This is a genomic window from Natronococcus jeotgali DSM 18795 (genome assembly GCF_000337695.1).
GTDB lineage: Archaea > Halobacteriota > Halobacteria > Halobacteriales > Natrialbaceae > Natronococcus > Natronococcus jeotgali.
In genome coordinates, this window is record NZ_AOIA01000020.1 from 1 (window position 1) to 112,626 (window position 112,626).

109 protein-coding genes and 1 pseudogene (1 of these 110 only partly in view) are annotated in these 112,626 nt (G+C 67.7%); 61 read left to right on the plus strand and 49 right to left on the minus strand.

Features of this window, described 5'->3' with window-relative positions; translation table 11 throughout:
• Positions 1-20: 20 nt before the first annotated feature.
• The 7 genes from C492_RS01915 to C492_RS25065 all read left to right on the plus strand — a co-directional run bounded on the left by C492_RS01915 (position 21) and on the right by C492_RS25065 (position 5,082).
• Positions 21-470 (plus strand): 50S ribosomal protein L19e, encoded by a 450-nt coding sequence (locus C492_RS01915; RefSeq protein WP_049892620.1) that lies wholly within the window; start codon positions 21-23, stop codon positions 468-470.
• Entirely contained in the window at positions 470-1,018 is a 549-nt protein-coding gene (locus C492_RS01920) for a 50S ribosomal protein L18 (RefSeq protein WP_005559238.1), read from the plus strand. The genes C492_RS01915 and C492_RS01920 overlap by 1 nt, the downstream gene beginning before the upstream one ends.
• A complete protein-coding gene (locus tag C492_RS01925) occupies positions 1,015-1,671 on the plus strand; it encodes a 30S ribosomal protein S5 (protein WP_008420003.1) in 657 nt (218 codons plus the stop codon). The genes C492_RS01920 and C492_RS01925 overlap by 4 nt, the downstream gene beginning before the upstream one ends.
• Positions 1,668-2,135 carry a 50S ribosomal protein L30 gene (gene rpmD / locus C492_RS01930; protein WP_008420004.1) on the plus strand — a complete coding sequence of 156 codons (468 nt, stop codon included), beginning with the start codon at positions 1,668-1,670 and terminating at the stop codon, positions 2,133-2,135. Before C492_RS01925 ends, rpmD begins: the two co-directional genes overlap by 4 nt.
• Positions 2,136-2,138: 3 nt before the next feature.
• The gene (locus tag C492_RS01935; RefSeq protein ID WP_008420007.1) at positions 2,139-2,645 is read left to right on the plus strand and encodes an uL15m family ribosomal protein; all 507 of its coding nucleotides are present in this window, start codon (positions 2,139-2,141) and stop codon (positions 2,643-2,645) included.
• 3 nt (positions 2,646-2,648) lie between these two features.
• Positions 2,649-4,097, plus strand: a complete 1,449-nt coding sequence (gene secY, locus C492_RS01940) for a preprotein translocase subunit SecY (RefSeq protein ID WP_008420009.1) — start codon at positions 2,649-2,651, stop codon at positions 4,095-4,097.
• 676 nt (positions 4,098-4,773) lie between these two features.
• The gene (locus C492_RS25065) at positions 4,774-5,082 is read left to right on the plus strand and encodes an enolase C-terminal domain-like protein (RefSeq protein WP_239643371.1); all 309 of its coding nucleotides are present in this window, start codon (positions 4,774-4,776) and stop codon (positions 5,080-5,082) included.
• Positions 5,083-5,304: 222 nt separating this feature from the next.
• On the opposite strand, the gene C492_RS01945 is transcribed toward C492_RS25065, so the two are convergent.
• The 4 genes from C492_RS01945 to C492_RS01960 all read right to left on the minus strand — a co-directional run bounded on the left by C492_RS01945 (position 5,305) and on the right by C492_RS01960 (position 9,733).
• Positions 5,305-5,568, minus strand: a complete 264-nt coding sequence (locus tag C492_RS01945) for a cytochrome C oxidase subunit IV family protein (protein WP_008420010.1) — start codon at positions 5,566-5,568, stop codon at positions 5,305-5,307.
• 446 nt (positions 5,569-6,014) lie between these two features.
• Positions 6,015-8,495, minus strand: a complete 2,481-nt coding sequence (locus C492_RS01950) for a cbb3-type cytochrome c oxidase subunit I (RefSeq protein WP_008420012.1) — start codon at positions 8,493-8,495, stop codon at positions 6,015-6,017.
• Between the two features lie 262 nt (positions 8,496-8,757).
• Positions 8,758-9,402 (minus strand): class I SAM-dependent methyltransferase, encoded by a 645-nt coding sequence (locus C492_RS01955; protein WP_008420014.1) that lies wholly within the window; start codon positions 9,400-9,402, stop codon positions 8,758-8,760.
• Between the two features lie 136 nt (positions 9,403-9,538).
• Entirely contained in the window at positions 9,539-9,733 is a 195-nt protein-coding gene (locus C492_RS01960) for a cold-shock protein (RefSeq protein ID WP_008420016.1), read from the minus strand.
• 110 nt (positions 9,734-9,843) lie between these two features.
• Between C492_RS01960 and C492_RS01965 the strand changes: the two genes are divergently transcribed.
• Positions 9,844-10,749 (plus strand): acetamidase/formamidase family protein, encoded by a 906-nt coding sequence (locus C492_RS01965; protein ID WP_008420018.1) that lies wholly within the window; start codon positions 9,844-9,846, stop codon positions 10,747-10,749.
• Positions 10,750-10,774: 25 nt separating this feature from the next.
• Here the strand turns inward: C492_RS01965 and C492_RS01970 are convergent, their stop codons facing one another.
• From C492_RS01970 to C492_RS01985, 4 genes are all read right to left on the minus strand, one after another.
• A complete protein-coding gene (locus C492_RS01970) occupies positions 10,775-11,104 on the minus strand; it encodes a DUF7344 domain-containing protein (protein WP_008420021.1) in 330 nt (109 codons plus the stop codon).
• Between the two features lie 72 nt (positions 11,105-11,176).
• Complete coding sequence (speB, locus tag C492_RS01975) at positions 11,177-12,028, minus strand: agmatinase (RefSeq protein WP_008420023.1); 852 nt, start codon at positions 12,026-12,028, stop codon at positions 11,177-11,179.
• The gene (locus C492_RS01980) at positions 12,028-12,402 is read right to left on the minus strand and encodes a translation initiation factor IF-5A (RefSeq protein ID WP_008420024.1); all 375 of its coding nucleotides are present in this window, start codon (positions 12,400-12,402) and stop codon (positions 12,028-12,030) included. Before C492_RS01980 ends, speB begins: the two co-directional genes overlap by 1 nt.
• Positions 12,403-12,495: 93 nt before the next feature.
• On the minus strand, positions 12,496-13,557 hold the full coding sequence (locus tag C492_RS01985) for an aminotransferase class I/II-fold pyridoxal phosphate-dependent enzyme (protein WP_008420026.1): 1,062 nt from the start codon (positions 13,555-13,557) through the stop codon (positions 12,496-12,498).
• 507 nt (positions 13,558-14,064) lie between these two features.
• Here C492_RS01985 and C492_RS01990 point away from each other — a divergent pair.
• Positions 14,065-14,271 (plus strand): cold-shock protein, encoded by a 207-nt coding sequence (locus C492_RS01990; RefSeq protein WP_008418277.1) that lies wholly within the window; start codon positions 14,065-14,067, stop codon positions 14,269-14,271.
• A 357-nt stretch (positions 14,272-14,628) separates the two neighbouring features.
• On the opposite strand, the gene C492_RS01995 is transcribed toward C492_RS01990, so the two are convergent.
• The 3 genes from C492_RS01995 to C492_RS02005 all read right to left on the minus strand — a co-directional run bounded on the left by C492_RS01995 (position 14,629) and on the right by C492_RS02005 (position 17,779).
• Entirely contained in the window at positions 14,629-15,684 is a 1,056-nt protein-coding gene (locus C492_RS01995) for a hypothetical protein (RefSeq protein ID WP_008420028.1), read from the minus strand.
• A 55-nt stretch (positions 15,685-15,739) separates the two neighbouring features.
• Positions 15,740-17,347 carry an ABC1 kinase family protein gene (locus C492_RS02000; protein ID WP_008420030.1) on the minus strand — a complete coding sequence of 536 codons (1,608 nt, stop codon included), beginning with the start codon at positions 17,345-17,347 and terminating at the stop codon, positions 15,740-15,742.
• A 66-nt stretch (positions 17,348-17,413) separates the two neighbouring features.
• Positions 17,414-17,779, minus strand: a complete 366-nt coding sequence (locus C492_RS02005) for an Hsp20/alpha crystallin family protein (RefSeq protein WP_008420032.1) — start codon at positions 17,777-17,779, stop codon at positions 17,414-17,416.
• A 117-nt stretch (positions 17,780-17,896) separates the two neighbouring features.
• Between C492_RS02005 and C492_RS02010 the strand changes: the two genes are divergently transcribed.
• Positions 17,897-19,168: a molybdopterin molybdotransferase MoeA gene (locus tag C492_RS02010; protein WP_008420034.1), complete on the plus strand. Its 1,272-nt coding sequence runs from the start codon at positions 17,897-17,899 to the stop codon at positions 19,166-19,168.
• A 92-nt stretch (positions 19,169-19,260) separates the two neighbouring features.
• Positions 19,261-19,464: a dodecin family protein gene (locus C492_RS02015; protein WP_008420036.1), complete on the plus strand. Its 204-nt coding sequence runs from the start codon at positions 19,261-19,263 to the stop codon at positions 19,462-19,464.
• A 165-nt stretch (positions 19,465-19,629) separates the two neighbouring features.
• On the opposite strand, the gene C492_RS02020 is transcribed toward C492_RS02015, so the two are convergent.
• Both C492_RS02020 and C492_RS02025 read right to left on the minus strand, forming a co-directional pair.
• The gene (locus tag C492_RS02020) at positions 19,630-19,854 is read right to left on the minus strand and encodes a hypothetical protein (protein WP_049892631.1); all 225 of its coding nucleotides are present in this window, start codon (positions 19,852-19,854) and stop codon (positions 19,630-19,632) included.
• A 35-nt stretch (positions 19,855-19,889) separates the two neighbouring features.
• Positions 19,890-21,026, minus strand: coding sequence for an EstA family serine hydrolase (locus C492_RS02025; RefSeq protein ID WP_008420040.1), 1,137 nt, complete (start codon positions 21,024-21,026; stop codon positions 19,890-19,892).
• Between the two features lie 86 nt (positions 21,027-21,112).
• On the opposite strand from C492_RS02025, the gene C492_RS02030 reads away from it, so the two are divergent.
• Positions 21,113-23,017, plus strand: a complete 1,905-nt coding sequence (locus tag C492_RS02030; protein WP_008420042.1) for a molybdopterin biosynthesis protein — start codon at positions 21,113-21,115, stop codon at positions 23,015-23,017.
• Between the two features lie 63 nt (positions 23,018-23,080).
• The gene (locus C492_RS02035; protein WP_008420044.1) at positions 23,081-23,722 is read left to right on the plus strand and encodes a helix-turn-helix domain-containing protein; all 642 of its coding nucleotides are present in this window, start codon (positions 23,081-23,083) and stop codon (positions 23,720-23,722) included.
• Positions 23,723-23,725: 3 nt separating this feature from the next.
• Here the strand turns inward: C492_RS02035 and C492_RS02040 are convergent, their stop codons facing one another.
• From C492_RS02040 to C492_RS02065, 6 genes are all read right to left on the minus strand, one after another.
• Positions 23,726-24,364 carry an HAD family hydrolase gene (locus tag C492_RS02040; RefSeq protein ID WP_008420046.1) on the minus strand — a complete coding sequence of 213 codons (639 nt, stop codon included), beginning with the start codon at positions 24,362-24,364 and terminating at the stop codon, positions 23,726-23,728.
• A gap of 55 nt (positions 24,365-24,419) precedes the next feature.
• Positions 24,420-24,812 carry an LWR-salt protein gene (gene lwrS, locus C492_RS02045; RefSeq protein WP_008420048.1) on the minus strand — a complete coding sequence of 131 codons (393 nt, stop codon included), beginning with the start codon at positions 24,810-24,812 and terminating at the stop codon, positions 24,420-24,422.
• Complete coding sequence (locus C492_RS02050; RefSeq protein ID WP_008420051.1) at positions 24,812-25,093, minus strand: 4a-hydroxytetrahydrobiopterin dehydratase; 282 nt, start codon at positions 25,091-25,093, stop codon at positions 24,812-24,814. Before C492_RS02050 ends, lwrS begins: the two co-directional genes overlap by 1 nt.
• Before the next feature lie 56 nt (positions 25,094-25,149).
• A complete protein-coding gene (hemA, locus tag C492_RS02055) occupies positions 25,150-26,460 on the minus strand; it encodes a glutamyl-tRNA reductase (protein ID WP_008420052.1) in 1,311 nt (436 codons plus the stop codon).
• A complete protein-coding gene (locus C492_RS02060; protein WP_049892632.1) occupies positions 26,457-27,113 on the minus strand; it encodes a precorrin-2 dehydrogenase/sirohydrochlorin ferrochelatase family protein in 657 nt (218 codons plus the stop codon). Before C492_RS02060 ends, hemA begins: the two co-directional genes overlap by 4 nt.
• Positions 27,114-27,271: 158 nt before the next feature.
• On the minus strand, positions 27,272-27,679 hold the full coding sequence (locus tag C492_RS02065; protein WP_008420056.1) for a DUF5778 family protein: 408 nt from the start codon (positions 27,677-27,679) through the stop codon (positions 27,272-27,274).
• A gap of 135 nt (positions 27,680-27,814) precedes the next feature.
• Between C492_RS02065 and uppS the strand changes: the two genes are divergently transcribed.
• The 3 genes and pseudogenes from uppS (at position 27,815) to nirK (ending at position 30,323) form a co-directional block, all read left to right on the plus strand.
• Positions 27,815-28,747 carry a polyprenyl diphosphate synthase gene (gene uppS, locus C492_RS02070; RefSeq protein WP_008420057.1) on the plus strand — a complete coding sequence of 311 codons (933 nt, stop codon included), beginning with the start codon at positions 27,815-27,817 and terminating at the stop codon, positions 28,745-28,747.
• 49 nt (positions 28,748-28,796) lie between these two features.
• Complete coding sequence (locus C492_RS02075) at positions 28,797-29,006, plus strand: hypothetical protein (protein WP_008420058.1); 210 nt, start codon at positions 28,797-28,799, stop codon at positions 29,004-29,006.
• Positions 29,007-29,200: 194 nt separating this feature from the next.
• Positions 29,201-30,323, plus strand: a pseudogene (gene nirK, locus C492_RS02080) (copper-containing nitrite reductase).
• Positions 30,324-30,331: 8 nt separating this feature from the next.
• Here the strand turns inward: nirK and C492_RS02085 are convergent.
• The gene (locus tag C492_RS02085; protein WP_008420060.1) at positions 30,332-30,937 is read right to left on the minus strand and encodes an undecaprenyl diphosphate synthase family protein; all 606 of its coding nucleotides are present in this window, start codon (positions 30,935-30,937) and stop codon (positions 30,332-30,334) included.
• Between the two features lie 148 nt (positions 30,938-31,085).
• Here C492_RS02085 and C492_RS02090 point away from each other — a divergent pair, with 148 nt between their 5' ends.
• Entirely contained in the window at positions 31,086-32,411 is a 1,326-nt protein-coding gene (locus C492_RS02090; RefSeq protein WP_008420062.1) for a DUF92 domain-containing protein, read from the plus strand.
• A gap of 110 nt (positions 32,412-32,521) precedes the next feature.
• Here C492_RS02090 and dnaG read toward each other — a convergent pair whose 3' ends face one another.
• Positions 32,522-33,868, minus strand: a complete 1,347-nt coding sequence (dnaG, locus tag C492_RS02095; protein WP_008420064.1) for a DNA primase DnaG — start codon at positions 33,866-33,868, stop codon at positions 32,522-32,524.
• 143 nt (positions 33,869-34,011) lie between these two features.
• A complete protein-coding gene (locus tag C492_RS02100) occupies positions 34,012-34,674 on the minus strand; it encodes an ArsR/SmtB family transcription factor (RefSeq protein ID WP_008420066.1) in 663 nt (220 codons plus the stop codon).
• A gap of 171 nt (positions 34,675-34,845) precedes the next feature.
• On the opposite strand from C492_RS02100, the gene C492_RS02105 reads away from it, so the two are divergent.
• From C492_RS02105 to C492_RS02140, 8 genes are all read left to right on the plus strand, one after another.
• Positions 34,846-35,115 carry a DUF3311 domain-containing protein gene (locus C492_RS02105; protein WP_049892623.1) on the plus strand — a complete coding sequence of 90 codons (270 nt, stop codon included), beginning with the start codon at positions 34,846-34,848 and terminating at the stop codon, positions 35,113-35,115.
• Entirely contained in the window at positions 35,112-36,581 is a 1,470-nt protein-coding gene (locus C492_RS02110) for a sodium:solute symporter family protein (RefSeq protein WP_008420071.1), read from the plus strand. The genes C492_RS02105 and C492_RS02110 overlap by 4 nt, the downstream gene beginning before the upstream one ends.
• 53 nt (positions 36,582-36,634) lie before the next feature.
• Positions 36,635-37,240, plus strand: a complete 606-nt coding sequence (locus tag C492_RS02115; protein WP_049892633.1) for a hypothetical protein — start codon at positions 36,635-36,637, stop codon at positions 37,238-37,240.
• Between the two features lie 90 nt (positions 37,241-37,330).
• Complete coding sequence (locus tag C492_RS02120; RefSeq protein ID WP_008420075.1) at positions 37,331-38,935, plus strand: bacterio-opsin activator domain-containing protein; 1,605 nt, start codon at positions 37,331-37,333, stop codon at positions 38,933-38,935.
• 64 nt (positions 38,936-38,999) lie between these two features.
• The gene (locus tag C492_RS02125) at positions 39,000-39,902 is read left to right on the plus strand and encodes an HFX_2341 family transcriptional regulator (RefSeq protein ID WP_008420076.1); all 903 of its coding nucleotides are present in this window, start codon (positions 39,000-39,002) and stop codon (positions 39,900-39,902) included.
• An 88-nt stretch (positions 39,903-39,990) separates the two neighbouring features.
• Positions 39,991-41,481 carry an O-antigen ligase family protein gene (locus C492_RS02130; RefSeq protein WP_008420078.1) on the plus strand — a complete coding sequence of 497 codons (1,491 nt, stop codon included), beginning with the start codon at positions 39,991-39,993 and terminating at the stop codon, positions 41,479-41,481.
• Positions 41,482-41,847: 366 nt separating this feature from the next.
• Complete coding sequence (locus C492_RS02135) at positions 41,848-42,447, plus strand: DUF5789 family protein (RefSeq protein ID WP_008420079.1); 600 nt, start codon at positions 41,848-41,850, stop codon at positions 42,445-42,447.
• A 165-nt stretch (positions 42,448-42,612) separates the two neighbouring features.
• A complete protein-coding gene (locus tag C492_RS02140; RefSeq protein WP_008420081.1) occupies positions 42,613-43,035 on the plus strand; it encodes a hypothetical protein in 423 nt (140 codons plus the stop codon).
• A 302-nt stretch (positions 43,036-43,337) separates the two neighbouring features.
• Here C492_RS02140 and C492_RS02145 read toward each other — a convergent pair whose 3' ends face one another.
• The gene (locus C492_RS02145; protein WP_008420083.1) at positions 43,338-45,950 is read right to left on the minus strand and encodes an efflux RND transporter permease subunit; all 2,613 of its coding nucleotides are present in this window, start codon (positions 45,948-45,950) and stop codon (positions 43,338-43,340) included.
• Positions 45,951-46,153: 203 nt separating this feature from the next.
• Between C492_RS02145 and C492_RS02150 the strand changes: the two genes are divergently transcribed.
• Both C492_RS02150 and C492_RS02155 read left to right on the plus strand, forming a co-directional pair.
• On the plus strand, positions 46,154-46,792 hold the full coding sequence (locus C492_RS02150; RefSeq protein WP_008420084.1) for a hypothetical protein: 639 nt from the start codon (positions 46,154-46,156) through the stop codon (positions 46,790-46,792).
• Positions 46,793-47,036: 244 nt separating this feature from the next.
• Positions 47,037-49,811, plus strand: coding sequence for a valine--tRNA ligase (locus C492_RS02155; protein WP_008420087.1), 2,775 nt, complete (start codon positions 47,037-47,039; stop codon positions 49,809-49,811).
• Positions 49,812-49,841: 30 nt separating this feature from the next.
• Here the strand turns inward: C492_RS02155 and C492_RS02160 are convergent, their stop codons facing one another.
• Positions 49,842-50,567 carry a DUF1405 domain-containing protein gene (locus C492_RS02160; protein WP_049892635.1) on the minus strand — a complete coding sequence of 242 codons (726 nt, stop codon included), beginning with the start codon at positions 50,565-50,567 and terminating at the stop codon, positions 49,842-49,844.
• Between the two features lie 97 nt (positions 50,568-50,664).
• On the opposite strand from C492_RS02160, the gene C492_RS02165 reads away from it, so the two are divergent.
• The 3 genes from C492_RS02165 to C492_RS02175 all read left to right on the plus strand — a co-directional run bounded on the left by C492_RS02165 (position 50,665) and on the right by C492_RS02175 (position 53,231).
• A complete protein-coding gene (locus tag C492_RS02165; protein WP_008420092.1) occupies positions 50,665-51,432 on the plus strand; it encodes an acetoacetate decarboxylase family protein in 768 nt (255 codons plus the stop codon).
• 25 nt (positions 51,433-51,457) lie between these two features.
• The gene (gene pdxS / locus C492_RS02170) at positions 51,458-52,366 is read left to right on the plus strand and encodes a pyridoxal 5'-phosphate synthase lyase subunit PdxS (protein ID WP_008420094.1); all 909 of its coding nucleotides are present in this window, start codon (positions 51,458-51,460) and stop codon (positions 52,364-52,366) included.
• Between the two features lie 97 nt (positions 52,367-52,463).
• A complete protein-coding gene (locus C492_RS02175; protein WP_008420096.1) occupies positions 52,464-53,231 on the plus strand; it encodes a hypothetical protein in 768 nt (255 codons plus the stop codon).
• Between the two features lie 96 nt (positions 53,232-53,327).
• Here C492_RS02175 and C492_RS02180 read toward each other — a convergent pair whose 3' ends face one another.
• From C492_RS02180 to C492_RS02195, 4 genes are all read right to left on the minus strand, one after another.
• A complete protein-coding gene (locus tag C492_RS02180; RefSeq protein ID WP_008420098.1) occupies positions 53,328-53,678 on the minus strand; it encodes a hypothetical protein in 351 nt (116 codons plus the stop codon).
• 10 nt (positions 53,679-53,688) lie between these two features.
• Positions 53,689-54,573: a homoserine kinase gene (locus C492_RS02185; protein ID WP_008420100.1), complete on the minus strand. Its 885-nt coding sequence runs from the start codon at positions 54,571-54,573 to the stop codon at positions 53,689-53,691.
• 66 nt (positions 54,574-54,639) lie between these two features.
• On the minus strand, positions 54,640-55,914 hold the full coding sequence (locus tag C492_RS02190; protein WP_008420102.1) for an MFS transporter: 1,275 nt from the start codon (positions 55,912-55,914) through the stop codon (positions 54,640-54,642).
• 93 nt (positions 55,915-56,007) lie between these two features.
• Positions 56,008-56,586, minus strand: a complete 579-nt coding sequence (locus C492_RS02195; protein ID WP_008420103.1) for a DUF6149 family protein — start codon at positions 56,584-56,586, stop codon at positions 56,008-56,010.
• A 292-nt stretch (positions 56,587-56,878) separates the two neighbouring features.
• Here C492_RS02195 and C492_RS02200 point away from each other — a divergent pair, with 292 nt between their 5' ends.
• The 9 genes from C492_RS02200 to C492_RS02240 all read left to right on the plus strand — a co-directional run bounded on the left by C492_RS02200 (position 56,879) and on the right by C492_RS02240 (position 67,992).
• Complete coding sequence (locus C492_RS02200) at positions 56,879-58,117, plus strand: NAD(P)/FAD-dependent oxidoreductase (protein WP_008420105.1); 1,239 nt, start codon at positions 56,879-56,881, stop codon at positions 58,115-58,117.
• Between the two features lie 129 nt (positions 58,118-58,246).
• Positions 58,247-58,468, plus strand: coding sequence for a hypothetical protein (locus C492_RS02205; protein WP_008420107.1), 222 nt, complete (start codon positions 58,247-58,249; stop codon positions 58,466-58,468).
• Between the two features lie 65 nt (positions 58,469-58,533).
• Positions 58,534-58,944 carry a DUF7124 domain-containing protein gene (locus C492_RS02210; RefSeq protein WP_008420108.1) on the plus strand — a complete coding sequence of 137 codons (411 nt, stop codon included), beginning with the start codon at positions 58,534-58,536 and terminating at the stop codon, positions 58,942-58,944.
• Between the two features lie 98 nt (positions 58,945-59,042).
• Complete coding sequence (locus C492_RS02215) at positions 59,043-59,954, plus strand: ArsR/SmtB family transcription factor (protein WP_008420111.1); 912 nt, start codon at positions 59,043-59,045, stop codon at positions 59,952-59,954.
• Between the two features lie 173 nt (positions 59,955-60,127).
• On the plus strand, positions 60,128-61,045 hold the full coding sequence (locus C492_RS02220; RefSeq protein WP_008420113.1) for an ABC transporter ATP-binding protein: 918 nt from the start codon (positions 60,128-60,130) through the stop codon (positions 61,043-61,045).
• A complete protein-coding gene (locus tag C492_RS02225; RefSeq protein ID WP_008420115.1) occupies positions 61,042-61,908 on the plus strand; it encodes an ABC transporter permease subunit in 867 nt (288 codons plus the stop codon). The genes C492_RS02220 and C492_RS02225 overlap by 4 nt, the downstream gene beginning before the upstream one ends.
• A gap of 48 nt (positions 61,909-61,956) precedes the next feature.
• Positions 61,957-62,493, plus strand: coding sequence for a DUF5815 family protein (locus C492_RS02230; RefSeq protein ID WP_008420117.1), 537 nt, complete (start codon positions 61,957-61,959; stop codon positions 62,491-62,493).
• 310 nt (positions 62,494-62,803) lie between these two features.
• On the plus strand, positions 62,804-66,052 hold the full coding sequence (gene carB, locus C492_RS02235) for a carbamoyl-phosphate synthase large subunit (protein ID WP_008420119.1): 3,249 nt from the start codon (positions 62,804-62,806) through the stop codon (positions 66,050-66,052).
• A 500-nt stretch (positions 66,053-66,552) separates the two neighbouring features.
• Entirely contained in the window at positions 66,553-67,992 is a 1,440-nt protein-coding gene (locus C492_RS02240; protein WP_049892636.1) for a cryptochrome/photolyase family protein, read from the plus strand.
• A 220-nt stretch (positions 67,993-68,212) separates the two neighbouring features.
• Here the strand turns inward: C492_RS02240 and C492_RS02245 are convergent, their stop codons facing one another.
• Positions 68,213-68,764: a GNAT family N-acetyltransferase gene (locus C492_RS02245; protein ID WP_008420122.1), complete on the minus strand. Its 552-nt coding sequence runs from the start codon at positions 68,762-68,764 to the stop codon at positions 68,213-68,215.
• 329 nt (positions 68,765-69,093) lie between these two features.
• Positions 69,094-69,981 (minus strand): CPBP family intramembrane glutamic endopeptidase, encoded by an 888-nt coding sequence (locus C492_RS02255; RefSeq protein ID WP_008420126.1) that lies wholly within the window; start codon positions 69,979-69,981, stop codon positions 69,094-69,096.
• A 528-nt stretch (positions 69,982-70,509) separates the two neighbouring features.
• Between C492_RS02255 and C492_RS02265 the strand changes: the two genes are divergently transcribed.
• Positions 70,510-71,640 (plus strand): DUF1214 domain-containing protein, encoded by a 1,131-nt coding sequence (locus C492_RS02265; protein ID WP_083898729.1) that lies wholly within the window; start codon positions 70,510-70,512, stop codon positions 71,638-71,640.
• 250 nt (positions 71,641-71,890) lie between these two features.
• On the opposite strand, the gene C492_RS02270 is transcribed toward C492_RS02265, so the two are convergent.
• A complete protein-coding gene (locus C492_RS02270) occupies positions 71,891-73,543 on the minus strand; it encodes a hypothetical protein (protein WP_008420132.1) in 1,653 nt (550 codons plus the stop codon).
• Positions 73,544-73,745: 202 nt separating this feature from the next.
• On the opposite strand from C492_RS02270, the gene C492_RS02275 reads away from it, so the two are divergent.
• The 12 genes from C492_RS02275 (at position 73,746) to trpB (ending at position 85,634) form a co-directional block, all read left to right on the plus strand.
• Positions 73,746-74,528, plus strand: a complete 783-nt coding sequence (locus tag C492_RS02275) for an ABC transporter ATP-binding protein (protein WP_008420134.1) — start codon at positions 73,746-73,748, stop codon at positions 74,526-74,528.
• 138 nt (positions 74,529-74,666) lie between these two features.
• On the plus strand, positions 74,667-75,137 hold the full coding sequence (locus tag C492_RS25070) for a DUF5518 domain-containing protein (protein ID WP_008420136.1): 471 nt from the start codon (positions 74,667-74,669) through the stop codon (positions 75,135-75,137).
• Between the two features lie 72 nt (positions 75,138-75,209).
• Complete coding sequence (locus tag C492_RS25075) at positions 75,210-75,527, plus strand: hypothetical protein (RefSeq protein ID WP_008420138.1); 318 nt, start codon at positions 75,210-75,212, stop codon at positions 75,525-75,527.
• A 114-nt stretch (positions 75,528-75,641) separates the two neighbouring features.
• Positions 75,642-78,116, plus strand: coding sequence for a dihydropteroate synthase (gene folP, locus C492_RS02285; RefSeq protein WP_008420141.1), 2,475 nt, complete (start codon positions 75,642-75,644; stop codon positions 78,114-78,116).
• Positions 78,117-78,194: 78 nt separating this feature from the next.
• Positions 78,195-78,911: a hypothetical protein gene (locus C492_RS02290; RefSeq protein ID WP_008420143.1), complete on the plus strand. Its 717-nt coding sequence runs from the start codon at positions 78,195-78,197 to the stop codon at positions 78,909-78,911.
• 290 nt (positions 78,912-79,201) lie between these two features.
• A complete protein-coding gene (locus C492_RS24415) occupies positions 79,202-79,342 on the plus strand; it encodes a hypothetical protein (protein WP_008420145.1) in 141 nt (46 codons plus the stop codon).
• Between the two features lie 4 nt (positions 79,343-79,346).
• Positions 79,347-80,330 carry a YeiH family protein gene (locus C492_RS02295; RefSeq protein WP_008420146.1) on the plus strand — a complete coding sequence of 328 codons (984 nt, stop codon included), beginning with the start codon at positions 79,347-79,349 and terminating at the stop codon, positions 80,328-80,330.
• Between the two features lie 360 nt (positions 80,331-80,690).
• Positions 80,691-81,671 carry a PstS family phosphate ABC transporter substrate-binding protein gene (locus tag C492_RS02300; RefSeq protein WP_083898730.1) on the plus strand — a complete coding sequence of 327 codons (981 nt, stop codon included), beginning with the start codon at positions 80,691-80,693 and terminating at the stop codon, positions 81,669-81,671.
• Positions 81,672-82,604, plus strand: coding sequence for a phosphate ABC transporter permease subunit PstC (gene pstC, locus C492_RS02305; RefSeq protein WP_008420153.1), 933 nt, complete (start codon positions 81,672-81,674; stop codon positions 82,602-82,604).
• Complete coding sequence (locus C492_RS02310) at positions 82,604-83,464, plus strand: PstA family ABC transporter permease (RefSeq protein ID WP_008420155.1); 861 nt, start codon at positions 82,604-82,606, stop codon at positions 83,462-83,464. The genes pstC and C492_RS02310 overlap by 1 nt, the downstream gene beginning before the upstream one ends.
• Positions 83,461-84,294: a phosphate ABC transporter ATP-binding protein gene (locus tag C492_RS02315; RefSeq protein ID WP_008420158.1), complete on the plus strand. Its 834-nt coding sequence runs from the start codon at positions 83,461-83,463 to the stop codon at positions 84,292-84,294. Before C492_RS02310 ends, C492_RS02315 begins: the two co-directional genes overlap by 4 nt.
• Positions 84,295-84,482: 188 nt before the next feature.
• On the plus strand, positions 84,483-85,634 hold the full coding sequence (trpB, locus tag C492_RS02320) for a tryptophan synthase subunit beta (protein WP_008420159.1): 1,152 nt from the start codon (positions 84,483-84,485) through the stop codon (positions 85,632-85,634).
• Here the strand turns inward: trpB and C492_RS24080 are convergent.
• Together C492_RS24080 and C492_RS02330 are read right to left on the minus strand one after the other, a co-directional pair.
• Positions 85,631-85,798 (minus strand): hypothetical protein, encoded by a 168-nt coding sequence (locus C492_RS24080; RefSeq protein WP_160166958.1) that lies wholly within the window; start codon positions 85,796-85,798, stop codon positions 85,631-85,633. The genes trpB and C492_RS24080 overlap by 4 nt on opposite strands.
• 386 nt (positions 85,799-86,184) lie before the next feature.
• Positions 86,185-86,367, minus strand: coding sequence for a hypothetical protein (locus C492_RS02330; protein ID WP_152424786.1), 183 nt, complete (start codon positions 86,365-86,367; stop codon positions 86,185-86,187).
• Between the two features lie 93 nt (positions 86,368-86,460).
• On the opposite strand from C492_RS02330, the gene C492_RS02335 reads away from it, so the two are divergent.
• Both C492_RS02335 and C492_RS02340 read left to right on the plus strand, forming a co-directional pair.
• Positions 86,461-86,859 carry a hypothetical protein gene (locus tag C492_RS02335; RefSeq protein ID WP_008420164.1) on the plus strand — a complete coding sequence of 133 codons (399 nt, stop codon included), beginning with the start codon at positions 86,461-86,463 and terminating at the stop codon, positions 86,857-86,859.
• Positions 86,860-86,978: 119 nt separating this feature from the next.
• The gene (locus C492_RS02340; protein WP_008420165.1) at positions 86,979-87,167 is read left to right on the plus strand and encodes a hypothetical protein; all 189 of its coding nucleotides are present in this window, start codon (positions 86,979-86,981) and stop codon (positions 87,165-87,167) included.
• A gap of 72 nt (positions 87,168-87,239) precedes the next feature.
• On the opposite strand, the gene C492_RS02345 is transcribed toward C492_RS02340, so the two are convergent.
• Genes C492_RS02345 through C492_RS02360 form a run of 4 tightly spaced genes read right to left on the minus strand, consistent with a single transcriptional unit; the run spans position 87,240 to position 92,693 of the window.
• Positions 87,240-88,337, minus strand: a complete 1,098-nt coding sequence (locus C492_RS02345; RefSeq protein WP_008420166.1) for a cytochrome b/b6 domain-containing protein — start codon at positions 88,335-88,337, stop codon at positions 87,240-87,242.
• On the minus strand, positions 88,334-88,759 hold the full coding sequence (locus tag C492_RS02350; RefSeq protein ID WP_008420167.1) for a hypothetical protein: 426 nt from the start codon (positions 88,757-88,759) through the stop codon (positions 88,334-88,336). The genes C492_RS02345 and C492_RS02350 overlap by 4 nt, the downstream gene beginning before the upstream one ends.
• The gene (locus C492_RS02355) at positions 88,756-89,430 is read right to left on the minus strand and encodes a 4Fe-4S dicluster domain-containing protein (protein ID WP_008420168.1); all 675 of its coding nucleotides are present in this window, start codon (positions 89,428-89,430) and stop codon (positions 88,756-88,758) included. Before C492_RS02355 ends, C492_RS02350 begins: the two co-directional genes overlap by 4 nt.
• A 2-nt stretch (positions 89,431-89,432) precedes the next feature.
• Positions 89,433-92,693 carry a molybdopterin-dependent oxidoreductase gene (locus tag C492_RS02360; protein ID WP_008420169.1) on the minus strand — a complete coding sequence of 1,087 codons (3,261 nt, stop codon included), beginning with the start codon at positions 92,691-92,693 and terminating at the stop codon, positions 89,433-89,435.
• A gap of 230 nt (positions 92,694-92,923) precedes the next feature.
• Here C492_RS02360 and C492_RS02365 point away from each other — a divergent pair, with 230 nt between their 5' ends.
• From C492_RS02365 to C492_RS22040, 3 genes are all read left to right on the plus strand, one after another.
• Entirely contained in the window at positions 92,924-95,056 is a 2,133-nt protein-coding gene (locus C492_RS02365; protein WP_008420170.1) for a hydrogenase iron-sulfur subunit, read from the plus strand.
• 5 nt (positions 95,057-95,061) lie between these two features.
• Entirely contained in the window at positions 95,062-95,700 is a 639-nt protein-coding gene (locus C492_RS02370; RefSeq protein ID WP_008420171.1) for a TorD/DmsD family molecular chaperone, read from the plus strand.
• 123 nt (positions 95,701-95,823) lie between these two features.
• A protein-coding gene (locus C492_RS22040) for an IS630 family transposase (RefSeq protein WP_086009409.1) occupies positions 95,824-96,824 on the plus strand; the annotation gives its coding sequence in 2 pieces (ribosomal slippage) (positions 95,824-96,316 and positions 96,316-96,824; 1,002 coding nt in all).
• Between the two features lie 113 nt (positions 96,825-96,937).
• Here C492_RS22040 and C492_RS24420 read toward each other — a convergent pair.
• From C492_RS24420 to C492_RS02410, 7 genes are all read right to left on the minus strand, one after another.
• A complete protein-coding gene (locus C492_RS24420) occupies positions 96,938-97,099 on the minus strand; it encodes a hypothetical protein (RefSeq protein WP_008420174.1) in 162 nt (53 codons plus the stop codon).
• A 54-nt stretch (positions 97,100-97,153) separates the two neighbouring features.
• Complete coding sequence (locus tag C492_RS02385; protein WP_008420176.1) at positions 97,154-97,507, minus strand: hypothetical protein; 354 nt, start codon at positions 97,505-97,507, stop codon at positions 97,154-97,156.
• Complete coding sequence (locus C492_RS02390) at positions 97,507-97,767, minus strand: hypothetical protein (protein WP_008420177.1); 261 nt, start codon at positions 97,765-97,767, stop codon at positions 97,507-97,509. Before C492_RS02390 ends, C492_RS02385 begins: the two co-directional genes overlap by 1 nt.
• A 70-nt stretch (positions 97,768-97,837) precedes the next feature.
• Complete coding sequence (locus C492_RS02395) at positions 97,838-98,560, minus strand: DUF7124 domain-containing protein (protein ID WP_008420179.1); 723 nt, start codon at positions 98,558-98,560, stop codon at positions 97,838-97,840.
• Entirely contained in the window at positions 98,553-100,316 is a 1,764-nt protein-coding gene (locus C492_RS02400) for an aldehyde ferredoxin oxidoreductase family protein (protein WP_008420180.1), read from the minus strand. Before C492_RS02400 ends, C492_RS02395 begins: the two co-directional genes overlap by 8 nt.
• A 52-nt stretch (positions 100,317-100,368) precedes the next feature.
• Complete coding sequence (yqeC, locus tag C492_RS02405) at positions 100,369-101,097, minus strand: selenium cofactor biosynthesis protein YqeC (protein ID WP_008420182.1); 729 nt, start codon at positions 101,095-101,097, stop codon at positions 100,369-100,371.
• A 106-nt stretch (positions 101,098-101,203) separates the two neighbouring features.
• Entirely contained in the window at positions 101,204-101,515 is a 312-nt protein-coding gene (locus C492_RS02410) for a hypothetical protein (RefSeq protein ID WP_008420184.1), read from the minus strand.
• A 180-nt stretch (positions 101,516-101,695) separates the two neighbouring features.
• Between C492_RS02410 and C492_RS02415 the strand changes: the two genes are divergently transcribed.
• Entirely contained in the window at positions 101,696-103,624 is a 1,929-nt protein-coding gene (locus C492_RS02415; RefSeq protein ID WP_008420186.1) for an alpha/beta hydrolase family protein, read from the plus strand.
• Positions 103,625-103,640: 16 nt separating this feature from the next.
• Here the strand turns inward: C492_RS02415 and C492_RS02420 are convergent, their stop codons facing one another.
• Complete coding sequence (locus C492_RS02420) at positions 103,641-104,702, minus strand: NAD(P)-dependent glycerol-1-phosphate dehydrogenase (RefSeq protein ID WP_008420188.1); 1,062 nt, start codon at positions 104,700-104,702, stop codon at positions 103,641-103,643.
• A gap of 80 nt (positions 104,703-104,782) precedes the next feature.
• Positions 104,783-105,772 carry an NAD-dependent epimerase/dehydratase family protein gene (locus tag C492_RS02425; RefSeq protein WP_008420190.1) on the minus strand — a complete coding sequence of 330 codons (990 nt, stop codon included), beginning with the start codon at positions 105,770-105,772 and terminating at the stop codon, positions 104,783-104,785.
• 347 nt (positions 105,773-106,119) lie between these two features.
• On the opposite strand from C492_RS02425, the gene C492_RS02430 reads away from it, so the two are divergent.
• Positions 106,120-106,545, plus strand: a complete 426-nt coding sequence (locus C492_RS02430) for a GIY-YIG nuclease family protein (protein ID WP_008420192.1) — start codon at positions 106,120-106,122, stop codon at positions 106,543-106,545.
• 12 nt (positions 106,546-106,557) lie between these two features.
• Here C492_RS02430 and C492_RS02435 read toward each other — a convergent pair whose 3' ends face one another.
• Complete coding sequence (locus C492_RS02435) at positions 106,558-107,328, minus strand: ABC transporter permease (protein ID WP_008420193.1); 771 nt, start codon at positions 107,326-107,328, stop codon at positions 106,558-106,560.
• Complete coding sequence (locus C492_RS02440; protein ID WP_008420197.1) at positions 107,325-108,353, minus strand: daunorubicin resistance protein DrrA family ABC transporter ATP-binding protein; 1,029 nt, start codon at positions 108,351-108,353, stop codon at positions 107,325-107,327. The genes C492_RS02435 and C492_RS02440 overlap by 4 nt, the downstream gene beginning before the upstream one ends.
• A 91-nt stretch (positions 108,354-108,444) precedes the next feature.
• Here C492_RS02440 and C492_RS02445 point away from each other — a divergent pair, with 91 nt between their 5' ends.
• Both C492_RS02445 and C492_RS02450 read left to right on the plus strand, forming a co-directional pair.
• The gene (locus tag C492_RS02445; protein ID WP_049892638.1) at positions 108,445-109,059 is read left to right on the plus strand and encodes a peroxidase-related enzyme; all 615 of its coding nucleotides are present in this window, start codon (positions 108,445-108,447) and stop codon (positions 109,057-109,059) included.
• Positions 109,060-109,157: 98 nt separating this feature from the next.
• Positions 109,158-109,628 (plus strand): hypothetical protein, encoded by a 471-nt coding sequence (locus C492_RS02450; RefSeq protein WP_008420201.1) that lies wholly within the window; start codon positions 109,158-109,160, stop codon positions 109,626-109,628.
• A gap of 24 nt (positions 109,629-109,652) precedes the next feature.
• Here C492_RS02450 and gltB read toward each other — a convergent pair whose 3' ends face one another.
• A protein-coding gene (gene gltB, locus C492_RS02455) for a glutamate synthase large subunit (RefSeq protein WP_083898731.1) crosses the window boundary here: on the minus strand, positions 109,653-112,626 show its 3' portion. It continues 1,574 nt past the right edge of the window; 2,974 of the gene's 4,548 nt are visible here — the last part of the coding sequence; its start codon lies beyond the right edge, outside the window; its stop codon occupies positions 109,653-109,655.

Genomic DNA, 112,626 nt, shown 5'->3' on the forward strand with positions numbered 1-112,626 from the left:
GGAAGTCGAGGTGGAATCCGATGACTGATCTCTCCGCACAGAAGCGACTGGCCGCCGACGTCCTCGACGTCGGCAAGAACCGTGTCTGGATCGATCCGGACGCCCAGGGCGAGATCGCCGAAGCGATCACCCGCGACGAGATCCGCGATCTCGTCGACGAAGGCAGCATTCGAGCCAAGGACGCCCGCGGCAACTCCCGCGGTCGCGCCCGCGAGCGCAACGCGAAACGCGCCTACGGCCACCGCAAGGGCCAGGGCAAGCGCAAGGGCAAGAAGGGCGCCCGCCAGAGCCAGAAGGAGGAGTGGCAGGACAAGATCCGTGCACAGCGACGGAAGCTGCGCGAACTCCGCGACAAGGGCGAGATCACGCCCACGCAGTACCGCGAGCTCTACAAGAAGGCTGGCGGTGGCGAGTTCCGCAGCGTCCGGTACCTGTTGAACTACATCGACGACAACTACGGTGACCAATAATGGCGACAGGACCACGATACAACGTTCCGATGCGGCGTCGCCGTGAGGTCCGGACGGACTACCATCAGAGGTTGCGCCTGCTGAAATCGGACAAGCCGCGCCTCGTTGCTCGCAAGAGCAACAAGCACACTACGGCGCAGCTGATCGTCCCCGGACCCCAGGGCGACGAGACGCTCGCGAGCGCACACTCGAGCGATCTCGAGGAGTACGGCTGGGAAGCACCCACGAGTAACATTTCCGCGGCCTACCTGACCGGCCTGCTGGCCGGCAAGCGGGCGGTCGACGCCGGCCTCGAGGAAGCGGTCCTCGACATCGGCCTCAACAAGGCGACGCCGGGCAACAAGGTGTTCGCCGTCCAGGAGGGGGCGATCGACGCCGGCCTCGAGATCCCGCACAACGACAGCGTGCTCGCGGACTGGTCGCGCACGCGCGGCGAGCACATCGCCGAGTACGCCGAGCAGCTCGACGAGCCGCTGTACGGCGGCGAGTTCGACGCGACAGAGCTACCAGAACACTTCGACGAGGTACGAGAGGCGATTCTCGAATGAGTGGAAACAACTACAACGACGGTGGCTGGGAACCCGTCACCCGTCTCGGCCGAATGGTCCAGGAGGGCGAAATCGACACGATGGAGGACGCCCTCAACTCGGGACTCCCGCTGAAGGAGCCCGAGATCGTCGACCAGCTCCTCCCCGGACTGGACGACGAGGTACTGGACATCAACATGGTCCAGCGGATGACCGACTCCGGACGACGCGTGAAGTTCCGCTGCGTCGTCGCCGTCGGCGACCGCAACGGCTACGTCGGCTACGCCGAGGGTCGAGACGACCAGGTCGGGTCGGCCATCCAGAAGGCGATCGGTATCGCGAAGCTAAACATGATCAAGGTCCCGCGAGGCTCCGGCTCGTGGGAGGATCGGTCGGACCGACCGCACTCGCTGACCCGACAGACGACCGGCAAGGCCGGTTCCGTCGAGGTCGAGCTCGTTCCCGCCCCCGAGGGGCTGGGACTGGCCGCAAGCGACACGGTTCGTGCCGTCCTCGAGCTGGCCGGCATCGAGAACGCCTGGACCAAAAGCCACGGCAACACGCGAACGACGGTCAACCTCGCGAAGGCGACGTTTAACGCCCTCGAGAACGCCTCCCAGTCGCGTCACCCGAGCTCTCGAGGCCAGGAGGAAGCGGAGGTGGCTGACCGATGAGAGCTGTCGTGCAGGTCCGCGGCGAGGTCAACCGCAACAGCGACATCCAGGACACCCTGGAGATGCTCAACATCCACAGCGTCAACCACTGCGCGCTCGTCCCCGAGACCGACGCCTACGACGGAATGGTCGCGAAGGTCAACGACTACGTCGCGATCGGCGAGCCCGAACAGGAGGTCCTCGAGACCGTCCTCGCAAAGCGAGCGGAGCCCCTCGAGGGACGACAGGGCGACGTCGACGAGGAGTGGCTCGCCGAGAACACCGAGTACGACGACTTCGGTGCGCTCGCCGAGGCGCTGCTCGCCGAGGAGACGACGCTGCGCGAGCAGGGGTTCTCCCCGACGCTGCGTCTCCACCCCCCGCGAGGCGGTCACGAGGGGATCAAGAAGCCGACCGCGGAGGGCGGCCAACTCGGAAAACATACAACCGAGGAGATTAATCAACTGTTAGAATCGATGCGATAAACCATGACGAGTAAAAAACGACGCCAGCGCGGATCGCGGACGCACAGCGGCGGCTCCCACAAGAACCGCCGAGGAGCCGGCCACCGCGGCGGACGCGGACGCGCCGGCCGCAGCAAACACGAGTTCCACAACTACGAACCGAAGGGCAAACACGGCTTCAACCGACCGGACGAGCTTCAGGCCGACGTCGCCGAGATCGACGTCCAGAAGCTCGACGAGGACGCCGTCCTCTACGCCGCCGAGGGCGAAGCCGAGGAGACCGACGAGGGATACCGGCTCGACGCCCGCGATATCGTCGAGGACGGCCACGAGGTCGACGTCGTGAAGGTGCTGGGCTCCGGGCAGGTCCGGAACGCCCTCGAGGTCACGGCCGACGCCTTCTCGGCGGCCGCCGTGGAGAAACTCGAGGACGCCGGCGGTGAGGCGGCGCTCTCCGAACGAGGCAAAGCGATCGCCGAGGACGAAGCCGAGGCGGAAGCCGACGACGAGTCAGAACAGGACGAGGACTAACGCATGGGATGGAAGGAAGCCGCTGAACCAGTTCTGACACGGATGCCGGCGGTTCGACGCCCGGAGGGACACGTTCCCTTCAAGCGGAAGCTGGCGTGGACCGCTGGGATCCTCGTGTTGTACTTTTTCCTGACGAACATCGCCCTGCTTGGGATGCAGGCCGATGGTGCGACCGACCTCTTCGGAGAGTTCCGTGCGATCCTCGCCGGCGAACACGGCTCTTTGCTCCAGGTCGGTATCGGTCCGATCGTCACGGCGAGCATCGTGATGCAGTTACTGGGAGGAGCGAACCTCCTGGGTCTCGACACCGACGACCCCCGGGATCAGGTCCTCTACCAGGGGCTCCAGAAGCTTCTGGTCGTCATGATGACCGCGCTGACCGCGCTCCCGATGGTGTTTGCAGGCGGCTTCCTCCCCGTCCAGCAGTCGCTGTCCCTCGGCGGACTCGCGTTCGACAGCACGCAGATCCAGGCGCTGATGTTCGTCCAGATCTTCATCGGGGGGATCCTCATCCTGTACATGGACGAGGTCGTCAGCAAGTGGGGCGTCGGCAGCGGGATCGGCCTGTTCATCATCGCCGGCGTGAGCCAGCGACTGGTAACCGGGTTCATACAGCCCGCCGACGGCGGGTTCTTCTACGACTGGTACCAGATCATCTTCGGCGATGTCGATCTCGCCGGAGACACGCTGAGCACGTTGTTACTCGGCGAGGGGCAGATCCTCGCTCTGCTAACGACAATTCTGATCTTCGCGATCGTCGTCTACGCCGAATCGGTTCGCGTCGAGATCCCGCTCAGCCACGCCCGCGTGAAAGGCGCCCGCGGTCGCTTCCCCGTGAAGCTCATCTACGCGAGCGTCCTGCCGATGATCCTCGTGCGGGCACTGCAGGCGAACATCCAGTTCCTGGGCCAGATCCTGAACCGAACCGTCGGAATCCCCGCGATGCTGGGGGAGTACAACGCGCAGGGAGAACCTGTCAGCGGGTTCTTCTACTACGTCGCACCGATCTACTCGCCGCAGGACTGGATGTGGTGGACCGGTGAAGTCGCCCAAGAAACGTGGATGGTGCTGATCCGTATCTCCATCGACGTGACGTTCATGGTCGTCGGCGGGGCGATCTTCGCGATCTTCTGGGTCGAGACGACCGACATGGGGCCGGAGTCGACGGCCCGACAGATCCAGAACTCCGGGATGCAGATCCCGGGCTTCCGGCAGAACGTCAGCGTCATCGAGAAGGTCATGGAGCGGTACATCCCGCAGGTGACCGTTATCGGCGGCGCCCTGGTCGGCCTGCTCGCCGTCTGGGCGAACATGCTCGGCACCATCGGTGCCGTCTCCGGAACGGGACTGCTGCTCGCCGTCTCTATCACGTACAAGCTGTACGAAGAGATCGCCGAGGAGCAGATGATGGAGATGCACCCGATGATGCGCCAGATGTTCGGCAACGAGTAAGAACGCTTCGCCGAGCGTCTCCAGTATCGCGTTTTCTTTTCGGTGTATCCATAGGGAACTCGCGTCGTAGTCCGCCGGAAGCGCTTTCTTGTACTCCTCAATTACACTGCTGCAGCGCGAAAGCCCGCGGCTTTCGTCGCAGGACGAAGCGCCACGCCCTTGTCCGCGACTGCTCGTCTCGAGATCGAGGCACGGATATGGACCCGAGAGTGGAACTGAATCGATCAGCGGTCGTACCTCATCGACGCAGTCGCGTCGGCGTTCGAGATCGCCCCTTGAGACATCGCCGGCAAGTGCCACGACGAACCCGTTTGGAAACTGCTTGGCGGCAAAGTCCTCGACGAGCTCCCAGTGTACGCAAACGGTTGGCACATCGGCGATCGGACCCGGAAAATTACGCACACCGCGCGAAGAAGGCCGTCGAGAGCAGGGATACTTCGCGCTGCATTGCGATTCGCTCGCTCCGAGTACTCGCTGACCGACGACCAGATCGACGAGGTCGCAGAACTACTCGAGGCTGTTCGAGAGGCCGTCGGCTGAGATGTCGGAATCCCCCTCGATCGTCGCGGTCGTTTCTCCGCCGAGGGGCGCTCGAAGTCACAAACGCTCTCCAGGAGTACGGTAACACGTCAATATGCCCGTTGCAACGGGCAAGCGCATCGACACCAACGAAACGATGGAAGAGATCGTCCGTACGCGGGCCTGCGACATCGTCCACCCAGACCTGACGAACTACGGGTGCCTGCAGGGACTCCAACGTTTGGCTGCGATCGCGAAATCGCGATACACGACCTTGCGCCGCACAACCCCAACGGGCGTAAGTACGGCTGCCGGCCTGCACTGCTATGCAGGGATCGAAGACCACGAAGTACTCGAACACATGGTCGCGACGTCGAGTGGGACGATGAGATCATCGACCACGAGCTACAGCCGTTCTTCAGGCTATCGTAGTTTACTCCCCGTCGGATGTTGCGATCGTCCATAGAGTCGAACTCCGAGAACGGATGGCCACTCGAGAACCGTCCCCGCGTCGCGGTATCCGCGAGCTTCGATTCGAGTCGTGTCCGGACGATCGGCCGTATCCCCACGGTCGAGTCGAACGTTCGGTGCGTGCGGTTTCGAGGCGACAGCCTACTGCCGCGGAGACGCGTTTCGTTCGCCGCGGCTGTAAGACGCGCGAGCGAGAAAGAGAGAAGACGCGGTGCGCTTACTGGATGGAGTACCCGGCCGCGATGGTCAGCAAGAAGACCATGAACACGGCGAGCCCCATCATGTACGAGATGGAGCGCGGTTCCTCGATGAGGTGCTGGAAGTACCCCGCGATGAGACTGATCTTGATTACCGCGAGGATCAACGTTCCCACGATCGCGACCGTCTGACTGAACTGCGGGATTTCGAAAAGGACGAACTTCCCTGTACCAAGCGCCAGAAGCGCAATATAGACCATGGTATAGGTACGAATGCCTGCCATTGCTATCGAATGAGCGTGGTGGTCACTTATATCTTCCTTATCTCCCGGGCGGCGTTGCGACGGGCGGACGGGACGGGTCGTCTCTCGCTGTTCTGTGCCGGCTGCGGTCGGAGAGACATCTGTCAGCGGTTCGCGTTCGCCGCCGAATTCTGTGACGGATGCCGTCCGTGGCAGCGACGAGCCGCCAGATAACGCCGCTGTACACTCGAGAGACGGGTCGGACGTCGGAGCATACGGCGCTCACCGAGCCAGCACGGCGTCGAAACGTTCGTCTCGTACGGTCGCTCGGAACGTGTCGTGCTCGGTGGCTCGACGACGAGTTCGACCCGCGTTCGTGGGACAGTTTCGCTCCGCCGACGTCTGCGCCCTTTCAAACGAATCGCAGCGAGCGGACCGGCTCGAGCGTCGAATCGGCGTTGACGAAAAATCGAGACGGAGGACAGCCGTTACATCAGGTAGAACAGCGGGAAGAGCAACACCCAGACGATGTCGACGAAGTGCCAGTAGAGCCCGAAGAACTCCACCGGCCGGTGGTCCTCGAGGTAGGCGTCGACCGACCAGACGCGGTAGAGCATGAAGACTGCGATCAGCAGCCCGAGGATCACGTGCAGCGCGTGCAGCCCGGTCGTGACGTAGTAGATCGAGTACTCGATGCTGTACCACCAGTAGTGGCCGTCGGCGAACTTGGAGCTGTACTCGAAGGCCTTGACGCCCATGAACGTCAGCCCGAGCAGGAGCGTCGCACTGAGCGTCGCGATCAGCCCCCGCTTGTTCTTCCGCTCGGCCATCACGAGCGCCAGAATCACCGTGAAGCTCGAGGTCAACAGGACGTACGTGTTGAACAGCCCGGCCATGGTGATGGCGTCGAACTCCCACTGGTTCCACCCCATGTGGATGCGCATGAAGACGAACGCGCCGATCGCGGCGCCGAAGACGACGACGTCGGAGGCGAGAAACACCCAGACGCCGAACTTCGTGTTACCGACGCCGCCGAACGGCCAGCGCTCGGCGATGTTCATCACCGGGGCGTCGAACTGCTCGACGCCGAAGTTGAACAGCGTGTACGCGAGAATCGCCAGTCCGAGGACGGTGACGATCGGATAGGCGATGGTGGGTTCGGCGGCGGTACCTTGAAGACTCTCCGGGGCGACGCCGGTTCCCTGCGCGAACTGGACCACGTACGGGGTCAGTCCCGACAGCCCCAGGAAGAGGGTGAACATCCCGGCACCGATGCCGAGCGGCCAGATGCTCGCGTGATCGGCGTGTTCCTCTTCGTGAGTTTCGGCCGTTCGGGAGACGGCGTCCTGTCCCTGCGCGACGCCGCCGTCGGTCGCAGCCGGCGAGTCATCGACGAACTCGAGGCGACCGCTGGCGTAGGAGGGGCGGCCGTCCCAGTTTTCGAGCGGCGGCGGGGAGGGGATCGCCCACTCGGCCGTGCGGGAGAACTCCCAGGGGTTTTCGGGCGCTCGCGGGCCCGCGACGAGACTGTGGGCTAACGTCGCGAACAGGATCAGAAACGACGCCCCGAAGACGAAGGCGCCGACCGTCGAGAGCTGGTGGTAGATCTGCAGGTTCTCGCCGTAGTGGAAGACCCGTCGCGGCGTCTCCCAGGCCAGAAACTGCGGGAAGTACAGCAGGTTGAATCCGACGAAGTACACGGCGAAGCTGAGCTTCCCCAGCGTCTCCGAGTACATCCTCCCGGAGATCTTCGGCCACCAGTAGTACAGCCCGCCGACGAGCGCCGTCACGCCCGAGACCATCACGTAGTGAAAGTGCGCGACGACCCAGTAGGTCCCGCGGAACTCGTAGTCCAGTACGACGGCCCCGAGGAACACTCCCGTGATCCCGCCTAGAATAAAGAGGACGAGCGCGCCCAGCGCGAAGAGAAACGGCGTGGTAAACCGCACCCGACCCTTGACCATCGTGTAGATCAGCGCGAAGACGATCAGGTCGAACGGCAGCGAGATCCCGATGGTCGTCGCCATGAACAGGGTCTTGACCTCGAGGTTGATGGTGGTCAGGAACATGTGGTGCATCCAGACGAGGAACGACTGCACCGCGACCAGCACCATCGCGATGATGACCCACTTCCGGCCGACGAGCCGTCGCCCGGTGAACGTCTGGAACGCCTCGAGCATGATCCCCAGCGCGGGGAAGAAGACGATGTACACCTCCGGGTGGCCGAAGTACCAGAACAGATGGGCCCACAGCAGACTCGATCCCTGATCGGTCGCGAAGTACTGCGTCAGGAACACGCGGTCGGCGGCCTGTAACAGGAGCGCGGCCAGCAGCGCCGCGAACGCGAACAGCATCATCCAGACGGTCAACAGCCACGACCAGGTGAACATCGGCATGTTCCACAGCCCGAGTCCCTCCGCGCGCGAGCGGTGGATCGTCGTGATGAAGTTGACCGAGCCGAGCGTGATCGAGAAGACGAACAGGATCAGCGCGAGCAAGGCGCCGTTGCTGCCGGTGGTCGCCTCGAGAGCGGGCGTGTACGTGGGGACGTTCAGCGGGGCGTACATCGTCCAGCCGCCCTCCCAGGAGCCGCCCTGGAAGAACGAGAGCGCGAACAGGATCCCCGAGAACAGGTAGAACCAGTAGCTCAGCGCGTTCAGTCGCGGAAAGGCGAGGTCTTTCGCCCCGATCTGGAGGGGGACGAAGTAGTTCGCGAACCCGGACGCGATCGGCGAGAGAAACCAGAACACCATGATCAGGCCGTGGGTCGACACGGCCTGGTTGAACTGGCTGTTCGTGAGCAGCCCGGTTCCGCCGCTTTGCCAGAGGTGGGCCCGGAACAACAGCGCCATCACGCCGCCCATCACCAGGAAGAACAGGGACGTCACCAGGTAGAGAACGCCGACGTCCTTGTGGTTGGTCGTCACCAGCCAGCGCTTGACGCTCGTCTTCGGCGGCAGATCGCTCACCGAACCTCACCCCCGAGCGGACCGCGCCAGTCGCGGGGCGGTAGCAGCGGTCGAAACTCGAGCGAGACCGCCCTCGCCGAGACGCGGTGCAGGCGGGTTTTCCGAGCGTGTGAAGCGAGAACCATAGGCAAGGGAACGCTCTCGACCGTTGCGAGGATGGAGCTATCCGGTGCATACGCAAGGCCGTTTTTGAACTATCGGGAGGCGAAACGGCTCCGCTCGAGTCGGTCGCGTCGGTCGCGTCGGTTTCCGTCGCCGCGTCTCACTCGGCGGGTGGTCGAAAGGCCCTGACCGTGTGGTAGTCCATCGGGGTGGCGACGTCCTCGAGTTCGACCCACCCGCGGTCGGTGAACACGCGGGCCCAGTCGCGGACGTACAGCCGGACGCCGTCGTCCTCGCGGACCTCGACGACGGATGGCTCGGCGTCCGCGTTAGCGTCGGCGTCGACCCCCGCGGCGTCGGTCTCGCCCGTGATCACCAGCCCGCTGGCCAGACGGACCAGTTCGTCGAACACCCACTCGGCGTCGGGGTGGACGTGCTGGAGGGTCTGGACCGAGTAGACGACGTCGAACCGGTCGGTCTCGCGTTCGCGGACGAACTCCTCGAGAGCGGCGTGGTGGAACGTCCCCGCCGCGGCGAGGTCGGGGTAGTCCCGCTCCATCACCTCGAAGGCCTCGGCGTTGATATCGACGCCGTGGAGGTCGTCGTACCCGCGGTCGTGGAGGTGCGCGAGGTGGCGCCCGGAGCTACACCCCAGTTCCAGCACGGTCGCGTCGGGACCGACGACGCGGTCGATCAGGGTCCGGAGCAGTTCGCTCGTCTCGTCGGGACCGTAGTGGGCGTAGTACGCCGGGGAGTACGCCCCCGTTCGCTCCGCCCATCGGTCGTGGATATCGTCGGTGTTCATCGTCGTAACGTCGTCCCGGCATCGCGAGCACCGGGGCTACTTGCTCCGGATTCGGAGTCCGCGAGCCGCCGGTTCGGGGCCCGCGGTCGTTCGTTCGGTACCGCCTCCGCCGTTTGCAATCGAGGCTGCGGGTCGATCAGAGCCGCGTGAGGTTTTTCGCGCGCGGACCCTTGTCGGCTTGTTCGATCTCGAACTCGACCTCCTCGCCCTCCTCGAGGTCGGGGCCGCCGACGTCTTCCATGTGGAAGAAGACGTCGTCGTCGCTCTCGTCGGTCTCGATGAAGCCGTACCCGCCAGTGTCGTTGAAGAAGTCGACCGTTCCGGTTGGCATCGACTACAACTCCGGCGCCCGGCCATATATATTCGAGGGGTACCGCTCGTCCGCTCGCGCGCCGTCTCGAGGGACCGTTTTACGATCCCGCCGTCCGTATCGGTGAGTGTATGGAACGTGAACACGTGTCGCACGAGGACGGCGTCGTCTACGAGTTCGAACCCGATCTCGAGGCGGTGACGACCGTCGAACCCGGCGCGAAGCTGACGATCGAGACGAAGGACAGCCTGAACGGAACGATCAGAACGGAAGCCGACGTGATCGAGTCGATCCCCTCGCAGGTCAACGCCGCAACGGGACCGATCGCGGTCGAGGGGGCCGACCCCGGCGACGTCCTCCGGGTCGAGATCGAAGAGATCCGGCTCGCCGAGGACCAGGGACGGGTGGTGACGATCGGCGGCTTCGGCCTGCTCGACGGCCACGAGGGGATCGAGTCGCCCCGAACCCGCCTGCTGGCGGTCGAGGACGACGCGCTCGCGTTCGGCGACCTCGAGGTCCCCGTCGACCCCGTCATCGGTACGATCGGGGTCGCGACCGAGTCCGACTCCTACACCACGCTGGTTCCCCACGATCACGGCGGCAACCTCGACACGACCGACATGACCGCCGGGTCGGTCGCGTACTTCCCGGTGTTTCAGGAGGGCGCGATGCTCGCGATGGGCGACTGCAAGGCCGCGATGGCCGACGGGGAGATGTGCGGCACCGGCGCGGAGATCGCCACCGAGATCGACGTCACCCTCGAGGTCGTCTCCGATCCCGAACCGGGTCTCGAACGCCCGCTGGTCGAGACGGCCGACGCCTGGAAGACGATCGCCAGCGCCGAGACCCTCGAGGAGGCCTGCGAGCTCGCCAACCGCGACGCGCTCGAGTTACTCGCGGCCGAACACGGGTGGGACTCGACCGACGCCTACATGCTCTCGAGCCTGGTCGGCGGCCTCGAGATCAGCCAGGTGGTCGATCCGCTCGTGACCGCGCGCAACGCGGTGCCGAAGGCCTATCTCGAGGATCCGTTCTAGCGCAGCGACGCCTCGAGGATCCGTTCTAGCGCAGCGACGCCTCGAGCAGCCGACGCGTCTCCCGATCGGCGGTGAGGACGACCCGGTCCGTCGTGGGATCGTACGCGATCACGCCCCGGTCGGCGAGTCGGGGCAGGTGGTTGTGGACGAGAGCGATCTCGATCCGACGGCGAACCGTCCGATCGATCGTCCCGGCCGGCTCACCGCGTTCCCGGGCGGCGATCTCTTCGGCCAGCGCCGACAGCGTCGTCGGCGCTCCCGGCTGGAGAGACTCGAGCAGGTACCGTCGGCGCGGATCCGCGAGCAGTCGCCAGGTACCGCTCGGGAGACCATCGTTTGCGTCCGTGCGCGACATGCGACGGATTGGGGACCGAACCGCACGAGGATACTCCCTAACTGGTTGGGCGGGTTCGCTCGAGCGAAGCGGTCAGGCGCGCTCCGAGCGCGCGTAGACGAACTCCCTGACCAGCTTTCCGGCCAGCGACGCCGCCTGGCCGTCGTCGCGGTCGTTGACCTCCACGGCGTCGAACCCCGTCGCGGCGGGCGCGAGCGCTCGCACGACGTCGCGCATCTCGCGGGGCTCGAGGCCGAACGGCTCGGTCGTCCCGGTCCCCGGCGCGTAGCCGGGGTCGGCCGCGTCGACGTCGACGCTGCAGTAGAGCTCGCGCTCGAGCAGCGCGGGGTCTGGCTCCCAGTCGGCGACGTCCTCGGGGGGGACGACCGTCACGTCGGGCTCGCTCGCCCGCTCCCACTCGGCCTCGCTGCCCGTTCTGGCTCCGAGGACGACGGCCTCCTCGACGGAGTCGACGTCCTCGAGGATTCGTCGGGTGACGCAGGCGTGCGAGAGCGGGTTGCCGTCGTAGGCCTCGCGGAGGTCCAGGTGGGCGTCGAGGACGACCAGCGCCTCGGGCTCGACGGCGCGGGCGCCCGCGAGCGTGACGGTGTGTTCCCCGCCCAACAGGAGCGGGACGGCGTCGTCCCAGACGACGTCCCGGAGGGTGCCCTCGAGCCACTCGAGGTACTCGGGGACGTCGTCCCACGGGCGGACGTCGCCGTGATCGACGACGCCAAGCTCCGAGAAGTACCGGTCCGTCCGGTGGTCGTAGTCGTCGAACGTCTCGGCAAAATGGCGGATGCGCCGGGGCCCGAAGCGGGTCCCCGGCTGAAAGGTCGTCGAGGCGTCCAGGGGCGCACCGACGACCACGAAGTTCGCGTCCGTGCGATCGGGTCGGCCCGTCGCGTCGGCTCGCTCGCGCTCGTCGGTCGCCCCGGGGAACATTAGACGATCTTTCGCTGCTCTTCCATCTCGAGGAACTCGATGTTCTCGTCGGGGGAGACGTCCTGGTCCTCGGGGACGCGCATCGTCATCGTCTCGTAGGTCTCGAGGTCCATGACCTGCATGTCGTTGCCGTCGACGGAGACGATCTGGCCCTGTTTGCGCTCGATGATCGGAACCCAGATCTTCGCGTCGACGGGCTGGGACAGCGAGCGCTTCTTGCCGTCGAAGACGCCCTCGGCCTCGACGCGGGCCTTGGCGCTGCCGTGTTTGCCCGGTTTGGCCGTCGAGTAGGAGTTGATCTTACACGCGGCGCCGTCGATCATCACGTAGCTTCCTTCCTGGAGGTCGCGAACTTCGGTCTGCTGTTTCGCCATGTCCCGGCGTAATCAACCGACGGCCATAAACCGTTTGGAATGCCCGCTCGAGGGGTGAAAACCGATACCACGGCCCGCTCGCTCGCGAGCCCCTCAGCGCTCGAGCACCGTCCCGATCCGATCCAGTCCGTCCTCGAGTTCCGCGGTCGGCAGCCCGAACCCGATCCGGAACCGGTCGGGGTGGCCGAAGAACTCCCCGGGCGCGAGGACGACGCCCTCCTCGAGGACCGTCCGACAGAACTCCTTGCCCGTTTCGAACCCCTCGGGAACCGTTACGAAGCCGTTGACGCCGACGGGATCGTACCACTCGAGGGCGTGTTTCTCGAGGAACTCCCGCACGCGGGCGCGGTGGTCGGTCACGAGTTCGCGGTTCTCGGCGAGGATCTCGTCCTCCCGCTCGAGGGCCTGCTCCGCGACGTGCTGGCCGAAGATCGACGGCGAGATCGTCGTGTAGTCCTTCCAGTTCCAGGCGGTCTCGAGCAGGTCCTCGTCGCCGACCAGCCAGCCGAATCGCAGCCCCGCGAGCCCGTACGATTTCGACAGGCTCGCGGTAGAGAGACCGCGGGGACCGAGGCTCGCGACGGGCGGCAGCGGGTCCTCGGCGAGCAGTCTGTAGACCTCGTCACAGAGCAGGTAGGCGTCGGCGTCCGCCGCGAGGTCGTACAGCGCCTCCACCGTCTCGAGGGGGTGGTACCGACCCGTGGGGTTGTTCGGGTTGTTCAGGACGATCAGTCGCGTCTCGGGACGGATCGCGTCGGCGACGGCGTCGACGTCGAGCTTCCAGGTTGGGGGCTCGAGGGGGACTCGAGTCACCTCGCCGACGGCGTCGGGGACGGCGTGTAACGCCTGGTAGGTTGGAGTCACGACGATCGCATGGTCGTCCGGCTCCTGGAGAACGGAGAGGGCGGCCAGAAAGTTCGCCTCCTGGGTCCCGCAGGTACACAGGACCTCGTCGGCTTCGCGGTCGTAACGGTCGGCGATCCGCGCCCGGAGCGCTGGGTCGCCGTTCGTCGGGATCACGTAGCCCAGTTCGCCGGGATCGGTGTCGAAGCGATCCGTCGAGAGGCTTCGCACGCCGCTTTCCGCGAGCATGATCTCGGCCTCGTGTTCGTACTCGGCGAACCACCGCTCGAGGCCGAAGGTGTCGATCTGCATGCTCGAGGCTTTGCGGGAACGGGTAATACGGGTTGTTCATTCGGCATGGATCGGTGGGCTCGGGAACCGGACGCGAACGATGAGCCACGTGAACCACGACACAGTGGCGCGCGCTGGTCGACGGTGAGCGGAGCGCGGCGCGTAGCGCCGCGGAAGCGACGAGCGGTGACCATGGGGAACCGCGAGCGAACAGCGAACCGTCATCCAATTCCGTGCGAGGTCTTCGCGAGCAGGCGAGCGAAGGCTTGAAAGACGCTTCGCGTCTTTCCGTGGATGAGCGAACGAGCGAAGCGAGTGAGTGAATCGGCTGGGGAGGGCGTGGCGATTCACTGTTGCCAGTATACGTTGTATAGAATGATCCGTTACGTAGAGAGTGCAAACTTAACGCGATCAGTTCTATCAAATCATATGGGTATCGATAGAACTGTGTTGTGAACGTTGTGTGAGGGTCGTGGTACCTCGACTCTCGGAAGGGTTATACCTCAGCCAACCATCTGTTTGTTTGTAATGGCAAACGGTAAGGTTGATTTCTTCAACGACACTGGCGGCTACGGTTTCATTTCGACTGACGACGGCGACCTCGACGACGACGAAGACGTGTTCTTCCACATGGAGGATGTCGGCGGCGAAGACCTCACGGAAGGTACTGAGGTCGAGTTCGACATCGAGTCCTCGCCCAAGGGGCCTCGCGCGGCGAACGTCGTCCGGCAGTAATACTGAGACACAACTGTCGTTTACAGCGACAGACAACGATCTCGAATTTTCAGAAGGTTATACGTCCAAGCTGACGCTATCTCTACACTCTGGACGTAACGCATAGTCTTACTCAGATACACTTTCGGTACTGGCAACAGTGAATCGCCACGCCTTCCCCAGCCGATTCACTCACTCGCTTCGCTCGTTCGGTCATCCACTGACAGAGCACGCTCTGCCAAGCCGTTCGCTCGTGTTACTCGCGAAGACCTCGCGTAGCGTCGTCGATCGGCAGCGCGCCACCGCTGTAGTCCGGACGGGACGATCGGACGTGCGGCCCACTCTGGCTCGAGCGAATCGAACCCGCCGTCCTCGCTCTCAGGACCAGCGAAAGCCCTCGGGATCGGCGGGGGGCTCGAGCGGGCTCTCGGGTAACTCGCCCGTCACCTCGGGGTCGTTGTACGCGCCCGGCGCGACGTCGTTGGGCGTGTCGGGGTAGAACACCGACGCGAGCGCCTGGAGCTGGCCCCGCCCGACGCCGAGTTCGAACTGGCCGCCGCCGTACAGCGCCAGTCCGCGTTCCTGACAGTAGTCGATCGTCTCGAGCAGCGACTCGAGCGAGCCAAAGCGCGAGGGTTTGACGTTGAGCCACTCGGGCTCCCACGGCAGCTCGCGAACGTCCTCGAGGCCGTGGATCGGCGCGTCCCAGGAGGTCCGCGAGCGAACGTCTTCGTCCTCGAACAGTGCCTCGGTCCCGTCCTCGAGCGCGGGATCCTCGAGGACGGCCTCCGGAAACGCCTCGATCAGGCGCTCGTACAGCTCGGGGTCGACCTCGACGTCGACCTCGGTGCCGCGGTACTGGCCCTTCAGGTCGAGGATGCGGACGGCGTCGGTCGCAGCCAGCTCCTTGACCAGCGAGTCGGTCCACTCCGGCGTCGGGTCGAGTTTGAGCTCGAGGTCCGGCACGGCCTCGCGCAGCGCCTCGACGCGGTCGATCGATGGGTCGTCGCCGAGGCGGGTGCTGGCGACGAACCGGACCGGTTCGTACTCGGTCTCGAGTCGCGAGGCCAGGTCCGTCCCGGCCTGGCGCAGCGCGAGGTCGAGCGCGGCGGCCTCGAGCCCCCACCGTCGGTAGTTCCGGAACACCTCGCGGTCGGGCGCGCCCGCGGGAAAGAGATCCAGGTCGGCGAGCCGACTCGAGTACGAGTCGATCGTGTACTCGCCCGCGAGGTCGGGCAGCCCAGTCTCGGCGAGCGCGTCGTGTTCCTCGGTCTCGTAGGTGACGTCCTCGCCCTTCCCGACGGCGCCGTCGGGCCCCTCGAGCGCGAACTCGGTCGTGACGCGGGCGAACCCGCTCGAGGTCTCGCGCTCGAGGCGCTCCATCGACGCCGACTCGATCGTCAGCGGCAGGTCGGCGATCCGATCGTAGCTCATACGGGAGGGTCGGGAGCCAGCGGAAAGAAGGTTGCAGTGGCGGCGATCACGTCGCTTACTCCTCGCGGCGGCGCTGGCGGAGGTTCTGGCGGGTGAACTGCGGTTTCGCCTGCAGCGAGCCGCCGCCGTCGCGGAACGACCGGTAGAGCTGGACGAGCAACACCGCCGAGAGGACGGCGGCGACGATCGAGGCCTCCGGCGCCCCCAGCGCGTACAGCACGCCCATCGAGAACAGCGACATCGTCAACAGCATACCGTAGACGAGCCGTTTGGCGAGCGCCTCGAAGACGCCCTCGGAGTCCTCGACGCCGACCCGGACGTAGAGGTTCTCCCGGTCGAGCCGATCCAGCGTTCGCTCGGTCTTGGGCGCGAGGCGGGTCAGCGACTCGCCGGACTCGCGGAGCTGTCGGCCCGTCTGCTCGGCGTACTGGCGGATCGACTCCTCGCGGTAGCCCTGCTCGGTCAGGTAGTCGGTCGCCGTCGCGATGAAATCGAAGTCCTCGTCGAGCGTGACGCAGACCCCCTCGACGACGGTGGCGACCCGAAGGACGAGCGCGAGGTTCTTCGGCAGCCGGAAGGGAAACTCGTAGATCGAATCCTCGATCTGGCCGACGATCTGCTGGACGCGGTACTGTTCGATCTCCTGGCCGCGGGCGTCCTGGATCGCGAGTTCCATCACCTCGGCCATCACCGCCCGGTCGGCGTCGGGGGAGAGAGTGCCGACCTCGATCAGCGCGTCCAGGATGGCGTCGATGTCCTGGTTGGCGACCGCGATGTAGAACTCGACGATCTTGCCCTGGACGAACTCGTCGACGCGTCCGGACATCCCGAAGTCGTAGAAGATGATCGCGCCGCCGTCGGTCACCGCGAGGTTCCCGGGGTGAGGGTCGGCGTGGAAGACGCCGTCGTCGATGATCATCTGGAGGTAGGCCCGCTGGAGGGTCTCCGCGACCCGGCTCCGGTCGATCCCCTTGCGGTCGAGGGTCTCGACGTCGTTGATCTTCGTCCCCGGAACGTACTCCATCGTGAGCACGCGCGGGCCGGAGTGGCTCTCGACGACCCCGGGGATGACGATCCGGTCGTCGTCCGCGAAGTTCGAGCGGATCTCGGCGAGCATCGTCGCCTCCCGCTCGTAGTCCATCTCCTCGCGGATCGTCTTCGCGAACTCGTCGGCGAGGTTCTCGAGCGAGAACGCCCGCGACTCGTCGACGAAGTACAGCAGCAACGGCAGCGACCAGCGAACGACCCGCAGGTCGGCCTCGACCAGCGACTCGATTTCGGGGCGACGAACCTTCACCGCGACGGGGTCGCCGTCGACCCGGGCCCGGTAGACCTGGCCGAGGCTCGCGCCGCTTATCGCCTCGGTCTCGAACGCCTCGAAGCGGGACTCGACCGGGCCGAGTTCGTCCTCGAGGACGCGTTTGGCCGCCGACCAGTCGGCGGGGGGCACCTCGTCCTGCAGGGCCGCGAGCTCGTCGATGTACTCCGGCGGGAGGACGTCGGGACGCGTCGACAGCAGCTGGCCGAGTTTGATGAAGGTCGGACCGAGGGTCAAAAGCGACTCGAGCAGGGTCCGTGCCCGACGACGTCGCGTCTCCGGGTCGACCCGTCGGCGCGAGCCGAACAGCAGGAAGCGCCGTCGGTCGCGGGCGTACGCGAGCACGAGCGGGAGGAACTGCCAGGCGACGAGGACGAACCGGCGGTACGCACGGAGTCTCGCCAGCCTCGGTCACCCCGTGTTCTCCGGATCGGCGACGTCGATCGGCGCCTCGCCGCTCTCGGAACGTTTCGGAACGGTCAGCTCGAGGACGCCGCGCTCGACGGTGACCGCCGCCTCGCTCGCGGCGTCGTCGGGAAGCGGCAACTCGAGGTCGACCAGCAGCGGCCGGTTCTCCTCGAGGTACCGGTACTCGCCGTCGTCGAGCTTCTCCCGGCGGGCCTCGACCGCTATCGTTCCGTTCGCGACGGCCACCTCGACCGACTCCGCCGTGGCGCCGGGAACGTCGAGCACGAGGAGGTAGGCGTCGTCGCTCTCGAGGAGATCGAAGAAAACGTCCTCCGAGAGGTCCCGCAACGCGTCGCGCAGCGTTGACATGGCCGTGGGTTCGAACGCGGGGACGAAAAACCCCGCGGTAGCGGTGGGTTCCGGGTCGGTGACGGGGCCGCGGCGACGTCCCGTACCCTTTTGGGTCCCGCCGACCGGAGTCAGCGTATGGACGGAGCCGACAGCGAGCGCAAGGAGGCGGGGTTCAAGGAGCGAACGCCCGTCGACGAGGCGCGCCGGATTCTCAGCGACGCGGCCGTCGGGGACGGGGACCACCCGACGACGGGCACCGAGACGGTCCCGCTCGAGCGGGCCGACGGACGGGTGCTGGCGGCGCCGATCACGGCCGCCCGAGACGTGCCACACTACCGTCGGGCGGCGATGGACGGCTACGCCGTCCGCGCCGCGGACACCTTCGGGGCCAGCGAGCGCTCACCCGAGGTCCTGCGGATCGGCGACCGAAACGGCGACGTCGGTCCCGACAGGGCGGTCCGGGTTCACACGGGCAGCGCCCTGCCCGACGGGGCCGACGCCGTCGTGATGATCGAGCACGTCGAGGAGCTCGCGGACGTCGGCGAACTCGAGGTCGGCGACGCCGTCGCGGAGGGGGAAAACGTCGCCCCGATCGGCGAGGACGTCGCGGAGGGCGCACGGCTCTACGAGGCGGGCCACCGCCTGCGCCCCTCCGATCTCGGGTTGCTGCGGTCGGTCGGCTACGACCGTCTCGAGGTCGCACAGCGCCCGACCGTCGGCGTGATCCCGACCGGCGAGGAGCTGGTCGAGGGCGATCCCGGCCCCGGCGAGGTGATCGAGACCAACGGGCTCACCGTCTCGCGGCTGGTCGAGCGCTGGGGGGCCGACGCCACCTACCGCGACGTCGTCACCGACGACGCCGAGGCGCTACGGGTCGCGATCCAGCGCGACCTGACGAGAGACGTCGTCGTCACCACCGGGGGCTCGAGCGTCGGCGAGCGGGACCTGCTGCCGGAGGTTATCGACGACCTCGGCGAGGTGCTCGTCCACGGCGTCGGGCTCAAACCCGGCCACCCCGTCTGTCTGGGAATCGTCGAGGAGACGCCTGTCCTCGCGCTGCCGGGCTATCCCGTCGCCTGCATCGTCAACGCCGTCCAGTTCCTCCGGCCGACGCTGCGCCGGCTCGAGGGGACGACCCCCGATCCCCACCCGACCACGCCGGCGGTCCTCGAGCGCAAGATACCCAGCGAGCCCGGCACCCGAACGTTCGCCCGGGTTCGCCTCGAGGAACGCGAGGATCCCCCCGCGGACGAGCCCGCGTTCGCGGCGACTCCGACCCGCGCCAGCGGCTCGGGCGTGCTCTCGAGCGTCGCGCTCGCCGACGGCTGGGTCGTCGTCGACGACGGCCGCGAGGGGATCGCCGAGGGCGAGACGGTCGCGGTGCAGGACTGGGAGTCCCACCCCTGACGGTCGCCCCCGGCGCTCACCGATCAGCGCGGACGACCGTCACGCCCGGTCCGACAAAGGACTATTTCGGTGGTGCTGGTACGACGACTGCCATGACGGCAGTCAAAGTTATCCGCGTGATGGGAACGTCCGACGAATCCTGGGAGGACGCCGCCCACGAGGCGTTCCGCGAGGCCAGCCAGTCGGTCGACGACATCTCCGGGGTCAACGTCGAGAAGTGGACGGCCGACGTCGAGGACGGAGAGATTATCGAGTACAAGGTCACGACCGAGATCGCGTTCCCGGTGCAACACTGACCGACCGGGAGCGATTCCGAGCGTCGTCCCGGGACTCGAGCGGTCGCCGTCGATCCGAAATGGGGGACTATCGCTCCCGCTCGAACTCCTCCTCGTCGATCGCCATACGTCGGGTTTCGACGGCGAGCCACAAGTAGCTCCGAAGTCGGTCCGCGTCGTCCGCGATCACTCGCGGCGAGCGCGTCGGAACCGCCTCGCGTACCGGGAGGCGGTCGCCAGCGCGAGCGCGTTCGTCGAGAGGCTCGAGCACAGCAGGAACAGGTTCCGTCGTTCGGTCCACTCGATGCGTTCGCGCTCCGCGGTCGTCGTCCGGACGACGAGCTGGGCCAGCGCCGTCGCGGTCCAGGAAAGCGCCACGAGGAGGGGCAGGACGCGTCTCGATCGTACCATACCGATCCGTTCGTCCTCGAGGACCAAGTCACGTTCTACGCGCCGTCTGAGAGCGCGAGTCGTACCGCATCCGCGAGGGCGTTCACCCGGGCCACGTGCTCGTAGGAGCCGTCCCGGACGCCGTTTGTCACGTACGAGAGGGCGACCCCCGTCTCGGGGTCGGCCCAGCCGACGCTGCTGCCCAGCCCCGCGTGACCGAACACGCGATCGGGCGCGAGCGAGCCGAACGGGGTCGCGGCGGTGCCGCCCTTGTAGACCCCCAGCCCGTACCGACGGGGCCGAGAGAGCGTCCCGTCGTCGTCGGTCTCGGCCTCGAGGGCGGTCATCGCGTCGACGGTCGACGCCGAGAGGATCCGGGTCCCGCCGAGTTCGCCGCCGTTGGCCAGGCAGGCGTAGAAACGGGCCATATCCCGGGCGGTGCCGATCCCGTTCGCCGCGGGGACGACCGCCCGGTGGATCGCCTCGGTGTTGAACGGCGCGGCGACCGCGGCGTTGTCGCCCAGCCCCTCGTCGGGGTCCCGACAGCGGTCGAACGCGTCGAACCCGACGAGGGTGGCGACGTCGTCGGGCTCGTGCTCGCGCAGGCCGATCCCGGTGTCGGCCATCCCGAGCGGGTCGAACACGCGCTCGGCCGCGACCGTCTCGACGCGCCGTCCCGCGACGCGGCGGACGAGCTCGCCGACCAGCCAGCCGAACGTCAGCGCGTGGTAGGCCACCTGCTCGCCCGGCGTCGAGACGAGGTCGGCGTCCTCGAGGCCCTCGATAACGCGCTCCCAGTCGGGCCACAGGTCGGGGCGATCGTCGAGGTCGCTTCGCTGGAGTCCCGCGGTGTGGCTGAGCACCTGCCGAACGGTCACCGCGGCCTTCTCGGATCCCTCGTCGGCGAACTCGGGCCAGTGGTCGACGACACGGTCGTCGTAGGCGAGCGCGCCGTCGTCGACGAGCGCGTGGAGCGCGGCCGCCGCGTACGGTTTCGTCGAGGAGAAGAGTACGTGGCGCGTCTCCGGGGTCGTCTCCCCGCCGTCGGGACCGGTCGTCCCGCCCGCGAGGTCGAGGACCTGCTCCCCGTCGACGAAGGCGGCGAGCTGGGCGCCGTGGTGGAGGCCGACCTCGAGGTGGCGGTCGAACAGCGCGGCGATGCGTTCCCGGGCGGCGGGCTCGAGTCGCGACATACCCGTGCCAACCGGGGGCGGGCTTGTAACCGTTCCGCCGTCCGCGATCGACCGACGTTTTTAGCCCCGGCCCGCCAACTGCGGGTATGGAACGCAAGGAGTTTCGCGACCTCGCCTCCCCCGCGGAGGCCCGCGACGCGATCCGCTCGCTCTCGCTCGAGGGCGGTATCGACCGCGTCCCGCTCGCCGAGGCGCGGGGCCGCGTCCTCGTCGCGCGACTGGACGCCGAGCTCGACGTCCCCGGATTCGACCGGGCGAGCCTCGACGGCTACGCGCTTCGCGCGCGGGACACGTTCGGCGCCGACGAGGCCGACCCCGCCGACCTCGAGCTGGTCGGCGAGGTCCACGCCGGCGAGGAGCCCGACGTCGCCGTCGGCGAGGGCGAGGCCGTCGAGATCTCGACCGGGGCGGTGATGCCCGCGGGCGCGGACGCGATGGTTCCCGTGGAACGAACCACCCGCGTCGAGCAACGCTCGACGGAACAGGCGAGCGGTGAAACCGCGAGCACTGCGGGTGACACGGTACAGATCCGCACCTCGGTCGCCCCCGGGGACAACGTCATGTTCGCGGGCGCCGACGTCGCCGCGGGCGAGCGGGCGCTGGGCCCGGGAACGCGGATCACGCCCCGTGATATCGGCCTGCTCTCGGCGCTGGGGATCGACGAGGTTCCGGTCAGGTCGAAGCCGACGGTCGGCATCGTCTCGACGGGCGACGAGCTCGTCCGCCCGGGCGAGGACGTCGCGAGCGAACGGGGCGAGATCTACGACGTCAACAGCTACACGATCGCCGCGGGCGTCGAGGATGCAGGCGGCGAGGACGTGCTCTACCCCCACGCGGGCGACGAGCAAGACGAGATGGAGCGGGTGCTCCGGGAGGCCGCCGCGGACTGTGACCTCGTGCTCTCCTCGGGGTCGACCAGCGCGAGCGCGGTCGACGTCATCTACCGGGTGATCGAGGAGCAGGGCGAGCTGTTGCTCCACGGCGTCGGCGTCAAGCCCGGGAAGCCGATGCTCGTCGGTCGACTCGAAGACTCGGCGTACGTCGGGCTGCCGGGGTATCCCGTCTCGGCGATGATGGTGTTCAGAACGTTCGTCGCGCCCGCGATCCGCGAGGCCGCGGGCCTCCCCGAGCCCGAGACCGCGACGGTCGAGGGCAGGATGGCCGGACAGGAGCGCTACGGCGAGGGACGGCTGCGGCTCATGCCCGTCGGGCTGGTCGCCGACGGGGACGGCGAGACGCTGGTCTACCCCGTCGACAAGGGCAGCGGCGCGACGACCAGCCTCGCGGAGGCTGACGGGGTCGTCGAGGTCGCCCCCGGCACCGACTACCTCGAGGCGGGCGAGTCGGTGACCGTCTCGCTGTTCTCGCCGGACGTACGGCCCCCGACGCTGCTGGGCGTCGGCGAGGACGATCCGACCCTCTCGCGGCTGCTCGACGGCCTCGACAACCCCCGGTACCTCTCGGCGGGCTCCCGCCCCGGTCTGCGGCGGCTCCGGGAGGGACTGCCGGACGTCGCCGTCGTCGCCGGCCCGACCGACCGCGACGTCGACGCCGAGGAGCTCGGCGGCTGGGAGCGCGAGTGGGGGCTGCTCGTCAAGCCCGGCAACCCCGATCGGATCGAGGGCCTGGGCGACCTGGTCGACGGGGACCACCGTTTCGTCAACCGGACGACCGACTCCGGGCTGCGCTCGAGCCTGGGCGCCGCCGTCGCCGACCTCGCCGCGGACCGGGGCGTCGAACGCCGCGAGATCGTCGACTCGATATCGGGGTTCGACCTCGGACTGCGCGCCCACGAGAGCCCCGCCAGGAAGGTCCTCGCCGACGAGGCCGACGCCGGGCTCGGGCTCGGCGAGACCGCCGACCGGCTCGAGCTGGGATTCGTCTCGCTTGGCACCCAGCGGGTCCGGGTCCTCGCGAACCCCGATCGCCGCTCGAAACCCGGCGTCGCGCAACTCGAGGACGCCCTCGAGTCGATCGAACCCGACAGGTAGCCGACCGCGACGGTCAGTCGGCGCTGAACAGCGATTTTTACGCCGGGCGGTGTACGGAGCGTGATGTCGACCATCGCCGAGTTTCGGATTCCGGCTTCGGATACGGTCTTGGCCGACGTGTTCGATCGACTCCCGACGCTGCGCGTCGAACTCGAGGCGGCCGTCTCGCGGTCCGAGCCCTGCCTCTGGATCACCGACGCCGAACGGGCGACCGTCGACGACGCCCTCGAGGCGGATCCGACCGTCGAGACCGCCGCTCTCCTCGTCGAGGCGGACGACCGACTGCTGTACGACGTGGCGTTCGTCGAGGGGCGAACGGTGTGCGATCGCCTGCTCATCGACGGGGGCTCGCTGCTGGAAGCCTGGGCGGTCGAGGGCTGGTGGCAGGCCCGCGTCCGGTACCGGGACCGCGAGGCGCTTTGCCTGGCTCACGACCGACTCGTCGACCGCGGGGTCGGGGTCGACCTCCGGCGGGTGACCGACGTCACGCCGGGCTCGCCCACGAGGACGAACCTGACGGACGAACAGCGGGAGGCGCTCGAGGCCGCCCTCGAGCGCGGTTACTTCGAGATCCCTCGGGAGATCTCGATGGCGGAGCTGGCCGCCGATCTCGGGATCTCTCACCAGGCGCTGTCCGAGCGGCTGCGCCGGGCCTACGGGACCCTCGTCGACGAGGAGATCCAGCCGGCCCGCGAGCGGATCTGAGCCTCAGGGGCAGCCGGGAAGCTCGTCGAACGACGCGACACGGTAGTCGCCCAGGACGCACTGGCCGCGGCGCTCGTGGCCGACCCGTTCGACGTGGATCGCGTCGAGGCCGGCGTTCCAGGCCGCGCCGACGTCGTTCGCGCCGTCGCCGGCGAGGACGCCCTCGTGGCCGTTGTGCGCGACGCCGAGCTCTCGCAGAACGGACTCGACGGGTTCGGGGTCGGGCTTCCAGCCGGTTTCTTCGGTACAGCAGAGGCGGGCGTCGAACCAGTCGCGGATCCCGACGTTGTCGAGCACGGGCTCACAGAGGAACTCCTGGCAGTGAGTCACGAGTCCGACGGGCACGTCGAGGTCGGCGACGAACGCGGCGTCGTCGTGCAGGTAGGTCTGTTCGGCCCGCACCATCGGGTCCTCCTCGGCGTGGAACGCCTCCCAGAACGCGTGGGGGTCGATCCCCCACGCCTCGAGCTGGCGGTCGCGGGAGCCGGTGAGGCCGCTCCAGATGATGTCGGCCTCCTGGTCGGTGAACTCGCGGCCGAGGCGGTCGCCGACCCGGTCGAACACCTCCCGGGTGTAGGACCACTCGACGTCGATGAGCGTGCCGTCGAGGTCGAGCAGCCAGTAGTCGTATTCGGAGACCATTCGGACGGTTATCTACGAGATCGGCGAGTAAATGCGTGTCGCCCGCGCGCGCCGCCTACGTTCGGTCGACGACGTGGATGCTCGAGCCCAGGTACTTCGAGAGCACCTCGGAGACGTCGTCGGCGTTGAACGCCTCGAGGTCGGTCGCGATCTCGGCTTTCAGCGCCTCGAGGTAGGCCCCGTCGGTCCGCAGCTCCCGGAAGGAGACGTCCTCGATCGCGCCCAGGGGCTCGCCGAGCCAGTCGGCGGCGAGCCGTCTGGCGTGTTCCGCGTCGCCGACCTCGCCCCGCCAGAGCGCGTTCCGGAAGAACAGCCACCCCTCGGTGCCCGGATCCGGGGCGTCCCGCGAGACCGTCACCGTCGTCTCGCCGGAGTCGCCGTCGACCCGAACGCCCCCGGTCGCGGGCTCGAGTCGGAGCCGAACCCGAAAGACGTACGCGGCCTCCATCAGCCCTCGTACTCGTCGTCGCACAGCTCGGCCATCTCGAGGTCGGCGTCGGTTATCCCGCCTTCCTCGTGGGAGGTCAGTCGCACCTCGACTTCCTCGTAGCGGATGCGGATCTCGGGGTGGTGGAACTGCTCCTCGGCGACCTCGCCGACGTCCCCGGCGAAGCTCACGCCCCGCAGGTAGTCGTCGAACTCGTAGGTGCGGACGATCTCGTCGCCCTCGCGCTCCCAGCCGTCGGGCAGCTGTGCGTCTACCTCGTCGTCCGAAAGCAGGTCTGCCATAGCGGACGGACGGAAGCGACGAAAATAACGGTTGTGCCGTCTTGCTCGTGCCGGGCTCAGTCGTCGTCGGTGGCGCTTGCCTGCATCTCGGATCGGTCGCGGTCGTCGGCCGGGGCGAACGCCGACGGCCGCGCGTCGCCGAAGTCGGGATCGAACAGCTGGAGGGCGGTGTTGATCGTGCTCCAGTCGTCCTCCGCGGCGGCCTCCCGCAGGCTCTTGGTCGGCGGCGCCAGCAGCTGGCTGACCATCGAGTCGGCCATCGCCTCGAGCACCTCCCGCCGGGAGGTGCCCTCCTTCTCGAGCTCCGCCAGCGCCCGCTCGAGCTCGCGTTCCTTGATCTGCTCGGCGGAGCCGTACATCGCGGCGATGACCTCGTCGGCGCGGGCCCGCTTGTACTGGTCACAGAGCAGCTCGAACTCCCGGTCGATCATCGCCTCGACCTCGTTCGCGGCGTCGGCGCGTTGCTCGCGGGTCTCGGCGGTGATCGACTCGAGGTCGTCGAGATCGTACACCGTCGCCGATTCGAGCCCGCCGACCGCGGGCGCGATGTCCCGGGGCTGGCCGAGATCGACGAGTACCCGCTCGGCGCCCCCGTCGGTCAGGTGGTGCGGTTCGACCACCGGTTCGTCGCTGCCGGTCGCCGCGACCACGACGTCGGCGTCGTCGGCGACGGTTCCGAGCGCCTCGAGCGGAACGCCGCGGGCGTCGACCTCGAGTTCGCTCGCGAGGTGGTCGGCCCGATCGACGGTCCGGTTCGCGACGAGCAGCTCCGAGACGCCGGCGTCCGCGAGGCTCCGGGCCGCCAGCCGCCCCATCTCGCCGGCACCGACGACCAGGCCCGTCGCCCCCTCGAGGGCGACGTCGTCGGCGACGAGTCGGGTCGCGGCCGACCCCAGCGAGACGACGCCCTCGTTGATCGCGGTCTCGGTTCGGGCGCGTTCGCCGACGTGGATCGCCTTCGTGACGGCCGCGTCGAGCATCGGTCCGATGCCGCCGGCGTCGCGTGCGTCCTCGTAGGCGGTCCGGATCTGACCCATGATCTGGTCCTCGCCGAGGACGACCGACTCGAGTCCTGCGGCGACCCGCAGCAGGTGGCGCAGGCTCTCGTCGTGGCCCGTCACGACCAGCGCCTCGTCGTCGGCGGTCGCGAAGAACTCCTCGAGCGTCGCTCGACCGAGCGTGGCGTCGGTCGAGACGACGTAGGCCTCGACCCGGTTACACGTCGAGAGAACGTACGCTTCCTCGATCTCCGGAAGCCCGCGGAGCGCAGCGACGGCGGCTCGCTGGCTGTCGGGACTCGCGGCCGCGAGATCGTCGACGCTCCCGCTGTCGTGCGTGACGCGTGCGGCCGTGATAACCCCGTTCACTGCCGATCACCCGCCGTCGACGGCACTTCACCCAGCACGTCCTCGATCACTTGGAATGGATTAGATGTTCCCGTACGTAAATCTGTCCAAACGCCGGGTGATTTGACGACGTCTCCGACGAGCTCGCGGCGTCGGGCGGGCGCGACGTCCCTCGATTTAAGTTCCGTCCGCAGTGCCGCACAGACCCGCGCCATCTCCCCGGCGCCGGCCAGTTGGTCCTCGAGCTCTCGGCGGAGGTGCTTGCTCACGGCGGGGGCGGTCCCTCCGGTCGAGATCGAGACGACGACGGGGTCCTCGCGGACGGTGGCGGGGACGACGACGCTGCTAGGCTCGCGCTCGCCGGCCCGGTCGGCGCGGTTGACGAGCGCTCCCCGCTCGCGGGCCGCCCGCTCGATCGCCCCGTTGAGCGCCTCGTCGTCGGTCGCGGCGACGACCAGCGCGGGCTCGGCCCGGGCGAGCCACCCCGAAACGTCCTCGGGATCCGGCGCGGCCCGGACCCGCTCGGCGCCGCCGAACCGTTCGTCGGCGAAGTCGGGACTGACGACGATCACCGTCGCCTCGCGGGCGAACCGGCGGGCCTTCCGGGCGCCGACCGGACCGCCGCCGAAGACGAGCACCGTCGCGCCGGTAAAGTCGTGGAGTAGCGGAATCATGGTAGACTCGAGTTCGAACTGCCGCGTCGAGGCCCGTCGACGGACGTCTCGGCGGTCGGGCCGTCGACGCGGTGCGTACACCCGATCGTCGGGTCGCGTCCGTGAAAAGCGAACCGGGTGCGGCCCGGGCGCCGTCGGACCGCGCCCGAACCGGGCCGTTACTCCTCGCCCTCGACCCCGGTCACGTCGAAGCCCAGCTCCTCGATCTCCTCGAGGATCGCCTCGTGGTCGGCGCCCGCCTCGTAGTAGACGACGACGTCGAAGCTTCCCTCCCGGAGCAGCTGCTGGCACTCCCAGACGAACTCCTCGTCCTCGAGGGTCAGCCCCTGGTGCTGGTTCGAGGAGAAGTCGGGGTCGTCGTTGCCCGAGTGGACGTAGCAGTCTTTCGGGTCGTACCCCGAGTGCTCGGCGACGATATCGCCGACGTCGATCGTCGCCTGCATCATCCGCACGTCCTCGCTGCCGTCGTAGTCGGTGTGGACGATCGCGCCGTTGAGTTCGACCTCGCCGGGCTCGAGCAGCGCCTTCGTCCGCCGGTAGAGATCCTCGTCGAGTGTCTCGGTCATCGGCCGACACGAGAACCTCCGGCCTGATAGCCGTCACGATCGGCTCTCGCGTGCCAGGTCCCGCCGTGCCAGGACGTATCGATACCGACGAGTAACACACAAGACACATACTTCTCCCCGCCCTCACGTCGAACGATGAATCGGTGGCTCCGTGAGCGCGTGGACGCGGCCTACGAGCGACTCCTCTCGAGGGAGATCGCCGGCGTGCCGACCCACGTCGCCGTGATTCAGGATGGAAACCGTCGGTACGCGCGCCGACGTGGGTCGGACGCGACCGACGGCCACCGCGCGGGCGCCGAGACGACCGAGCGCGTCCTCGAGTGGTGCCAGGAGGTCGGCGTCGAGGAGCTGACCCTCTACGCGTTCTCGACTGAGAACTTCGAGCGCCCGCCCGAGGAGCGCGAGGCGCTGTACGACCTGCTCTGCGAGAAGCTCCGGGAGTTCGCCGACGCCGAGCGCGTCCACGACAACGGCGTCAAGATCCGCGCGCTCGGCGCGGTCGAACGGCTGCCCGAGCGGGTTCGGGACGCCGTCGACTACGCCGAGGACCGAACCCGCGAGTACGACCGCTTCGTGCTCAACATCGCGCTCGCCTACGGCGGGCGCTCGGAGCTGCTCGAGGCCGCCCGCGGCGTCGCCGCGGACGTCGAGTCCGGCGAGGTCGCCCCCGAGGAGATCGACGTCGGAGCGATCGAGCGCCGGCTGTACGACGACCCCGTCCGGGACGTCGACCTGATCATCCGGACCGGCGGCGACGAGCGCACCTCGAACTTCCTGCCCTGGCACGCCAACGGCAACGAGGCCGCGGTCTTTTTCTGTACGCCCTACTGGCCCGAGTTCTCGAAGGCCGACTTCCTGCGAGGGATCCGCACCTACGAGCACCGCCAGGAGTCCTGGCGGCGAACCCGCGCCCGCCGGGCGCTGGCCCTGCTGGGGGCGATGAGCGACCGCGACCTCGCCGAGGCCCGCTCGATCGTCGACCGGTTCCGGGACTCGCTACCCACCGCCGAACAGCCCGACGACGAGGAGCTCGAGGCCGTCGACTCGAGCGGTCCCGCCGCCGATTGAGCCCGGAACGTCCCGAAACCGACAACCGGGTAGACGCTCGAGTCGGCGTATGAACCGCCAGCTCGCAGCCGGCCTCGCCGCGACGGCGGCCGGGCTCGCGTCGTTTGTGGCGCTCGGGGCCGCCGGCGCGCTCCGTCACCCGCAGGCCGCCGTCGCCCACACCCGACCCGCGGAGTTTCTCGCGATCGGCGGAAGCCTGGGGCTGGTGACCGTCGGCGTCCTCGTGGCGCTGTTCGCCTACGTCGAGCCCCGGACGTAGCTGTCGTCGAAAGCACGGTTCGATCGCCTCGACCGGAGTCCCGATCCGAGCGACGTTCGTCTCCGCGCTCGTCCCGACGTCGGATACGCGGCGCGAGCGGAGCGGGCTTTCGATGCCGAGTTATTCCACCGATCAACGCGTACGGAACGATAGGGGTTGATAGGATTATTGACAATAACGTGGTACGAGCTAACATGAGTCACGATTTCGATCGACGAACGCTGATCGGGACCATCGGGACGGTCGGTGCCACGAGCGTGGTCGCCGGATGTACGTTTGGCGGTCAGAGCGACGGAAACGACGCCGAAAACAACTCTCAAGAGATCGGCGACGACGACGACGAGCGCTCAGCGGCGGCCGTCGACGTGGACGACATCGCCGCCGATCCGCTGGACGTCCCCGACCCGGTCGATTGGGACGACCCTCGGCGCCACGAACTCGAAATTCAGTCCGAAGAGCTCGTCGCGGAGATCGAGGACGGGACGACCTACGACTTCATGACGTTCGGCGGGCGGATTCCCGGACCGTTCATCCGCGCTCGCCGCGGCGACACCATCCACCTCACGTTCCGCAATCCCGAGGACCGCAACAGTATGGTTCACAATCTCGACTTTCACGCGGTCTACGGACCCGGCGGTTCGGCGGCGGATACGACGATTCAGCCCGGCGAAGGCCCCGTCGAGGTCGAGTTCACGCTCGAGTATCCCGGCGCGTTCTACTACCACTGCGCGCCCGGCGACCACGACATCCACATCAGCAGCGGAATGTTCGGCACCATTCTCGTCGAGCCGGAGGACGGACTGCCGGAGGTGGACCGCGAGATCTACCTCGGGCAGCACGAGCTCNATGTGTATAAGAGACAGGCTCTACACCGACCGCCCGAAGGGCGAGGACGGCCACCACCGGTTCGATACCGACGCGATGCAGTCGGAGGATCCGACGTACGTCCTCTTCAACGGTGAAGTCGGCGCGTTCACCGAAGACGGCGACTACGGACGGCTTCCCGCCGAGACCGGCGAAACCCTGCGCGTATACTGGTGCAACGCCGGACCCAACCTCATGAGCGGCCCGCACCCGATCGGAAACGTCTGGTCGCGCTGGTACGACTACGGAGATCTCGACTCCGAGCCTGCCAGCCACGTCGAGGGCGCTGCGCTCCCCGCCGGCACGACGGGCGTCGGCGAGATGGAAACCCCCGTGCCCCAACCGATTCACCTCGTCGACCACGCCCTCTCCCGCGTCGTCCGCAAGGGGCTGATGGCAGAGATCGAGGTCGAGGGAACGGAAGATCCCGACGTCTACGATCCCGACCCGTAAGCCCGGTCCTACCGACCGAACCGCCTCGAGCGGTTGCAGTACTCTCGGACCGCCCGCAGGAAGTCCCGCTTGCGAAAGTCCCGCCAGTTGACGTCGGTGAAGTACAGCTCCGAGTAGACCGACTGCCAGATCATGAAATCCGAGAGCCGCTCGGCGCCCGTCTTGATCACCAGGTCGGGCTCGGAGGGGAAGACGAGGTGGTTCTCGACGCGCTCGTCGTCGATCTCGCCGGGCTCGAGTTCGCCCGCATCGACGCTCTCGGCCAGGGTGCGGACCGCGGCCGTGAACTCGTGTTTCCCGCCCAGCCCGATCCCGATCTGGATCGGGGCGTCGGCCCGGCTCGGATCGTCGGGCGTGCGGACGGCGACCTCCCGGGGAGCGTCGACGGTCTCGAGCTCGCGGCGCAGGGCCGGGATCGCGTCGGCGTCGAGGACGCTGACGTAGACGGTCACGCGCTCGGCGTACTCGAAGGCCCACTCGAAGAAGTCCGCCAGCGTCTCGTAGGCGCCGCGCTCGAGCAGGTCTCGCTCGGTGATCACGAGCGCGACGTGGTCGGGGCTGTCGGCGTCGTGACGGCCGATGCGAACGGAGAGGTAGCGCTCGTACAGACCCACGCCCTCCCGTTTTCGGGCCGGTGGCATACCGGTTACGGGTTCGTTCGAGACCGCGCGGACGCTCGAGTCAGCCCCGCTACGGGCGGGAAATCGGCGCCGGAGCGGTTCACGAAGGTTGAAGTGATCCCCACAGAAAGGACCGATTACCGTGTCTGAACCCGTTCGGCGAGCCGGCGTCTTCGCGTTGCTGTGTACGCTCTCGCTTGCCGTCCCGCTTTTCGGCCCGGAGGTCGCGGCGGCGCTCGGCGCGGTCGTTCTGCTCGGCGCGGTCGTCGTCAGGGACGGGCCGATCTTCGACCTGTTCGCCTACCCCGACGACTACGAGGACGGGCGCCTCTACGGGCTGATCGCGTTCGTGCTCGCGGGGGTCGCACTCGGGCTGCTCGCCACGCAGTCCTCGATGACCAGCGCCGTGTTCGTCGGGACCGTCCTCCTCGTCGGCTACGGGAACTTCGGCGAGCAGCTCGTCCGGACCCGAACGGCCGACGACGTCGCCCGCGCTGCGGGATTCTGTCTCGCCGCGACCGTCGCGGCCGCGGTCGGACAGGCCGCGACCGTCGGACTCGCCGGCGGCTCGGTCCCAGCCGCGCTCCCGACGATCCTGTTTCTCGCCGCCAGCGGCGCCCTGCTGGCCGCCCTGCTGCGGGATATCCTGCTGCTCTACGACGATCCGGTGGTCATGTTGTCGGTCGGCCTGTTGCTCTGGCTGCTCGCCGAACTCGACCCCGCGCTGGGCGCGGTCGACATCGTGATCGCGCTGGCGATCACCGCTGCCCTGGGGTACGCCTCCTACGCGCTCGAGACGGCCTCGATCGCCGGGATGCTCACGGGCGTCTTGCTCGGCCTGTTGACGGTCGTGCTCGGCGGGTACGGCTGGTTCGTCGTCCTCATCTCGTTTTTCGCCATCGGCGGGCTCTCGACGAAGTTCCGCTACGGCCGCAAGGAGGACCTCGGCGTCGCCGAGGAGAACAACGGCGCCCGCGGCACCGGCAACGTCCTCGGCAACGCGGCCGTCGGGCTCGTCGCCGTGCTCGGCTACGCCGCCAGCGAGGCCGGGTTCCTGCCCGCCGCCTCGGAGCTGTTCCTGTTCGCGTTCGCCGGCTCGGTCGCGACCGCCATGAGCGATACGCTCTCGAGCGAGATCGGGAGCATCTTCGAGACCCCGCGGCTGATCACCACGCTCGAGCCGGTCGAACCGGGGACCGACGGCGGCGTCACCTGGCAGGGGGAGATCGCCGGCGTCGTCGGCGCGGCGATCGTCGCGGCGATCGCCTACGCACTGTTTCCCGAGATCGGTGCCGTCGGCGCGGCGATCGTCGTCGCCGCCGGCGTCGTCGGCATGACCGTCGACAGCCTCCTGGGGGCGACCCTCGAGGGGACGCTGCTCGGCAACCAGGGAGTCAACTTCCTGGCGACGCTGTCGGGGGCGCTGGTGTCGGCGCTGCTCGTCCTCTCGCTCGCGGCGCTCGGGTAGTCCGTCGCTCGAGAGCGGTCGGCGGTGAAGAAGCTGTCGCCGTTCGAGAGCGGTCGTCACCCCCTCGAGCGGCGACGCCGCGGTGAACCGCACGCGGCGTCGAGGGCGACTCACTCCGAGGGCGGTTCGTCGGCGATCTCGTCGACCGCGTGGACCCGAACGCCCGTCGGACGCTTCGTGAACTGGCCGAGCGAGCGAGCGACGATCCGCTCGACGCCCCGATCGGCCGCGAGATCGAGCAGCCGCTGGTCGAGGATCCCGTCGAGTACGATCGTCGTCGGCGCCGCCTCGGCGTCCTCGAGCGCGTCGTAGACGTCCGCGGCCGGCGCCTCCTCGAGGATCTCCCCGTCGGCGTCGAGAAAGCGGGCGCGGTCCGTGTCGCCGGCGACGACGAGCGTCGCGTGGCCGTAGACGGTCTCGGGCTCGGATTCGTCCTCGCTCGCGGACTCGCCGGCCGACGACGCCGGGCGGGACGGTCCCGCCTCCGCGTCGGGGCTCGAGTCCGCGTCGTCCGGGCCCGGCTCGTGACGTCGGTTCGAACCGGTCGGCGGCGCCTCGGGCGATCCCTCGTCGATCGTCGTCGGGGACGACGCCGGGGGCGCCGGCGTCGCGCTCCCGTCGGTCGCGGCGACCGCCTCGCGGGGTTCGTTGAGCCCCGAGACGCTGTCGTAGGGGACCTTGTTCCGCAGCGCGGCGAACAGCTGGTGGTGGTCGAGCTCCTCGACGGACTCGCCCGACGGGGCGAAAGCCACGTAGTCGATGTCGCCGACCTGGGAGAGCTCCTCGAAGATCAGGTCGCCGCCCCGGTCGCCGTCGAGGAAGACGGTGACCGTGCGGTGGCGAGTCAGCTCGGCGACCGCGTCGGGGACGTTGGTCCCCTCGACGGCGATGGCGTTTTTGACGCCGTACTTCAGCAGCGTCAGCACGTCCGAGCGGCCCTCGACGACGATGATCGCGTCGCTGTCGGTGACCCGCGGCCCCGCTGGCAGGCCCTCGTACTCGGTGATGTCCTCGACGCGGACGTGCTGGCGAACCTCCGCCAGGATCTCCTCGGAGGTCATCACCGAGTCGTCGAACCCCGTCCGGAGCAGCTCCTTCGCCCGGTTGACGACCTCCTTGCGCTTGGCCGCGCGGACGTCCTCGATCTCGGCGACCTCGAGAGTTGCCCGGCAGGGACCGATCCGGGTGATCGTCTCCAGCGAGGCCGCGAGCGTCGCCGTCTCGACCTTGTCGAGGCTGGTCGCGATGGTGAGCCGACCGTGGGACTGACCGTTCGTGCTGGTGATTTCGACGTCGATACGCCCGACCTTCTGGGACTGACGGAGATCGCGGAGGTCGAGCTCGTCGCCCAACAGCCCCTCCGTCTGGCCGAAGATCGCACCGACGACGTCGCTTCGCTCGACCACCCCGTCGGCCGTCACGTTCGCGTGGATGTGGTATTTCGAGGTGTCTTCCATACGGATCTGCCCCCGCGAGGCGGGGACTGATAAGACCGCGCGTCCGGGTGTTGCCTAGAGCGAGGGCGGTGAGACGCAAATAGCTGTTGACCTGTCGGCACTCGACCGGGAGGAGGGGGCCCTCACGCCCGGCGAGCCCGGGGTCAGTACGCCGGCCGCGCCCAGTACCAGTACCCCGCCACCGCGAGCAGGACCGCCAGTCCGCCGAAAAAGAACAGCGAGCCGGGCGACACGCCCGAGAACACGGCCTCGGCCGTTCCGGCGCCCCCCTCGAGGAGCCAGTCGATTCCGTCATCCGCCGGTTCGCCCGATCCCTCCGTTCGGTCGGCACCCTCGCTCGCGTCCGTCCCGTCGCGTCCAACCCCGCGAAACCAGCGGGTGACGCCGTACTGGACGAGCAGGCTCCCGCCCGCGAGGGCGGCGATCCCGCCGAGGAGCCGCGAGAGGACCGTCCGCAGTCGGACGGCCGCGGTCTCGTCGCTGGTGACGACCAGCGGCCCGTCGGTCGTCGCGTAGACGCTCATCTCGTTGCCCCGCGAGGAGTACCAGGTGTCGACGATCTCGATCAGCCCCGCCTCCTCGAGGTTCTCGAGGTGGTAGCGGACGTTCTGGATCGAGGAGTCGATCGCCTCCGCGACGTCGCTCGGCGTTCCGGGCTCGTCGTCGAGGCGCGCGTAGATCCGGCGGGCCGTCGTCGAGGAGAGGGCGCCGAACACCGCGTCGGCGTCCTCGCCCTCGAGGTCGACGACGCGCGGTCGCCCCTCCCCGGCCCCCGGTTCCGAGCGGAAGGGGAACAGACGAGCCATGATCACTACCCATTCGATTCCCGATACACATACCCTTTTCCTCCCCGAGAGAACGGTTTCAGCGAACGAGAGTCGCGCGGTCGAACGGGAGCCGGCAAACCGATGGAAAAATCTATTCAATACGCGTGATCGAACAGTAATAGTTATCCACGTGGGACCGAACGACGTGGTATGGCACGGCTAGTGCTTTGGGGGTGGATCGTCGTCGCGATCGGGCTGTGCGCGCTCACGGTCCCGTGGTTCCTCTGGGGCGACGCGACGGTCGTCGCAGGGATCCCGCTGTGGCTCTGGTGGCACGTCGGCTGGATGGGACTCGCCGCGCTCGTCTTCCGGCTGTTCGCCCGGCGGGCCTGGGGACTCGGCATCGAATCGGGCGAGGGCTCGAGCGACGGCTCGACGCCCCCGAACGCGGGCGTCGACCCCGGAGGTGAGCGGCGGTGAGCGTTGCGCTCCAGCTCGGGATCATCGTCGGCTACCTCCTGCTGGCGCTCGCCGTGGGGCTGGTCGCCTACCGAACGACCGACCGCACCGCCGAGGACTTCTACCTCGCGAGTCGTTCGGTCGGGACCGTCGTGTTGCTGTTTACGACGTTCGCGACGCTGCTGTCGGCGTTTACGTTCTTCGCGGGGCCGAACATCGCCTACCGGGAGGGCCCGGAGTGGGTGCTCGTGATGGGGCTGATGGACGGAATCGTCTTCGCGATCCTCTGGTACGTCGTGGGGTACAAGCAGTGGCTGCTGGGTCGGCGCTACGAGTACGTCACTCTCGGCGAGATGCTCGGCGATCGGTTCGGTTCGCGACGGCTGCGGGGTCTCGTCGCGGGGATCAGCCTGCTCTGGCTCTTCCCGTACGTGATGCTCCAGCAGGTCGGCGCCGGCACGGCGCTACAGGCCCTGACCGACGGGGCCGTCCCCTACGCCGTCGGAGCGGGGCTGATCACCGCGTTCATGATCCTCTACGTCGTCGTCGCCGGCTTCCGCGGGATCGCCTGGACCGACACCCTCCAGGGGGCGTTCATGCTCGTCACCACCTGGATCGCGCTGGCGTGGGTGTTGGCCGCGGTCGGCGGTCCGGGCGCGGCGACCGCCGCGCTCGAGGCCGAGGCGGCCGACCACCTCGCGCTGGGCGGCGACTTCTACACCGTCCAGTGGATGCTCTCGACGGCGATCACGATCGGGTTCGGCGTCGCAATGTTCCCGCAGGTGAACCAGCGCTTTTTCGCCGCGGGTTCCGAAGCGGTCCTCAAACGGTCGTTCGCGCTCTGGCCGCTGCTTTGCGTGTTGTTGTTCGTTCCCTCGTTCCTGCTCGGCGCCTGGGCCCGCGGGCTCGACGTCGCGATCGCCGAGGGCGAGAACGTCCTGCCGGCGGTCCTGGCGGAGTACACGCCCGTCTGGTTCGCCGCGCTGGTGATCGCCGGCGCGATGGCCGCGATGATGTCCTCGTCGGACTCGATGTTGCTGTCGGGCTCGTCGTACTTCACGCGGGACCTGTACCGACCGTTCGTCGAGGGGAGCGTTTCCGAACGGCGCGAGGACCTGCTCGCTCGCCTCGGCGTGGTCGGCTTCGCGACGGCCGCGTTCGTCGGCAGTCTCGTACAGCCCGCGACGCTGTTCGAGCTGGGCGACGCGGCCTTCAGCGGGTTCGCCCAGCTCGCCCTCCCCGTCTTGGTCGCCCTCTACTGGCGGCGGACGACCCGCGCCGGGATCACGGCCGGGATCCTCGCGAGCCAGGCGTTTTACCTCTCGAGTCTCTTCACCGCCGTCGTCCCGAGCGCGTACGGGGGCTGGACGGCCGGGCTCGTCGGGATGGGGCTGGGTCTCGTCGTCACCGTCGGCGTCTCCGCCGTGACCACGCCCGCGGCGGACGAACGGCGCGCGATCTACTTCGACGGGCTCGGCGCCGACTGACCGGTCGGCTGCAAACAACACACCGAAACGTGATCGTCGCGTACGGTCCGGCGATGACGTCTGCGCTGCCGGAATCAGTCGCCGGAACGTGGCAACGCGCCGGTACCCGCCAGGGAGAGACGAGCGTCCTGATCGCGTCGATCACCGCCGAGACGACGGTGTACGAGCCCGTCGAGTCGGCCGCCGCCCTCGCGGAGCTCGGGCCGGCCGATATTCCCCTTCGATCGCTGTTTACGGTCGAGACGTCGTTCTCCCCGTCGCTGTCGACGGTCGGCGTCTCGCCCGCGTCGGCGCTCTCGAAGGCAGCCCCGAAGGCGAAAGACCAGTTCGTCGAGACCGTCGAGGACGACGGCCTGGTCGTCGAGGACACCCGCGAAGAACACGCCTTCGAGCGACCCGATGGGTCCGAGGGGCGGTGGTTCGTGCTCGACGTCGCCTACCCCCTCTCGTCCGACCTCGAGACCGACCGGGATCGCCTCGCGGCCGAGACGAACGTCGCCATCTGGCCGACCGACGACGCCTACGGGATGGCCGGCGGCACGCTTCCCCTCGAGGCCCCGCCCGGAGACGCCGACGCGCTCGGGGTCGACCCCGAGCGCGATCGCGAGACGATCGCCGAGCTGATCCGGACGGTCGATCCCGACGGCGCGAGCGAGTAGCGACGGTTCGCTCGAGTCGCTCGGACCGGTACGTATTCTTCCGGATTTACAATGTACCACACTTATGACGCTGAGCGATGCCGTGGTGCTATGGAGGAGGACAGCCGGCTTGACGAGCTCGTCGAAAGCGACGCCCTCGACGGCACGCGGTCGCTTCTGGACCGATTGCCGGACGGCGTGTACGTCCTCGACGACGAGCGCCGGGGCGTCTTCGTCAACGAGCGCACCCTCGAACTCCTCGGTGTCGATCGGGTCGACGGCGAGGTGATCGACCGACTCCGCTCGCTGTTCGGGAGCGCACACGATCGGGCCCTCGAACGTCAGGAGACGGTCGCCGCGGACGTGTACGATCCCGCGACCGACGCCTGGCTCGAGGCGCGCGTCGAGCCCTCCCGGGCCAGCGTCACGGGCTGTCTCAGGGACGTGAGCGAGCTGAAAGAACGCGAGCGGCGGTTCGAGCGCCAGTGCGAACGGATGGCTGCGCTGAACGGCGTCTACAGCGTCATGCGGGCGATCAACGACGTGATCGTTACCGACGCCACCCGGGACGAGCTCGAGCGCGTCACCTGCGAAACCCTCGCCGACGAACCGGGCTACGAGTTCGCGTTCGTGGCCGCGGTCGACTCCGGAACCGGGGACGTGTTCCACCGAACCGAGGCCGGCGTCGAGGGGTACGTCGAGCGCATCCCGCTCTCGACCGACCCGGACGACCCCGCAGGGCGGGGGCCGGCCGGGCGGGCGATCCGAACCCAGCGGTTGCAGGTGTCCAACGACGTCCTCGCCGATCCCGACTTCGAGCCCTGGCGCGAGGACGCCCGCGAGCTCGGCTACCGGTCGGCCGCCGCGATCCCGATCGTCCACGGCGGCGGACTGTACGGCGTACTCGGCGTGACCGGCGCCGATCGGAACGCGTTCTCCGACGAGGTGGCCGAGGGGCTCGGCCAGCTCGGCGAGGTGCTCGGTCACGCGATCGCCGCCATCGAGCGCAAGCGCGCCCTGATGGGCGACCGCCTGACCGAACTCGAGTACGAGATCGCGGACGGGGTGGGGCTGTTCGACGGGCCGTCGATGGACGGCCACCGGATCGACTTCGAGCGCGTCGTCCGGGTCGACGACGAGCGGTTCCTCGAGTACGGCGTGACGGCGGCCGAGACGTTCCCGAAGCTCGAGGCGCTGACCGACTGCGTACCCCACTGGGACAGCGTCGAACCGATCGACGAGTCGGCCGGCGAGGTCGCCTTCGAGCTCGAGATCGCGTCGCCGCCGCTGTTCTCGGTCGTCGCCTCCCACGGCGGCTACGTCGAGTCGGCCGCTATCGACGACGGCGACTACCGCATGACCGTCCACCTGCCCGAGAGCGCCGACGTGCGGGCGGTCACCGAGGCGATCCGGGAGGTCTACCCCGAGACGGCCAACGTCGCTCGGCGGCAGGTGACCCCCTCCGACAGTTCGATCGCCCAGCTTCAGGACCACCTCTACGGCGTGTTGACCGACCGCCAGCGCACCGTCCTCGAGACGGCCTACTACGCGGGCTTTTTCGAGTGGCCCCGACACAGCTCCGGCGAGGAGATCGCCGAGACCCTGGGGATCACCCCCGCGACCTTTCACGAGCACCTCCGGTCGGCCCAGCACAAGATCGTCGCGGCGGTATTCAACGAGCCGAACACGACGCGGGCGGAGGCCAACCGGGAATGAGCGCCCGCGGCGTTCGCACCCGAGACCACAGGGGATTCATTAGGCGACCGACGAACTACCGGGTATGCAGACCCACATCGTCCCGGTCGGGTTCGACTACGACCGGCTGATCGCGCCGCTGGTGCGCGATCAGATCGACGTCGACCGCGTTATCCTGCTCGAGGGCGCCGTCGGCAGCGAGGCCAACGTCGAGTACTCCCGGCGCCTCTCCGAGAAGCTCGAGACCGACTTTCGGAACCTGCTCGGCGCCGGGACCGAGCGGTTCGTCCTCGAGGACGTCTACGACTACGACGAGGCCTTCGAGCAGGCCTACGGGCTCATCACGACCGAACTCGACGACGGACACGAGGTCTGGGTCAACGTCGCCGCGATGCCCCGCACCGTCAGCTTCGCGTTCGCGACCGCGGCGAACTCGCTGATGGTCGAACGCCAGGACGACCGCGAGGCGATCCACACCTACTACACCGCCCCGGAGAAGTATCTGGAGACCGAACTCGCCGAGGAGCTGCGCGCGGGGATCGACCTGCTCGAGGACCTCGAGAGCGAGGGCGAGCTGGAGGACGACCGCGTCGCCGAACGCCTCGAGAGCGCCCGCGGGCTGCTGGCGGAGTTCGACGAGCGCGGGACGACCATCGGCGCCAAGGAGATCGACGGACAACACGTCGTCGAACTGCCCGTCGCCTCCTTCTCGAACGTCAAGCCCTTCGAGGAGCTCATCCTGTACAAGCTCGGCGAGGACGGCGAGTTCGACTCGGTCTCCGAACTCGCCGAGGCGCTGGCCCGGGAGTTGAACGAGGAGTACACCGACAGCTTTCGCTCGAAGGTGATCTACAACGTCGATCGGCTCGGCCCCGGCGGAAAGGGGTACATCGAGCGCGAGGAACACGGGAAGTCCTACCGGACGCGGCTCTCGCGGATCGGCGAGCTGTGGGTGCGGGCCCACTCCAACGGCGAAGCGACGAGCTGACGGCGTCCCGCGGCGCCGCCCCGCCCGAAGCGGTCGCGGTCCACGAGAGTCCCAGTAGTTATACGGTCAGCTCTATCGATAGTACCACATGGAGCGTACCGACCTCGCCGTCGCTCGTCCGTCTGGCTTCCGGATATCTCCGCTCCGGTCCCGACAGGTCGTCGGGACGGGACTGGTGGCCGTTCTCCTCGCCGCCGTCCTCAGCCGCGCCGCCGGCGCCCCCGAGTGGCTGAACTCGTGGCTGGTCGCGAGCGCCGCGCTGGCGTTCGCCGGCCTGCTGATGGTCGCGCGGCGCTTGACGGTCGCGACGACCGACGACGCCGAGCGGTACGTCTTCGCCGCCCGACTCGCGCTCGTCGTCGGACTGCTGGGGGTCCTCTACCAGAGCCGGAACCCGGGGTTCGGCCTCGGGGTGGACCGCGGACTCGACGCGGCGCTGGTCTTCCTCGCGCTGACCGCGCTTTGCGTGCTCGCCGGCGACTCCCGGCGGTACGACCCCTTCCAGTGGGTCGCGCTGGGGTGTTTCGCGGTCGTCGCCGGGATCTTCTTCTACCACGGCGTTCCGGTCGCCGAGGGGAGCGTGCGATCCCGACACCCCGTCTGGTGGGGCGTCCTCGCAGGAACCTGCCTGGCGGTGCTTCCGGCGTACGTCTCCCGGGACGCGTACCTGTGGGCGCTGAGCCGGCTCTCGGCGATTCTCATCGCGCTTGCGGTTCCCGTCTACGCCGTCGGCGAGTTCTCCCTGTACGGGCTGCAAATCGGGTTTCACGGGGCGTACACGATCCCGATCGCGGAGTACGAAGTCCGGGCGACGCGGTCGCTGTTCGTCAACCGGAACGGGTTCGCGCTGGTGGTCTTCGCCGGCTTCGTCGCGTCGATCGCGGAGCTGTACCGCTCGTTCGACGCGAAGCGACGGCTACCGGGGCTCGCGATCGCGGTTTCGGCCGTCCTGGTGGCCGTCAACGCGCTGGGCATGGCGATCGCCTACGGACGAGCGCTGTGGGTCATCACGCCGATGGCCCTCGGGGTGTACGCCGCGTACCTGGCGTTCGGTCGCCGGGCGCTTCCGATCGCGGTGGCGGCCGGGATCGCGTACCTGGCGACCGGCATCGCAGCCGTCCACTCCGGCGTGCTCGAGCTGCCCGACGGGACGCCGACGCGGATGAACCGGTGGTACCCCGCCATCGAGGCCGTCGCGGACCAGCCGTCCCTGCTGGGCGAGGGACTGATCGCGCCCGGCGAGTTCATCGCCGACTACCACCCGACCGGCTCGAGCGGCAGCCCCCACAACTCCTATCTCTCGATCTGGATCCGAACGGGAATCGTCGGCGGAGTCGCGTACCTCGGGCTCGTCGGCGCGAGCCTGCTGCGGGGAGCGGTGCGGTACCGCGAGGTCGACGTCGGCGTGCTCGCGCTGGCGGTCGGGTTCGCCGCCCACCAGTTGTTCGACGTCTACACGGTGTTCCAGACGGGCGCGAGCAGCGTCGTCGCCGCGCTCGCGATCGGCATGGTGCTCTTCGGCGATCGACCGCTCGAGCGAGCGAGAAGCGCCGGGCCGTCGACGGTTCCGGACCGCTGACGAACGCCGTCGCTTTCGATCGCGCTCAGTGTTAGAGAAGGCTTCTCGTACTCGTCAACGTGAAGCTCGGTAACGGAGCGTAACTTCCCCGATAGCAGTCAAACTCGCGTGCCGAATTCGGAGGACAAGTTCAGTACGCGGACGCCGGTACTTTCTCGGACGTTCACTGAACGATAGTAGCCACTGAAAGTCAGTGCGCACCTGATCGGACGACGGCTGGACGATCGGTGTGCAAACCGCTTCGGTTGTTACGATAGTCGGCTCGTCGGACATGACCGATCACTCGATTTCGATGGCTGGTCGAACCGTTTGGAAGCACCTGTTGTCGACCATAGAGCTATCCGGCTGGAGAGCCTCCGTTTCAGGATGGCAGACGATAAACGCGGTCGAGACAAGCAAGCACACGACGCCGAACGACGCCAGCGAGAGCGTGAGATCGCCGCAGAACTCGAGCGCGGGGACGAAATAGAGCCACCAGTGGAAGCCGAAAAACTCGCCAATTTCGAGGGGGAACTCGAAGAGTTGACGTTCCCGGCGACGGGGAACGAGGTCGTCGCGGGGATCGGCGATCACGAGATCGAATCGGTCGAGGGGAGTTACAGTATCGAGGAGCTAGTACCGGAGACGGACGAGGAGACGTTCGACTCCCCGGCCGCCGTCCGGGTGCAGGTACAGCGGCCGACAGTTGCCGCGGCCATGAAACAGGTCGTTGAAGCCAGCAAAACGCTTCGGAATGCTGATTTCAGTTGGACACAGCGCAAGGCCTACGAGAAGACCTTTCAGGAACTCAAAGCGATCGACGCCGATGATGACGATGAAGGGATCCAAGCCATCAGCGACTGGATCGTCGAGCGAATCCGCGACAAAGAGACGCTCCCGACATCCCGGGCGGTACGCCGAGAAGCGGCGAAGTTCTGTCGGGCGAACGGATACCAGATCCGAAACGACGAGTGGCTCGGAGTATAGACCGACGATCACGGGCAATCGGTGCAATGACTGTGTTCTCTTGCGTGAGACGTTCCGTTCCGTCTCGTTTGGAACTGCTACGGGCTTTATTGTGTTGCCAGTGAAACCACTAGTATGGCGCTCGATATAGCAGTCCCGGAACCACCGGACCTCTCGAACCGAGGGATGCCACGCGAGTTCGAGTGGCAGGACGAGACGCTCGGGTCGGAGGACTTCTACCGCGAGGACCTCGAAGACCTGCTCGAGGAGGGGGCGTGGAAGGAGGGATTCAACGAGTGGACCGAGTACACGAACCTCGATGAAAAGCAGGTTCGAATCGTCAGCGACCTCGGCCTGTTCCAAGCGTTTGACTTCTACTGGGACCCAACCGAAGACCGTCTTCGCTTCGACGCGCCAACGGTTTCGGACGACTGGCAGGAGCGAGATGCGACTGCGTCGCTCGATCCGAGCACGGTTTCTACGATTGACGGTGAGTTAGCTGATCTCGGCCGAACGGTACGGGAGGTACTGGAGGACTACCTCGAACGGAACGACGAAGCGTCCGACTATGGTTGGGGTGAAGAAACGTACGGCAAGCGCCAGGAGTGAGTCGAGTTGCTTCAGCCTGCTCGACGGCGGCCGAGGGACGGAATCGCTCCTGCTCCTCGATGACGGTCGGACGTGCTGACTATGCGCCGTGTATTCAACACGGTGCTAGCGACAGAGCTAGTCGATGACGGCGACGTAGACGTGAGCACAATCGACATCGTGAGCAGACTTCCGTAACGCCCGTTCACGCCGTCTCCATGCGGGGCGGTGGCACGCCGACGGCGATAACTCGTCGCCCGGAATCGACGGTCCGCGCCGACTCCGACGGTCGGACGCCGACGTCGCCCCCGTCGGTCGGCGACCTAGACCGATCCCGTCGATCCGAACCGCTCGAGGACGCGTTCCCGAACCACGAGCAGGCACGGTAACACGGTGAGACAGGCGACGAAGGCGTAGACGATGCTCAGCCCAGTCACGAGCCCGAACCGCTGGAGCGGGGGCGCCAGCGCGAGCGCGAGGACGCCGAAGCCCGCGGCCGTGGTCAGCGCGCTGCCGAGCAACGCCCCGCCCGTTCCGGTGATCGTCGCGGCGAGGGCGTCCTGAAGCGAGTCCTGGCGACCCGATTCGTCTACGAACCGCTCGCCGACGTGGATGCTGTAGTCGACGCCGAGCCCGATCGCGAGGCTCGTGATGACTGCCGTCTCGCTGTTGAACGGGACGTCGAGCAGGGCCATCGTCCCGAGCAGCCACGCCAGCGCGGCGACCACCGGGGCGAGCGCGATCGCCCCCAGCGAGAGCGAGCGGTGGCGCACCCAGTACAGGACCGTGAGGAAGACGAGAACGACGATCAGCGTAACGACGAACGCCTGGACGAGCGTCTCGAGCAGCGCGTCCTGGACCACGGCCGACGTCACCGGCCCCCCGGCCGCGACCGCCGAGACTGGGGCGTCGCTCTCGATGGCGCTCGCGAGAGCGCGCGTATCATCGGCGACGGCCTGCGCGGAGGCGTCGCCGCGCACGTCGACGAGCATGCGGGCGGTCTCGTACGCTCCGCTGTCGGTGCGGTACAGCACCGTCGACGCTGCCTCCTCGTCGGCCTCGTACAGTTCGTCGTACAGCCCCGCGAGGTCCTCGTCGGGCAGACCGTCGCCGTCCGCGTCCCGCTCCTCGAGGGCCGCGGCGACGGACGCGTTCTCGCTCGCGGCGTCCCGGAGGGCGGTCACCGGGCTCTCGACGGCGGGCTCGCCCCCGGGACCGACCGCGATCGTTCCGCCCTCGCCGCCGTCGATCCCCGCCGTTCCGTTCTCGATCGCGGCCAGCGTCGCGGGGTCGGTGACGTCCCCGCGTATCAGCACCTGCGTCTGGCTCCCCTCGCCCCGCTCCTGGAAGTTCTCCCCGAGGTACGCGGCGTCGTCGCTGATCGTGTACGTGTCGGGCGCCAGCGGCTCCGGAAGCGACTTCGCCCACTCGGGGGCGTCCTCGGGCAGGAAGTCGGCCTGGTTGAACTCCGTGTCGATCCCCGCGGCGCCGTAGGCCCCGCCGATCGCGAGCAACAACGCGACGGCGACGACGGCCAGCGGCGCCCGCCGGACGACCGCGACGACCCCCGAGAGCGCGCGGTTGACGGGCCCGGCACCCCGACCGAACGGGTCCTTTCGCCGATCGATCCCGAACCGGTTCTCGAGCAGCTCGTCGATCTCGACCTTCAGCGCGGGCACGAGGACGGCGAAGGCGACGAACGTCGCGAGGATCCCGCCCGCCGAGAGGATCGCGAAGTCCCGGATCGCGGGCAGGGGACTGACGACGTTCGAGAGGAAGCCGACCCCGGTCGAGAACGTCGCGGCCGCGAGCGCGAGGACGACGCCGCCGAGCCCGAGGCGCATCCCGTTTCGAACCGTTCGGTCGCCACCGTCGGCCGCCGCGTCGTCGGCTGCTACCGCGTCCCCGCGGTCCCGCTCGAGAACGCCCGCGCGGGCCTCTCGAGAGCGCATGATGACGTGCAGGGAGTAGTCGATGCTGAGCCCGATCAGCAGGAACGGCACGGCGATCAACAGCTGGCTCGTGGGGATCTCGAGCCAGCCCAGGATGCCCGCGAGCCAGGCCATTACGACGCCGATTCCGACCAGGCTGACGAGCACGTCGACGACGTCGCGGTAGGCGACCCCGAGCGCGAACAGTACGAGGACGAGCGCGACGGGCGTGATGATCGCGAAGCTGTCGCCGACCGCGTTGCTCGAGGCCTCGTCGGTGACGCCCTGGCCGAAGACGAAGGCGTCGTCGAATCGCTCCTCGACGAGCCCGTCGATCTCGACCTGGGCCGCGTAGGCGGCCTCGGGGTCCTCGTCGTCGTCGCTCTCGTCGACCTGGAAAAGAAAGCCGATCCGCGCGTCGGCCGTCGTCGAGCCCGGCTCGTAGTCGCTCGGGAGGAACTCGTAGGGGTCCTCGCCCCGGTTGTCCGCGTCGGGGTCGAACACGTCGGCGAGCAGCGCCTCGACCTCCGCGTCGGAGCGGTCCTCGAGCGCTTCGATCTGTTCCTCGAGCGTGGGTTCGCTTGTATCGGGCGGCCCCTCGGTTTCGGCCGCGCGGTCCTCGAAGACCGCCCCCGTCGCGACGACGTTCTCGAGTCCGACGAATCCCTCGTCGGCCAGCGTCGCGTTCACGCTCTCGTTCTCGCGGACCTCCCGTTGCAGGTACAGTCCCTCGAGCAAGGAGTCGCGGGTCAGCACGTCGCCGCCCTCGTCGCGGACGACGAGCTGGGAGACGACCCGATCGTCCGTTCCGTACGTCTCGTCGATCTCCTCGAGCGCCGCGGTCTCCTCGGAGTCGGTCTCGAACTGGCCGATCTCGCCCTCCTCGCTCTCGCCGACCGCGGCGCCGGCGGCGACGACGGCGGTGAGCACGAGCGCGAGCAGGACGATCAGCTTGCCGTGGGAGACGATCGCGTCGGCGTAGCGGTCGGCGAGCGACCTGCCCATTCGCTATCGCCCCCTGCGGTTTATCGACGGGTTGCGGGTCGGTTCTCGAGGCGTTCGTCGGGGGTCGGAAGGCGCCGAATCCTCGGGGGGCGAGTCCGAAACGTCGGCGTCCCGCCGTTCGCTGATGCGCATGCCACCCTCTCGAACCCAAGCGCTCATATCCGTTCGGGTGGAATCCCGTGTCGTATAATCGGAATCCGATTATGAACACCGACACCGATCGCGACCGCGGCATCCTCACGCCGGCCGACCGCGCGTTCCTGCTCGGCGAACGCGAACTGGGTCACGAACAGTCGCGACGAAACGCCGAGGCCCGTATCCGCCGGCGCGTGATCGACTCGATTCTCGACTTCGATCTCCTCCTTCACGCGCTCGCCGAGAAGGATCGCCGACAGGTGTTCGCGGAGCTGACGAGCGATCCCGACTCGCTGGACGGGCTCAAAGCGATGCTCGCGTTCGCCTACATCGGGACCGACGAGCAGGGCGTCGACTTCGAGGACGTGCTGGTTCCGGCGATCCGTAGCTCGGAGGAGGCCTTCGCGGCCTCGAGACGCGGCGCGAACGTCTCGGTCGAGGTCACGTTCGAGGTCGAGACCAGCGTCGGGACGACGCTCGAGGGCGTTGCCGAGCGCCTCGCGGACGGCGACCCCGTCACGCCCCGAGAGCTGTTCGCACTGATTATGCAGGGTGAACACGACCCCGCCGCACACGAGCGGATCGCGCTCGTCCTCGGCGAGGGCGACGTCGACGATCAGTTCCTCGAGCGACTGGCGACCTATCTCGAGGGCGAACTTCGGCGGCCGACGCCCTCGCGGGCGGTGATTCGGCTCGGCAACGGGTAGACGGACGCGAAACACCTAACAGGAATCGCCGCCAAGAGCGACGCGTGACGGACTCCCTCGAGCGGACGGCGCGTATCGACGCCCCTCGAGACGCCGTTTTCGTAGGGGCCCCGTAGCCCCGCCTTCTACCCCGTATCGACGGATGTATTGTAGCCGACCAGCATTCACCGACAACGACCCGTATGGACGATCGAATCCTCCCCACGACGACGCACCGACGACGCCCCCGCCGGGCGGTGAGAGCATGAGTACGGATCCCGACGCGACCGAGCGCGAGGCGCCGAGCCTCGAGGGCGGTTACGATCCCGAAGCCGTCGAGAAGCGCTGGCAGGACCGCTGGGTCGACAGCGAGGTCTACGCCTACGACGGCGACCCCGGCCAGGATCCGAACACCACCTACGCGATCGACACGCCGCCGCCGACGGTCTCGGGCAGCCTCCACATGGGCCACCTCTACGGCCACACGGTCCAGGACTTCGCGGCCCGGTTCCAGCGGATGTACGACGGCGACGTCCTCTTTCCGTTCGGCTACGACGACAACGGGATCGCCAGCGAGCGCCTGACCGAGAAGGAACTGGACATCCGCCACCAGGACTACGAGCGCCGCGAGTTCCAGAAGCTCTGTCGGGAGGTCTGCCAGGAGTACGAGGCGGAGTTCACCGACAAGATGCAGGGACTTGGCTGTTCGATCGACTGGGGCCACACTTATAAGACGATCGAGCCCCGCGTTCGGCGCGTCTCCCAACTGTCCTTCCTCGACCTCTACGAGAAGGGCCGCGAGTACCGCAAGAAGGCGCCCGCGATCTGGTGTCCCGAGTGCGAGACGGCGATCTCGCAGGTCGAGATGGAAGACGAAGAGCGGGCCTCGCACTTCAACGACATCGCGTTCGAGGTCGCTAGCGAGGGCGCGGAGCGCGACGAGTTCGTCATCTCCACGACCCGTCCGGAGCTGATCCCGGCCTGTGTCTCCGTCTTCGTCCACCCCGACGACGACGAGAACCAGGACCTCGTCGGTGAGACGGCGCGAGTGCCGATCTTCGGCCACGAGGTTCCGATCATCGCCGACGACCGCGTCGACATGGAGAAGGGAAGCGGCGTCGTGATGTGCTGTACGTTCGGCGACCAGAACGACATCGAGTGGTACCAGGCTCACGACCTCCCGCTGCGGGTCGCCATCGACGAGTCCGCGACGATGACCGAGCTGGCCGGCGACTACGAGGGGCTGTCGACCGAGGAGGCCCGCGAGGCGATCGTCGAGGACCTCGAGGAGGAGGGGTACCTCCGCGACCGCTGGGAGATCACCCACGCCGTGCAGGTCCACGAGCGCTGTGACACCTCCGTCGAGTACCGCGTCTCCAAGCAGTGGTACGTCGAGATCCTCGATCACAAGGAGGAGTACCTCGAGGCCGGCCGCGAGATGGACTGGTACCCCGAGAAGATGTTCTCGCGCTATCGCCACTGGATCGAGGGCCTCGAGTGGGACTGGCTGATCTCCCGCCAGCGCGACTCGGGGATCCCGTTCCCGGTCTGGTACTGCAGCGAGTGCGACCACGAGGTCATGGCCCGCCGGGAGGACCTGCCCGTCGATCCCCTCTCGGACGAGCCGCCGATCGACACCTGCCCCGAGTGCGGGAACGACACGTTCGAGCCCGAAGAGGACGTCTTCGACACGTGGGCGACCTCCTCGCTGACGCCGCTGATCAACGCGGGCTGGGACTGGGACGAGGAAGCTCAGGAGTTTCGGATGGACAACCCCGAGCTCTACCCGTTCGACCTGCGCCCGCAGGGCCACGACATCATCTCCTTTTGGCTGTTCCACACCATCGTCAAGTGCTACGAACACACCGGCGAGGTGCCCTTCGACGCGACGCTGATCAACGGCCACGTCTTAGACGAGAACCGCGAAAAGATGTCCAAATCGCGGGGCAACGTCGTCGCCCCCGACGAGGTGCTGGCGGACTACCCCGTCGACGCGGTCCGGTTCTGGGCGGCCAGCGCCGCGGTCGGCGACGACTTCCCCTACCAGGAGAAGGATCTGACCGCGGGCGAGAAGCTGCTGCGGAAGCTCTGGAACGCCTCGAAGCTCGTCGACAACCTGGCGCCCGAAGAGCCCGACGAGCCCGACGAACTCGAGGCGATCGACCGCTGGCTGCTGGCCGAACTCGACGACGCGGTCGAGGAGCTGACGGCGTACCTCGACGACTACGAGTTCGCGAAGGCCCGCGACCGCCTGCGGACGTTCTTCTGGAACACGTTCTGTGACGACTACCTCGAGATCGCGAAAGAACGCGAGGACAACCCCTCGACGGAGTACGCGCTGCGGACCGCACACCGGACCTTCCTCGAGCTGTGGGCGCCGTTTCTCCCCCACGTCACGGAGGAGATCTGGCAGGCCCTGTACGCGGATAGCGAGGCGCGCGGCACCTCGAATAACTCGAGCGGTGAGCGAAGCGAGCCGCGAGACGACGGCGGCGAACTGGGCGAAACCAGCGTCCACGTCCGCGACTGGCCGACCCCGCAGGGGTACGAGGCCGACCTCGAGGCCGGCGAGGCCGCGATGGAGGTCATCTCGGCGCTGCGCCGCTACAAGAGCCAGAACCAGCTCTCCCTGAACGCCGACCTCGAGGCCGTCTCGGTGTACGGCCCCGTCGACGGGTTCGAGGACGCGATCCGGAACGTGATGCACGTTCGGGAGCTGACGGTGCTTGAGGAACCGCCCGAGATCACCACCGAGGTCGCCGCGATCGACCTCGACTACTCGACGCTCGGTCCCCGCTACGGCTCGAAAGTCGGCGAGATCGACGCCGGCATCGAGAGCGGGGAGTACGAGATTGTGAGCGCGGAGCAACGCTCCGCGGAAAAGTCGAGCGGCGACGAGCCGCGAGACGACGACGAGGGCCTGCTTCGGGTCGCCGGCGAGGAACTCGAGGACGAACTGTTCGAGGTCGAACTCGAGCGCACCTACTCGGGCGAGGGTGAGATGCTCGAGACCGAGTCGGCCGTCGTGATTCTCGAGTAACACACCGAGTGCGGATTTCGGCCGCGAGCGCTACCGCGAACGGCTCGCCGACTCGGGACTCCCGACGGGGCGCTCCCGGACCGCCTCGCACTTTTCGACCCGCGTCGCGAGCGCGAGAAACAGCGCCAGTAGCACGAACGCCGTCTCGCCGGCCGCAATCAGGCCCAGCGCGTCGGCGCCGAGAAACATCGGCTCGTCCCGGGGGACGGGAATCGTGGTGTGGTGTGGCTCGCCGACGATCGGGACGAAGTAGTCGACGGTCAGGTTGAACCCGTACCAGGCGAGCGCGGCGGCGACCCCCCAGACCGGGAAGTCCGTAATTCGGTGGAGGACGAAGGCCTGGACGACCATCGCGAGGTGGCTCCAGAACAGGAACTGGTACATCAGGAAGTCGGTCTGGGCCAGGTAGGTCTCGTGGAAGACGACGAGCGTGTACGGCGTCCAGAGCCCGAGGACGACGTTCCCGAAGAAAGCCAGCGCGGTCAGCCAGGGGAGTTCTCGCCCGAGCTTCCAGGCGGCGATCGCCAGCGCGACCAGCAGCGTCGCCAGCGGACTGTCGGGCACCCACGGCCACATCGCGGTCGGCGTCGCGGCGAACTGGGCCGAGTAGTACCAGAACCCGAAGGCGGTACCCGCGAGGTTGATCGCGACGACGACCCACGCGAACCGGAGCCCGAGGTCCTCGAGCGTCTTCGGCACGGGAGCGAGATAGCTCGGCAACGGATCGCGGTCGGGCAGCCCGGTCGACGCGGTCATCGTTCGGCGCGACGAACGGAACCCGCAAAACGGTAGCGGTCGCGGCCCGTCGGCGTCCGCCCGCAGCGCTATCACCTCCGCCGCCGTTCGTTCGGACATGGCTTCGCGCACCGACGACCGAGGACGGCGAGTGCTCTCGACCGGACACGCGGTCTCGCTGCCGCTCGAGCTCTCGTGTACGCTCGGCGGGGTCGTCGTTCCGGCCCGACGAGCGCGTCTGGACGAGGTCTTGCCCGACGGGCTCTCGTCGCTGGGGATCGCCCCCCGCGTCGGCTGCGTCGCGCTCGTCGGGATTCGGTACCACCGCGTCGGCCGCGACACCGGCCTCGAACCCTACGACGAGTTCGCGGCGATCGTCCCCGCCGTTCGCGGGAGCCGAACGGACCGACCGCTCGCGCAACTGCTCGAGGGCGAACCGGGCGGGTACGTCCACTGGCTGCCCGTGACGACCGACGCGTCGGTCGCGCTCGGCCGCGAGCTCTGGGGGTACCCGAAGGAACGCGCCCCGATCACCGTCACCGACGGCCCGCGGGGTCTCCGCGTCGTCGTCGGCGATCCCGACGCGAGCGAGGACGCGGTCCGTCTCGAGGTGTCGCGTCCGCGAACCGCGATCCCGCTTCGGGGGACGGAGCTCTCGAGTTTCACCCGCCGCGACGGCGAGTTGACCCGAGCGCGGATGCAGCTTCGCGGCGAGCTCTCGGTCGGATCGCCGATCGGAGCCGACCTCGAGGTCGCGCCGAAGCTGGCGTCGGAGCTGGGACTGTGGCGTCGGCCCCTGATTCGACTGTACGGCCCCCGCCTCCGCGCGCGATTGTTCGAGGGAGAGTCGATCGCGGCGAGAACCGTCGACAAAGGACACGCGTAAGTGGGCCCGATCCCAACGCCGCGATATGCCAGAGAGTACCGATCTCGAGGAGCTCCGGCGGGGGACGGACCTCGTCAAGCGCGGCTTCGCACGGATGCAGAAGGGCGGCGTCATCATGGACGTCGTCAACAAAGAACAGGCCCGGATCGCCGAGGACGCCGGCGCGGTGGCGGTCATGGCCCTCGAGGCCGTTCCGGCGGACATCCGCAAGCGCGGCGGCGTCGCCCGGATGGCCGACCCCGCGGACGTCGCCGAGATCGTCGAGGAGGTCTCGATCCCGGTGATGGGCAAGTCCCGAATCGGCCACACGAAGGAGGCGCAGATCCTCGAGGCCGTCGGCGTCGACATGATCGACGAGTCCGAGGTGCTGACGCCGGCCGACGACGCTTACCACATCGACAAGCGCGACTTTACGGCGCCGTTCGTCTGTGGCGCCCGAGATCTCGGCGAGGCGCTGCGGCGGATCCACGAGGGTGCGGCGATGATCCGCACCAAGGGCGAGGCGGGAACCGGCGACGTCAACCAGGCGGTTCACCACCAGCGGACGATCAAGGGCGCGATCCGCGAGATCGAGGGCATGACCCACGAGGAGCGGGAGGCCTACGCCCGCGAGATCGAAGCGCCCGCTGAACTGGTCCACGAGACCGCCGAGATGGGCCGCCTTCCAGTAGTGAACTTCGCCGCGGGCGGGATCGCGACGCCAGCCGACGCCGCCCTGATGATGCACCACGAGTGCGACGGCATCTTCGTCGGCAGCGGTATCTTCGGCGCCGAGAACCCGCGCGCGATGGGCGAAGCGATCGTCGAGGCCGTCAACAACTGGGACGATCCCGAACGTCTCGCCGACATCGCCTCGAACCTCGGCAAGGGGATGAAAGGCGACTCCAACGCGAACCTCCCCGAGGAGGAGAAGCTGCAGGGTCGGGGCGTCTGATCGGTCGGTCCCCAAGATCGTTCTCGAATACTGCCGATTTCGGGCCGTACGAATCGGTAAGCAGCTTCGTTTTCTCGGTGCCGAGCCTACCGGTCCTATGAGTCAGTCGACAGCCCTCGAGCAGCGGTTCGATCGTCTCGCGGACGCCCTCAAGCGGCTGCTTCTGGCCGTCACCGAGGAGGCGGCGGACGAGACGCTGGCGGCGACGGCGGCCGAGCTGTGGGACGTCGTCGCCGAACTCGAGGACGTCCTCGAGACCGTCGACCTCGGGCGACTGCCCGACGCCGTCGACGGGGAGGCGGTCCCCGACGTCCTCGACCTCGAGCGACTGCCCGAGGCGATCCGGGAGCGGGACCCGGTGCTGGCGCTCGATCTCGACGCGCTGCGGCGCGCGATCGAGCTGCGGGAGCTCTGGAACGCCGTCGACCTCGTCGACTTCGGGCGGGAGTCCGACGAGCTCAGAGCCGAACTCGAGGACGTCCTCGGCCCCGACGCGTTCGACTCGACCGACGACTCGGAGGCGGCCGAGGAGTTCGAGGCCTTCGCCGAGGAAGTGAAGGGGGAGGCGACGAACGCGGCGTTCCAGCAGGAGGTCAGGGAGCGACTCGAGCCGGCGAGGGAGGCGGTGATCGACGCCCACGCGACGTTCGAGGAACTGTACGAGTCCCACCAGCGCGGCTCCGGTTACGAGGGCCGACGACCGACGTCGAACAATCCGACGGCGGTGTCCTCGATGCCCGTCGGCCCGCTCCCGGCGAGCGTCTCCACGCGAGTTTCGACCGTGCCGACCGACGTTCGCCACGCGAAGGTCGAGGCGTTTCCGCGGGTGTACGGCCGTCGCTGGCGGAGCGCCCGACGCGACTGATACGGTTTGCTGTAACCGTTTGCCGGAGCGACCGCACTGCCACGCGGTCGCTTCGGAAACGACGTACAGCAGACCGTACGACCGCCCGGGTCGGCACTACCACCACGTCCGCAGGGGCGGAACGATCCCGACCCGGACGAGTGCCAGCAACGCGAGGTAGGTCATCAGGGCGCCACAACACAGCGACAGCACGGGCGCCGGGGCGACTCGAGCGCCGACGACGGCGAGCCCGACCGCGATCGCGAACGAGATCGCCTGAACGTCACGTCGTTCCCAGTACCGACGAACGAGGTCGTACTCGCGGGTCGCGATCAGTTCGAACAGGACCGTCGCGAGACCGCCGTAAAACAGGTAGAGCGGGGAAGGGGAGACGTTCACGAGGACGGCGGCGCCGACGAAGACGGCGAGGGCGACGAGCGCCAGCGCCGCGTCGGTTCGCGAACCCATCGGGTGCGGATCAGCCGTCGCGGTAGAGCCGCGCCCCCTCGCCGACGGCCGTCTGGTAGGCGCGGCTCTCGATCCCGGCTGCGTCGAAGGCGTCCATCATCGCGCCGGCGATTCCGCGGCGGTCGGACTCCCGACAGACCGCGAGCACGCCCGGGCCCGCCCCGCTGACGGTGACCCCGGTCGCACCCGCCTCGAGGGCGGCCTCACGAACCGCGTCGTAGCCGTCGATAAGCGCGCTGCGCTCGGGCGTGACGATAGCGTCGGCCAGTCCCCGACCGACGAGTTCGGGATCGTCGCGGGTCATGCCGACGGCCAGCGTCGCGGCGTGGCCGACGGTGTCGACGACGTCCTCGAGGGAGGCGGTCTTCGGGACGACGCCGCGGGCGTCCCGCGTCGAGACGCTCGTCTCGGGGAGGCAGGCGACGAGGGGGACCGACGCGTCGACCTGGGTGACGCCGTCGTCGGTGGCGATCGTGAACCCGCCCAGCAGCGAGGGGGCCACGTTGTCGGCGTGGGCCTCGCCCGAGACCAGCGCCTCGCCCTCGGCGGCGATCGGAACGAGTTCCTCCCTCGAGAGGCCGCGGTCGTAGAGGGCGTTGAGTGCGACCGCGGCTCCCGCGGCACTGGCCGCGGAGGAGCCGAGACCGGAGGACGGGCGGACGCCCTTGTCGATTCGGATCGTCGCCGGCGCCTCGAGGGCGTCGGCGACGGCGCCGACGGTGTTTTGCTCCGGATCCGTCGGGATGTATTCGCTTCCGGCGCCGGTGATCGTGATCGACGTCTCCGGGGCTCGCTCGACCCGGATCACGTCGGCGGGCGCTCCGAGGGCGACGCCGAAGACGTCGAAGCCGCTCCCGAGGTTCGCACTGGTCGCCGGAGCCCGCACGGTGAGCATGCCGAGTGCTTTCCAGAGGGCGGGGAAAAAGGTAGCGAACGACGCGAGATCCGACGCGGCGGTGGGTCAGTCGTCGGTCGCGGACGGCGTCGGATCCGAGTCGGCGAACCGGTCGAGTCCCGCGTCCAGCGCCGTCGAGAGAGCCAGCCCGACGAGCGCGAACGTGGCGATCATCGCGAAGAACCAGCCAAGCGAGACGTCGAGGACGAACCCGCCGAGGGCGATGCTGGCGGCCCCGAGGCCGAACTCGCCGAAGTAGGTGTAGCCGTAGGAGAGCCCTCGGGTGTCGGCGGGCGTGTAGACCGCGACGGCGTTCTGGTAGAACGGCTGGATCGCGAACAGGAAGAAGCCGAAGACGCCACAGAGCGCGACGATGGCGGCGAGTCCCATCCCCGTCACCGGGACGAACGCCACCGCCAGCACCGCGAGTACGGCGAAGATCGCGGCCATTCCCCGGGCGGGCGGGAGCCGATCGGTCAGCTTCCCGCCGACGTACTGGCCAGCCATCCCGACGACCAGCAGTCCGACGTAGATGTAGTCGGCCGGTTCGATCCCCCGGAGTCCCTCGGACAGCGCGAGCGCGTCCATGGCGGGCAGCCCGTGGAGGATCTCGGGGAGGTAGGTGAGCATTCCGCGGTAGTACAGCCCCTCGAAGGTGACGATGGCGAAGACGAGAGCGAACGTACTCGCGAACAGAACCTTCGTGTTCGCGACCAGCTCGGGCAGCGACAGCGCCTCGTCGGGGCCCGCGTCGGCGTCGTCTTCGACCGCTGCAGTCGCCTCGAAGTCGGCGGAGAGCCCGTACAGTACGGCCAGCGCCCCGGGCGCGGCCAGTATCGCGGCGACGTGTTGCCACTCGAGGACGATCAGCAGGGTCGCGGCGGCGAACGGGCCGAGGGCGATGCCGGCGTTACCGGCCATGCCGTGCCAGGCGAAGACGGTGCCCCGATCCTCGACGCCCGTGCTGATGAGCGCCAGCCCGGCGGGGTGGTAGACGCTGGCGGCGAGCCCCCAGAGCAACAGTCCGACCGCGATCGCGTAGATCGACTCGAGGTACCCCGCGCCCGCGATGAGGAGGAACGCCCCGCTCATCCCGGCGAGACAGAGGAGAACGAGTCGCTTCGCGCCGAACCGATCGACCAGCACGCCCGCCGGGAGGGCCCCGAACCCGAACAGCCCGTAACTCGGCGCGAGGACGAGTCCGAGCACGAGCAGCGAGACGTCGAACTCGGCGAGCCAGACGACCAACAGGATCGGAATCGACGTCTCGAACCAGTGAACTAGCGCGTGACCGGCCATGGTGAAGCCGGCGATCGATCGATCGTTTGCGTTCAGTGCCATTCGGTATCGATACGGGAACGCGCCGGCTATTAGCGGCTTGGGTCTGCGGCAAGGGTCGCCCGCGGCGCGGGCCGCGACGGCGGGACTCGCCGCCTACTCGTCCTCGTCGACGCCGACCGCCCGCGAATCGGCGGTCGCCGATTCGCGACCGCCGACGACCAGTTCGCCGTCGTCGGTCTCGACGTAAACGTCGTCGGCGAACCCGCCCTCGGCGTAGGGGTGTTCGGGCTCCTCGAGCTTCTCCGGGGTCGAGGGTGCCTCGGGGATCCCGCCGACGGGCGCGAACTGGCCCAGCGGATCGTCGATGGCGACGTCCCAGCGCTCGAAAAAGTCGCGGTAGCGGTCGTAGTGGTCGTCGAGTTCGTCGACGGGGAACTCCATCATCTCGGTCCAGCCGTGGTTGTAGAAGTCGAAGTTCGCCTGGATGTGGGTGATCTCGCGAGCCTCGGCCTCCGAGTACCCCTCCTGGAGCGCGCGCAGGTACGTGTCCATCGTCGCGTCGAAGAAGGCGTCGAGTCGGTCCGTTCGTTCCTCGGCGTGGGCGGGATCGGCCTTCTTCGTGAATATTTTGGTGTGCAGGCGGACGAGGCCGGACTTGGCGACCGACCGGACGCCCGGCGTCTCGAGTGCCTTGCGATACGCGAAGTGCTGGGCGTTCTGACGGATCTTCATGGCCGCGGGTACGGACGCCGTCCTCAAGAGCGGTTCGGATACGTACGTAGGCACTACGGGTCGACCGTCGAACAATCGGCACTCTTTGAACGGCGAGAGACGCCCGCCGTTTACGACGGGGGACAGTACCGGTTTTGCACGATCAGCAATCCGACCCCGGTCTCGGGCGGGAGAGTTGTCGTTCCGTGGGTCCGACGGCCCGTTCGTCGACAACTGTTGTGACTGTCCGACCGAGGACGGAAAATGGACGAGATAGCAATATCCTTTAACCCGCATTACGAACGGTCAGGGTATGACCGAGTACGTCATCATCGGTGACGGGATCTCGGGCAGCTCGGCTGCCGAGACGCTCCGGGAGGAGGACCCGGACTCGTCGATTACCGTCATCACCGATGAGGGGGAGGCGCTGTACAATCGGATTCTGATCAAGGAGCACGCGAAGGGGAAGCTTCCCGAGGCGCCGATCTCGATCCACGACGAGGGGTGGTACGAGGAGCGGGACATCGAACTCTCGCTCAACACCCACGTCACCGGCGTCGATACCGACGAGAAGGTCGTCCGCACCCACGAGGGCGAGGACGTCGGCTACGACAAGCTCCTGATCGCGACCGGGGGCACCCCCACCCAGCTCCCGGTCGACGACAGCGACGCCGAGGGGATCCACCACTTCTGGACCTTCCAGGACGCCCGGAAGATCCGCGAGAGCGCCGAGGCGGCCGACGACGGCGTCGTCGTCGGCGCCGGACTGCTCGGCATCGACTTCGCCGCGGTCTGTGGCGCCCAGGGCGTCGAGGGCAAGTACCTGATGCGGGGCGACCGCTGGTGGCGCTACGCCCTCTCGGGCCAGGGCGCGGAGATCATGCACGACGGGATGCGCGAGGTCGGCGTCGAACCCGTCTTCGACAGCGGCGTCGACCACTTCGAGACCGACGACGACGGACGAGTCGTCGCGGCTGTCGATCCGAACGGCGAGCGCTACGAGTGCGACTTCGCCGGCGTCGCCATCGGCCTGACGTTCAACACCGAGTTCCTCGGCGACATCGACCTCGAGCAGGACAACGGGATCGTCGTCGACGAGTACATGCAGACGAACCTCGAGGACGTCTACGCGGCCGGAGACATCACCCAATTCTACGACGTCCTGCTGGGCGAACAGGCCCAGAACGGGTCCTGGGGATCCGCGAAGGAACAGGGTCGGATCGCCGGCGTCAACATGGCCGCCGACGGCGAGGCCGAGGCCTTCGAGTGGGTCTCCTCGTACTCGATCACGCACTTCGACTTCCCCTTCCTCTCCTTTGGCCACCCCACGCTGGGCGACGAGTACGCCGAACGCAAGTACAGCGACACCGAGTGGCGCCGGATCGCGTTCAAGGACGGCAAGGTCGTCGGCGGCGTCCTCATCGGCGACCTCGCCCCGCAGAGCAAGCTCAAACAGCTGATGCGCGAACAGCGCGACGTCGCCGACCAGAAGGAAGTCCTGCTCGAGGAGACCGTCGACCTCGACGACCTCGCCCCGCCCCAGGAGCAGTAGTCGCCGCCGTCTCCCCCGAATCGCCCGTTCGAACGGGTGTTCCGCTCGCGAACCGTCGGTCGTCGCCCGTTTCTCCGATCAGTTCGAGAACAACAGTTAAGTGACCCCACGCGTTTGGTAACGACACTCATGGCAACGACTACCAGTACGGGACGGACGCTGACGCTCAGGCGCGTCGACTCGGTCGCGGCGGACGCGACCGTTCGACACATCGACCAGCTCGACGAAAACGCGCTCGAGCTGTTCTACGCGGCGCTTGAGGGAGCCAGACCGTTACCCGCGACTGGTACCGACCTCGAGCCGGGAACGGTCGTCGTCGCGACGGAGTACTACCGGGTCGAGGCGGCGTAGCCGACCGTTCCGAGGGGATTGGAAGTATCGAAGCCGTTTTCCCGGCTGCGCCGTTTCGATAGCGTATGAACGGCGGTAGCGACATGACCCTGGCGTTCGAGCTCGAGGCGCTGAAGGAGCTCGCGTCGCCCGAGAGCGTCTTCGAGGACGCGAGAGGGTGGAGCGAGTACATCGGCGTGGTCTCGGAGAAACCCACCTACGTCGTCACGAACTACACGCGCAAGAACCGCATCCGACAGGACTTCTTCTCGGGTCCGCGCGGGAAAGCGGAGAGCCTCGAGGCCGTCAAAGACCAGTTCGACACCGAGCGGTACGTCTTCATCGGCGCGAACGAGGACGACGAGGCCCTCGCCGAACGGGTCGACTGGGAGTACCTCCCCCTCGAGGACGCCGCCGAGGCGGCCGACTGGATCGTCGCGAGCAGCGCCGACGACGAGGACGAAGACGCCGAAGCGGTCCGGGACGACTGGCCCTGAGTCGGCCGCGAGAACTGCGAACCGACAACGAGTAGGCCCCGATCGGCCCCGAGACGACTATCTCTCCTCGGTGAAACGAAACGGGTCTACAACCACCGATGACATCGAGAGACGACGAGACGCGAATCGACGAGGATGTCGTCGATGCGATCGGCGCGCTCGGCAACCGCACCCGTCTCGAAATCCTCCTCGCGCTGGCCGAAGCCCAGCACGAGCGACAGGAGCAGTGGCTCCACATGTCGTTTACGGAGCTCTACGACGCCGTCGACGTCTCGAGTACGTCGCAGTTTTCTTACCACCTCGATCGGCTCGTCGGTCCGTTTCTCGCCGAGACCGACGACGGCTACCGGCTCACGTACGCCGGCGACAGTATCGTCCGAACGATTCTCGCTGGACTGTACGAGAACACCCGTAGCTTCGACGATACCGATGTCGACGGCGTCTGCGTCTTCTGCGGGACCGATTCACTCGTCGCGACGGTCGCCGAAGAGCAGTTCGTCGTTCGCTGTGCGTCCTGCGATACGAGGCTACTCACCGACCTCCTTCCCGAAAGTCAGACGCGACACCGATCGGCGTCGGAGGTCGTCGACAGCGTCGGGACCCGGATCTGGGGCTCGTTTACGCTGATCCGGAACGGGGTCTGTCCGGAATGTTATGGACCGATCGACACCGACGTCGAGGCGCACCGGCACGACGACCGGACGCTGTATACGCTCGAGAGCACCTGTCGAGAGTGCTGGCTCACGATTCACATCCCGCTCGAAGCGGTTGCCGTGCTCCACCCCGCCGCGGCCGAGTTCTTCCGGGAACACGGCATCTCCATCCTGGAGCGCCCCCTCTGGGAGTTTTTCGAGCACATCGTCTCGAAGGCGGTGACGGCCGAGGTCGAGACCGTCGATCCGCTCGCAGCGACCGTCGAGATCGTGCTCGAGGGCGAGTCGCTCCGGCTCGTGGTCGACGACGAACTGACCGTAACGCCCGCCTCGCAGCCGGGCGCAGACGATACCTGACGTATGACACAGTTTGCTCAACTGATTTTGAGTTGTTGCGCTGTCAATATGTAATCAAGACTACAATACTTATCCCGGTGGACGCCGATCGGGAGCTATGGACAGTGTTACGGCGGAGCCGGGACGCATCCCGGTCCTACCAGCTGCATGGTTCGTTTCCCCGAGAGGTGAGCATGGCGGCGATTGAACTCGAGGGACTGACGAAACGGTTCGGCGACGTCGTCGCCGTCGACGGGTTCGATCTCACGGTCCGGGAGGGCGAAATCTTCGGGTTCCTCGGTCCCAACGGCGCGGGGAAATCGACGACGATCGACATCTTGCTGGATTTCATCCGCCCGACGGCGGGCACGGCGACCGTGTTGGGCCACGACGCCCAGACGGCGGGCCAGGCCGTCCGCAGCCGAACCGGCGTCCTGCCCGACGGCTACCACGTCTACGACCGGCTGACGGGCCGCCAGCACGTCGAGTTCGCGATCGAGATGAAGGAGGGAAGCGAGGACCCGGAGGCCCTGCTCGAGCGGGTTCGCATCGCCGACGCGGCCGACCGGAAGGCCGGGGGGTACTCGAAGGGGATGCGCCAGCGACTGGTGCTGGCGATGGCGCTGGTCGGGGACCCCGACCTGCTCGTCCTGGACGAGCCCTCCACGGGACTGGATCCCAACGGCGCCCGCGAGATGCGCGAGATCATCCGCGAGGAGAACGACCGCGGGACGACGGTGTTCTTCTCGAGTCACGTGATGGAGCAAGTCGAGGCCGTCTGTGACCGCGTGGCGATCATCGACCGCGGACAGTTAGTCGCCGTCGACACGATCGACGGGCTTCGGGACGCCTCCGAAACCGGCGAGACGCTGTACGTCTACGTTTCCGACCTCGACGAGGGCGTCCTCGAGCGGGTCCGGAGCCTCGACGGCGTCGACAGCGCGGCGATCGACGACGGCCGGCTTCGGGTGTCGATCGACGGCGTCTCGAAGTTCGCCGCCTTGCACGCGATCGACCGCGTCGCGTCCGTGCAGGACTTCTCGGTCGTCGAGTCCTCGCTCGAGGACCTGTTCGTCCGTTACACCAACGACGTTCAGGAGGTCGAAGCGTGACCTGGCTCACCGTCGCGAAGAAGGACTTCCGCGATGCCGTCCAGTCGCGGGCGCTGTGGGCGCTCGTCGGCGTCTTCGTCGCCCTCTCGATCGTCTCGACGTACGCCTACGTCGAGGTGCCCGAGATGTTCGGCTCGCCGGGGGGTGCGACGTTCGGCGGACTGCTCTTTTTCACGGTCGGGCTCGTCGGCCTGTTCGTTCCGATCGCGGCGATCGTCGTCTGCTACAAGTCCCTCGCGGGCGAGCGCGAACTCGGGAGCATCAAGCTCCTGCTCTCCTTGCCAACTACTCGCGGTCAGGTCTTCGCGGGGAAGGTCCTCGGCCGGGCGGCCGTCCTCGCGTTCGGTCTCAGCGTCGGCCTGGTCGTCGGCCTCGGGTTCGGCGCCGCGTTGCTCGGCGAACTCGACGGCGTCGCGGGGCTGGTGTTCGTCCTGGTCACGCTGTCGTTCACTGCCGTCTACGCGACGATCGTCGTCGGGATCTCCGCGACGACGGGATCGACCTCGCGCGCGACGACGCTGGCGCTTGGCTTTTTCGTCGTCTTCGAACTGCTGTGGGACGTCGTTCCGATGGGCGTGCTCTACGTCGTCGAGGGGTTCTCGTTCCCGACGACGATCCCGGACTGGGTGTTCACCGTCTCCCAGCTCTCGCCCTCGTCGGCGTACTTCTCGTCGATCGTCGCACTGTTACCCGACCTCGCGGACGCGGCCGGCGCGGATCCGGCCCAAGGCGGCCCCGGAGTCGAGGTGAGCGCCGCCGAGCCGTTCTACGCGAGTCCCGAAGTGGGACTCGTCGTCCTCCTCGCGTGGCTGTTCGTCCCCCTCGCGGTCGGCCACGCGCGGTTCACCGCCGCCGATCTCTGAGGACGGGGAGTCGTCGACCTTTTACTGTCACCGCCCCAACGACGCTCAATGGCAGAGCCCCGCGTCCCCGGTTCCGAGCCCGACGACCGCCTCGAGCTTCCCTGCGGGGAGTCGCTGGACCCCCACGAGATCGACCTCGGCATGCGCGAGTACGACTGTCCCTGCGGCGAAACCCACGCCGTCGTCACGGACGTCCACCCGCCCTCGCGCTTTTTCCCCGAGTCGTTCGTGGTCGTCCTCCGGGAGCTGGTCGAGACCGACGACGAGTTCGAGGAGTTCGGCACCCCCCACCTGCTGGGCGTCGTCATGGAGGAGTTCCCCGAAGCCGTCGTCACCCACGACGCGAGCGACGACGGCGCGGTCGGCTACTCGATGCTGTGGGTCGCCGACTTCGACGCCCGGAGACTGCACGAGGTCGTCGTCGAACTCGTCGTCGAGCTGATGGAACACGCGATCAGCCACGCCGAGGACGACGCGGCGATTTCGGAGTTCGAGTCCCAGATGCTCGAGTTCGACGTGGGCGAGTTCGTCGAGCAGTACCGCCGCCAGCGGGAGTTCGAGGGCGAGCACGACCGGGCGCTCTGAGCATCTGCGCGACTGCGGTCGCGGGCGCTCCGTCCGGACCGCCTCGCGGTTCCGAACGCGCGGGTCCGCGGCGCTGGTTCGGTCTCCCTCGCGTTCTCGAAACGGCGGACTCCCGGGCCGTGACCGTTCCACACCCGTTCTGCGAACGGACGCGTTCTATCGCGATCGCTCCCTAGCGGCGGGTACGAACGCGGTCGGGCTCGGCCGTCGGTCGGTTCTCGACAGTGTTCGAAATTCGAAATCGAGTTACGAGAATCGTATCGTTTCGTGGGGCTTATTACGATGTGCGAACTTCGAACGGATAGGACCAATGAGTACGGACCACCAGCGCGGCGGGGACGCCGCCACAGGGGACGGACGCACGATCCTGCTGATCGGCAGCGGACCGATCCAGATCGGCCAGGCCGCCGAGTTCGACTATTCGGGCGCGCAGGCCTGTCGGGCGCTTCAGGAGGAGGGCGCTCGAGTCGTCCTCGTGAACTCGAACCCCGCGACGATCATGACGGATCCGGAGATGGCGGACGAGGTCTACATCGAGCCGATCACGACCGACGCCATCGCCGAGATCATCCGCAAGGAACAACCCGACGGCGTCATCGCGGGGCTGGGCGGCCAGACCGGGCTCAACGTCACCGCCGAACTGGCCGAGGAGGGCGTCCTCGAGGAGCACGATGTCGAGATCATGGGTACGCCGCTGGACACCATCTACGCGACCGAGGACCGCGATCTCTTCCGCCAGCGCATGGAGAAGATCGGCCAGCCCGTGCCCGCCTCGACGACGATCGACCTCGACGAGGGCGAGTCGGTCGCGGAGCTGACCGAGGCCGACCTCGAGGAGCGCGTGCAGGCGGCCGTCGACGAGGTCGGCGGGCTCCCGGTGATCTCCCGCACGACCTACACGCTTGGGGGGTCGGGATCGGGCGTCGTCTACGAGTTCGACGAACTGCTTCGCCGCGTTCGCAAGGGCCTGCGCCTCTCCCGGAACAGCGAGGTGCTGATCACGGAGTCGATCGCGGGCTGGGTCGAGTACGAGTACGAGGTGATGCGGGACGCCGACGACTCCTGTATCATCATCTGCAACATGGAGAACATCGACCCGATGGGCATCCACACCGGGGAGTCGACGGTCGTCACCCCCTCCCAGATCGTCCCCGACGAGGGCCACCAGGAGATGCGCACCGCGGCGCTGGACGTCATTCGCGAACTCGGTATTCAAGGTGGGTGTAACATCCAGTTCGCCTGGCGCGACGACGGCACGCCCGGAGGAGAGTACAGGGTCGTCGAGGTCAACCCCCGGGTCTCGCGGTCCTCCGCGCTCGCGTCGAAGGCGACGGGGTACCCGATCGCCCGCGTGACCGCGAAGGTCGCGCTCGGCAAGCGCCTCCACGAGATCGAAAACGAGATCACCGGCGAGACGACCGCGGCCTTCGAGCCCGCGATCGACTACGTCGTCACCAAGGTTCCGCGCTGGCCCAAGGACAAGTTCGACGACGTCGACTTCGAGCTGACGACGGCGATGAAATCGACCGGGGAGGCGATGGCCATCGGCCGCACGTTCGAGGAGTCGCTGTTGAAGGCCTTACGCTCGAGCGAGTACGATCCCGACGTCGACTGGGACGACGTCTCGGACGCGGAACTCGAGGAGCAGTACCTCTCCCGACCCTCGCCCGACCGCCCGTACGCGATGTTCGAGGCTTTCGAACGCGGCTACGACGTCGACGAGGTCGTCGAGCTGACGGGCATCTTCGAGTGGTACACCGAGCGGTTCGCACACGTTGCGGAGTCGACCCGCGCCGCCCAGGAGGGCGACTTCGCCGAGGCCGCCATCGCCGGCCACACCAACGCGACGATCGCCGCGACGGCGGGCGGGGACGTCGACGTCGATACGGTCGAGCAGGCCGTGCCCGGCCGCACCTACAAGCAGGTCGACACCTGCGCCGGCGAGTTCGCCGCGGAGACGCCGTACTACTACTCCGCGCGCAAATCGGAGTTCGACTCCGGTCCCCTCGAGGGCGCGGCGGCCGCGGGCGAGCTCGAGGTCGACCGCGACGTCGAGAGCGTGATCGTCGTCGGCGGCGGCCCGATCCGCATCGGGCAGGGCGTCGAGTTCGACTACTGTTCGGTCCACGCCGTCCAGGCGCTGCGCGAGCAGGGGATCGACGCCCACGTCGTGAACAACAACCCCGAGACGGTGTCGACGGACTACGACACCTCCGACGGGCTGTTCTTCGAGCCCATCACCGCCGAGGAGGTCGCCGACGTCGCCGAGGCGGCCGACGCCGACGGCGTGATGGTCCAGTTCGGCGGCCAGACCTCGGTCAACATCGGCGACCCGCTGCAAGCGGAGATCGACCGCCGCGGGCTCGACTGCGAAGTGATGGGCACCTCCGTCGAGGCGATGGACCTCGCCGAGGACCGCGACCGGTTCAACGAGCTGATGGACGAACTGGGAATCGCCCAGCCGGAGGGCGGGGCCGCCCACAGCAAGACCGAGGCGATGGAGCTGGCCCACGACATCGGCTACCCCGTCCTCGTCCGTCCGTCCTACGTGCTCGGCGGGCGCGCGATGGACGTCGTCTACGACGACGCCGAACTCGAGGAGTACATCGAGGAGGCGGTCCGCGTGAGCCCGGACAAGCCGATCCTCGTCGACGACTTCCTCGAGGACGCGATCGAACTCGACGTCGACGCCGTCGCGGACGGCGAGGACGTCCTCATCGGCGGCGTGATGGAACACGTCGAGACCGCCGGGGTCCACTCCGGGGACTCGGCGTGTATGATCCCGCCCCGCTCGCTCGACGACGAGACGATGGCCCGCGTCCGCGAGGTCACCGAGGACATCGCCGAGGCCCTCGAGACCGTCGGCCTGCTGAACGTCCAGCTCGCGGTCCGCGGCGTCGATAGCGACGAGGAGAGTACGGTCTACGTCCTCGAGGCCAACCCCCGCTCCTCGCGTACCGTCCCCTTCATCTCGAAGGCGACGGGCGTCCCGATCGCCAAGCTCGCGGCCAGGGTGATGGCCGGCGAGTCGCTGGCGGACCTCGAGATCGACGAGCAGATCCCCGAGCAGACCTCGATCAAGGAGGTCGTCCTTCCGTTCGACCGCCTGCCGGGTTCGGACCCGCGTCTCGGCCCGGAGATGAAATCGACGGGCGAGGTCATGGGCAGCGCCGACAGCTTCGGCAAGGCCTACGACAAGGCCCAGGACGCGACGGGCAAGCCGATCCCCGAGAGCGGCACGGCGATCGTCGACCTCTCGGCCGACGAGTTCCCCGACCCGGAGACCGACGACGGGGCGGCGCTGGTCGACGGCTTCACCGACCACTTCGACCTCTGCGAGGAAGTCGACCTCGAGGAGGCCGTCACGCGCGGCGAGGTCGACCTGATCGTCTCGCGGGACCGCGACTTACTCGAGGTCGCCGTCGAGGAGGAAGTGACGTACTTCTCGACGCACGCGAGCGCGAAAGCGGCCCTCGAGGCGCTCGAGGCGAAAGACGAGCCGATCGACGTCCAGGCGATCACCGGCCGTCCGAAGCGGACCGCCGAGTGGGGCCGGTAGCAGAAGTCGGAGTACGGTTTGCTGGACGCGATTCCGGGGGCCGAACCCGAATCGCTCGAGTCGTTCCGTAGAGCGTGCGAACCGAACACCGTTTTCCTATCAGTTGTTCGGTAGTGTTGATAGAGCCGTGCTGAGTACGGGGCGAGTGCAGCACGAACTGACGGTTGAATAGCGCGGTCCGTGAGCGCTCACCACTGGTACAACTAGTCAATCGAGAATTCAGGGAGTGTCAGCCCTCGATCGTCAACACCGTGTCGTGAAATTCTTCTCGAGTATCGTCGCTTCTTTATATGAAATGCTGGTGTGCGGTTGTCTGAGTCGGTCCCAACCGCTGCAGTGGGACACTCAGAGAGACACGAGCCATGAGCAACGAACCACCAGACACGACGGCGGAATCGGGCTTCGAACCGCTGCGAGCAACCCGCCGAACCGCACTTCGCGGGGCGGGCTTCGCCGGACTGCTCACGATGGGCCGCGCCAGCGCCCGCCAAGACGTCGGTGTGCGACTCCACTGGCACCGCCGTGACCTTCGTGTGACCGACAACCCGGGATTGACGGGTGACGACCGTCTACTCCCGGTGTTCGTCCACGATCCTGCGATACTCACCCACGGCGCGCCGCCCGTGGTGTCGTTCCTGCTCGATGCGCTCGACTCATTGCGCGAGCAGTACCGCGATCGCGGCGGCGAACTGCTCCTCGCCCGCGGCGACCCAAGGGCAGTGCTTCCCGCCCTCGCCGCGGCTTGCGACGCCGATGCCGTCACCTGGAACCGCGACTACTCCGGACTGGCGAGCGAACGCGATCGTGCGGTCGCGGGGGCACTCGCCGACGCCGGCGTCAGCGTCGGCGTCGAGCGGTTGGGGGGCACTCTCCTCCACGAACCAGAGCACATCACGACGAACGACGGGAGCCACTACTCCGTCTTTTCGGACTTCTGGCGAGAGTGGCGCAATCAGGAGAAGGCTGCCCCCGTCGCCGCGCCGGTTCGCGGTGACGTTGTCGACCCCCGTGGCAGCCTCGACGAGGAGTGGCTCGGCGAGGCCTCCGGTGTCGCCGGCTCGCTCCCGTCACTCGCCGACCTGGGCTTCGACGATCCCGAAGCCGACGTGCAACCGGCGGGCACCGACGTCGCCCACGACCTACTCGCCGACTTTCGCGACGGTACTATCTACCGCTACGGGGACGACCGCGAGTTCCCCTCCCGGGAGTCGACCTCGCGCCTCTCGCCGCACCTGAAGTTCGGGACAGTCGGCGTCCGGACGGTCTGGAAAGCCACTGAGGATGCGGCGTCCGCTGCCAGCGACGGGGACGCCCGGGCCTCGGTCGAGGCGTTCCAGCGACGGCTTGCCTGGCGGGAGTTCCACGCGCACATCCTCGACGCGCGTCCCGACGTAGTTACCGAGAACTACCGCGAGTACCCGAACGCAATCCAGTGGCGTGACGATCCTGAGGGGCTTCAGGCGTGGAAGGACGGCGAGACAGGATATCCGTTCGTCGACGCCGGGATGCGGCAGTTGCGCGACGAGGCGTGGGTTCACAACCGCGTCCGGATGGTGGCCGGCTCGTTCCTCACGAAGGACCTGCTGATCGACTGGCGCGAGGGGTACGACTGGTACCGCCGAAAGCTCGTGGACCACGACACCGCCCACGCCGCCGGCGGCTGGCAGTGGGCTGCCTCGACGGGAACACACGCCCAGCCGTACTTCCGCTTCTTCGACCCCGTGACCCAGTCGGAGACGTACGACCCGGACGGCGAGTACATCAGGGAATACGTCCCCGAACTCCGGGACGCGCCGACCGACGCCATCCACGAGTGGCCCACGCTGGATGACGAGAGACGCGCCGACATTACGCCCGACTACCCCGCCCCCATCGTCGACTACGGCGAGCACCACGACCGCGCAATCGAGGCGTTCGAGGCCGCGCGCGGCGACGGCTGACGGGACACGCGAGAAGCGGCGCCGTCAGGAGGACGAGGACACGGCGGGGCTGGTTTCCGTGAGCGGAGGTACCGAACTGACGAAACTCCAACGCCAGGCCGAACATAACGGAATGACCTTGTTGAAACCCTCAATCGATGATAGATCGTAGCGACCGTGCTGAATACACAGCGAAAATCCATCGCAGCGGGACATAAAATCTAAGTTGAAATACCGGCAATCACCAGTATTCCGGTTTATTGATCGCCTCTACGCAGTACGAACTACCTGAAATAGACTGTACTTCATCAGCCGCCAGTGATTGAGCTAACCAGCCTTCCGGATGCGACAGTTCCAGAGGGGCTTCCACCCCTTCTTCCGAGATTTTTTCGTAACCGACTTTGGAATAGAAACCGATATCGCCATAGGTGAAAACCAGCCCCACGCCGTTCTTCTCCAGCTCGTCATGACCGAAGCTGATTAGTTTCTGTCCTATTCCCTCTCCCTGATAGTCGGGGTGAACGGCCACGGGAGACAACAGAAAGGCGTTAACCTGGGCTTCTTCAGAACTCAACCTGGAAAAAATTACGCATCCTATGATCTCTCCGCCTTCAGTAGCCATAAAAATATTCAGGTTCTTGCTGTCGGTCTCGGCCATAAAATTAGATACTAAATCTCCTATCAGCTTGCCTTCCGATTCGCCTTCGGAATCAGAAAAAACCCTGACAAACAGCTGTTCGATCTCTGCATTTCTTTCTTCAGCGTCCTTTGACCTAAATTCGGAAAGTTCCATACTGTACCTTCCTCATCCTCGTTATATTTTATACCCGTAGATCAGAGCCGGCATTCCTATAGTTTAACATAAGTAGATTACATCTGAAAGAAAATCACACTTGCGAAGCTCACTAAAAGATTCTGTAAGATAAGAAACCAGAGGTTTCGAACGTGGTGAAGTTTGGTCCACCCGCAACCGAAATAGCCGATATATTCTCTGTATTCAGCAGGCTGTTTCTGGCAGATTTCGAATAGAACGGGCGCGGGCTGCTGAATATAAGGCGCATCTCTCGCACCCCTCTGCACGTCGCTAATCGAGCGCACAGCTGTCGGACAGCAGGTGCTAGCTCAGCCGTAGCTGCGGTCGTGATCGCGACGCGGAGGCGGTCGAGGCACCTCGTCGGTATTCGTGAGCGTTGCCGCTCCCCAGATCGCTGTAAGGATCACCGCGAGGAACACCCAGTGAACGTAATAGAATACGTCTCCCACTTCGATAGTCTCGGAGACGAAATTGATCCAGCCGTGAAGAAGAATGATTCCGAGGATGCTGCGTGAGGTGTGGTTGTAGACCCACGTGAATACGACCGAAAGCGCGACAATGCCGATCATGAACAGCCAGAACCCGAGTGTGGCGAATCCAACTTCCTCGCGTTGAAACGAGCCGGCAACGAAGAATAACGGGAGATGCCAGACCGCCCAGACCACGCCTAACAGCACGCTGGCAGTCAGCGCGGACCAGTTCATCTGCAGCCGGTCTAGCGCGTAGCCCCGCCACCCTAATTCTTCGAGGAGAGGCGGGAGTGTGGCGAAAAAGAGCGCTGGGAGGATCGCAAGTGGATTCACGCCGAATTCCTGTACCCCTTGGCCCCATGTCGCACCTGACCCACCGAACAGCATACTCGTGACTGCGGCTGTGACAGTCACCGCCAGCGGAATCAACATAATCACGAGGAACCACCGAACGCCGATTCGGCGAACCTGTTTGAGGCGATCCCAGAAATCCGCCCGTCCTCGGTCGTCGTACACGAGGTATACGAACCCAATACCGGCAGCCCCAGGGCCGACAAGCCCGATTAGTAGCAGCAGGAGACCTGCTGCGCTGTCGAAGCGTACCTCGAGAACGATCGCTGCCAGCCAGAACCCCCACGTTATGGCGAACGTGACGGCGAAGAACAGCCATGGATTCCCGATCGAGATGGACGTATTGCCGATCGTTCGGTGTGCAGCCTCTCCCATACTCCGTTTACGGGCTGAACGCAGTTAACATGGAGACCCAGACATAAGAGACCAACTCACCGTACAGAAGCATCCTGCGCGCTGAATTCAGCCTCTGAGCCCTGTTTAGACGCTCCCGGATGAGCGGGTCAGGAATCATTTTGACTGAACAGAATCCGGTGGTAAGCACCTCACAGTACGGTTCCATACTTTGAGAACGAAGCGTTAGCGCCGATCTTGGTCGCGTCTAAACAGGGTCCATCCTCTATATCTTGCACGCCGCTTCTGACAATAGGTCGGCAGTTTGGCGAGTCTTTGCAAGATACCAGCGCGAGTGTAGTACAAACTGAAGTTTTAACAGGGAGTCAGTGAGCGCTCATACAGGTACAGATAAAATATTGATGATTCAGACAAGGATATCAAGCTCATACTACCAACATGTCATGAAATTATTCTCGAGTATCGTCGCTGTTTTATATGAAATGCTGGTGTGCGGTTGTCTGAGTCGGCCTCAACCGCTGCTGTGGGCTACTCAGAGAGGCATGAGCCATGAGCAACGAACCACACCACACGACGCCAGAATCGACCTCCGAACTGCTGCGGGCAACGCGCCGAAACACACTTCGCGGGGCGGGCCTTGCCGGAATGCTCGCGCTGGCTGGTGGTAGCGCTACTGCCAGCCAACAGTCCTCGGAGGCGAGCACCCAGGAGGCTGAAACCGAGGCGTCAGCAGATGACGAGACGGTTCCGGTCACGTGGGAAAACTTCCCACGGTCACAGATCCATCTAATGATGGAGAACATCGTCGAACAAGGCGGGTTCGGCGAGTTTTATCATTTCCCGACGATAGTCGGCCCTGAGGTGCGGATCGCGGCCTTGCCCAATCGCGACACGATCTATTCGATCGGTGTCTTCGACCTGACCGAGCCGGTCACCATTACCAAGCCGGACACCGGTGATCGTCACCAGTCGATGGTCATCATGGACGAGGACGCGTATGTAAAAGAGGCGTACCAGGATTCCGGCGAGTACACGTTGACCCAGGACGGGGTCGGGACGCGATACGTGTGGGTCATCGTCCGCACGTTCGTCGACCCGAACGATCCGGCTGACGTAGCAACTGTCCACGAATTACAGGACGAACTCGCAGTGAGCCAGGACTCAGCCGGCGCGTTCGAGATTCCCAATTGGGACCGCCAGGCACACCAAGAGCTCTTCGACGCGCTCGTCACAGTCATGAAAACGATTGACGACTACAGCGGTGCTTATGGCGACGTCGACGAGGTCGACCCCCTGAAGTACTATCTCGCTAGTGTGACACCGGGCGGCGTTCCGGAGCCAGAAACGATCTATCTGCAACGGGTCCCCGACCAGAACGACGGTGACACGCCACACACATTCACCGTCGACGACGTCCCCGTCGACGGATTCTGGTCGGTCACCGTCTACAACAGCGACGGGTTTCTTGAGGAGAACGAGTACGACGCGTACTCGTTCAACGACGCGACTGCGGAGCAAGCCGATGACGGCAGTGTCACGGTCCATTTCGGCGGTGAACCCGATCAGCCGAACTTCCTCTACACGCCAGAGGAGTGGTTCTACGTGGTCCGCCTCTACGGGCCCCGCGAGGAGATTCTCGACGGGAGCTATCAGTTCCCCGAGGCCGAGCCACTCGAGTGACGTTTCTGATAACTGAATTGTCGTAATACCAAACGTCAACTTGTCATCCATCTCCCACCGGCGATCATGCTGAATTTATACGCAAAGCAGGCGCAAAACCCACGACTGAAATCGTGGGAGCATGTCACGCCCTGTATTCAGCATACTGCTCTTGATAGCTATCGATGAGATCGATTGCTACTTCGGTATCTACTCTACCCGTACGGAACGCGGGTTTTATGCCGACTTCGAATACCGAATCGTTTGGCGATCACTCGAGCGTGTAGCGATCGAACCGCTCGATCGCGTACAGCGCCGACGTCGGCGGGGCGAGGAGCCCGACGACGAGGACGGCCCAGGCAACGCCGGCGATCTGGGCCGCGGTGATCGAGACCGAGGGGGTCGGGGCCCAGGCCGCCGTCGCCGAGAGGAGCGCGGCGATCGGGGCCGCCGCGTCGACGTAGAGCGCGGCCGCGGCGGCCGTCGGCAGGATCACCGCCAGCGAGTAGACGGCGAACGCCGCCTTGCTCGGCATCACCGCCTCGCGGCTGTTCGTCACCTTGACGCTGCCGAACCGGGGAAGCGCGGCACCGATCCCGGTGGCGAGCGCCGGCGTCGCGACGGCGCCGACGGTCGTCGCCGCAGCCAGGGCCGCGGTTCGCTCGAGCGAGAGCGGGCTGGCGAGCCCGAGCGCCAGCGAGACCACGAGGCCGACCGGGGCCGCGACGAGGGTGCCGGCGAGCACCAGCCCGGCGATCGACTGCCGACCCGAGAGCGTCGAGGTGACGACGGCGGGCAGCGCTCGGCCCAGATCCCCCAGCGGGTTGAGGGTAAACAGCGCGCCGGCCGCCCAGACCAGATAGACCGACAGGACGACGGCGACGTAAGCGGGGATCGTTCCGGCCTCGAGGATCGCCTGGACGAATCCGACGGCGCCGAACAGCGGGTAGCCGACGTACGCCAGGCGAATGGGTGCTCGCCCGGTCCGTCGGATCGCGGTGACCGTCACGGTCCGGGTCGGGCGATCGACGCCGCGGGACAGGGCTCCCGCCAGTCGGCTCGAGGACGCCCCGGAGCGGTGCCGATCGTCGAACCGGGCCGGGTCGGCGAACCAGTGGACCCGCGCGGAGGCGACGCCGATCCCGACCGCGATCGGGGTCACGAGCGCCGTGCCGACGAGCGCGCCGAGGACCGCCGTCCCCGAGGCCGGGACGTTCGGGACGGTCGCGAGCAGGAGGTGCCCGGGCCAGCCCAGCGGTCCGTCCTGCAGGGCGACGAAGAGTTCGCTCACGACCAGGTCGAACCGCCCGGTCGCGATCGCGCCGAAGTACAGCGCCCAGAAGCCGACGAACAGGACCCACCGGTAGCGGGCGATCGGCTCGTAGGCGGTCACGAGGTGGCGAACCCAGACGCCGACCACGAACCCGACCGGGACCGCCGAGACGAGCGCGAGCGCGGCGACGAGGACCGCGCCGACCACGGGTAACGCGGTGTCGGCGCCGACGGCGAACGCGCTCGAGAGCACGATCGCCGGGGGCAACACCCAGACGGAGAACAGCAGGATCTCGGCGCCGACGAGGCCGACGGCGGCGTTGCGGGTCGACGTCGAGACGAGCAGGAACGCCGGCTCGTCGGGGTCGGCGGCGGTAAAGGCCCGAATGGCGCTCATTCCGACCAGGAACAGCCAGCCGATCGCGACGCCACCCGCGACCGTGTCCGTCGCCAGCGCGACGCTGTCGGCGGTCAAACCGTCGGCGAAGTGTTCGCCCAGCGTCGGCAGCAGGTAGCCGCCCGCGACGGTCACCGACCCGAAGGCGAACGCCGCGAGCAGGCTCATCATGAGCAGCTTCGTTCGGTCGGCCGTTATCGCGCGGACCGTTCGGCGAAACTCCGTCCGGGCGACGAGCGCGGCGGCGCGCGTCACCGCCGATCACCGTCGGGAGCCGGACGGCGGCGCGTGGCGGGGGAGACCATGCCCGATACCGCGTTCCGCCGCCACCTAAACGGTTCGGGTTCTGACAGGGAGCGGCGTCCGCTCCGGGTGGCGAGCGATCGCCGAGCGAATCGGCCGGGAACGTCGACGTCCGATCTGTCGGTTTTACGTAACCAGCGACGGACGGAGGGGTATGGACGGCGCCGATGTTCTCGCGATCCGGACCGACGAACTAACCAAGCGGTACGGGGAGACGACGGCGGTCGACGGGCTGACGATGACCGTCGACCGCGGGACGGTGTACGGCTTCCTGGGTCCAAACGGGGCCGGAAAGACGACCACGATGCGGATGCTGACGACGCTCACCCGCCCGACTTCGGGCACGGGGCGGGTCGCGGGGGAGCCGATCGCCGACCGCGAGGCCGTCACCCCCCACATCGGTTACCTGCCCGAGGAGCCGCCGATCTACGACGAGCTCACCGCCCGCGAACAGCTCGAGTACGCCGCCGGCCTTCGGGACCTCCCCGAGGACGAGTCAGCGGAGCGCATCGGGTCGCTGCTCGAGCGCTTCGACCTGCTCGCGGACGCCGACAGGCGCATCGAGGGCTACTCGAAAGGGATGCGCCAGAAGGTCGGGGTTATCCAGGCGGTGTTGCACGAGCCCGTCGTCGCCTTCCTCGACGAGCCCACCAGCGGACTGGACCCCCGCGCCGCGCGGACGATGCGGGAGACGATCGCCGACCTCGCGGACCGGGAGATGACGATCGTCCTCTCGACGCACATCCTCCCCGTCGTCGACGAACTGGCCGACGAGATCGGCGTGATCCACGAGGGCGAACTCGTCGCCCAGGGCGACCCCGAGACGCTCAAGTCCCGCGCCGAGACCGGCGAGACCCGCAGCCTCGAGGACGCCTTCCTCGAGGTCACTCGAGAGACGCCCGCGACCGAGCGCTCGACGGAGCCGCGGCCGGAGTAGCCGGCGCGTGCGGTCGGGGTCCGCCCTCCGATCGCCCGGAGGAACCGCCCTCGGGTAGTAGTTAACAACGAGATATATTCAACTCCGATATTGGTTAACAACGGAATATATTCAACTTCGAGATACGATCGGTGGGGTATGGTCCCCCTTCGAAGCCGCCGCGAGGAGTCCGGCGGCGACCCGTTGCGGTTCGCGCTCGTCGTCGGGCTCGCGACGGTACCGTTTACGGTCGCTCTCTCCTGGCAGTCGCCCGAGGGAACGACCGCGGTCGGCGGCAGCGTCTCGGGGCTGCCATTGCTGGTCGCCGGGACGCTCGTGGGGTATCGCTACGGCGACTGTGCGACTCGAGTTCGTCGCGCCGGCGTCCGAGCCGGCCTCGCCGCGTCGGTCGCGACAGTGTTGCTGTACGCCGCCACTACGGTTTCGACGATCGGTACCGCATCGACGACGGTGACGGCGGTGGCCGTCGTCCTGGCTCCGTTCGTCGTCGCGGTCGGCGCGGCGCTTACCGTTCTGGTGACCGCGGGGACGGCCGCGCTCGTCGGCTGGATCCGTCGACGAGCCGACCCCGATCGCCGAACCGCGAACCGCAAGGACGGCCACCAGTGAGGGGCGCTCGAGTCGCGGTGGTGGCTGCCCGTCCTCGGGTACGTCCTGCTGGCGCCGACGGTCGCGCTCGCCGTGGGAGTCGTCGACTCCGACGGCCGAGCGGGGCTCGCCGTCGCGCTCCTGGTCGTCTGTGCCGCCCTCCTCTCGGTGCCCGCCCTCCTCGGCGTGTTCGTCGACGCGACCGTTCACCGACGCGGGTCGGCGTGGCTCCCGAACGTGTGGGCGTACGTCGGCGTTCCCCTCTGCGGGTTCGCCGTCGCGTACGTCGCTGCGCTCCTCTGGAACTCGCCGCGTCCCTCGGCCCCGGCCGCGGTCGCCTTTCTGGCCGTCCTCTGGGCAACGGCGGTCGTCTCCCTCGCGAACAGGTACCGCCGCCTCGAGACGTCGTAGCTCGAGGGCGTCGCCTCGCGCGGCGGGCGCTTCGCCGGCGAACGCGGGATAGCCATAGTGGTCGCGAGCCGGCAGTCCGACATTCCTAAGCGCGGCCGCCGCCGTGGTGGTGGTATGGAGTATCACGAGGCGGCGGAGTTTCTGTTCGGGTTGCGTCGGTTCCGTCCCAAACCGGGGACGGAGTCGACGGCCCGGCTGCTCGCCCACCTCGAGGACCCCCAGGAGGGCGTCGATTTCGTCCAGATCGCGGGGTCGAACGGGAAGGGGAGCACGGCACGGATGGTCGAGCGGACGCTGCGGGAGGCCGGGCTCTCGGTCGGGCTCTACACCTCGCCGCACCTCGAGGACCTGCGGGAACGGATCCGGGTCGACGGCCGGAAGATCCCGAAGTCGTCGGTCCGCTCGTTCGTCGAATCGGTTCGCGACCACGTCACCGAGCGGGCCGCGGACGGCGAGTCCCCGACGTTCTTCGAGGTGCTGACCGCGATGGCGATCCGGGAGTTCGACCGCGCCGACGTCGACGTCGCCGTCCTCGAGGTCGGCATCGGCGGGCGCTACGACGCGACCAGCGTCGTCGATCCCGTCGCGAGCGCGGTCACGAGCGTCACCCTGGAGCACACGGGCATCCTCGGCGACACCGAGGCCGAGATCGCCCGCGACAAGGCCCACGTGGCGCCCGCGGGCGCGCCGCTGGTTACCGGCGCTTCCGGCGAGGCCCTGGAGGGTGTCCGCCAGGTCGCCGACGAGGTCGTCACCGTCAGGTTCGGCGGTCGGGACGGGTCGGAGCCCGACGTCGGCGTCGCCTACGAGGGACGGGTGAACCACACCGAGGCCGTCGTCTCGATCGACGACGGCGACCCTCTCGAGGCGCGGCTCCCGCTGCTCGGGCGCCACCAGGCGACGAACGCGGGTATCGCGGCGACGCTGGCCCGGCAGGTTGCGGACGTCACGGACGAGGAGCTCCGGCGGGGGCTGCGAAGCGCCCACTGGCCCGGGCGATTCGAGGTGCTCGAGACCGAGCCGCTGGTGGTGCTCGACGGCGCGCACAACCCGGGCGCCTGCGAGGGGCTGGCCGAGACCCTGTCGGAGTACGACTACGACGAGCTCACCCTCGTCGCCGGCGTGATGCACGACAAGGACGTCGCGGGGATCGCCGACGCGCTGCCGACTCCCGATACGGCGATCGCCGCGGAACCGGCGCTCGACCGGGCCGAAGACGGCGACGTCCTCGCGACGGTGTTCGAGCGAACCGGGGTCCCCGACGTGCGGGCTATCCCCGACGTTCGGGACGCCCTCGAGGCAGCGATCGCGGACGGCGGCGCCGACGACTGCGTCCTCGTGACCGGGTCGCTGTTCGCCGTCGCCGAGGCCCGCTCGCGGTGGACCGACCTGCAGGTGCCAAAGCGGATCCGCGACCGCGGCGACGCCCGCGAGGTGCTCTCGGGGGCCCACGCGACCGAGGACGACGTCGACGACGCGACCGACGCGGCGGTCCACCGGGTGGTGAAGACCTCGCTTCGCTACGAGCGGGCGACGGCGCTGCGGACCGAGCTGTGCCGGCTCGGCGGGGAGTGTACCCTCTCGGGGCTCCGGCGGAGCGACGAGCGGATCGACGCCGTCCTGACGGGCACCCTCGAGCAGTTCGCGGAACTCGTCGATCGCCTCGCGGCCCGCTCGGACGGGCTGGCCGCGATCGGTCGGGAGCTCGAGCGCACGCTCGAGCTCGAGGACGGGGCCGAAACCGACCCCGGCCCGCCCTCGGACGACGGCTCGTCGCCCCCCTGGGCCGACCGAACCGCCGTCATGGGCATCCTCAACGTCACGCCCGACAGCTTCCACGACGGCGGCGAGTACGACTCCCTCGAGGACGCGGTCGCCCGCGCGGAGGCGATGGTCGAGGCCGGCGCCGACGTGATCGACATCGGCGGCGAGTCGACGCGACCCGGCGCCGACCCGGTCCCCGTCGAGGAGGAGATCGACCGCGTCGTCCCCGTCGTCGAGGCGCTGGCCGACTTCGACGTCCCGCTCTCGATCGACACGCGGCGGGCGACCGTCGCCGAGGCGGCGCTGGAGGCCGGCGCGGACATCATCAACGACGTCTCCGGGCTCGAGGATCCCGAGATGCGTTTCGTCGTCGCCGACCACGACGCGACCCTGGTCGTGATGCACAGCGTCGACGCGCCCGTCGTCCCGGACCGCGACGTCGAGTACGACGACGTCGTCGAGGACGTGATCGACCAGCTTCGAGAGCGGATCCTGCTGGCGGAGAAGGCGGGCCTCGAGCGCGGGGACATCGTCGTCGACCCGGGGATCGGCTTCGCCAAGTCGGCTCGCGAGAGCTTCGAACTGCTCGATCGGCTCGGGGAGTTCCGGGCGCTGGGCTGTCCGATCCTGTTCGGCCACTCCCGCAAGTCGATGTTCGCACACCTCGGTCGGGACGCGGGCGAGCGCCTCGAGGCGACGGTCGCGGCGAGCGCGATCGCAACCGAGCGGGGCGCCGACCTCGTTCGGGTCCACGACGTGCCCGAGAACGTCGCCGCAGTGCGGACGGCGCTGGCGGCGCGCGACCCGGACCGATTCGAGTGGTAACCGGCGCAGTTGCCGGTCAAAGCTTCAACTGTCGGGGCCCGGTACTGCCCGTGAGCGAAGCGTGCTCGAGGCCAATCTATGACAGACGAACACGATCACGATCTGCAGATCGAGGACGAACTGCCCGACGACCCGGTGGACGCGGTGAGCGAGATAGCCGGGGGGAGCGTCCGCGACGGGCGTCTCGCCGTGGTCGGCGGCGGGTTGCTGTTGCTGTCGACGCTCCGGTCGCTCGTTCGCGGACAGTTCCGGGCGATCCCGAAGGCCGCCATCGGCGCCGGGCTCGTCGGTATCGGGCTCCGGCAGCGCCGCGGGAACGAGGGGACGACGTTCGAGCCCGATCTCGAGGAGATCGAGGGCGATACCGACGACAAGGAGACCAGCGACGAAGCCGCGGCCGCGGCCGAGCGCCCCGACGCCGGCCACGAGTCCCAGATCGACGCGGCGGGCAACGTCGACGAGGAACCCCAGCTCGGCGAGGCCGACGACGACCACGACGGCGATATCGAGTTCACCGACGATCCCGAAGAGGAGGGCACTCGCACGAAACCGGACGCGGGGAAAGACGACGAGGATCCCCGCCGAACCACCGACGGGGACGAGACGACGGTCGACGTCTCCGAAACCGCGATGGCCGAGGAGACCGCGGAGGCGACCGGTCCCGACCCCGAGCAGGCCCAGCCGACCCAGACCGACGCGAACGAACCCGAGGAAACCCCCGAGGAGGACGCCTCGGACATGAAGGTCGAACCCGACGACGAGGACGACGAGGACGAGGACGGCGAAGAGAACTGACGTCGAGGGCGGTCCGGCTCCTGCTTTTCGTCGACCGTTACCGGGCGTGCCCGCTACCGCGAGCGCGCCGCGGCCGCCTCGAGGACGCGCCGGGCGCGACTTCCGACCGCGAACGCGGCAGGTTTGATCGGCGACCGACGTAGATACCGGCAAATCGAATGCCGTGTCACGGACTGTCGCAATATCGGCTCCCGCCTACGACGAAGCCGTCACAGCTACCAGCAATCCTTTCCTCCGTCTCCGACGGTATCGACAAGGGTTAAGTGCGCCGGTCCGAAGAATCAACACGGATGTCTTTCGATCGACTGCGTCGGCGCGCCGCGGCCGTTCGATCGCGGTGGACGGGACTCGAGCGCGACTGGCAGAGCGTCGCCGTCGGAGCCGCGACCGTCGCCACGGTCGCCGTCTTCGAACTGCAGATCCCCTGGTAGCGAGATGTCGATCACGCGGTTTCTCCCGGGACTGGTCGCGCTCGGTCTCGGCGGCGTTCTCGCGCGCGCGATCGAGCTGACGCTCGGTCCCAACCACCTGCTCGTCGCCATCGCGCTCGGATTCGTCCTGGCCAACGCCGTGGGCGTCCCCGATCGGCTCGAGCCGGGGATCGGTACCCACAAGCTCTGGCTCGGCGCCGGGATCGTCCTCATGGGCGCGTCGCTGACCCTTGAGACCGTCCTCGAGGTCGGCGGGACCGTCCTGCTGGTCGTCGTCGGCGTGACGGCGATGACGGTCCTGGTCGTCGAACTCCTCGCGCGCAACGTCTTCGGACTCGCCGAGCGACTCGGCTCGCTGCTGGCGGCCGGATCGGGTATCTGTGGCGTCTCCGCGGTCGTCGCGGTCGCCGGCGCGATCCGCGCTCGGGAGGACCAGATCGCCTACGCGGCGGCGACGGTGTTGCTGTTCGACGCGATCACCATCGTCGTCTACCCGCTCGTCGGCGACTTGCTCGGCCTCTCCGACGTCGTCTTCGGCGTCTGGGCCGGCGTCAGCATGTTCTCGACGGGTCCGGTCGTCGCGGTCGGGTTCGCCCACTCGGAGGTCGCCGGCCAGTGGGCCACGATGGCGAAACTGTCGCGGAACGCCCTGATCGGCGCCGTCGTCATCGCGTACGCGAGCTACTACGCTCGCTCGGACTCGGCCGGGCGTCCCTCCCTGCGGACCCTCTGGGACGAGTTTCCGAAGTTCGTGCTCGGCTTTCTCGCGCTCGTCGCGCTGGCCAGCGCCGGCGTCTTCTCGCCGGCCCAGCAGGCCTCCCTCGAGAACGCCTACAACTGGCTGTTCGTGCTCGCGTTCGTGGGTCTGGGAACGGAGATTCAACTCGCCGAACTCCGGAGTACGGGGCTGACACCCGCGCTGGTCGTCTTGCTCGCGTTGTTCGTCGCCAGCACGGTTTCGCTCGTCGTCCTCGCGGCGCTGTTCTGACCGTAACGGCGCTGCAAGGCCGCTCACCCGCCGACGCAGTCGGATTCCCGTCGAAGTCTGCGGCAATACTTGCTACCGGTTCGAGACGGCGCCGCTCCCGGAGAAACGGCGCAGTTCGGGCGCGAACGGGCGAGAATCCGCTCGGACGAGCGAGTCGGGCGATCGCGGATCGTCGCCGCGAACGGGTCGTCCGCCGTCCGTTCGGCCGAAAGTGACGGAAACGGCGAGATCGGGGCCGACCCGCCAAACCGCGGGACGCGTTCGCGTTCGTGCGAGAGCTTTGCTGGTTTCGGGTTGAAAACCAAATAATTGCAGGCTAACGAGGGGATACAAACGTCTAGTGGGTAGGATGGGGCACGCATGGAACGGGGTTACTCGCGTCGCTCTGCACTGACCGCACTCGGGGCCGGTTCTGCGGTCGCGCTCTCGGGGTGTCTCGCCGGGTCGAATTCCGACTCCGGCTCGGGGCCGACGATACGCATCTCGGGGGGCGTCGGCCCGCTGCCGATGGTACAGGTCTGGGCCGACATCTACACCGACGAGCGCGACGTCGAAATCGACGTCTCGGGAGGCGGCACCGGCGTCGGCGTCTCGGACGTGTTGAACGAGCAAGTCGACGTCGCGATGATGGGGCGAGGCCCCGAGGAGGCCGAACTCGAGCAGGGACTCGTCGCGACCGCGATGCTCATCGACACCGTCGTCGGCACGATCAACGTCAACAATCCGGTGTACGACGAACTCCGGGAGCACGGGCTCACCCAGGACGAGCTCGCGGCGATTTTCAGCAAGGAGATCACGAACTGGAACGAGGTCGTCGAGCCCGACGTCGACGAACCGATCTTCGTCTACGGGCGCTCGGACTCCTCGGCAGCCTACCAGAAGTGGGGCGAGTTCCTCGGCGGCTACACCGAAAGCGAACTCGAGGACATGGCCGACGGGAACTTCGACGGCGACCAGCAGGTCGCGCAGGCGATCAACAACGACACTCACGCCATCTCGCTGAACAACATCAACTACGTCTACGACTTCAACACGGGCGACCTCGAGATGAACATCCGACCCGTTCCGCTGGACCGCGACGGGAACGGGACCCTCGCCTCGGAGGAGGACTTCTACGACACCCGCGACGACTTCCTCACCGCCGTCGAAGACGGGCGGTACCCCTCGCCGCCGGCGCGCGACATGTACCTGGCCGCGAACGGGGAGTTCGACGACGCCGCCGCCGACTTCGTCGAGTGGGTGCTCACCGAGGGCCAGCAGTACGTCCGCGAGAACGGGTACGCGCCGATCGGTGACGAGAAACTCGAGAAACAGCGCGAGATCCTCGCGGAGGCCTCATAGATGGGGACGACCGAAACCCGATCGGAGAACTCGAGCCGGCTCGACCGACGGCTCCTGCTCGAGCGTCTGAGCAGTTACTGGCTGGTCGGCGCCGGCCTCTTCGCGGTCGCGCTGTTCGGGCTGATCGTCCTGACGCTCGTCCAGCGGTCGCTCCCGGTCGTCGCCGAGCACTCGCTGCTCGAGATGGTGACCTCGGCGAACTGGGACCCCGCGGCCGACGAGTTCGGGTTCCTGCCGGCGATCGTCGGCACGATCTACGTCACCGCCCTCTCGATGGCGATGGGGACGCCGATCGCGCTCCTCGCGGCGATCTACATCGCGGAGTACGCGGAGGGGCGAACGAAGGTGCTCATCTCGTCGTTCATCGATCTGCTCGCGGCGATCCCGAGCGTGATCTTCGGGCTCGTCGGCCTGATCGTCGTCGTCCCGTTCGTCGGCGACTACCTCGCGCCGGCCGTCGGCGCCCACAGCATCGGCCTGGGGATCGTGACGGTCAGCCTCGTGATGGCGATCATCGTCACACCCTTCATGATCTCGCTGTCGGTCGAATCGCTCGAGGCCCTGCCCGACGAGCTCCGGGAGTCGTCGCTGGGCGTCGGCGCGACGAAGTGGGAGACCATTCGAACGGTGCTGCTGCGGGCGGCGGGCCCGGGCATCTTCTCCGCGATTCTGCTCGGCTTCGGGCGCGTCTTCGGCGCGACGATCGTTCCCGCGATGCTCATCGGCGGCCAGACGGCGATCCCGGAGAGCCCGTTCGACGCGGGCCAGACGCTGCCGACGCTGATCGTCAACGACTTCGGCGAGCTGATGTCGATCCCGCTGACCCAGTCGGCGCTGATCCTGGTCGGACTGATGTTGCTGGTGATCGTCTGGCTCTTTAACTTCGGGGCGATGCTCGTCCGTCGCCGCCTGCAACGGAGGTGGCAGTACTGATGGACCGCTACACCGAACAGCGCCTGTTCGGCCTCCTCGCCCGGGCCAGCGCCGCGCTCGTCCTCGCGGTGCTCGCGCTCGTCGTCGGCGTCACGCTCTACCGGGGCGGACGCGTCTTCGTCACCGATCCCGCGGTCGCGCTGACACCGCCGGGCTCGCGGTACATGTTAGACGGCGGCGGCGGGTTCTTCCACGCCGTGCTGGGCAGCATCTACATCGTCGTTCCCGCCACCGTGGTCGCCTCGATCCTGGCGATCTCGACGGCGATCTACCTCCAGAGCGACTACTCGAGCGAGCGCACCTCGGACGTGATCAACATGTTCCTGAACGTGCTCTGGGGGACGCCGCCGATCGTCTACGGGGTGTTCGTGCTGACGCTCATCATCGCCGCCGGCGCCCAGACGAGCCTGATCTTCGGGACGGTCGCGATCGCGATCTTCCAGTACCCGATCATGACGCGGTACGCCGACGAGGCGCTTCGCTCGGCTCCCGACACGGTCAGGGAGGCGTCCTACGGCCTCGGCGCTACCCGGTTCGAGACCGCCCGGATGACCGTCCGCGCGGCGCTGCCGGGCGTCATCGCCGGGATCATCATGGGCTTCGCCCGCGGGATCGGCGACGCCGCCACCGTCCTCTTCACGGCCGGCCGAAGCACCCAGATGCCCGGCGGCCCGTTCGACTCCGCGACGACGCTGCCGATCCTCATCTTCGAGCAGGCGTCGTCGTTCAACGCCGAAGTCCGCTCGCACGCCTACGCGGCGTCGTTCGTCCTGATCGTCGCCGTGCTCGGGTTGATACTCGTCTCGAAGCTCCTCGCGGGGAGATTCGCCCGCTTCGCACCAGGAGGCAGACACTCATGACAGACGACACCGCAATCCGTACCGACGACCTCGAGGTAACGTACACCGGCAACCGAGACGTGACCGCGCTCGACGGCGTCAGCGTCGCGTTCGACGAGAACAAGCTGACGGCGATCATCGGTCCCTCGGGCTGTGGCAAGTCGACGCTGCTGAAGTCGCTGAACCGCCTGCACGAGATCCAGCCCAACGCCGAGATCGACGGCGAGGTCTACCTCGGCGACGAGGCGATCTACGACACCGACGAGCCGCTGCCCGAGATCCGCCGCCGGGTCGGCTACGTCCCCCAGACGCCGACGGCGCTGCCGTTGTCGATCTACAACAACGTCGCCTACGGCGCGAAGATCCACGGCGATTACTCGAGGGCGGAACTCGACGACCTCGTCGAGCGCTACCTCCGGAAGGTCAACCTCTGGGACGAGGTGAAAGATCGGCTCGAGGACCCGGGCGCCGAGCTCTCGACCGGACAGATCCAGCGGCTCTGTCTCGCCCGGTCGCTGGCCGTCGAGCCCGAGGTCCTGCTCTGTGACGAGGTCACCTCCGCGCTGGACCCGATCTCGGCCGAGCAGGTCGAGGAGACCCTCGAGAACCTCAAAGAGGAGTACACCATCGTCATGGTCACCCACAGCATGGACCAGGCCAAGCGCCTCGCCGACGACGTGATCTTCCTCTATCTCGGGGAGCTCGTCGAGGCCAGCGACACGCGCTCGTTCTTCGAGAATCCCCAACACGAGCGGACTCGGGAGTTCGTGAAGGGACACACCGCGGTCGACTACGACGACGAGCCGAGCGAGGAGGCCGCGACCGACGAGCCCCCCGTCGCCAGTCGGTAGTCGGTCGGTTCGGTCTCGAGACGGCGGACCCGCCACCGTCGCACCGCTCGCGCTCGAGGCGGTTTCGGACGGCGGTATGCGGCCGTCAGCCGGGCGGCGTTTCCGCCAGCTCACTACGCGATGACGGTCGACGCCCGCTCGAGTCGAGCCGCGGAACATACTTTACCGTCAGCGCGAAACGGTTCGCCATGTCCGACGGCAACTTCGAGGGCTACGGGGGACGACACGTTCCGGAACCACTTCGCGACCCGCTCGAGCAACTGGCCAACGCCTACGACGAGGTCGGCGCGACCGAGGAGTTTCGGGCCGACCTGCGAGAGCTCCTCGAGGACTTCGCGGGGCGGCCGACCCCGCTGTACCGCGCCCGCAGTCTGAGCGAGCGCTACGGCGCCGAGATCTACCTCAAGCGCGAGGACCTGCTCCACGGCGGCGCCCACAAGATCAACAACGTCCTCGGGCAGGCGCTGCTCGCCAAGCGCTCGGGTCGCGAGCGACTGATCGCCGAGACCGGCGCGGGCCAGCACGGCGTCGCGACGGCGATGGCGGGCGCCCTGCTCGACCTCGAGACGGAGATCTACATGGGCGAGAAGGACGTCGCCCGCCAGGAGATGAACGTCTTCAGGATGCGCCTGCTCGGCGCCGAGGTCAACGAGGTCGCACGCGGCGATGCGGGGCTGGCCGACGCCGTCGACGCCGCCCTCGAGGACTTCGCCGAAAACGTCGCGGATACGCACTACCTGGTCGGCAGCGTCGTCGGGCCGGACCCGTTCCCGCGGATGGTCCGGGACTTCCAGAGCGTGATCGGCGAGGAGGCCCGCGAGCAGTTCCGCGAGCGGACGGGCGACCTGCCCGACGCCGCGGTCGCCTGCGTCGGCGGGGGGTCGAACGCGATCGGGCTCTTCCACGCCTTCCGCGAGGACGACGTCGCCTTCTACGGCGCCGAGGGTGGGGGCGAGGGAGCGGACTCGACGCGTCACGCGGCGCCCCTGGCCAGCGGCACCGACGACACCCTCCACGGAATGAAAACGCGGGTGCTCGAGGACGACGTCGAGGTCCACTCCGTCTCGGCGGGGCTGGACTACCCCGGCGTCGGTCCCGAACACGCGATGTTCCGGGCCGTCGGCCGTTGCGAGTACACCGCCGTCACCGACGACGCGGCGCTGGCGGCGTTCCGGGAACTGAGCGAGACCGAGGGGATCATCCCGGCGCTGGAGTCGAGCCACGCGGTCGCCCGCGCGATCGAACTCGCGGAGGACGGCGCCCACGAAACGATCCTCGTGAACCTCTCGGGACGGGGCGACAAGGACATGGAGACCGCGGCGCGGAAGTTCAGCCTCTAGGGGAGGCGGTTCCCGACGAGCGCGCCGAGCGGACCGAACGCGGCCGGATAGACGACGCCGACGAGCCCGATCGCCGAGACCGGCGTCGGGCCCGCCGAGAGGCCGCTCGCGTCGACCGTCAGGAGGATCAGACCGACCAGCGCCGCGGGGAGGTAGCCGAGCACGACGGCGAGTCCGTGGATCGCGGCGGCGGTCGTCGGCAGCCTCGGCTCGCCGATCCGAACGGCANAGATGTGTATAAGAGACAGGCGACGAGCAGCGCGCTCACGTCGTTCATCGCGCTGACGAGGTTGACCGTCTCGCCGCCGAACAGCTCCGGAACGGTGCTGGGCGAGAGGTGGGCGCCGTAGAACAGCCAGCCGACCACCCGCCACTCGTCCCCGCCGGTTACCGACGCGATCAGCCGGGCGAGCGTCGAGGTCCGAACCGCCTCGGCGGTCAGCAGGTAGACCAGCAGATACCCGCCGAGCCAGGCGCAGATGCCGCTGGCCGCGCCGCGAGCGACGGGGAACCCGGAGTCGGTAGCGGTCATCGAGAGGCGGGACGAACGCTACGGGATCGAGGTGACGATCGTCACTGCTGCGAACGCGAAGACGACCGCCATCAGCGCCGCGTCGCCCTTCGTTCCGTACCCCCCGACGGTATCTTTGGTCGTGGCGACGAGCGCGACCAGACACCCGAGCAACGCGAGGAGCGCGATTCCGGCGTACGCGACGTAGATCGACGGAAGCATACGTCGGTACAGTCGGCCCGCCATCCTAAACGTTTGGAACCGCCCTCGGCGCCGATCGAACGATTATAATGCGCTCGCGGGCTACCGAGGTCCATGCGGATGGAACTGCGGGTGTGCAAACACTGCTACAACGGCGAGCACGGCAATCCCCAGAAGACGGCGGTCACGGAGGATATGGTCGCCTGCGCCGAACAGATCCGCGAGTACAAAGACCTCATCGGCATCGACTCGCTGTACATCTCGATGGTCGAGGAGGGCGACCGGGGCGGCGCGGAGGCACTGACCGTCTACGTCGCCGACATCGAGAACGACCAGATCCAGATGAACGACACCCAGCTGGTGATGGAGGACGACGACGGCAACGTCCTGGTCTACCCCGATCCCGACGACATCCTCGAGGTGCTCACGCGGAACATCGATCAGATCGACGCCCAGACCCGCCAGGACGTCGGCGTCGACCTCTCACCCGACAGCGAACAGATCCTCTCCTGAGTCTCGGTTTCGCCTTTTCGCCGCGGTTTTGACGTCGCTGCTACCGGTCGTCAGGCGACGTGATCGTTGCGTTTCAGTAAGGCCGGCGTTTTAACCCGGATAATCACGACAGTAGATACATGGCGAATAGAAGACAGGAAAGCGATCGAGTCGCGGCGATCTGCGAGAACTGCGAGACGGTCCACGCCGCACACGTCGATTCCGGCGGCGAGATCAACCCGATCGGAAGCGGAGCGTGTCAGTGCGGCGACGGCGCGCTCCGGATCATCGAGGCCAGTCCGGAGGGGTTCGAGGACGCGGACGACTGAGGGAGACGGACGGCCTTCCGGTCGTCGTTAGGGCGAATCTGACGGAGTTTTGGGCGCTCGCGCTCGAGCGCGTTATTCTTGCGAGCCGCCGTCGGTCGCGACGCCGTCTCGCTCGGCCTGGGCCTGCTGTTGGCGCTGTTTCAGGTACCGCACGCGCAGGATGTTGCCGTACATCGAGAGCGCGAGCCCGATGAACAACACGAGCATTCCGACGTTGATCGCGATCGTTCGGAACATGTTCCCGTCGGCGAAGGCGAGGGTGTCCGGAATCGGGTAGCCGCCGTAGCTCATGCTGCCGGCGAGCACGCCGGCGATACCGACGATGACCATCGCGCCAAGCAGGTTCGTCGNGTCCGGAATCGGGTAGCCGCCGTAGCTCATGCTGCCGGCGAGCACGCCGGCGATACCGACGATGACCATCGCGCCAAGCAGGTTCGTCGCCCACTTCCAGGTCGGCTTGAGCCGCAGCCGTTCGATCCCGGTCGTCTCGTACTCGTCGGGATCGCCGTGGAAGTTCGGCGTGTCCTTCTTCGGCAGGAACGCCTTCATCTCGACGGGGTAGAAGGCCGGGTGACAGGCGTGCTCGAAGGTGTGAAACATCACGCCCATCAGCATGATAACCCCGAGCAGGCCGTGGAACGCGACGAACCCCATCGCGACCGACTGGGAGTTGTAAAACTCCATCAGCCAGGTCTTCTGCCAGATGAGCAGCCCCGAGACCATCAGCAAGACGAGTTCGACGGTGAAGATGGCGATGACGCCCTTCCCGACGTACGACAGCAGCGGGACCTCGTCGGCCTTGTAGCCGGCGAACTGCCTGGCGTGAGGGTGGCGCTCGTCGGCGTACCCGAGCGCGAACTTGACGTCCTGGACGAAGGCCATCAGATCCGCCTTCGGCTTGGGCAGGACCTCGCGCAGGTTCGAACGACTCGAGGCCCGAAGCAGCATGAACAGCACCCAGAAGACGGTCAACACGATGAGCGAGAAGCCGGCGGCGCGGTGGATCGTGAGCACCCACTCGTTGCCGCCCATCAACTCGACGAGCCACCACAGTTCCGCGTTGAAGGCGATGGCGTACCCCGTAAAGAACAGGAAGAACACCGTCAGCGCCAGCAGCGAGTGGAAGGTGGTCGTGACTCGAGAGAACTTGCCGTGGTCGAGGTTCGTCACGCGCGGTCACCCCCGCTGGTGCGGTCGGACTCGGCGGCCCGGTCGCCGCCGTCGGCTCGGGCCGCCGGCTCGGCGCCCCCGGGCGGTCGCATACGGTCGGCGAGCCGGCGGAACGCGGCCCAGTGGACGACTACCATCAGGATGATGAACACGCCCATGATCACGTCGGCGAAGTGAAGCACCGAGATCAGCGCGTTGAGAAGCGGCTCGGTGTTGCCGGTGACCCAGCCGGTGCCGACGCCGCCGCCGGAAACGGTCGGCCGAACCCGGAGTACCGTCTGGTAGAACGGCCCCTGGGACAGCCAGACCGAGCCGACGGCGACGACGAGGCCTGCGATCGCGGCGATCCAGAACGCCGCCGTATCGGAGAGGAGCCCGTCGGTCCCGTCCGAGTCGTCGGCGCGCGTCTCGTCCCCGCTCATGATTCGAAGAGGTCGGCGTCCTCGCCGAAGATGATCCGCATCGACTCCTCGTTGAAGAAGGAGCCGCTGTCGCGCTTGTCGAGTTCGTCGGCGATGTCGCCGGCGGAGCCGACGAGCAGGGCGTTCGTCGCACACTCGTCGACGCAGGCAGGCGCCTTGCCGACCTCCTGGCGCTCCTTGCAGCCGGTACACTTGTCCATCGTGCCGCCGGTGCCGACGATGCTCGCCGATCCGTCGTTGCTTTCGGGGAACTGGGGCGCGCCGAACGGACAGCCCGACAGACAGTACTGACAGCCGACGCAGAGGTCCTCCTCGAGGTCGACGAAGCCGTCGTCGCTCTTTTGCAGGGCGTCGGTCGGGCAGACCGAGACGCAGGGAGCCTCCGCGCAGTGGTAACACTGCATCGGCAGGTTCGTCTCGCCGGGGTTGACCCCGTCCTCGAGGGCCTTGGTCTGCTGGCCGTTGTATCCCGACTCGGCCTCGCGGCCCTCGAGCATCTTCACGACGTCGATCCGTTCGCGCTGGGGCTCGACGTCCCAGGTCCGTTTGCACGCGACGACGCAGGCGCCGCAGTCGATACAGGCCTCGACGTCGGGAAACAGGCGCATTCCCTCTCCGACGCCCATCGTCCCGTCGCCGATTCGGTTTCGTTGTGATTCGTTCGTAGACATCGTTAGTCGTCAGCGAGCATGTCGTGCTCTCGCACGTCGTACTGTTTCTGGAGTCCGAGCTCCGCCTCGTCCTGCGGGAAGTCGATGAACTCCATGTCGTACTCCTCGATTCGTTCGGGCGTGGCCGGCAACACCCGGACCATCCCGACTTTCGTCTCCTGCATCTGGGTCTCGGCGTCGAACCCGCTGGCGGTGACCACGTTCGTCGAGTCGCCGATCGCCAGCGGTTCGGTGCCGTCGGGCCACTGGTCGCGCTGGTCTTTGCCGGCGAAGACGCCGCCCCAGTGGTACGGCAGGAAGATCTCGTTGGGGTGGGGTTCGGCGGTTTCGGTCCGGTAGTCGACTTTCGCTTTCACCAGGATCGCGCTCTTGCCCGCGCCGGCGGGCTCGATGATGACCATGTCCTCGCCGCCGGTGATCCCGAGCTCCTCGGCCATATCGGGGTGGATCTCGGCGTACATGTGGGGCTGGAGGTCGGCGGTCAGCGGATTGTTCCGCGTCTCGGAGCCCCCGCCCTGGTGTTCGACCTGGCGTCCGGAGGTCATGATGACGTCGAACTCCTCCTCGTGGACGCGCTGGGTCGCCTCCTGTTGGGTCGCGGCGTTGTTCTGGTCGAGTCGGAAGACGTTCTGCTGCTGGCCGTTGGCCGGCCACTCCTCGGTGATCTCGAGGTGGGGGCTCTGGATCGGTTCCCGGTGGACGGGAACGGTGTCGAGGAAGTTCCAGGCGACCGCCCGGGCCTTCCCTCGCCCCGTCGGCGGGTCGGGCTGGGCGCTGTCGAACTCCTCCCAGAACTCCATGTCGAGGTCGTGGTCGTACTCCTCCTCGAGGGCCTGTGCGGCGTCTAGCGGCGACTGGTCCTCGCTCAAGGCGTACTCGACGGGGAGGGTCATCTGGTGGGGTTCGGAGACGTCGTCGGGCAGCACCGTCGTGTAGTGGGGGTACTGCGGAACCCCCTCGACCTCGCCGTCCCACCACTCGGGTTCGTACGGCTCCCGGAGCATGTCCAGCCCCTCCTCGCCGCGTTCGTCGTAGGTCTCGGCGAGCGGGTACTCCTGGTCGATGTCCATCTCGCCCCACTCGTCGGGCGTCGGCGCCTGGATCCCCCAGTTGGTGCGGAAGTCGTGTCCGCCCTCGCGGGGGTCCATGTCGTCGCGCCAGATGATCGGCGTGCCGGTGTGGCCCTCGCCCCAGTAGGGCCAGGGTAGCGACCAGTACTCGCCGTCGACGGGCGTCCCCGGCGCGTCGGCGCGCAGGTCCTCCGTGCTGAAGAGGTGGTCGTACTCTCGGTGTTGCTGGAGCTTCTCCGGGGACTGCTGGTAACCGATCGAGCGCGCCCCCAGGTTGATCTCCCGGAGCGCGTCCTCGTAGGTGCTCTTGCCGTTGTAGAGGCCGTCGCCGCTCCCCCAGTTGAAGTGCTCGCCGAAGCCGAGCGCGTCGGCCAGCTCCTGCATGATCTGCAGGTCGGGCTTGGAGTTGTGCGCCGGCGGGCCGGCGGGTTCGCTCCACTGCACCGATCGGTGGGTGTTCGTCAGCGAGCGGTAGTGCTCGTACTGGCTCGAGGCCGGCAACAACAGGACGTCCGAGTCGTCCGGCAGCGTCCCTGCGACCGAGGGGAAGACGTCGACGACGACCATCATCTCGAGGGACTCCATCGCCCGCTTCATCTTCTCCATCTCGCTGATGGAATTGGCCGAGTGTCCCCAGAAGAAGGCCATCTTCAGCGGATCGGGCTGGTAGAGGTTCGACTCGTGGAGCCGATCTCCCTGTCCGAGTGCCGCCTCGTACCAGCGAGCGACCGTCAGCCCCGGCTGGAACATCATCGACCGGGTCGTCACCTCCTCCGGCCGGTGGGAGTCGGGCTGGTCCTCGCCGAGTTCGTCCTGGACCTCGAGGTCGACCTCGGCGGCCGGCACCGTCTCCTCCTCCTCACCCAGGTCGTTCCAGAGGTCCTCGGGCATCGTGCCGAACCGGTTGTAGAGCTCGTCGAAGTCGGTGGTGCCGTCGGTCCAAGGGCTCTCGGACCAGACGTTCGTCCAGTGGGTCCAGGAGCCGGGGGAGGTTACCGAGTAGTAGCCGGGCAGGTACGCGGCGTCGACGCCCATGTCCGTCGCTCCCTGGACGTTCGCGTGGCCGCGCATGACCTGCAGCCCGCCGCCCGAACGGGCCGCGCTCCCCGAGGCCAGGCTGAGCAGAGCGTAGGAACGAATGTTCTGGGTGCCGTTGTTGTGCTGGGTCCCGCCCATCGCCCACTCGATTTGGACGTTGGGCTTGTTCTCGATGATCATGTCGCCGATCTCCTCGAGGTCCTCGACGTCGAGCCAGGTGAGCTCCGAGACCGTCTCGAGGTCGTAGCGCTCGAGCTCAGCGTAGGCGTCCTCCCAGCCGTTGACGCGGCCCTCGAGCATCTCCTCGTCGAGCTCGCCCTGCTGGTCGAGGTAGTTGATCAGCCCCATCATGATCGCGACGTCCGTGCCGGGTCGCATGCGGTAGAAGTAGTCGGCGTGCGAGGACGTCTTCGTGTACCGGGGGTCGATCGAGACGATCGTTCCGCCGCGGGCCTGCCCCTCGAGGATGTGTTGCATCGCCACCGGGTGGGCCTCGGCGGGGTTTTGCCCGATGATGATGTTGAGATCGAAGTTGCGGTAGTCGTTGACCGTGTTCGTCATCGCGCCGAAGCCCCAGGTGTTCGCGAGGCCGGCGACGGTCGGAGAGTGACAGATCCGGGCCTGGTGATCGACGTTGTTCGTGGCCATGAACGCGCCCAGCTTGCGGAACGCGTAGGCCTCCTCGTTGGAGTGGTGGGCGCTGCCGAGCAACATTACGCTGTCGGGCCCGTACTCCTCGAGGATCTCCTGGTGTTGCTCGGCGATGAGCTCGTAGGCTCGGTTCCAGGTGATCTTTCGCCACTCGCCGTCGACCTTCCGCATCGGGTGCTTGAGTCGCTTGTCCGAGTGTTCGGTCTCGAGGATGCTTGCCCCCTTCGAGCACAGCGACCCGTTGTTGATCGGGTTCTCCGTCCAGGACTCCTGGGCGACGAAGGAGTCGCCGTCCTTGACGGCCTTGAACCCGCAGCCGACCGAACAGTAGTTACAGATGACCTTCGAGGTCTCGGCGTCGTCGTGAACCCCCTCGGGTTCGTCCTCGTCCTGGCTCAGGACGCGACCCGTCGCCCCGCTGCCGAGGATCGTCGCCCCGGCCAGCGCGGACGCCTTCATGAACGACCGCCGGTCGAGGTCGAGCGTTACCGGTTCAGCACTCATCGTGGCCCCCTTACTGGTGAGAGATCGTAGTACATATCCGATACGTCCACAGTATCCGCATGGACCGGTTTGTTGATCATAAACGTTGTGTATGTAGCGCTATCCATTAGATGTTTTACACAATGATGTAACGTTTTTCTCGTTTTCCCATTCAGGCGAGGACGACTCGAAAACAGTTATCGGGCTAACGCGAAACATCTTTCATAATCGACGCAAAGACGGAGTTGTCTATGAACACTGGGGCCTTCGTCTGCTCGTGTGCCGGGACCTGCGATATCGATCTCGAGGCGGCGCGTGAGGGGATCGACGACGTCGACGTCGCCGCCAGCTCGCGGCTGCTCTGCGGGGACGGACTCGAGGGGATGGAACACGTCGTCGAGGAGCACGAACTGGACCAGCTCATCGTCACCTGTCCCGAGGCGAGCGCCCAGGAGCGAATCCGCGAGGCGGCGACCGAGCGGGGGCTACACCCCGACGCCGTCGAGTTCGTCGACCAGCGCGAGAGCGCGGGCTGGGTCCACGGCGAGTCGGAGGCGACCGCCAAGACCGCGCGGCTGGTCAACGCGGCGAACGCCGGCCTCGAGAACGAGTCGGTCGGTCGATCGCTCACCCACGAGGCTGGCGAGCGGGTCGCGGTCGTCGGCGACCCCGAGACCGCTGCGGGACTCGCCGAGGGCGCCGACGTGACCCTGATCGCTGACGGCCGCGACTTCGCGGACACCGAGTACGACCTCGAGGACGTGACGGTCGAACGCGGTCGCGTCGTCGAGGTCGAGGGCAGTTTCGGCGAGTTCGAGTTGCGCGTGCGAAGCCGCGTCACCGACGACTGCATCTCCTGTATGGAGTGCGTCCGCGAGGCCCCCGACGGGAAGGCGACCCGCCACCCCGTCGACCTCGACCCCGACGTCGACGACGAGTCGCTGCCCGAGCTGTGTCCGACCGACGCCATCGAACTCGAGGGCGCCGAGCGCACCCTCGAGGCCGACCAGGTCGTCTACCCCGAGGCGACCGACTCGGCCCGCGGCGGCCGGCTCGGGTTCTACACCGCGCCGATCACCCCCGCGAAGGTGTCGGCGATCGAACGCCAGCTCGGCGGGGTCACGAAACCCGAATTTCTGGACCTCGAGATGGACGTCTGCGCCGCGGGAGCCTCGAGCCAGGCGGGCTGTAACGAGTGCGTCGAGGCCTGCCCCCACGGCGCGGTCGAGCGCGCGCGGATCGACGAGGTCGAGTTCCGCGAGGAGCTCTGTCAGAACTGCGGGGCCTGCACGAGTTCCTGTCCGACGGGCGCCACGCGGCTGCGCGAGCCCAGCAACGAGCGCCTCGCCCGCGAGGTCGAGACGCTGCTGGTGCCCGACGAGGTCGAGCGGAGCTGGCTCCCGGGTCGCTCGGGGTCGGGCATCGACGACGCCGTCGTCGCGTTCGTCTGCTCGGAGCGGGCCGAGGACGCCCTCCGGGAGTACGGTCGGCTCGCGGCCGCGGGGCGGGCCGACGTCGAGTACCCGCCGATCCTTCCCGTGCGGGTCAACTGCACGGATACGGTCGGCGAGGCCCACGCGATGCACGCGCTGGCGGCCGGTGCCGACGGCGTCGCGATCGTCGGCTGCGGCGGGAGCTGTCTGCACTCCGGACCCGATCCGAAGGCCGAGCTGGTCGAGCGCCTCGAGCGCGCGACGACCGACCTCGGCCTGGGCAAACGCGTCGAGTTCTTCGCGCCCGATCCCGACGAGCCCGAGGCGTTCGTCGACTCGCTGACCGCGTTCGTCGACGGGCTCGAGCCGACGCCCGTTCCCGCGGGCGAACACGAGGCCGAGGGCGGGATCGACGACCCCGACAGGGAGAACCCGCCGTTCGACAGTCACGGCTGGACCCTCGAGAGCGTGCGGGCGATCCTCGCCCACGTCGAGCCCGAACGGGAGGTGATCCGCGGGCTGAAGGACTTCGGCGTCGTCGACGTCACCGACGCCTGTACGCTGACCCCGACGTGTTCGAACCTCTGTCCGACCGACGCGCTGCGCCGGATCGAGACGGGCCTCGAGTTCAACCACGAGCGCTGTGTCAACTGCGAGCTCTGCGAGGAGGGCTGCATGGAGGACGCCATCACCGTCGAGCAGGGACTGGACCTCTCGCTCTTGCCGGAGAACCGCGACGAGGAGGATCCCGCCTGGGAAACGGTGTTCGAGGGATCGATGCTCGAGTGTCGCAGCTGCGGAACGGAGTTCACGAGCGAGCGCTCCGCGGAGCGAATCAAAGGCGAGGTCGGCGACCTCGTCTCGGGGATGGCCCCCCAGGCCGAGGGGAGCATCTTCGACTACTGCTCGGAGTGTCGATCGAAGTTACTGTACGACCGGAGCGGCGAGTGATCGGTATGGACATGGACGCCATCTACGCGGCGCGGCTCGACCTCGTCGAGTTCCTCGTCGCGGCGACCCACGACGCGCCGGGCGAAGCCTTCGTCGCGGACGTCCTCGAGGGCGAGGTGACCGCGCCCGCCGACAGCGTCAACGACGAACTCGACCGCGGGTTCGCGTTGCTCGAGGAGTTCGTCGATGAGAACCGCGAGCGACCGATCGAGGACGTCGTCGACGACCTCGAGGTCGAGTACACCCGCCTGCTCGTCGGTCCGCGACCGCCCGTGACCCCCCACGAGACCTACGTCCGCGAGGACATGGAGTACCTGGGTGAGGGATTACCGAAGGTCAAGGCCAGCTACGCCGCGGCCGGCTGGAAGCCGCCCGAGAACTACCCCGAGGAGGCCGACCACGTCGCGGTCGAACTCGCTTTCCTCCGATACCTGATCCGCTCCCAGCACCAGGGCCGGGAGGAGGCGCTCGGCTACCAGCGGGTGTTCCACGAGGAGCACCTGACCCACTGGCTCGAGGGCTGCGCGCTCGAGATCGCCGAGAAAACCCACGAGACGTTCTACGAGGCGGTCGGCCACCTGCTGGCGGGCTACGACGAGTTCGAGGAAGGGATCGCGATGCAGGTGAGCTATAGTAGTCGTTAGAACTTTCCGCTCGGAAGGTGTTGGCGTATGTAATGGACCATCTCGATGAGATCTCCGTCAAAGAACTTCAAGACNCTATAGTAGTCGTTAGAACTTTCCGCTCGGAAGGTGTTGGCGTATGTAATGGACCATCTCGATGAGATCTCCGTCAAAGAACTTCAAGACGCCCTTGACAATGTTGAGGGAAACAAGCCGACACAACGGTTGTTAGCCTCGATTGCGTACAAGAACGGCGTAACGCAGACCGAACTTGCCGAGTGGCACGATACCGGGCGAAGAACGATCTATAGCTGGCTGATGCGACTTGATACGGACGAACCACTTGAGCAAGCCGTCTCTGATGCTCATCGATCCGGAAGAAAACGAAAGCTCTCAGAATCACAGCAAGAAGAATTCGAGCAAACCGTTCACGAACCGCCCGAGGAAGCCGGGATCGACGCGCCGGCGTGGACGCCGGCGCTCATTCAGGAGTTTCTTGAAGAAACATACGGCGTCGAGTACTCTTATCCGAGTTGTCGGCGGTTGTTGAAAGAAGCTGGACTCAGCTATCAAAAACCGCGCCGTACAGCTGCCGAAGCTGACGAAGACGATCAAGAAGCGTTCCGCGACGAGATCAAAAAAAGCGAGCGGAGATGGACGCCACAATAGTCTGCATCGACCAAACCAAGAAATCCGTGCAGGTCGAGCCGCGTGCCGCGTGGTTCCCGCGCGGCACGCGGCCCTCTGTCGAACTCTCCGGGCAACGCGATTGGACGTGTTTGCTCGGCGCGATCACCGAAGACGGTGATCGTTTTTTCTCCCGATTCACCGAGTACGTCACGGCCGAGCACGCAAAACATTTCATTTTAGCATTATGCAAAGAATTTGAGGAAGACTTGATCGTCGTCCTCGATGGAGCGCCGTATTTTCAGGCGTCGGCCGTCACGGACCTTGCGGACCGTGACGACCTCGCCTTCGTGACGTTGCCGTCGTATTCGCCGGAGCTGAATCCTGTCGAGGAATGCTGGAGACAGCTTCAAGCGTCTCTTAGCAACCGCTTCTTTGATTCACTTGACGAGCTGACGACAGCGATTGATACAGCTCTCGATCAACTCTCTACGCCAAAAGTGAGTGACTATTTCTAACTACTACTATAGNCACTTGACGAGCTGACGACAGCGATTGATACAGCTCTCGATCAACTCTCTACGCCAAAAGTGAGTGACTATTTCTAACTACTACTATAGACGGTCCGTCGCTACTCGTCGTCGCCGCGTTCCTTCTCCTTGAGCTCCTCGGGGAACTCGACGACGCCGTCGACCTCGTCGTCGGCGATCTCGTGGGCTCCCGTGTGGGTCCAGGATTTTCGGGTCGCTTCGTCGCCGTCCTTCGGCGTCCAGTTGGTGCGTTTTCGCGCCATGCTGGTCGTCGGATACCGGCGGGAGACGTATAGTCGTTGTTCTCCGCCGCGGGGTCAGCGGCGCCCGCCGTTGGCCCCGCGGTCGTCCTCGAGGAAGGCGCGGGCGAACAGGTCGACGTGCAGTTTCAGCAGCCGATCCGGCTCGAGGCCCGTCTCCGCGGCCTGATCGTCGAGAAACGCCGCGAGGTCGTCGCTGGGTTCGTAGCCCACCGTCTCGCCCTCGAGGTCGAACTCGACGGCGGTCGCGCCGGAGACGAGGTGTTCGATCTCGAGCAGCGCCTGCTCGAGTTTCGACTCGACGGCGGCCGACCCGGAGACGACCCGCGAGTCGCCCCACTCCTCGGCGGCCGCGAGGAAGCGCTCGCTCAGTTCGAACGACAGCGCGTCGGCGTTCGACGGTCCGGTCATCACTCGCTCGGGGGGAACTCCTCGGGGCCGGGACTCGGCTCGCCCAGTTCGCCGTAGAGCAACACGACCGTCAGTCCGAGCACGAACAGCACGGCCAGGCCGATCAACCCCACGACCCCGCTCTGTCCGACCCAGTCGCCGTACGCAATCTCGCCCATGCTCGAGGAGACGTTCAGGATCGTCAGGAACGTCCACGCCCCGAAGACGAGCAGGCCGACGAACACGAGCGGGTTCTGCCGAAACGCCGTTCGAAGTCCCATATCGACTGGGAGAATCAGGCCGAGCAGTATGAACGTTTTGAAGAACCGTGACAGAGACCCCCGCGAGTCGTTAGGACTCCAGTCCCCAGTCGGCAGCCTCGGCGGCGTCCCCGATCGAGATGAACTCCCAGTCGGCGGCCTCGGCGATCGGTTCTTCCTCCTCGAGGCCGATCAGGAGCAGCCGTTCGGCGTAGAACATCGAGGTGCGATCGATCTCGCGGAGCCGCTCGGCCGGGCTCGTCCCGCTGCCGGTGAAGAAGTCGGCGTCGACGGTGTTGGTCCGCTGGAAGTTCGTAATCGCGTGGGTTCCGACGTCGCCGACGATCCCGATCCAGTCGGCCCAGGAGGAGGCGTCGGCGAACACCGCCGCGGGCGTCTCCAGCCGCCCGGCGGCCCGGTAGGTGAACGCGATCGTCATGTCGTCGGGACCCCCGCCGTGGGGTCCGTCCGCCGCCGAGCCCGCGGGCCGCGGCTCGGCCGTCCGACCCTCCGTCTCGCCCGAGTCGCCGGCGCCCGCGCCGCCGCTCCGGGCCGGGATTCCGACCGGTTTGGTCCGTTCCGACCGCGGGACGTGGGGTGCGGGCGACGCCTCGACTCCCGCGTCGGCGCCGTTCGGGCCGTCGTCCCGTCCGGCGTCGGGCTCCTCGACGGCGGGTCCAGTCGTGGCGGGCCGTTCGGGTTCCGCCTCGGGACTCCCCTCGCCGCGCCAGAGCCAGTCGCCGCGGTTCGGTTCCTCGGTCTCCTCGTCCTCGCCGCCGACGTCGAGTTCGTCGAGATCGATTCGTTCAGTCATGGTGTGAGTCGAGCTCGAGGTCCTCGAGCCCGTAGCGTTCGAGCGTCTCGCGGGTCGGTCGCCCCCGGACGTCCCAGCCGCGTCGCTCGTAGTACCGATCGAGGACGTCCTCGAAGCCGGCCGCGTCGATCGCCGCGCCGTCGTTCGGGCCGCCCTGAAGCGGTTCGGTCAGCCGCCGGGGGAGCGTGTCGTCCTCCCGGGAGAAGCCCTCGCGGCAGTTGAAGAGTCGGATCAGCGTCCAGACGCGCTCGCCGACCCGACGAAGCTCCGCGGGGTCGTACTCGCGGCCGACCGCCGCGAGCCAGTCCGCACCGAGCGTTTTCGAGAGCGCCTCGCCGAAGAAGTCGTCCGCGATGAGACTCCAGAGGACCGCACGGCGGTCCTGCTCGGCGATCACGGCGTCCACGCGGTCGGCGTCGTCCCAGTCGGTCCCGCCCAGCGCCTCGACCTCGACGGGGCGAGCGCGTCGGTGGCAGGCGCCCCGATCGCTGGTCGCGTAGGCAAGCGCCATCGCGGACGCGCCGCGGGGGTCGTAGGCCGGCAGCGCCATCCCCTTCACCGACGGGATCAGGTCGTCGCCGCCGTACTCGGCCGCGGCCGCGTCGACGCCGTCGGCCAGCGCCGTGCCCAGCGGGTTCGCGCGGCTGGCGATCTCCGCTATCAGTTCGCGGGCGCCGTCCTCGTCGCCGAACGCGAGCTCGCGGTCGATCAGGCCCTCCTGGCTCGCGCGGATCGCCCAGGCGACGGCGTTGCCCCCCGAGATCACGTCCAGCGCCAGTCGGTCACAGACCGATCCCAGGGTGGCGACGGCGTCGAAGTCGTCGATCCCCAGGCCCGCCCCCAGCGAAATCGGCGTCGACCCCCGCGGGACGCTCTCGCCGTCCTCGCCCTCGATCTGGAACCCGCCCGGAACCGGGTCGTCGGCGCGCTCGCGGTCGTGGGCGGCGTCGCGAACGGCCTCGATGCCGATCCCCTCGGCGCCGTCGAACCGCCCCTCCTGCCAGCCGCGGGTCGGGAGGACGCCGACCTCGTTGGCGAAATCCAGCGTCTCGAGGGTCTCGCTGGCGGCCTGCCAGCGCCCGGTGTCGTCGTCGGCGAAGGCCGCCTCGTAGCGCCGACGGAGCTCCCGGAGGTCGTCGTCGGGTTCGGGCGGGCCGTCGCGGGCGACCAGCGCCTTCAGCCGTTTCGCGCCCATCACCGCCCCCGCGCCGCCCCGGCCCGCGTGGTGGTCGCCGCCCCCCGAGGCGATCGTCGCGTAGGCGACGCCGTTCTCGCCCGCGGGACCGATGCAGGCGACCGCGGCCTCGCCCGCCCGCTCGTCGGTCTCGCGGGCGTCGAGTCCCCACCAGTCCGCGGCGGGTTCGATCGAGACCTCGCCGTCGGCGACCTCGAGCCTGACGGGGCGGTCGGCCCGCCCGGAGACGAGGACGCCGACGTTGTCCCCGAGCGAGCCCGCGAGCCGCCCGGCCATCTCGCCGCCCGCGTAGGAGTCGAGGAAGGCCCCCGTCAGCGGCGACTTCGTGACGACGACGTAGCGCTGCTCGCCGGGGAGGTACCCGGTCAGCGGGCCCGTCAGAAACAGCAGGACGTTCCCGTCGCCGAGCGGGTCCGCGCCCGGCTCGAGCTCCTCGTAGAGGTAGCGCGCGCCGAGTCCCTTCCCGCCGACGAAGTCGCGGCGCCACGACTCTGGTACCGGTTCGTACGCGACCGACTCGGCCGCGAGGTCGACGCGGACGAGAGACTCCCCCGTTTCCATACAGTCCCGTGATCGTAACCGCCGAACGATAGTTAAAGCTCTCGGCTCCGAACTACGCGACGTCGACGACGGGGTCGTCCTCGAGCAATCGGGTGAGGACGACCCGAGGAACCGCCCGTCGGTCGCGGATTTCGGCCGCGATCTCGCGGGCGACGTCCTCGAGTTCGGGCGTGTCGACCATGTTGATCAGCGGGATCACGGTCGCGCCCTCGGGGACGTCCTTGCACCCGCCCCGATCGCTCGCCACCACGGTCGCGACGTCGCGCGCCGAGATCCGATCGCCGGGCTCGAGGTCTGCGATCGCGGCGACCCGCTCCGGGCGGTGGACGTGGTCCTCGGCGAGGCGCTCGCCGACGACCTTCGCGCTCGCGATGGGGACGACGACGTCGGTCGCGGCGGGGAGCTGGGGCTCGTCGTCGTTCGGGGCCTTGAACCAGCGGGTGCGGGCGCCGTCGGCCTTGACGACCACCGACGTCTCAGCGTCGAGTTCGGCCGCGAGTTCGTCGACGACCGCGGGATCGTAACCGAGGTACCGATCCGACCCCTCGCGGCCGGCGACCAGCCCGAGCGGCCAGGACTCCGCCGTACGGATCGCCTCGAGCGGGGCGTCGGTGACGACCACGTCGGCGACCCGCTCCTCGAACGGCGGGATCCGCACCGTCGCGGTGACGACGGCGCGCTCGAGGGCGTCGCCGAGCGCGTACAGGGTCGATTTCTTTCCGCCCGCGCCGACGACGCAGGTCACGTTCCCTCTCGCGTCCAGGGCCTCGGGGAGCTCCATGCCGGTACCCGGACGCGAACGCACTTGTAGCTGCTCTTCGCGCCGCTCCGGGACGAGAACGCGGCTCGGTCCGCCCCTCGTCGGGATCGTCGCTCGAGGCGTCCCGTCAATCGCCGTCGCCGAGCGCGTCCGCGCCGTCGTCCGTGACGTTCCCGTCGGGATCGGCGGGTTCGCTCGAGTCGGTCGCCGCCGTCTCGCCCTCGTTCCCGTCCGGCTCGTCGACGTCGACCGTCTCCGCGGCACCCTCATCGGTCCCGGCGGGCTCCTCGGCGTCCTCGGCCCCGTCGTCCGCGCCGCCGGCTCCGAGGCCGAGGAAGACACCCGCGAGGGTCAGCCCGAAGGCGACGAGAACGACGACCGTCGTGAGCAGTACCGTCCCGAACGTGGCGCCCGACTCCCGCTCGTACCCGCGCGTCATACTCGGAGCGAGCACGCCGGGGGGCATTGTTACGCGCTCCGAACGGCCGTCCGCCGACGTCGCGAATCGTGGTCGTCCGCGCGCGGTCGCCGGGTTCGTCCCGAGTAGGCGAGGGCTACTCGAGTCACCGCGGGTTCCGCAACCGAAACGACTACCCGCTCCGGTTCGTACCGCCGTGACATGGGAACCTACGACATCGAGCGGTATCTCAACGTTCGCAGCGCCTACGGCGCCTCCTTCGGCCCCGAGGGCGAGCGACTCTCCTTCCTGATGGACACCACCGGCGTCTCGCAGGTCTGGACGCTCGAGGGGGCCCGCGAGTGGCCCGAGCAGCGCACGTTCTACGACGAGCGGGTGACCTTCGCCTCCTGGTCGCCCGAACGGCCCGAACTGGTCTTCGGGATGGACGAGGGCGGCAACGAGCGCGCCCAGCTCTACCGACTCGAGGCCGACACCGGGCTGATAACGAATCTGACCGCGACGCCCGACGCGAAACACCGCTGGGGCGGCTGGAGCCACGACGGTGATCGGTTCGCGTTCGCCTCGAACCGCCGCGACGAGGCCGTCTTCGATATCTACGTACAGGACCGGGACGAGACGGGGAACGTCGACGGGCAAGGCCCGTCTGCTCGGGAGGCGTCGTCTCCCGCTGACGCTCGGCTCGTCCACGAGGGCGACGGCTGGCTCTCGCTGTCGGGCTGGAGCCCCGACGACTCCCGGCTGCTGGTCTCGCAGGCGTACTCCAACTTCGATCAGGATCTGTACGTCCTCGACCTCGAGACCGGGGAGCTCGAGCACCTCACGCCCCACGAGGGCGACGTCCGGTATCAGAGCGCCAGCTGGGCGCCCGACGGCGAGGGGCTCTACCTCGTGACTGACGAGGGCCACGCCGACACGCTGTATCTGGCCTACCTCGATCTCGCAAGCGGCGAGATCGAGACGGTCGTCGCCGACGAGGAGTGGAACGTCGACGGAATCGCGCTGGACGACGAGACGGGCCGGTTCGTCTACTCGAAGAACGTCGAGGGCTACACGGAGCTAACGGTCGGCGAGTTCGACGCCGACGACCCGACCGCGTTCGAGACCTTCCCGGAGCCCGATCTGCCGGGCGGCGTCGCCGGCGGCGTGAGCTTCGACCCCGACGCCGAGCGGTTCGCGCTGTCGACGGCCGGAGACACGGTCAACGCGAACGTCTTCGTGGTCGAGGTGGAGACCGGCGAGGCCGAGCGCTGGACGAGCGCGCCGACCGCGGGCATCCCGCGGGAGACGTTCGACGAGTCCGAGCTGGTCCACGTCGAGAGCTTCGGCGTTGACGGGCAAAGCCCGTCCGCTCGTGGGACTCCGACGGAGTCCCACGCTGGCCTGGACGTTCCCGGCTTTCTGACGCTGCCGAACGAGGACGAAGCGAGCAGTACCGGGAGCGAGGACGGCGTCCCCGTTATCGTCGACATCCACGGCGGCCCCGAGAGCCAGCGCCGTCCATCCTTCTCGAGCGTCAAGCAGTACTTCCTCGACCGGGGGTACGCCTACTTCGAGCCGAACGTCCGCGGATCGTCGGGGTACGGCGCCGACTACGCGGCCCTCGACGACGTCGAGAGGCGGATGGACTCCGTGGCCGATATCGAGGCCTGCGTGGAGTGGCTGCGGGACCACGAGGCGGTCGACCCCGATCGGATCGTCGCCAAGGGCGGCTCCTACGGCGGCTTCATGGTGCTGGCGGCGATGACCGAGTACCCCGACCTGTGGGCCGCCGGGATCGACGTCGTCGGCATCGCCAACTTCGTCACGTTCCTCGAGAACACCGGCGACTGGCGCCGCGAGCTGCGCGAGGCCGAGTACGGCAGCCTCGCCGAGGACCGGGAGTTCCTCGAGGAGATCTCGCCGATCAACAACGTCGAGCGCATCGCGGCCCCGCTGTTCGTCCTCCACGGCGAGAACGATCCCCGCGTGCCCGTCGGCGAGGCCGAACAGATCGCCGAGAAGGCCAAAGCCCAGGGCGTTCCCGTGCGCAAGCTGCTGTTCGAAGACGAGGGCCACGGCTTCTCGAAGCTCGAGAACCGCATCGAGGCCTACTCGGCGATCGCCGACTTCCTCGACGAGCACGTCTAGGGCGTCGCGGTCGCGATCAACCGATGACGCCGGTCTTCGTCGCGACCTCCCGGGCCGCCCGCTCGTTCATCCCGTTGCCCAGGATCGTGTACCGATCGCGGATCTCGTGGCAGGTCGTCAACGCTTCGAGCACCGTCTCGTCGTCGATCCCGAGCTCGGCCGCGGTCGTCGGTGCATCGATGCTGTCGAGTGCGTCGCGGATATCGTGCCAGATACCCCGTTCGCCGCCGTGGAGGTAGGCGGTCATGATCGCCCCGACGCCGACTTGGTGGCCGTGCAGCGCCGCCCCCGGCTCGAGGCGGTCGAGCTGGTGGGAGAAGAGGTGTTCGGCGCCGCTGGCGGGCCGCGACGAGCCCGCGATGCTCATCGCGACGCCCGAGGACATCAGCGCCTTGGTGACGATCCAGGCCGACTCCTCGAGGCCCGGCCGGACGTGGTCGGCGTTGTCGACGAGGATCTCCGCGGTCATCTCCGAGAGCGCGGCGCCGTACTCGGAGAACTCGACGTTCTGGAGCCGCCGGGCCAGCCGCCAGTCCATGACGGCGGTGTAGTTCGAGATGATGTCGGCACAGCCGGCGGTCGTCAGCTTCCAGGGGGCCTCCGCGAGGACGCCGGTGTCGGCGATCACCGCCAGCGGAGGCTCGGCCGCGACGCTGTGGCGGGTGTCGCCGTCGGGCACCGAGCCGCGGTTGCTGACGATCCCGTCGTGGCTGGCCGCGGTCGGCACGGAGAGAAAGCCCATCCCGAGGTGCTCGCTTGCCATCTTCGCGATGTCGATGGCCTTTCCGCCGCCGATCCCGACGAGGTAGGAGACCTCCTCGGCCTCGGCCGTCTCGATGACCTCCTCGACGGCGTCGAACGACGCCGACTCGACGGTGACGACCGCGGGTTCGACGCCGGCGGCCTCGAAGTCGGCCGCGATCGGGTCCGCCGCGAGGCGACGCGGCGTCGGGCTCGTCACGAACAGCGGTCGCCCCTGGAGGTGAAGCTCGTCGACGGCGGCGACGACCTCCGACAGCACGCCGTGGCCGACGATCACGTTCCGCGGGAGTCGAATCCACGTCGACTTCTCGAACATACGTTGACCGAGTCACCACCGAAATATACGTGTTGTTGCTCGCCGTCGCGAACTCGGTCGGAAGCCCCCGGATTCGCGGGTCAGAACGTGTCGAGGATCCCGAGGACCCGCTCCTCGGCCTCCCGATCGGGCTCGTGTTCGCTCCCGTCGCGGTCGCTCTCGAGGTGGGCCGCGACCGAGCGGGCAATCGCCTCGTCGATCGGCGTCGACTCCCAGCCCAGCGCCGCGAGCTTTCCGGTCGCGAGGACGTGGGGGTACTCCCGGTAGAGCACGTAGTCGGCGGGCTCGATGTCGCCCGCCTCGAGTTCGCGGGGGCCGGCGGTGACGACCTCGACGGTGGTGTCCAGTACGTCGGCGATCAGTTCGAGTGTCTCCTCGAGCGTGGCGAGCCGTCGGTCGCCGACGTTGTAGGCCTCGCCGGCGTCGCCTCGCTCGGCGACGAGCCGCAGGGCGCTGGCGACGTCCTCGACGTACGCGCGGTGCCAGAGGTTCGTCCCGTCGCCGGGGACGACGACCCGATCGAAGCGGTTGACGCGATCGATCCAGAAGTCCAGTCGCTCGGTGTAGTCGTGGGGGCCGTAGACAATACAGGGTCTGACGGCCATGGCCCGGACCCCGCGTTCCGCGGCGGCGAACACCGCCCGATCGCCCTCGGCCTTGCGCGGGCCGTAGGTCGCGCCGGAGTCGTCGACCGCCTGCTCCGGAGTGCAGCCCGCGAGCGGGGTTTCGCCTTCCCGTTTCGGGATCTCCTCGCGGCCGTAGGCCGCCCCGCTCGAGACGAAGACGTACGCCTCGCAGTCGGCGAAGATACGGGTCGCGGCCTGGACGTCCTTCGGGTAGTAGGCGACGCAGTCGAAGACCGCGTCGGGGCCGACCTCGAGCGCGGCCGCCTCGAGCGCCGAATCGTTCGTCCGATCGCCCTCGATACGGGCGACGCGGTCGTCGTCGGCGAAGGGGTTCTCGTGGGTCCCCCGGTTGAAGAGCGTCACGTCGTAGCCGTGCTCGAGGAGCTCGTCGACGAGGTGGCGGCCGATAAAGCGCGTGCCGCCGATAACGAGTGCGTCGTCCATGATCGACGGTCGTCGCTTCGCGGGAAAACGGTGACGGACGTCGTCGCCGACGGGACCGTGCGAGTCTCATGCAAGCGAACGCACGCCCCGACCTGATCTGCCTCGTCGGCTAACCCCGGTTCGGAGAGCCAGCGTCCGCGAGCCGTCCAGCGCTGACGGACCGAACCGACGACGAACGGACGGACCGCCAGCCGACGGCCGCCGAGACGGGGGACGGCCTCGAGCACGATCGGGACCGACTTCGCGACGAGTCGGGACGCCGGGCCGAGGGCGACTCGAACGACGAGGGTGAGTGGTAAGCCGCGGCGGATCGCCGTCGTTTTCGTGTCGCATCGGATAGCGGACGTATGGGCGGCACCTACGTCCTCGCGATCGACGTCGAGGCGCCGACGAGCCTGACGGTCGGCGCGCTGGGCGAGCTGGCGTTCGAGGAAGAAACGTACGCCTACGTCGGCAGCGCGTTCGGCCCCGGCGGGTTCGCGCGGCTGGATCGCCACCGCGAACTGGCCCGCGGCGAGCGCGACGTCCGCCACTGGCACGTCGACTACCTGCTCGGCAGCGAGGCGGCGACCCTCGAGGCGGCCGTCAGGTTCCCCGACGCCGACCGGGAGTGCGAACTCGCGGGGACGCTTCCCGGCGAGGCGGTTCCCGACTTCGGATCCTCGGACTGCGAGTGCGGGTCCCACCTGCTCGAGACGCCCGGACTCGGGGCGTTGCTCGAGGCGGCCGACGATGCGGGCGGCGTCCTCGAGGCCGACGCCGACGAGTCGTAGGCGGTCCCGCGCTCAGACCGCCTCGACGCGCTCGAAGAGGTAGGTACCGACGGCGACCGTGAGCGTCGCCGAGACGACGAGCGCGCCGAGATCGAGCGCGATCGGGTACGCCGAGGTACCGACCAGCACTGCGCGCAGCCCGTCGACGCCGTAGGTCAGGGGGTTGAGCATGGCCGCCAGCTGCACCGGCTCGGGCAGGCTCGAGACGGGGTAGATCGCGCCCGAGAGGAAGAAAAGCGGGAAGATGACGAACTGAACGACGAGGCCGAACCCCTCGCTGTCGTTAAACTGCGAGGCGAGCGCGACCCCGAAACCGACGAACGTAATCGCGATCAGGACGAGAAAGACGACGGCGAGCGGTAGCGAGAGGGGACTCGCGATCCGGAATCCGAGCGGGATCGACAGCAGGAGGATCAACAGCGCCTGGACCAGCGCCGTGGTCGAGCCGCCGGCGATCCGTCCCAGCACGATCGACGTGCGACTGATCGGGGCGACGAGGATCTCCTTCAGGAAGCCGACGTCCCGATCCGAGAGGATCGACATGCCGGCGAAGGAAGCGCCGAACAGCATCGCGAATCCGACCATCCCGGGGACGAGAAACTGAATGTAGTCGACGCCCTCGGGAAGTCCGGGGATCGCCGCGCCGTCGAAGCCGAGGCCCAGAAAGACGAGAAACAACAGCGGCATCGCGATCGAGCCGGCGATCCGCGAGGGCGCTCTGAGGAACCGCTTGACGTCGCGCAGCCAGAGCGCGTAGATCGCCGTCGGATCGACGAGGTTCATCGGTCCTCACCCGACGCGCGGACGGAACGTGCCGCGCCGTCGCGGCCGTTCGGCGGTTCGAGGGCGGACGCTTCGTCGCTGGCCCGGCGCCGGCCGTCCTCGATCGTCGCACCCGTAAGCGAGAGAAACACCGTCTCGAGAGTCGGCCGGCGGACGTCGACGGTCGCGATCGACGCCCCGGCGTCGTCGGCCAGCCGCACCAGGTCGGCGACCCGCGCGTCCCCGCGCTCGACCGTGACCTCGAGGACGTTTCCGGCGGTCGCGTACTCTCGAACCCAGGTCCGTGTCTCGAGGCGATCGCCGAGCGAGTCGGCTCTGCCCCCGAGCTCGAGGCGGACGACGTCGCCGCCGAGCGAGTCCGTGAGCGCCGTCGGCGTGTCGATCGCCGCGATCTCGCCGTCGTCGACGATCGCGACGCGGTCACAGAGCTGCTCGGCCTCCTCGATGTAGTGGGTGGTCAGAACGATCGACACCCCCTCGCGATTCAGCCGACGGATGTACTCCCAGGTGTCCCGTCGAGTCTGGGCGTCCAGCCCGACGGTCGGCTCGTCGAGAAAGAGCACCGCGGGGTCGTGCAGGAGTCCGCGTCCGATCTCGAGGCGACGTTTCATTCCGCCGGAGTAGGTGCCGACCGCCCGGTCGCGTTCGTCCTCGAGTCCGACGAGCTCGAGAACCTCGCCGATCCGCGCGTCGCGTCGCTCCCGTCCCATCCCGTACAGCCGCGCGTGGAAGGCGAGGTTCTCCGCCCCGGTCAGCTCCTCGTCGAGGGCGGGCTCCTGGAAGACGACGCCGATGCTGTTGCGGACCGCGGCGGTGTCCGCTCGAACGTCGTGGCCGTCGACGGTCGCGGTCCCGGCGGTCGGCCGGAGGAGGGTGACGAGGACGTTGATCAGCGTCGACTTCCCGGCGCCGTTCGGGCCGAGCAGGCCGAACAGCTCGCCGTCCGCGACGGTAAACGAGAGGTCGTCCACCGCGGTCGTCTCCCCGAAGGTTCTGGTCAGCCCGTCGACGCGTATCGCGACCATGGTAGTACTCGAGCCTGACTAAACGGTCAGTACACAAGTAGGTGTGGACGGCGACGCCGCGAACTATACGGATCGGGGCCGAACACCGGGTATGGCTGACGGCAACACCGGGTCCGAGACCGAACCCGAACCGGAACTGCGAGACGACGCGATGGATCGCTTCCCCGTCCCCGACTACGAGAACCTTCCCGAGGATCTGCGGGAGCGAATCGACGAGGAGACCGAGCGCGCCGGGTTCACGCCGAACGTGTTCTCCGCGCTCGCGTACAACCCGTCGCACTTCCGGGCCTTCTTCGCGTACCACGACGCGCTGGTCGAGGACGCGGCCTTGGAGCGCGAGGAGATCGAGATGATCGTCGTCGCGGTCTCGGGCGTCAACCACTGCTACTACTGTAACGTCGCCCACGGCGCCCTGGTTCGGATCTACGCCGACGACCCGCTGCTGGCCGACCAGCTGGTCGCGAACTACCGTACCGCGGACATCAACGAGGCCCACCGGACGATGTTAGACGTCGCCGTGAAACTCACCGAATCGCCCGCCAGGGTCGACGCGGACGACCTCGAGACCCTGCGCGAGGCCGGCTTCGGCGAGGAGGCGCTGTGGGATATCGCCTCGGTAACGGCCTTCTACAACCTGAGCAACCGACTCGCGACGTTCGCGGGGATGCGACCGAACGACGAGTTCCACACGCTGGGGCGCGAGTAGCGACCACCGGCCGCCCGCAGGGCCCCGCCTCGAGCCGACCGGGAATCCGCCTCGCGGGCGGAAATATCTTGTAGAGTGATAGGAAAGGCGAACGTACCGTGGATCCCGTCCCGACTCGAGCCGAGCGGATCGCAGCCGTCGTCGCGATCCTCGCCATCTTGCTACTTCTGCCGGCAGCCGCGCTCGGATCCGGAATCGAGGTCGTCGTCCTGCTGTTCGTCGCGTTCGCCTGCGGAACGATCGCGAAGGCGCGCGTCGACCTCGAGGCGCTGCGAACGTTCGGCCTCCGTTCGGTCCCCGACGACGATCCGGCGGCCGAACGCTTCCGCGAACGCCGCCGGCGCAGGGACGAACGCCTCCGCGAGGCCGTCCCGTCGGAGTACGACCCGCGGCTCGATCGACTGCTGGCGGCCGGGCTGGCCGTCGTCGGCGTCGGCGCGCTCGCGGCCGTCGCGACGGGGGTCGGCGACGGCGGGCGAACGACCGTCCGCCTGCTGGTCGTCGCGCTGATCGGACTCAACGGCGCGCTGATCGCCTACGCGGCGTCGTACGTGAACGCCGGAGAATAGCTGCGAGAGAACCGGCGACGGCGATCAGTCGTCGCTCGCGGCGAACTCGGCCGAGTCGGCGTCGACGGGCGTCTCGGGCGTTCCCGGGAGTTCGCTGCGGACGTCGTCGCCGCCCTGCTCGGTGATCGCCTCGTGGTAGGCCTCGGGCATCACCTTCACGAACGACGCGAGCGCCTCCTCCCAGTTCTCGAGCAGTTCGCGGCCCCGTTCGGAGCCGGTGTAGGCGACGTGGTTCTCGACGAGTCGGCGCAGCATCTCGACGTCCGCGTCCTCGAGTTCGTCGTGGAGCGCGACCATTCCGGTGTTGGCGCGGTCGGCGAACTCCTCGTCGGGGTCGAAGACGTAGGCGACGCCGCCGGACATCCCGGCCGCGAAGTTCGTCCCCGTCTCCCCGAGGACGGCCACGACGCCCCCGGTCATGTACTCGCAGCCGTGGTCGCCGACGCCCTCGACGACGGCCTTGGCGCCGGAGTTGCGCACCGCGAACCGTTCGCCGGCGACCCCGTTGACGTACAGCTGGCCGTCAGTCGCGCCGTAGAGCGCGACGTTGCCGATCGCGACGTTCTCGGTCGGATCGTAGCTCGCGGCCTCGGGCGTCCGAACGGTGATCTTCCCGCCCGAGAGTCCCTTGCCGACGTAGTCGTTGGAGCTCCCCTCGAGGTGCAAGGAGACGCCGCTGGCGAGGAACGCGCCGAAGCTCTGGCCGGCGGTCCCCGCCGCGTCGACCGTGATCGTGTCCTCGGGCAGCCCGGGCTCGCCGTAGCGGTCGGTGATGCGGTTCGAGAGCATCGCGCCGACCGCGCGGTCGACGTTGGTGACCGCCGTCGAGAGCGTCACCGGCTCGCGGTCCTCGATCGCCGCGCTCGCGGCGTCGATCAGCTCGCGGTCGAGCTGGTCCTCGAGCTCGTGGTCCTGTTCGCGGACCTTGTGGCGGACCTCGCCCGCGGGCTCGGCCAGCACCGCCGAGAGGTCGACGGTGCGGGCCTTCGGGTGGTCGACGTCGGTGCGCTGGGAGAGGACCTCGACCCGGCCGATCATCTCGTCGACGGTCTCGAAGCCGAGTTCGGCCATGATCTCCCGCAGCTCCTGGGCGATGAACGACATGTAGTTGATGACGTGTTCGGGTTCGCCGGGGAACCGCTTGCGAAGGTCCTCGCGCTGGGTAGCGACGCCGACGGGACAGGTGTTCTCGTGACACTGTCGGGCCATGACACAGCCCGAGGTCACGAGCGAGGCGGTGCCGAAGACGTACTCCTCGGCGCCGAGCAGGGCGGCGACGGCGACGTCCCGGCCCGTCTTCATCCCGCCGTCGGCCGAGACGCGGATGCGGTCCCGGAGCCCGGTCTGACGGAGCATCTGGTTGGCCTCGGCCAGCCCGAGCTCCCAGGGGAGGCCGGCGCTCTTGATCGAGGTGCGCGGCGAGGCCCCGGTCCCCCCGGAGTGGCCCGAGATGTGGACCACGTCGGCGTTGGCCTTCGCGACGCCGGCGGCGACGGTGCCGATGCCCGCCTCGGAGACGAGCTTGACGTTGATGTCGGCGTCCTCGTTGGCGGCCTTCAGATCGAAGATCAGCTGTTTGAGGTCCTCGATCGAGTAGATGTCGTGCAGCGGGGGCGGCGAGATCAGCCCGACGCCGGGCGTGGACTTGCGGACGTGGGCGATCATCTCGTTGACCTTCTCGCCAGGGAGGTGGCCACCCTCGCCGGGCTTCGAGCCCTGGGCCATCTTGATCTGGAGCTCGTCGGCCGACGAGAGGTACGTCGAGGTGACGCCGAACCGTCCGGAGGCGACCTGCTTGACGTTGCACTCGCGTTCGGTGCCGAACCGCTCGGGCGGTTCGCCGCCCTCGCCCGAGTTGGACTTGCCGCCGATGCGGTTCATCGCGATCGAGTTGTTCTCGTGGGCCTCCGGCGACAGGCTGCCGAGGCTCATCGCGGCCGTCGAGAACCGCTCGACGATGTCGGCGACGGGTTCGACGTCCTCGAGCGGGATCGACTCGCGATCGCTCTCGAACTCGAGCAACCCCCGCAGCGTCTGGAGGGTCCGGTTCTGGTCGTTGACCTGTTCGGCGAACTCCCGGTACCGTTCGTAGTCGTTCGCGCGAACCGACTGCTGGAGGGCGCCGACGGTGTCGGGGTTCCACTGGTGGTGGACGCCGTTCGAGCGGTGCTCGAACTCGCCGTGGCGGTCGAGCTCGGAGTCGTCGTCGCCGAACGCCGCCTCGTGACGTTCGCGGACGTCGGCCTCGATCTCGGCGAGCCCGATCCCCTCGGTGCGGTTCTCGGTGCCCGCGAAGTACTCCGCGACGAGGTCGGAGTCCAGCCCGACGGCCTCGAAGATCTGTGCACCCTGGTAGCTCTCGACCGTCGAGATCCCCATCTTGGCCATGATCTTCAGCAGGCCGTCCTCGACGGCCTCGACGTAGGCGTCGATCGCGAGTTCGGTCTCGGCGCCGTCGGGGCCCGCGGTGATGTCGGCGATCGTCTGGTAGGCCAGGTACGGGTTGACCGCGCCGGCGCCGTAGCCGACCAGCGTCGCGAAGTGGTGGACGGTCCGCGGATCCGCGGACTCGACGACGAGCCCGACGTGGTTGCGAAGCCCGTTGCGCACGAGGTGGTGGTGGACCCCGCCGGTCGCGAGCAGGCTCGGGATCGCCGCGCGCTCCTCGTCGACGCCCCGGTCGGAGAGGATCAGGACGTCGTGGCCGTCCTCGATCGCCTCGACGGCCTCGGCGCGGACGCGTTCGATGGCGGCCTCGAGGTCCGCGCCCGGCTCCTCGCTCGTCGGCTCGTAGGTGATGTCGACCGTCGCGGCGGTGATCCCGTTCGCCTCGCAGTCGCGGATCGACCCGAGCTCGGCGTCCGTGAGGATCGGCGAGTCGAGCACCAGCTGGCGGGCGTGTTCGGGCGATTCGGCCAGCAGGTTACGCTGGTAGCCGAGTCGGCTCTCCATCGAGGTGACCAGCTCCTCGCGGATGTAGTCCAGCGGCGGGTTCGTG

What these genes read in the sequence shown, in the direction of transcription:
- C492_RS02290 (WP_008420143.1), top strand. Translation starts at nt 78,195, where the DNA reads ATGACAGACGAACACGATCACGATCTGCAGATCGAGGACGAACTGCCC.
- C492_RS24420 (WP_008420174.1), bottom strand. Translation starts at nt 97,099, where the DNA reads ATGGCGCGAAAACGCACCAACTGGACGCCGAAGGACGGCGACGAAGCG.
- C492_RS02265 (WP_083898729.1), top strand. Translation starts at nt 70,510, where the DNA reads ATGAGCAACGAACCACACCACACGACGCCAGAATCGACCTCCGAACTG.
- C492_RS02315 (WP_008420158.1), top strand. Translation starts at nt 83,461, where the DNA reads ATGACAGACGACACCGCAATCCGTACCGACGACCTCGAGGTAACGTAC.
- C492_RS02065 (WP_008420056.1), bottom strand. Translation starts at nt 27,679, where the DNA reads ATGACCGAGACACTCGACGAGGATCTCTACCGGCGGACGAAGGCGCTG.
- C492_RS02130 (WP_008420078.1), top strand. Translation starts at nt 39,991, where the DNA reads ATGGAGCGTACCGACCTCGCCGTCGCTCGTCCGTCTGGCTTCCGGATA.
- C492_RS01990 (WP_008418277.1), top strand. Translation starts at nt 14,065, where the DNA reads ATGGCAAACGGTAAGGTTGATTTCTTCAACGACACTGGCGGCTACGGT.
- lwrS (WP_008420048.1), bottom strand. Translation starts at nt 24,812, where the DNA reads ATGGAGGCCGCGTACGTCTTTCGGGTTCGGCTCCGACTCGAGCCCGCG.
- C492_RS02230 (WP_008420117.1), top strand. Translation starts at nt 61,957, where the DNA reads ATGGCAGAGCCCCGCGTCCCCGGTTCCGAGCCCGACGACCGCCTCGAG.
- C492_RS01965 (WP_008420018.1), top strand. Translation starts at nt 9,844, where the DNA reads ATGGAACGTGAACACGTGTCGCACGAGGACGGCGTCGTCTACGAGTTC.
- C492_RS02125 (WP_008420076.1), top strand. Translation starts at nt 39,000, where the DNA reads ATGCAGACCCACATCGTCCCGGTCGGGTTCGACTACGACCGGCTGATC.
- C492_RS02300 (WP_083898730.1), top strand. Translation starts at nt 80,691, where the DNA reads ATGGAACGGGGTTACTCGCGTCGCTCTGCACTGACCGCACTCGGGGCC.
- C492_RS01925 (WP_008420003.1), top strand. Translation starts at nt 1,015, where the DNA reads ATGAGTGGAAACAACTACAACGACGGTGGCTGGGAACCCGTCACCCGT.
- pstC (WP_008420153.1), top strand. Translation starts at nt 81,672, where the DNA reads ATGGGGACGACCGAAACCCGATCGGAGAACTCGAGCCGGCTCGACCGA.
- C492_RS01985 (WP_008420026.1), bottom strand. Translation starts at nt 13,557, where the DNA reads ATGCAGATCGACACCTTCGGCCTCGAGCGGTGGTTCGCCGAGTACGAA.
- C492_RS01955 (WP_008420014.1), bottom strand. Translation starts at nt 9,402, where the DNA reads ATGAACACCGACGATATCCACGACCGATGGGCGGAGCGAACGGGGGCG.
- C492_RS02425 (WP_008420190.1), bottom strand. Translation starts at nt 105,772, where the DNA reads ATGGACGACGCACTCGTTATCGGCGGCACGCGCTTTATCGGCCGCCAC.
- C492_RS02010 (WP_008420034.1), top strand. Translation starts at nt 17,897, where the DNA reads ATGGACGGAGCCGACAGCGAGCGCAAGGAGGCGGGGTTCAAGGAGCGA.
- carB (WP_008420119.1), top strand. Translation starts at nt 62,804, where the DNA reads ATGAGTACGGACCACCAGCGCGGCGGGGACGCCGCCACAGGGGACGGA.
- C492_RS02100 (WP_008420066.1), bottom strand. Translation starts at nt 34,674, where the DNA reads ATGGCTCGTCTGTTCCCCTTCCGCTCGGAACCGGGGGCCGGGGAGGGG.
- C492_RS01980 (WP_008420024.1), bottom strand. Translation starts at nt 12,402, where the DNA reads ATGGCGAAACAGCAGACCGAAGTTCGCGACCTCCAGGAAGGAAGCTAC.
- rpmD (WP_008420004.1), top strand. Translation starts at nt 1,668, where the DNA reads ATGAGAGCTGTCGTGCAGGTCCGCGGCGAGGTCAACCGCAACAGCGAC.
- C492_RS02330 (WP_152424786.1), bottom strand. Translation starts at nt 86,367, where the DNA reads ATGCTTCCGTCGATCTACGTCGCGTACGCCGGAATCGCGCTCCTCGCG.
- C492_RS02215 (WP_008420111.1), top strand. Translation starts at nt 59,043, where the DNA reads ATGACATCGAGAGACGACGAGACGCGAATCGACGAGGATGTCGTCGAT.
- C492_RS02365 (WP_008420170.1), top strand. Translation starts at nt 92,924, where the DNA reads ATGAACACTGGGGCCTTCGTCTGCTCGTGTGCCGGGACCTGCGATATC.
- C492_RS02400 (WP_008420180.1), bottom strand. Translation starts at nt 100,316, where the DNA reads ATGGAAACGGGGGAGTCTCTCGTCCGCGTCGACCTCGCGGCCGAGTCG.
- C492_RS02040 (WP_008420046.1), bottom strand. Translation starts at nt 24,364, where the DNA reads ATGGTCTCCGAATACGACTACTGGCTGCTCGACCTCGACGGCACGCTC.
- C492_RS02420 (WP_008420188.1), bottom strand. Translation starts at nt 104,702, where the DNA reads ATGTTCGAGAAGTCGACGTGGATTCGACTCCCGCGGAACGTGATCGTC.
- C492_RS02295 (WP_008420146.1), top strand. Translation starts at nt 79,347, where the DNA reads ATGTCGATCACGCGGTTTCTCCCGGGACTGGTCGCGCTCGGTCTCGGC.
- C492_RS02120 (WP_008420075.1), top strand. Translation starts at nt 37,331, where the DNA reads ATGGAGGAGGACAGCCGGCTTGACGAGCTCGTCGAAAGCGACGCCCTC.
- C492_RS25065 (WP_239643371.1), top strand. Translation starts at nt 4,774, where the DNA reads ATGGAAGAGATCGTCCGTACGCGGGCCTGCGACATCGTCCACCCAGAC.
- C492_RS02430 (WP_008420192.1), top strand. Translation starts at nt 106,120, where the DNA reads ATGGGCGGCACCTACGTCCTCGCGATCGACGTCGAGGCGCCGACGAGC.
- trpB (WP_008420159.1), top strand. Translation starts at nt 84,483, where the DNA reads ATGTCCGACGGCAACTTCGAGGGCTACGGGGGACGACACGTTCCGGAA.
- C492_RS02060 (WP_049892632.1), bottom strand. Translation starts at nt 27,113, where the DNA reads ATGATTCCGCTACTCCACGACTTTACCGGCGCGACGGTGCTCGTCTTC.
- dnaG (WP_008420064.1), bottom strand. Translation starts at nt 33,868, where the DNA reads ATGGAAGACACCTCGAAATACCACATCCACGCGAACGTGACGGCCGAC.
- C492_RS02005 (WP_008420032.1), bottom strand. Translation starts at nt 17,779, where the DNA reads ATGTCAACGCTGCGCGACGCGTTGCGGGACCTCTCGGAGGACGTTTTC.
- C492_RS02190 (WP_008420102.1), bottom strand. Translation starts at nt 55,914, where the DNA reads ATGGCACTGAACGCAAACGATCGATCGATCGCCGGCTTCACCATGGCC.
- C492_RS24415 (WP_008420145.1), top strand. Translation starts at nt 79,202, where the DNA reads ATGTCTTTCGATCGACTGCGTCGGCGCGCCGCGGCCGTTCGATCGCGG.
- secY (WP_008420009.1), top strand. Translation starts at nt 2,649, where the DNA reads ATGGGATGGAAGGAAGCCGCTGAACCAGTTCTGACACGGATGCCGGCG.
- C492_RS02210 (WP_008420108.1), top strand. Translation starts at nt 58,534, where the DNA reads ATGAACGGCGGTAGCGACATGACCCTGGCGTTCGAGCTCGAGGCGCTG.
- C492_RS02025 (WP_008420040.1), bottom strand. Translation starts at nt 21,026, where the DNA reads ATGTCGCGACTCGAGCCCGCCGCCCGGGAACGCATCGCCGCGCTGTTC.
- C492_RS02445 (WP_049892638.1), top strand. Translation starts at nt 108,445, where the DNA reads ATGGCTGACGGCAACACCGGGTCCGAGACCGAACCCGAACCGGAACTG.
- C492_RS02205 (WP_008420107.1), top strand. Translation starts at nt 58,247, where the DNA reads ATGGCAACGACTACCAGTACGGGACGGACGCTGACGCTCAGGCGCGTC.
- uppS (WP_008420057.1), top strand. Translation starts at nt 27,815, where the DNA reads ATGAATCGGTGGCTCCGTGAGCGCGTGGACGCGGCCTACGAGCGACTC.
- pdxS (WP_008420094.1), top strand. Translation starts at nt 51,458, where the DNA reads ATGCCAGAGAGTACCGATCTCGAGGAGCTCCGGCGGGGGACGGACCTC.
- C492_RS02310 (WP_008420155.1), top strand. Translation starts at nt 82,604, where the DNA reads ATGGACCGCTACACCGAACAGCGCCTGTTCGGCCTCCTCGCCCGGGCC.
- C492_RS01970 (WP_008420021.1), bottom strand. Translation starts at nt 11,104, where the DNA reads ATGTCGCGCACGGACGCAAACGATGGTCTCCCGAGCGGTACCTGGCGA.
- C492_RS02200 (WP_008420105.1), top strand. Translation starts at nt 56,879, where the DNA reads ATGACCGAGTACGTCATCATCGGTGACGGGATCTCGGGCAGCTCGGCT.
- C492_RS02030 (WP_008420042.1), top strand. Translation starts at nt 21,113, where the DNA reads ATGGAACGCAAGGAGTTTCGCGACCTCGCCTCCCCCGCGGAGGCCCGC.
- C492_RS02390 (WP_008420177.1), bottom strand. Translation starts at nt 97,767, where the DNA reads ATGGGACTTCGAACGGCGTTTCGGCAGAACCCGCTCGTGTTCGTCGGC.
- C492_RS02220 (WP_008420113.1), top strand. Translation starts at nt 60,128, where the DNA reads ATGGCGGCGATTGAACTCGAGGGACTGACGAAACGGTTCGGCGACGTC.
- C492_RS02015 (WP_008420036.1), top strand. Translation starts at nt 19,261, where the DNA reads ATGACGGCAGTCAAAGTTATCCGCGTGATGGGAACGTCCGACGAATCC.
- C492_RS02435 (WP_008420193.1), bottom strand. Translation starts at nt 107,328, where the DNA reads ATGAACCTCGTCGATCCGACGGCGATCTACGCGCTCTGGCTGCGCGAC.
- C492_RS01915 (WP_049892620.1), top strand. Translation starts at nt 21, where the DNA reads ATGACTGATCTCTCCGCACAGAAGCGACTGGCCGCCGACGTCCTCGAC.
- C492_RS02335 (WP_008420164.1), top strand. Translation starts at nt 86,461, where the DNA reads ATGCGGATGGAACTGCGGGTGTGCAAACACTGCTACAACGGCGAGCAC.
- C492_RS02180 (WP_008420098.1), bottom strand. Translation starts at nt 53,678, where the DNA reads ATGGGTTCGCGAACCGACGCGGCGCTGGCGCTCGTCGCCCTCGCCGTC.
- C492_RS01920 (WP_005559238.1), top strand. Translation starts at nt 470, where the DNA reads ATGGCGACAGGACCACGATACAACGTTCCGATGCGGCGTCGCCGTGAG.
- C492_RS02135 (WP_008420079.1), top strand. Translation starts at nt 41,848, where the DNA reads ATGGCAGACGATAAACGCGGTCGAGACAAGCAAGCACACGACGCCGAA.
- C492_RS02195 (WP_008420103.1), bottom strand. Translation starts at nt 56,586, where the DNA reads ATGAAGATCCGTCAGAACGCCCAGCACTTCGCGTATCGCAAGGCACTC.
- C492_RS02160 (WP_049892635.1), bottom strand. Translation starts at nt 50,567, where the DNA reads ATGACCGCGTCGACCGGGCTGCCCGACCGCGATCCGTTGCCGAGCTAT.
- C492_RS02050 (WP_008420051.1), bottom strand. Translation starts at nt 25,093, where the DNA reads ATGGCAGACCTGCTTTCGGACGACGAGGTAGACGCACAGCTGCCCGAC.
- C492_RS02245 (WP_008420122.1), bottom strand. Translation starts at nt 68,764, where the DNA reads ATGGAACTTTCCGAATTTAGGTCAAAGGACGCTGAAGAAAGAAATGCA.
- C492_RS02255 (WP_008420126.1), bottom strand. Translation starts at nt 69,981, where the DNA reads ATGGGAGAGGCTGCACACCGAACGATCGGCAATACGTCCATCTCGATC.
- C492_RS02150 (WP_008420084.1), top strand. Translation starts at nt 46,154, where the DNA reads ATGAACACCGACACCGATCGCGACCGCGGCATCCTCACGCCGGCCGAC.
- C492_RS02355 (WP_008420168.1), bottom strand. Translation starts at nt 89,430, where the DNA reads ATGTCTACGAACGAATCACAACGAAACCGAATCGGCGACGGGACGATG.
- C492_RS02385 (WP_008420176.1), bottom strand. Translation starts at nt 97,507, where the DNA reads ATGACCGGACCGTCGAACGCCGACGCGCTGTCGTTCGAACTGAGCGAG.
- C492_RS25070 (WP_008420136.1), top strand. Translation starts at nt 74,667, where the DNA reads ATGGTCCCCCTTCGAAGCCGCCGCGAGGAGTCCGGCGGCGACCCGTTG.
- yqeC (WP_008420182.1), bottom strand. Translation starts at nt 101,097, where the DNA reads ATGGAGCTCCCCGAGGCCCTGGACGCGAGAGGGAACGTGACCTGCGTC.
- C492_RS02105 (WP_049892623.1), top strand. Translation starts at nt 34,846, where the DNA reads ATGGCACGGCTAGTGCTTTGGGGGTGGATCGTCGTCGCGATCGGGCTG.
- C492_RS02185 (WP_008420100.1), bottom strand. Translation starts at nt 54,573, where the DNA reads ATGCTCACCGTGCGGGCTCCGGCGACCAGTGCGAACCTCGGGAGCGGC.
- C492_RS02350 (WP_008420167.1), bottom strand. Translation starts at nt 88,759, where the DNA reads ATGAGCGGGGACGAGACGCGCGCCGACGACTCGGACGGGACCGACGGG.
- C492_RS02415 (WP_008420186.1), top strand. Translation starts at nt 101,696, where the DNA reads ATGGGAACCTACGACATCGAGCGGTATCTCAACGTTCGCAGCGCCTAC.
- C492_RS02140 (WP_008420081.1), top strand. Translation starts at nt 42,613, where the DNA reads ATGCCACGCGAGTTCGAGTGGCAGGACGAGACGCTCGGGTCGGAGGAC.
- C492_RS02115 (WP_049892633.1), top strand. Translation starts at nt 36,635, where the DNA reads ATGACGTCTGCGCTGCCGGAATCAGTCGCCGGAACGTGGCAACGCGCC.
- C492_RS02020 (WP_049892631.1), bottom strand. Translation starts at nt 19,854, where the DNA reads ATGGTACGATCGAGACGCGTCCTGCCCCTCCTCGTGGCGCTTTCCTGG.
- C492_RS02395 (WP_008420179.1), bottom strand. Translation starts at nt 98,560, where the DNA reads ATGACTGAACGAATCGATCTCGACGAACTCGACGTCGGCGGCGAGGAC.
- C492_RS02075 (WP_008420058.1), top strand. Translation starts at nt 28,797, where the DNA reads ATGAACCGCCAGCTCGCAGCCGGCCTCGCCGCGACGGCGGCCGGGCTC.
- C492_RS02145 (WP_008420083.1), bottom strand. Translation starts at nt 45,950, where the DNA reads ATGGGCAGGTCGCTCGCCGACCGCTACGCCGACGCGATCGTCTCCCAC.
- folP (WP_008420141.1), top strand. Translation starts at nt 75,642, where the DNA reads ATGGAGTATCACGAGGCGGCGGAGTTTCTGTTCGGGTTGCGTCGGTTC.
- C492_RS02165 (WP_008420092.1), top strand. Translation starts at nt 50,665, where the DNA reads ATGGCTTCGCGCACCGACGACCGAGGACGGCGAGTGCTCTCGACCGGA.
- speB (WP_008420023.1), bottom strand. Translation starts at nt 12,028, where the DNA reads ATGTTCCCCGGGGCGACCGACGAGCGCGAGCGAGCCGACGCGACGGGC.
- C492_RS01935 (WP_008420007.1), top strand. Translation starts at nt 2,139, where the DNA reads ATGACGAGTAAAAAACGACGCCAGCGCGGATCGCGGACGCACAGCGGC.
- C492_RS01945 (WP_008420010.1), bottom strand. Translation starts at nt 5,568, where the DNA reads ATGGCAGGCATTCGTACCTATACCATGGTCTATATTGCGCTTCTGGCG.
- C492_RS02175 (WP_008420096.1), top strand. Translation starts at nt 52,464, where the DNA reads ATGAGTCAGTCGACAGCCCTCGAGCAGCGGTTCGATCGTCTCGCGGAC.
- C492_RS02155 (WP_008420087.1), top strand. Translation starts at nt 47,037, where the DNA reads ATGAGTACGGATCCCGACGCGACCGAGCGCGAGGCGCCGAGCCTCGAG.
- C492_RS02275 (WP_008420134.1), top strand. Translation starts at nt 73,746, where the DNA reads ATGGACGGCGCCGATGTTCTCGCGATCCGGACCGACGAACTAACCAAG.
- C492_RS02360 (WP_008420169.1), bottom strand. Translation starts at nt 92,693, where the DNA reads ATGAGTGCTGAACCGGTAACGCTCGACCTCGACCGGCGGTCGTTCATG.
- C492_RS02370 (WP_008420171.1), top strand. Translation starts at nt 95,062, where the DNA reads ATGGACATGGACGCCATCTACGCGGCGCGGCTCGACCTCGTCGAGTTC.
- C492_RS02440 (WP_008420197.1), bottom strand. Translation starts at nt 108,353, where the DNA reads ATGGTCGCGATACGCGTCGACGGGCTGACCAGAACCTTCGGGGAGACG.
- C492_RS02410 (WP_008420184.1), bottom strand. Translation starts at nt 101,515, where the DNA reads ATGACGCGCGGGTACGAGCGGGAGTCGGGCGCCACGTTCGGGACGGTA.
- C492_RS01960 (WP_008420016.1), bottom strand. Translation starts at nt 9,733, where the DNA reads ATGCCAACCGGAACGGTCGACTTCTTCAACGACACTGGCGGGTACGGC.
- C492_RS02035 (WP_008420044.1), top strand. Translation starts at nt 23,081, where the DNA reads ATGTCGACCATCGCCGAGTTTCGGATTCCGGCTTCGGATACGGTCTTG.
- C492_RS01995 (WP_008420028.1), bottom strand. Translation starts at nt 15,684, where the DNA reads ATGAGCTACGATCGGATCGCCGACCTGCCGCTGACGATCGAGTCGGCG.
- C492_RS02340 (WP_008420165.1), top strand. Translation starts at nt 86,979, where the DNA reads ATGGCGAATAGAAGACAGGAAAGCGATCGAGTCGCGGCGATCTGCGAG.